At 58.5% G+C, this 112662-nt stretch carries 110 protein-coding genes and 3 tRNA genes (2 of these 113 cut by a window edge); 66 read left to right on the forward strand and 47 right to left on the reverse strand.

Features of this window, described 5'->3' with window-relative positions; translation table 11 throughout:
• On the forward strand, window positions 1–56 hold the 3' portion of the coding sequence (locus ACR0J0_RS07285) for a glycosyltransferase (RefSeq protein WP_480662502.1). 838 nt of this gene lie to the left of the window's left edge; 56 of the gene's 894 nt are visible here — the last part of the coding sequence; the start codon falls outside the window, past its left edge; the stop codon is at window positions 54–56.
• Here ACR0J0_RS07285 and ACR0J0_RS07290 read toward each other — a convergent pair.
• Window positions 53–412, reverse strand: a complete 360-nt coding sequence (locus ACR0J0_RS07290) for a hypothetical protein (RefSeq protein ID WP_480662504.1) — start codon at window positions 410–412, stop codon at window positions 53–55. The genes ACR0J0_RS07285 and ACR0J0_RS07290 overlap by 4 nt on opposite strands.
• A 540-nt stretch (window positions 413–952) precedes the next feature.
• Here ACR0J0_RS07290 and ACR0J0_RS07295 point away from each other — a divergent pair.
• Window positions 953–2248, forward strand: a complete 1296-nt coding sequence (locus tag ACR0J0_RS07295; protein ID WP_480662506.1) for a lipoprotein-releasing ABC transporter permease subunit — start codon at window positions 953–955, stop codon at window positions 2246–2248.
• A complete protein-coding gene (locus ACR0J0_RS07300; RefSeq protein ID WP_480662508.1) occupies window positions 2241–2927 on the forward strand; it encodes an ABC transporter ATP-binding protein in 687 nt (228 codons plus the stop codon). The genes ACR0J0_RS07295 and ACR0J0_RS07300 overlap by 8 nt, the downstream gene beginning before the upstream one ends.
• Here the strand turns inward: ACR0J0_RS07300 and ACR0J0_RS07305 are convergent.
• Window positions 2911–3348, reverse strand: a complete 438-nt coding sequence (locus ACR0J0_RS07305; RefSeq protein WP_480662510.1) for a DMT family transporter — start codon at window positions 3346–3348, stop codon at window positions 2911–2913. The genes ACR0J0_RS07300 and ACR0J0_RS07305 overlap by 17 nt on opposite strands.
• A 97-nt stretch (window positions 3349–3445) precedes the next feature.
• Here ACR0J0_RS07305 and ACR0J0_RS07310 point away from each other — a divergent pair, with 97 nt between their 5' ends.
• Window positions 3446–3844, forward strand: a complete 399-nt coding sequence (locus ACR0J0_RS07310) for a c-type cytochrome (RefSeq protein ID WP_480662512.1) — start codon at window positions 3446–3448, stop codon at window positions 3842–3844.
• Window positions 3845–3853: 9 nt separating this feature from the next.
• Here ACR0J0_RS07310 and ACR0J0_RS07315 read toward each other — a convergent pair whose 3' ends face one another.
• Window positions 3854–4540 (reverse strand): hypothetical protein, encoded by a 687-nt coding sequence (locus ACR0J0_RS07315; protein WP_480662514.1) that lies wholly within the window; start codon window positions 4538–4540, stop codon window positions 3854–3856.
• A gap of 41 nt (window positions 4541–4581) precedes the next feature.
• Window positions 4582–5244 (reverse strand): DNA-3-methyladenine glycosylase I, encoded by a 663-nt coding sequence (locus ACR0J0_RS07320; protein WP_480662516.1) that lies wholly within the window; start codon window positions 5242–5244, stop codon window positions 4582–4584.
• A gap of 416 nt (window positions 5245–5660) precedes the next feature.
• Here ACR0J0_RS07320 and ACR0J0_RS07325 point away from each other — a divergent pair, with 416 nt between their 5' ends.
• The 7 genes from ACR0J0_RS07325 to ACR0J0_RS07355 all read left to right on the forward strand — a co-directional run bounded on the left by ACR0J0_RS07325 (window position 5661) and on the right by ACR0J0_RS07355 (window position 13552).
• Window positions 5661–6611 carry an ABC transporter substrate-binding protein gene (locus ACR0J0_RS07325; RefSeq protein ID WP_480662518.1) on the forward strand — a complete coding sequence of 317 codons (951 nt, stop codon included), beginning with the start codon at window positions 5661–5663 and terminating at the stop codon, window positions 6609–6611.
• A gap of 10 nt (window positions 6612–6621) precedes the next feature.
• Window positions 6622–7671, forward strand: a complete 1050-nt coding sequence (locus tag ACR0J0_RS07330; protein WP_480662520.1) for a quaternary amine ABC transporter ATP-binding protein — start codon at window positions 6622–6624, stop codon at window positions 7669–7671.
• Window positions 7668–9734 carry an ABC transporter permease gene (locus tag ACR0J0_RS07335; RefSeq protein WP_480662522.1) on the forward strand — a complete coding sequence of 689 codons (2067 nt, stop codon included), beginning with the start codon at window positions 7668–7670 and terminating at the stop codon, window positions 9732–9734. The genes ACR0J0_RS07330 and ACR0J0_RS07335 overlap by 4 nt, the downstream gene beginning before the upstream one ends.
• 106 nt (window positions 9735–9840) lie before the next feature.
• The gene (locus ACR0J0_RS07340) at window positions 9841–10506 is read left to right on the forward strand and encodes an NnrU family protein (RefSeq protein WP_480662524.1); all 666 of its coding nucleotides are present in this window, start codon (window positions 9841–9843) and stop codon (window positions 10504–10506) included.
• A 72-nt stretch (window positions 10507–10578) separates the two neighbouring features.
• Window positions 10579–11100 carry a DUF2478 domain-containing protein gene (locus tag ACR0J0_RS07345; protein WP_480662526.1) on the forward strand — a complete coding sequence of 174 codons (522 nt, stop codon included), beginning with the start codon at window positions 10579–10581 and terminating at the stop codon, window positions 11098–11100.
• An 86-nt stretch (window positions 11101–11186) separates the two neighbouring features.
• Complete coding sequence (locus tag ACR0J0_RS07350) at window positions 11187–12434, forward strand: D-arabinono-1,4-lactone oxidase (RefSeq protein ID WP_480662528.1); 1248 nt, start codon at window positions 11187–11189, stop codon at window positions 12432–12434.
• Window positions 12431–13552, forward strand: coding sequence for an alanine racemase (locus ACR0J0_RS07355; protein WP_480662530.1), 1122 nt, complete (start codon window positions 12431–12433; stop codon window positions 13550–13552). Before ACR0J0_RS07350 ends, ACR0J0_RS07355 begins: the two co-directional genes overlap by 4 nt.
• A gap of 296 nt (window positions 13553–13848) precedes the next feature.
• Here the strand turns inward: ACR0J0_RS07355 and ACR0J0_RS07360 are convergent.
• Window positions 13849–13932 (reverse strand) — tRNA-Tyr (locus ACR0J0_RS07360).
• Window positions 13933–14048: 116 nt separating this feature from the next.
• Between ACR0J0_RS07360 and rlmB the strand changes: the two genes are divergently transcribed.
• The 4 genes from rlmB to ACR0J0_RS07380 all read left to right on the forward strand — a co-directional run bounded on the left by rlmB (window position 14049) and on the right by ACR0J0_RS07380 (window position 16335).
• Window positions 14049–14822 carry a 23S rRNA (guanosine(2251)-2'-O)-methyltransferase RlmB gene (gene rlmB, locus ACR0J0_RS07365; protein WP_480662532.1) on the forward strand — a complete coding sequence of 258 codons (774 nt, stop codon included), beginning with the start codon at window positions 14049–14051 and terminating at the stop codon, window positions 14820–14822.
• Entirely contained in the window at window positions 14803–15108 is a 306-nt protein-coding gene (locus tag ACR0J0_RS07370) for a hypothetical protein (protein WP_480662534.1), read from the forward strand. The genes rlmB and ACR0J0_RS07370 overlap by 20 nt, the downstream gene beginning before the upstream one ends.
• Window positions 15109–15213: 105 nt before the next feature.
• Window positions 15214–15666, forward strand: coding sequence for a YHS domain-containing (seleno)protein (locus tag ACR0J0_RS07375; protein WP_480662536.1), 453 nt, complete (start codon window positions 15214–15216; stop codon window positions 15664–15666).
• Window positions 15667–15864: 198 nt separating this feature from the next.
• Window positions 15865–16335 carry a CoA-binding protein gene (locus ACR0J0_RS07380; protein WP_480662538.1) on the forward strand — a complete coding sequence of 157 codons (471 nt, stop codon included), beginning with the start codon at window positions 15865–15867 and terminating at the stop codon, window positions 16333–16335.
• Window positions 16336–16339: 4 nt separating this feature from the next.
• Here the strand turns inward: ACR0J0_RS07380 and ACR0J0_RS07385 are convergent, their stop codons facing one another.
• The 4 genes from ACR0J0_RS07385 to ACR0J0_RS07400 form a co-directional block, all read right to left on the reverse strand.
• A complete protein-coding gene (locus ACR0J0_RS07385; protein ID WP_480662540.1) occupies window positions 16340–16915 on the reverse strand; it encodes a hypothetical protein in 576 nt (191 codons plus the stop codon).
• 74 nt (window positions 16916–16989) lie between these two features.
• Entirely contained in the window at window positions 16990–17307 is a 318-nt protein-coding gene (locus ACR0J0_RS07390) for a phosphoribosyl-ATP diphosphatase (protein ID WP_480662542.1), read from the reverse strand.
• Complete coding sequence (gene hisF / locus ACR0J0_RS07395; protein ID WP_480662544.1) at window positions 17304–18065, reverse strand: imidazole glycerol phosphate synthase subunit HisF; 762 nt, start codon at window positions 18063–18065, stop codon at window positions 17304–17306. Before hisF ends, ACR0J0_RS07390 begins: the two co-directional genes overlap by 4 nt.
• Before the next feature lie 149 nt (window positions 18066–18214).
• Entirely contained in the window at window positions 18215–20272 is a 2058-nt protein-coding gene (locus tag ACR0J0_RS07400) for a fused MFS/spermidine synthase (protein WP_480662545.1), read from the reverse strand.
• A 418-nt stretch (window positions 20273–20690) separates the two neighbouring features.
• Between ACR0J0_RS07400 and ACR0J0_RS07405 the strand changes: the two genes are divergently transcribed.
• Entirely contained in the window at window positions 20691–21137 is a 447-nt protein-coding gene (locus ACR0J0_RS07405) for a DUF302 domain-containing protein (RefSeq protein ID WP_480662547.1), read from the forward strand.
• Between the two features lie 42 nt (window positions 21138–21179).
• Here the strand turns inward: ACR0J0_RS07405 and hisA are convergent, their stop codons facing one another.
• The gene (gene hisA, locus ACR0J0_RS07410) at window positions 21180–21902 is read right to left on the reverse strand and encodes a 1-(5-phosphoribosyl)-5-[(5-phosphoribosylamino)methylideneamino]imidazole-4-carboxamide isomerase (protein WP_480662549.1); all 723 of its coding nucleotides are present in this window, start codon (window positions 21900–21902) and stop codon (window positions 21180–21182) included.
• Between the two features lie 134 nt (window positions 21903–22036).
• Between hisA and ACR0J0_RS07415 the strand changes: the two genes are divergently transcribed.
• A complete protein-coding gene (locus tag ACR0J0_RS07415) occupies window positions 22037–22438 on the forward strand; it encodes a DUF2147 domain-containing protein (RefSeq protein WP_480662551.1) in 402 nt (133 codons plus the stop codon).
• A gap of 4 nt (window positions 22439–22442) precedes the next feature.
• On the opposite strand, the gene hisH is transcribed toward ACR0J0_RS07415, so the two are convergent.
• Both hisH and hisB read right to left on the reverse strand, forming a co-directional pair.
• Window positions 22443–23081 (reverse strand): imidazole glycerol phosphate synthase subunit HisH, encoded by a 639-nt coding sequence (gene hisH / locus ACR0J0_RS07420; protein ID WP_480662553.1) that lies wholly within the window; start codon window positions 23079–23081, stop codon window positions 22443–22445.
• The gene (gene hisB, locus ACR0J0_RS07425; protein ID WP_480662554.1) at window positions 23082–23669 is read right to left on the reverse strand and encodes an imidazoleglycerol-phosphate dehydratase HisB; all 588 of its coding nucleotides are present in this window, start codon (window positions 23667–23669) and stop codon (window positions 23082–23084) included.
• A gap of 153 nt (window positions 23670–23822) precedes the next feature.
• Between hisB and ACR0J0_RS07430 the strand changes: the two genes are divergently transcribed.
• Complete coding sequence (locus ACR0J0_RS07430) at window positions 23823–24062, forward strand: Lrp/AsnC family transcriptional regulator (RefSeq protein ID WP_155147317.1); 240 nt, start codon at window positions 23823–23825, stop codon at window positions 24060–24062.
• A 1-nt stretch (window position 24063) separates the two neighbouring features.
• On the opposite strand, the gene ACR0J0_RS07435 is transcribed toward ACR0J0_RS07430, so the two are convergent.
• The 4 genes from ACR0J0_RS07435 to ACR0J0_RS07450 all read right to left on the reverse strand — a co-directional run bounded on the left by ACR0J0_RS07435 (window position 24064) and on the right by ACR0J0_RS07450 (window position 25850).
• Complete coding sequence (locus ACR0J0_RS07435; protein WP_480662555.1) at window positions 24064–24630, reverse strand: hypothetical protein; 567 nt, start codon at window positions 24628–24630, stop codon at window positions 24064–24066.
• An 83-nt stretch (window positions 24631–24713) separates the two neighbouring features.
• Window positions 24714–25580: a GNAT family N-acetyltransferase gene (locus ACR0J0_RS07440; protein ID WP_480662556.1), complete on the reverse strand. Its 867-nt coding sequence runs from the start codon at window positions 25578–25580 to the stop codon at window positions 24714–24716.
• An 84-nt stretch (window positions 25581–25664) separates the two neighbouring features.
• Window positions 25665–25739, reverse strand: a tRNA-Gly gene (locus tag ACR0J0_RS07445).
• Between the two features lie 36 nt (window positions 25740–25775).
• Window positions 25776–25850: transfer RNA gene (locus ACR0J0_RS07450), tRNA-Gly, on the reverse strand.
• Between the two features lie 148 nt (window positions 25851–25998).
• Here ACR0J0_RS07450 and ACR0J0_RS07455 point away from each other — a divergent pair.
• Window positions 25999–26151 (forward strand): hypothetical protein, encoded by a 153-nt coding sequence (locus tag ACR0J0_RS07455; RefSeq protein ID WP_480662558.1) that lies wholly within the window; start codon window positions 25999–26001, stop codon window positions 26149–26151.
• Window positions 26152–26166: 15 nt separating this feature from the next.
• On the opposite strand, the gene ACR0J0_RS07460 is transcribed toward ACR0J0_RS07455, so the two are convergent.
• The 4 genes from ACR0J0_RS07460 to ACR0J0_RS07475 all read right to left on the reverse strand — a co-directional run bounded on the left by ACR0J0_RS07460 (window position 26167) and on the right by ACR0J0_RS07475 (window position 33167).
• The gene (locus tag ACR0J0_RS07460) at window positions 26167–26550 is read right to left on the reverse strand and encodes an MAPEG family protein (RefSeq protein ID WP_480662560.1); all 384 of its coding nucleotides are present in this window, start codon (window positions 26548–26550) and stop codon (window positions 26167–26169) included.
• Between the two features lie 79 nt (window positions 26551–26629).
• A complete protein-coding gene (locus ACR0J0_RS07465; RefSeq protein ID WP_480662562.1) occupies window positions 26630–30067 on the reverse strand; it encodes a pyruvate carboxylase in 3438 nt (1145 codons plus the stop codon).
• Between the two features lie 127 nt (window positions 30068–30194).
• Window positions 30195–31349, reverse strand: a complete 1155-nt coding sequence (locus ACR0J0_RS07470) for an alpha-hydroxy acid oxidase (protein WP_480662564.1) — start codon at window positions 31347–31349, stop codon at window positions 30195–30197.
• Between the two features lie 39 nt (window positions 31350–31388).
• Entirely contained in the window at window positions 31389–33167 is a 1779-nt protein-coding gene (locus ACR0J0_RS07475; protein ID WP_480662566.1) for a sensor domain-containing diguanylate cyclase, read from the reverse strand.
• Between the two features lie 181 nt (window positions 33168–33348).
• Between ACR0J0_RS07475 and ACR0J0_RS07480 the strand changes: the two genes are divergently transcribed.
• A complete protein-coding gene (locus ACR0J0_RS07480) occupies window positions 33349–35745 on the forward strand; it encodes an ATP-dependent helicase (RefSeq protein ID WP_480662568.1) in 2397 nt (798 codons plus the stop codon).
• Between the two features lie 3 nt (window positions 35746–35748).
• Here the strand turns inward: ACR0J0_RS07480 and ACR0J0_RS07485 are convergent, their stop codons facing one another.
• Complete coding sequence (locus ACR0J0_RS07485; protein ID WP_480662570.1) at window positions 35749–36039, reverse strand: DUF1330 domain-containing protein; 291 nt, start codon at window positions 36037–36039, stop codon at window positions 35749–35751.
• A 376-nt stretch (window positions 36040–36415) separates the two neighbouring features.
• Window positions 36416–36640 carry a DUF1127 domain-containing protein gene (locus ACR0J0_RS07490; RefSeq protein ID WP_239337111.1) on the reverse strand — a complete coding sequence of 75 codons (225 nt, stop codon included), beginning with the start codon at window positions 36638–36640 and terminating at the stop codon, window positions 36416–36418.
• A gap of 910 nt (window positions 36641–37550) precedes the next feature.
• On the opposite strand from ACR0J0_RS07490, the gene mraZ reads away from it, so the two are divergent.
• The 9 genes from mraZ to ACR0J0_RS07535 all read left to right on the forward strand — a co-directional run bounded on the left by mraZ (window position 37551) and on the right by ACR0J0_RS07535 (window position 47245).
• On the forward strand, window positions 37551–38054 hold the full coding sequence (gene mraZ, locus ACR0J0_RS07495) for a division/cell wall cluster transcriptional repressor MraZ (protein ID WP_480662572.1): 504 nt from the start codon (window positions 37551–37553) through the stop codon (window positions 38052–38054).
• A gap of 4 nt (window positions 38055–38058) precedes the next feature.
• A complete protein-coding gene (rsmH, locus tag ACR0J0_RS07500; RefSeq protein ID WP_480662882.1) occupies window positions 38059–39051 on the forward strand; it encodes a 16S rRNA (cytosine(1402)-N(4))-methyltransferase RsmH in 993 nt (330 codons plus the stop codon).
• Window positions 39048–39416 carry a cell division protein FtsL gene (ftsL, locus tag ACR0J0_RS07505; RefSeq protein ID WP_480662574.1) on the forward strand — a complete coding sequence of 123 codons (369 nt, stop codon included), beginning with the start codon at window positions 39048–39050 and terminating at the stop codon, window positions 39414–39416. The genes rsmH and ftsL overlap by 4 nt, the downstream gene beginning before the upstream one ends.
• Entirely contained in the window at window positions 39413–41200 is a 1788-nt protein-coding gene (locus ACR0J0_RS07510) for a peptidoglycan D,D-transpeptidase FtsI family protein (protein WP_480662576.1), read from the forward strand. Before ftsL ends, ACR0J0_RS07510 begins: the two co-directional genes overlap by 4 nt.
• A gap of 22 nt (window positions 41201–41222) precedes the next feature.
• On the forward strand, window positions 41223–42704 hold the full coding sequence (locus ACR0J0_RS07515; protein WP_480662578.1) for a UDP-N-acetylmuramoyl-L-alanyl-D-glutamate--2,6-diaminopimelate ligase: 1482 nt from the start codon (window positions 41223–41225) through the stop codon (window positions 42702–42704).
• Window positions 42701–44095: a UDP-N-acetylmuramoyl-tripeptide--D-alanyl-D-alanine ligase gene (locus ACR0J0_RS07520; protein ID WP_480662580.1), complete on the forward strand. Its 1395-nt coding sequence runs from the start codon at window positions 42701–42703 to the stop codon at window positions 44093–44095. Before ACR0J0_RS07515 ends, ACR0J0_RS07520 begins: the two co-directional genes overlap by 4 nt.
• Before the next feature lie 36 nt (window positions 44096–44131).
• Window positions 44132–45214, forward strand: coding sequence for a phospho-N-acetylmuramoyl-pentapeptide-transferase (mraY, locus tag ACR0J0_RS07525; RefSeq protein ID WP_480662582.1), 1083 nt, complete (start codon window positions 44132–44134; stop codon window positions 45212–45214).
• A 150-nt stretch (window positions 45215–45364) separates the two neighbouring features.
• Window positions 45365–46765, forward strand: coding sequence for a UDP-N-acetylmuramoyl-L-alanine--D-glutamate ligase (murD, locus tag ACR0J0_RS07530; RefSeq protein ID WP_480662584.1), 1401 nt, complete (start codon window positions 45365–45367; stop codon window positions 46763–46765).
• 105 nt (window positions 46766–46870) lie between these two features.
• The gene (locus ACR0J0_RS07535; protein ID WP_480662586.1) at window positions 46871–47245 is read left to right on the forward strand and encodes a glycine zipper family protein; all 375 of its coding nucleotides are present in this window, start codon (window positions 46871–46873) and stop codon (window positions 47243–47245) included.
• Here ACR0J0_RS07535 and ACR0J0_RS07540 read toward each other — a convergent pair.
• Window positions 47242–48423, reverse strand: a complete 1182-nt coding sequence (locus ACR0J0_RS07540; protein WP_480662588.1) for a BaiN/RdsA family NAD(P)/FAD-dependent oxidoreductase — start codon at window positions 48421–48423, stop codon at window positions 47242–47244. The two genes, ACR0J0_RS07535 and ACR0J0_RS07540, sit on opposite strands and share 4 nt — an antisense overlap.
• Before the next feature lie 134 nt (window positions 48424–48557).
• Between ACR0J0_RS07540 and ACR0J0_RS07545 the strand changes: the two genes are divergently transcribed.
• The 17 genes from ACR0J0_RS07545 to ACR0J0_RS07625 all read left to right on the forward strand — a co-directional run bounded on the left by ACR0J0_RS07545 (window position 48558) and on the right by ACR0J0_RS07625 (window position 65814).
• Window positions 48558–48851 carry an antibiotic biosynthesis monooxygenase family protein gene (locus ACR0J0_RS07545; RefSeq protein ID WP_480662590.1) on the forward strand — a complete coding sequence of 98 codons (294 nt, stop codon included), beginning with the start codon at window positions 48558–48560 and terminating at the stop codon, window positions 48849–48851.
• Window positions 48852–49017: 166 nt separating this feature from the next.
• Window positions 49018–50181 (forward strand): putative lipid II flippase FtsW, encoded by a 1164-nt coding sequence (gene ftsW / locus ACR0J0_RS07550; RefSeq protein ID WP_480662592.1) that lies wholly within the window; start codon window positions 49018–49020, stop codon window positions 50179–50181.
• A complete protein-coding gene (locus ACR0J0_RS07555; protein WP_480662594.1) occupies window positions 50181–51278 on the forward strand; it encodes a UDP-N-acetylglucosamine--N-acetylmuramyl-(pentapeptide) pyrophosphoryl-undecaprenol N-acetylglucosamine transferase in 1098 nt (365 codons plus the stop codon). The genes ftsW and ACR0J0_RS07555 overlap by 1 nt, the downstream gene beginning before the upstream one ends.
• Window positions 51275–52684 carry a UDP-N-acetylmuramate--L-alanine ligase gene (gene murC, locus ACR0J0_RS07560; RefSeq protein WP_480662596.1) on the forward strand — a complete coding sequence of 470 codons (1410 nt, stop codon included), beginning with the start codon at window positions 51275–51277 and terminating at the stop codon, window positions 52682–52684. The genes ACR0J0_RS07555 and murC overlap by 4 nt, the downstream gene beginning before the upstream one ends.
• Before the next feature lie 52 nt (window positions 52685–52736).
• Window positions 52737–53009: a DUF2484 family protein gene (locus ACR0J0_RS07565; protein WP_480662598.1), complete on the forward strand. Its 273-nt coding sequence runs from the start codon at window positions 52737–52739 to the stop codon at window positions 53007–53009.
• Window positions 53006–53272, forward strand: coding sequence for a DUF2484 family protein (locus tag ACR0J0_RS07570; protein WP_480662600.1), 267 nt, complete (start codon window positions 53006–53008; stop codon window positions 53270–53272). Before ACR0J0_RS07565 ends, ACR0J0_RS07570 begins: the two co-directional genes overlap by 4 nt.
• Before the next feature lie 23 nt (window positions 53273–53295).
• Window positions 53296–53589: a hypothetical protein gene (locus tag ACR0J0_RS07575; RefSeq protein WP_480662602.1), complete on the forward strand. Its 294-nt coding sequence runs from the start codon at window positions 53296–53298 to the stop codon at window positions 53587–53589.
• The gene (gene murB / locus ACR0J0_RS07580; protein ID WP_480662603.1) at window positions 53586–54512 is read left to right on the forward strand and encodes a UDP-N-acetylmuramate dehydrogenase; all 927 of its coding nucleotides are present in this window, start codon (window positions 53586–53588) and stop codon (window positions 54510–54512) included. Before ACR0J0_RS07575 ends, murB begins: the two co-directional genes overlap by 4 nt.
• Window positions 54513–54659: 147 nt before the next feature.
• Complete coding sequence (locus ACR0J0_RS07585; protein ID WP_480662605.1) at window positions 54660–55541, forward strand: D-alanine--D-alanine ligase; 882 nt, start codon at window positions 54660–54662, stop codon at window positions 55539–55541.
• The gene (locus tag ACR0J0_RS07590; protein WP_480662607.1) at window positions 55529–56530 is read left to right on the forward strand and encodes a cell division protein FtsQ/DivIB; all 1002 of its coding nucleotides are present in this window, start codon (window positions 55529–55531) and stop codon (window positions 56528–56530) included. Before ACR0J0_RS07585 ends, ACR0J0_RS07590 begins: the two co-directional genes overlap by 13 nt.
• A gap of 7 nt (window positions 56531–56537) precedes the next feature.
• Window positions 56538–57872, forward strand: coding sequence for a cell division protein FtsA (gene ftsA / locus ACR0J0_RS07595; protein ID WP_480662884.1), 1335 nt, complete (start codon window positions 56538–56540; stop codon window positions 57870–57872).
• Window positions 57859–58272 carry a hypothetical protein gene (locus ACR0J0_RS07600; protein WP_480662609.1) on the forward strand — a complete coding sequence of 138 codons (414 nt, stop codon included), beginning with the start codon at window positions 57859–57861 and terminating at the stop codon, window positions 58270–58272. The genes ftsA and ACR0J0_RS07600 overlap by 14 nt, the downstream gene beginning before the upstream one ends.
• A gap of 347 nt (window positions 58273–58619) precedes the next feature.
• Window positions 58620–60239 (forward strand): cell division protein FtsZ, encoded by a 1620-nt coding sequence (gene ftsZ / locus ACR0J0_RS07605; protein ID WP_480662611.1) that lies wholly within the window; start codon window positions 58620–58622, stop codon window positions 60237–60239.
• Between the two features lie 213 nt (window positions 60240–60452).
• On the forward strand, window positions 60453–61373 hold the full coding sequence (gene lpxC / locus ACR0J0_RS07610; protein WP_480662613.1) for a UDP-3-O-acyl-N-acetylglucosamine deacetylase: 921 nt from the start codon (window positions 60453–60455) through the stop codon (window positions 61371–61373).
• 127 nt (window positions 61374–61500) lie between these two features.
• Window positions 61501–62343, forward strand: coding sequence for an outer membrane protein assembly factor BamD (locus tag ACR0J0_RS07615; RefSeq protein WP_480662615.1), 843 nt, complete (start codon window positions 61501–61503; stop codon window positions 62341–62343).
• Window positions 62344–62378: 35 nt separating this feature from the next.
• Window positions 62379–64028 carry a DNA repair protein RecN gene (gene recN, locus ACR0J0_RS07620; RefSeq protein ID WP_480662617.1) on the forward strand — a complete coding sequence of 550 codons (1650 nt, stop codon included), beginning with the start codon at window positions 62379–62381 and terminating at the stop codon, window positions 64026–64028.
• A 100-nt stretch (window positions 64029–64128) separates the two neighbouring features.
• A complete protein-coding gene (locus ACR0J0_RS07625; RefSeq protein WP_480662619.1) occupies window positions 64129–65814 on the forward strand; it encodes a chloride channel protein in 1686 nt (561 codons plus the stop codon).
• Here ACR0J0_RS07625 and ACR0J0_RS07630 read toward each other — a convergent pair.
• Window positions 65811–67178, reverse strand: a complete 1368-nt coding sequence (locus ACR0J0_RS07630; protein WP_480662620.1) for a DUF3179 domain-containing protein — start codon at window positions 67176–67178, stop codon at window positions 65811–65813. The genes ACR0J0_RS07625 and ACR0J0_RS07630 overlap by 4 nt on opposite strands.
• A 703-nt stretch (window positions 67179–67881) precedes the next feature.
• Between ACR0J0_RS07630 and ACR0J0_RS07635 the strand changes: the two genes are divergently transcribed.
• The gene (locus ACR0J0_RS07635; RefSeq protein WP_480662622.1) at window positions 67882–68718 is read left to right on the forward strand and encodes a hypothetical protein; all 837 of its coding nucleotides are present in this window, start codon (window positions 67882–67884) and stop codon (window positions 68716–68718) included.
• A gap of 14 nt (window positions 68719–68732) precedes the next feature.
• On the opposite strand, the gene ACR0J0_RS07640 is transcribed toward ACR0J0_RS07635, so the two are convergent.
• The 6 genes from ACR0J0_RS07640 to ACR0J0_RS07665 all read right to left on the reverse strand — a co-directional run bounded on the left by ACR0J0_RS07640 (window position 68733) and on the right by ACR0J0_RS07665 (window position 74750).
• On the reverse strand, window positions 68733–69074 hold the full coding sequence (locus tag ACR0J0_RS07640) for a DUF427 domain-containing protein (RefSeq protein ID WP_480662624.1): 342 nt from the start codon (window positions 69072–69074) through the stop codon (window positions 68733–68735).
• Between the two features lie 66 nt (window positions 69075–69140).
• On the reverse strand, window positions 69141–70931 hold the full coding sequence (locus ACR0J0_RS07645) for an aminopeptidase P family protein (RefSeq protein ID WP_480662626.1): 1791 nt from the start codon (window positions 70929–70931) through the stop codon (window positions 69141–69143).
• Between the two features lie 72 nt (window positions 70932–71003).
• Window positions 71004–72881: a cobaltochelatase subunit CobT gene (gene cobT / locus ACR0J0_RS07650; RefSeq protein ID WP_480662628.1), complete on the reverse strand. Its 1878-nt coding sequence runs from the start codon at window positions 72879–72881 to the stop codon at window positions 71004–71006.
• The gene (locus ACR0J0_RS07655) at window positions 72878–73240 is read right to left on the reverse strand and encodes a hypothetical protein (protein WP_480662630.1); all 363 of its coding nucleotides are present in this window, start codon (window positions 73238–73240) and stop codon (window positions 72878–72880) included. The genes cobT and ACR0J0_RS07655 overlap by 4 nt, the downstream gene beginning before the upstream one ends.
• Entirely contained in the window at window positions 73240–74226 is a 987-nt protein-coding gene (gene cobS, locus ACR0J0_RS07660) for a cobaltochelatase subunit CobS (RefSeq protein ID WP_480662632.1), read from the reverse strand. The genes ACR0J0_RS07655 and cobS overlap by 1 nt, the downstream gene beginning before the upstream one ends.
• 101 nt (window positions 74227–74327) lie before the next feature.
• A complete protein-coding gene (locus ACR0J0_RS07665; RefSeq protein WP_480662634.1) occupies window positions 74328–74750 on the reverse strand; it encodes a methyltransferase family protein in 423 nt (140 codons plus the stop codon).
• Between the two features lie 544 nt (window positions 74751–75294).
• Here ACR0J0_RS07665 and ACR0J0_RS07670 point away from each other — a divergent pair.
• Window positions 75295–76029, forward strand: a complete 735-nt coding sequence (locus ACR0J0_RS07670; protein WP_480662636.1) for a Hint domain-containing protein — start codon at window positions 75295–75297, stop codon at window positions 76027–76029.
• Window positions 76030–76034: 5 nt separating this feature from the next.
• On the opposite strand, the gene ACR0J0_RS07675 is transcribed toward ACR0J0_RS07670, so the two are convergent.
• Entirely contained in the window at window positions 76035–76661 is a 627-nt protein-coding gene (locus ACR0J0_RS07675; protein WP_170331529.1) for a J domain-containing protein, read from the reverse strand.
• 107 nt (window positions 76662–76768) lie between these two features.
• On the opposite strand from ACR0J0_RS07675, the gene ACR0J0_RS07680 reads away from it, so the two are divergent.
• Window positions 76769–77023, forward strand: coding sequence for a BolA family protein (locus tag ACR0J0_RS07680; protein ID WP_480662639.1), 255 nt, complete (start codon window positions 76769–76771; stop codon window positions 77021–77023).
• Window positions 77024–77041: 18 nt separating this feature from the next.
• Here ACR0J0_RS07680 and ACR0J0_RS07685 read toward each other — a convergent pair whose 3' ends face one another.
• Window positions 77042–77569: a winged helix-turn-helix transcriptional regulator gene (locus ACR0J0_RS07685; RefSeq protein WP_480662641.1), complete on the reverse strand. Its 528-nt coding sequence runs from the start codon at window positions 77567–77569 to the stop codon at window positions 77042–77044.
• Window positions 77570–77618: 49 nt separating this feature from the next.
• Between ACR0J0_RS07685 and ACR0J0_RS07690 the strand changes: the two genes are divergently transcribed.
• Window positions 77619–78008 (forward strand): VOC family protein, encoded by a 390-nt coding sequence (locus ACR0J0_RS07690; RefSeq protein WP_480662643.1) that lies wholly within the window; start codon window positions 77619–77621, stop codon window positions 78006–78008.
• Window positions 78009–78068: 60 nt separating this feature from the next.
• Here the strand turns inward: ACR0J0_RS07690 and ACR0J0_RS07695 are convergent, their stop codons facing one another.
• The 5 genes from ACR0J0_RS07695 to pepN all read right to left on the reverse strand — a co-directional run bounded on the left by ACR0J0_RS07695 (window position 78069) and on the right by pepN (window position 84598).
• A complete protein-coding gene (locus ACR0J0_RS07695) occupies window positions 78069–78473 on the reverse strand; it encodes a DUF4177 domain-containing protein (protein WP_480662645.1) in 405 nt (134 codons plus the stop codon).
• A 175-nt stretch (window positions 78474–78648) separates the two neighbouring features.
• Entirely contained in the window at window positions 78649–80160 is a 1512-nt protein-coding gene (gene gatB, locus ACR0J0_RS07700) for an Asp-tRNA(Asn)/Glu-tRNA(Gln) amidotransferase subunit GatB (RefSeq protein WP_480662647.1), read from the reverse strand.
• Window positions 80161–80230: 70 nt separating this feature from the next.
• The gene (locus tag ACR0J0_RS07705; protein ID WP_480662649.1) at window positions 80231–81490 is read right to left on the reverse strand and encodes a hypothetical protein; all 1260 of its coding nucleotides are present in this window, start codon (window positions 81488–81490) and stop codon (window positions 80231–80233) included.
• 130 nt (window positions 81491–81620) lie between these two features.
• Window positions 81621–82049, reverse strand: a complete 429-nt coding sequence (locus tag ACR0J0_RS07710; RefSeq protein ID WP_480662651.1) for a hypothetical protein — start codon at window positions 82047–82049, stop codon at window positions 81621–81623.
• The gene (pepN, locus tag ACR0J0_RS07715; RefSeq protein ID WP_480662653.1) at window positions 82046–84598 is read right to left on the reverse strand and encodes an aminopeptidase N; all 2553 of its coding nucleotides are present in this window, start codon (window positions 84596–84598) and stop codon (window positions 82046–82048) included. Before pepN ends, ACR0J0_RS07710 begins: the two co-directional genes overlap by 4 nt.
• Window positions 84599–84803: 205 nt before the next feature.
• Between pepN and ACR0J0_RS07720 the strand changes: the two genes are divergently transcribed.
• From ACR0J0_RS07720 to ACR0J0_RS07730, 3 genes are all read left to right on the forward strand, one after another.
• Complete coding sequence (locus ACR0J0_RS07720) at window positions 84804–86936, forward strand: malate synthase G (protein WP_480662654.1); 2133 nt, start codon at window positions 84804–84806, stop codon at window positions 86934–86936.
• Between the two features lie 25 nt (window positions 86937–86961).
• A complete protein-coding gene (locus ACR0J0_RS07725) occupies window positions 86962–87387 on the forward strand; it encodes a GlcG/HbpS family heme-binding protein (protein WP_480662656.1) in 426 nt (141 codons plus the stop codon).
• Between the two features lie 226 nt (window positions 87388–87613).
• A complete protein-coding gene (locus tag ACR0J0_RS07730; RefSeq protein ID WP_480662658.1) occupies window positions 87614–88393 on the forward strand; it encodes a gamma-glutamyl-gamma-aminobutyrate hydrolase family protein in 780 nt (259 codons plus the stop codon).
• Between the two features lie 46 nt (window positions 88394–88439).
• On the opposite strand, the gene ACR0J0_RS07735 is transcribed toward ACR0J0_RS07730, so the two are convergent.
• The gene (locus ACR0J0_RS07735; protein WP_480662660.1) at window positions 88440–90680 is read right to left on the reverse strand and encodes a xanthine dehydrogenase family protein molybdopterin-binding subunit; all 2241 of its coding nucleotides are present in this window, start codon (window positions 90678–90680) and stop codon (window positions 88440–88442) included.
• A 3-nt stretch (window positions 90681–90683) separates the two neighbouring features.
• Window positions 90684–91148, reverse strand: coding sequence for a (2Fe-2S)-binding protein (locus ACR0J0_RS07740; protein ID WP_480662662.1), 465 nt, complete (start codon window positions 91146–91148; stop codon window positions 90684–90686).
• 99 nt (window positions 91149–91247) lie between these two features.
• On the opposite strand from ACR0J0_RS07740, the gene ACR0J0_RS07745 reads away from it, so the two are divergent.
• Window positions 91248–91826, forward strand: a complete 579-nt coding sequence (locus tag ACR0J0_RS07745; protein ID WP_480662664.1) for a TetR/AcrR family transcriptional regulator — start codon at window positions 91248–91250, stop codon at window positions 91824–91826.
• Here the strand turns inward: ACR0J0_RS07745 and kynU are convergent.
• Window positions 91819–93012, reverse strand: a complete 1194-nt coding sequence (kynU, locus tag ACR0J0_RS07750) for a kynureninase (RefSeq protein WP_480662666.1) — start codon at window positions 93010–93012, stop codon at window positions 91819–91821. The two genes, ACR0J0_RS07745 and kynU, sit on opposite strands and share 8 nt — an antisense overlap.
• 217 nt (window positions 93013–93229) lie before the next feature.
• On the opposite strand from kynU, the gene ACR0J0_RS07755 reads away from it, so the two are divergent.
• The 7 genes from ACR0J0_RS07755 to ACR0J0_RS07785 all read left to right on the forward strand — a co-directional run bounded on the left by ACR0J0_RS07755 (window position 93230) and on the right by ACR0J0_RS07785 (window position 101183).
• Window positions 93230–93679: a methyltransferase family protein gene (locus ACR0J0_RS07755; protein ID WP_480662668.1), complete on the forward strand. Its 450-nt coding sequence runs from the start codon at window positions 93230–93232 to the stop codon at window positions 93677–93679.
• Between the two features lie 127 nt (window positions 93680–93806).
• Complete coding sequence (locus ACR0J0_RS07760) at window positions 93807–95378, forward strand: Re/Si-specific NAD(P)(+) transhydrogenase subunit alpha (RefSeq protein WP_480662670.1); 1572 nt, start codon at window positions 93807–93809, stop codon at window positions 95376–95378.
• Window positions 95379–95391: 13 nt separating this feature from the next.
• A complete protein-coding gene (locus tag ACR0J0_RS07765) occupies window positions 95392–96846 on the forward strand; it encodes an NAD(P)(+) transhydrogenase (Re/Si-specific) subunit beta (protein WP_480662672.1) in 1455 nt (484 codons plus the stop codon).
• Between the two features lie 161 nt (window positions 96847–97007).
• On the forward strand, window positions 97008–97364 hold the full coding sequence (locus ACR0J0_RS07770) for a VOC family protein (protein ID WP_480662674.1): 357 nt from the start codon (window positions 97008–97010) through the stop codon (window positions 97362–97364).
• 107 nt (window positions 97365–97471) lie between these two features.
• On the forward strand, window positions 97472–98749 hold the full coding sequence (locus ACR0J0_RS07775) for a DUF3422 family protein (protein WP_480662676.1): 1278 nt from the start codon (window positions 97472–97474) through the stop codon (window positions 98747–98749).
• A gap of 69 nt (window positions 98750–98818) precedes the next feature.
• Entirely contained in the window at window positions 98819–99961 is a 1143-nt protein-coding gene (locus ACR0J0_RS07780) for an MFS transporter (RefSeq protein WP_480662678.1), read from the forward strand.
• Window positions 99962–100019: 58 nt separating this feature from the next.
• Window positions 100020–101183: a M20 aminoacylase family protein gene (locus ACR0J0_RS07785; protein WP_480662680.1), complete on the forward strand. Its 1164-nt coding sequence runs from the start codon at window positions 100020–100022 to the stop codon at window positions 101181–101183.
• Between the two features lie 81 nt (window positions 101184–101264).
• Here the strand turns inward: ACR0J0_RS07785 and ACR0J0_RS07790 are convergent, their stop codons facing one another.
• Window positions 101265–102563 carry a 3-deoxy-D-manno-octulosonic acid transferase gene (locus ACR0J0_RS07790; protein ID WP_480662682.1) on the reverse strand — a complete coding sequence of 433 codons (1299 nt, stop codon included), beginning with the start codon at window positions 102561–102563 and terminating at the stop codon, window positions 101265–101267.
• Between the two features lies 1 nt (window position 102564).
• On the reverse strand, window positions 102565–103572 hold the full coding sequence (gene moaA / locus ACR0J0_RS07795; RefSeq protein ID WP_480662684.1) for a GTP 3',8-cyclase MoaA: 1008 nt from the start codon (window positions 103570–103572) through the stop codon (window positions 102565–102567).
• Window positions 103573–103662: 90 nt separating this feature from the next.
• Between moaA and ACR0J0_RS07800 the strand changes: the two genes are divergently transcribed.
• Window positions 103663–104079 carry a hypothetical protein gene (locus ACR0J0_RS07800; RefSeq protein WP_480662686.1) on the forward strand — a complete coding sequence of 139 codons (417 nt, stop codon included), beginning with the start codon at window positions 103663–103665 and terminating at the stop codon, window positions 104077–104079.
• Here ACR0J0_RS07800 and ACR0J0_RS07805 read toward each other — a convergent pair.
• The 4 genes from ACR0J0_RS07805 to glmU are packed head-to-tail and all read right to left on the reverse strand — an operon-like array spanning window position 104067 to window position 108491.
• Window positions 104067–104753, reverse strand: coding sequence for a DNA alkylation repair protein (locus tag ACR0J0_RS07805; protein ID WP_480662688.1), 687 nt, complete (start codon window positions 104751–104753; stop codon window positions 104067–104069). The genes ACR0J0_RS07800 and ACR0J0_RS07805 overlap by 13 nt on opposite strands.
• A gap of 8 nt (window positions 104754–104761) precedes the next feature.
• Window positions 104762–105304 carry a pyridoxamine 5'-phosphate oxidase family protein gene (locus tag ACR0J0_RS07810; protein WP_480662690.1) on the reverse strand — a complete coding sequence of 181 codons (543 nt, stop codon included), beginning with the start codon at window positions 105302–105304 and terminating at the stop codon, window positions 104762–104764.
• Window positions 105305–105307: 3 nt separating this feature from the next.
• Complete coding sequence (gene glmS / locus ACR0J0_RS07815) at window positions 105308–107131, reverse strand: glutamine--fructose-6-phosphate transaminase (isomerizing) (protein ID WP_480662692.1); 1824 nt, start codon at window positions 107129–107131, stop codon at window positions 105308–105310.
• A 4-nt stretch (window positions 107132–107135) separates the two neighbouring features.
• Window positions 107136–108491, reverse strand: a complete 1356-nt coding sequence (gene glmU / locus ACR0J0_RS07820) for a bifunctional UDP-N-acetylglucosamine diphosphorylase/glucosamine-1-phosphate N-acetyltransferase GlmU (protein WP_480662694.1) — start codon at window positions 108489–108491, stop codon at window positions 107136–107138.
• A 133-nt stretch (window positions 108492–108624) separates the two neighbouring features.
• Between glmU and ACR0J0_RS07825 the strand changes: the two genes are divergently transcribed.
• The 3 genes from ACR0J0_RS07825 (at window position 108625) to ACR0J0_RS07835 (ending at window position 111843) form a co-directional block, all read left to right on the forward strand.
• Window positions 108625–109296, forward strand: coding sequence for an HAD-IA family hydrolase (locus ACR0J0_RS07825; protein ID WP_480662696.1), 672 nt, complete (start codon window positions 108625–108627; stop codon window positions 109294–109296).
• A 39-nt stretch (window positions 109297–109335) separates the two neighbouring features.
• Window positions 109336–110526, forward strand: a complete 1191-nt coding sequence (locus tag ACR0J0_RS07830) for a DegT/DnrJ/EryC1/StrS family aminotransferase (protein WP_480662698.1) — start codon at window positions 109336–109338, stop codon at window positions 110524–110526.
• Window positions 110527–110679: 153 nt separating this feature from the next.
• Window positions 110680–111843, forward strand: a complete 1164-nt coding sequence (locus tag ACR0J0_RS07835; RefSeq protein WP_480662700.1) for an isovaleryl-CoA dehydrogenase — start codon at window positions 110680–110682, stop codon at window positions 111841–111843.
• A 52-nt stretch (window positions 111844–111895) separates the two neighbouring features.
• Here ACR0J0_RS07835 and ACR0J0_RS07840 read toward each other — a convergent pair whose 3' ends face one another.
• A complete protein-coding gene (locus ACR0J0_RS07840; protein ID WP_480662702.1) occupies window positions 111896–112501 on the reverse strand; it encodes an OmpW/AlkL family protein in 606 nt (201 codons plus the stop codon).
• Between the two features lie 136 nt (window positions 112502–112637).
• Between ACR0J0_RS07840 and ACR0J0_RS07845 the strand changes: the two genes are divergently transcribed.
• Window positions 112638–112662, forward strand: the 5' end (the start) of a protein-coding gene (locus ACR0J0_RS07845; RefSeq protein ID WP_480662704.1) for an AMP-binding protein. The gene runs 1502 nt beyond the window's last position; 25 of the gene's 1527 nt are visible here — the first part of the coding sequence; its start codon is at window positions 112638–112640; its stop codon lies beyond the right edge, outside the window.

Here is a 112662-nt window from a genome sequence, read left to right on the forward strand (position 1 = left end):
GCCACAGCTTGTGGAAGACCATGCGCCGGTCTGTTCAGTTCTGGCGCAGCTACTAGGCGCGGCCCGCCGTCGGACGGGCTGTCAGAATGTCTCCGTCAGCTTGCTGACCTCGCGCGACCACGATCGGACGTCCTAACCTCCGGACCAGTTCCTTGAATTCAAGGCCCAGAAAGCGCAGTCCGCAAACCCGGTCTCCGGTCAGGTTGTCCGTGATGCACATCCGTCCATCCCGGAAGACAAGACCATAACCCTTGTCGTTCAGGATGCCCGTCAGACCCGCCCAGCTTGCAGCGCTGGCAAAGATCGGAAGTATCGTTGCACGCAGCAAGGCTGCGGATTCACAATCCAGTTCTGTTGATATTTGTCGGACCGAAATAGTGTCCGGTAGTTCTGATTCAATTCGAATACTCATGAGCGACCCCCGCTCTAAAAATGTATTCCCCCGTAATAAGGGTGACAAAATTTCCAAAAATAAGCAAAAAGCGAAATAAAGTTGCGTCTAAAATGTTGCATTTTGAGTTCAGTTTGCCTCGCCGTGCTCACATTGACTTCATACATGAAACAATATCCAGCTGTCTGTGAAGAGCGTCACAACCGATGGTGTATTCGGTTGGCGGGCGATCTCCTTTTAGTTCGAATGCATGTTCGACCCAGGGCACGACTGATTCGCAGATTCCGAGCTTTGACGTGAATTGGACAAGGTGGAAATCTCTGACCTAAGACCACCATCCATGAAGGCAATCGCCTGAAAATTGCAGCTCTTGCGTCTATGACATGGCGCGATGCACTGCCTGGCCTTCGCGATTTCCAGCGGGACCGGACCAGGCGGCCCCGACCCGTGAGGCGGAGAACAGGTGCTAATCCGCACGGCGGGACCGACGGGGCCGACTACCGGGTTGACCATCTGGTGAAATGCCGAAAGGGTCGCGTCAACAAAGCAACCGGAACAAGCATGGCCAAAACACCCCCGCCCTTTGCCCCCTTTGAATGGAAAATCGCCTGGCGTTACCTGCGCGCCCGTCGCGCCGAGGGTGGCGTCAGCGTTATGACGTGGATTTCCCTTGTCGGGATCACGTTGGCCGTTTTTGCGCTGATTGCCACTTTGGCCGTCAGATCGGGGTTCCGGTCTGAATTTGTGGGCACCATTCTGGGCGCCAACGCGCATGTGACGGTCTATTCTGCTGGCGAGTTTGACGCACAGGGGCGCGTGGACCGTAGGATCGCGGACTACGAAGAAATGACTACCCGAATTGCGCAGGTTCCCGGTGTGGAACGTGCAGCCCCTCTGGTCAAAGGCCAGGTCCTGATCACCAATCGCGACCGCAGCAGCGGGGTCGAGGTGTTTGGTATTCAACCCGACGACCTGCGTGATCTGCCGGGCGTAGCGGAAAGCGAACAGGCTGTCGGTGACCTGTCTCAGTTTCAGAACGGCGAAGATGTGATTGCCATCGGGTCTGGTGTGGCCCGCAGCATTGGTGCGACAGTTGGTGACACGGTCAAACTGACATCACCCAACGGAGTAAAGACCGCCTTTGGTACTTCCCCGCGCGTAAACGCTTATCGCGTAGTCTACGTTTTCTCAGCGGGGCGATATGACATCGACCGGACCCGCGTTTACATGCCGTTCGAACAGGCCCAGGCCTTTTTCAATCGCGAAGGTGTAGCTGACGAAATCGAAGTGATGGTCGAACGACCCGAGGAGATGAATCCCGTCCTGATCCCGATCCTCGAGGCTGCGGGCCCGCGCAGTCAGATCTGGACATGGAAGGACGCCTCGGGCGGGTTCCTGCGGGCGCTGGAAGTTGAGGACAATGTGATGTTCATCATCCTGTCGATCCTTGTCTTGATCGCCGCGATGAATATCGTTTCCGGCCTGATCATGCTGGTCAAGAACAAGGGGCGGGACATTGGCATCCTCCGCACAATTGGGTTGAGCGAAGGTTCCGTTCTGCGGGTCTTTTTCATCTGTGGGGCATTCACCGGGATCATCGGCACGGCGATCGGGGTGATCCTGGGTTGTCTGTTTGCAATCTATATCGATCCGATTTTCTCATTCGTGAACTATGTCATGGGTGGTGGAGTATGGGACCCGTCCATTCGCGGTATTTATGCCCTGCCGGCTGAGTTGCACCTGACAGACGTTCTCAAGGCAATCGGATTGTCGCTGGGGCTGTCCTTCTTTGTGACCTATTTCCCCGCCCGTCGCGCGGCGCGGATGAATCCGGTTGAGGCGCTGCGCTATGAATGATGTGACGATGCGGCTGGATGGCCTGACCAAGACCTATCTGAAGGGCACACCCGGTGAGGTTCAGGTGCTGCGCGGTGTGGATCTGGAACTTCGCGCTGGCGAGGCGGTGGCCTTGGTGGCGCCGTCCGGTGCAGGTAAGTCGACGCTGTTGCACATCGCTGGGTTGCTGGACACTCCGGACAACGGGTCGGTGGAGATTTCGGGTCAGAATGTGGCGGGCAGGGGCGACAGGACGCGTACCGCTCTGCGGCGGCAGGATGTGGGGTTTGTGTACCAGTTCCACCACTTGCTGCCTGAATTCACCGCGCTCGAAAACATCACTCTGCCGCAACTGGCCAACGGTATCTCCGAGAAAACCGCGCAAGAAAGAGCCATGACGTTGTTGGACCGTGTTGGCGTCGCAGCACGCGCGGACCACCGCCCTGCCGCGTTGTCAGGTGGCGAGCAGCAGCGGGTGGCTTTTTGTCGGGCCTTGGCCAACAAGCCGCGCATTCTGTTGGCGGATGAACCGACTGGCAATCTGGACCCTGAAACGTCTGATCAGGTGTTTGATGCCCTGATGGCGCTGGTCCGAGACGAGGGGCTTTCGGCGCTGATCGCGACGCACAACATGGACCTTGCGGCGCGGATGGACCGAAAGCTGCGGCTTGAGGCGGGTATGCTCAGGCCAGTTGAGTAATGGCGACCCCGACGGCCATCACTGCGATGCCCCCGGCGCGGATCCAGGTCAGCGGCGTGATCTGAGCGCCAAATAGGCCAAAGTGATCAATGGCCGCCGTGCTGATCAGTTGCCCCAGCAAAACAAAGAACACTGCGTTGCCGACGCCGAAATGTGGCGCGACATGTGTGATGGACAGAACGTAGAACGCAATCAAGACGCCGGCCAAAAGCAGGTGTTTCGGCGCTTGGCCCACCTTCGACAACGCCTCCATGCCCGGAAACAGCAGCATGACCAGCGCCGAAGCGATGAACGCGATGGCAAACAGGATCACCGCTGCAGTGGTGGGCGACCCGATCAGCTTGCCCAGAGCCGCATTCAGCGCCGCCAGAATCGGGACACCGATCCCGGCTGCCAACATGATCGCTGCGTATTGAGTCATTGCCTGTATCCTCTGCGCCCGGTTCGTTGATCTGGATCATTGCGCCAAGCTGTCCGACGGGCAAGCCTGCAAATGTCAATCGAGACAGGAGGATGCGATGATCAGGCCCTTGTTCGGGACTATTTGCATGGGGATGGCCGCCGTGGCGTCTCAGGCCATGGCGCAGAACGTGGAAACCGGTGCCGAGTTGTATGGGCATTATTGCGCCACGTGCCATGGGATTGATGCAACCGGGCACGGTCCAATGGCTGGTGTGCTGATCATTCAACCCACTGATCTGACGCAACTTGCCGGAGAGGATGGCGTTTTCCCAACGGCCCGCGTCGTGGCGCGTATCGACGGGCGCGACCCGTTGGTCAGTCACGGTAGCCCGATGCCCGTCTATGGCCCCTATTTCGAGGGGCAAGACACCTCGATGAAAACACCTGATGGCCAGCCGATCCTGACCAGTCAGCCGATTGTGGACCTGGTGGCATATCTGCAAACGCTTCAATGAAACTTGGCCTTAGCGGCAGATACCCTCGACCTTGGCCCCGCTCCAGGGGATGACAACGGCACGTTCCCGTTCTGTGCCGGGCAGGGGCGACAGGTCGAAATGTGTACCCAGCATTTCGTGAAGCCTTTGCGTTCGCGGTGCGGCCGGATCCAGCGCCCGGCAGCAAACATATTCTTCGACAATCGCCCCCTGTTGCTCGAACCCATAGGACAGAAAGTCCGGCGATGTCTTCAGATCGAACTGATAGGGGTCCTTGTTCCCGCCATGCTCGGCGGCTGCGCGTAGGGGGTGGTATCCGGTGGTCTTGCGATTCTGCCATTGCCAGACATGGGTCAACTCGTGCGCCAGCAACATCGCGGAAATCAGGTCCATTTGCTCTGGAAAGTCGGACATGTAGTCCTCAAGATACCATTCCTCTGTGAAATAGATCTTGTTGAACAAGGCAACAGCAGCCGGTTTTGCGGTGACGATCCCTTCTTCGGTTGGGGGAAGAATACGTTCCCGGCAGGCCAGGCGTGGGCGGTCTTTGCGGTAGAACGTGATTGGCGCGACCGGAGCACCCTCAACCAGACGCACGCGATCCAAGTTCAGTGTTTCACCCTGGACAACACTGGCAAAGTCGCGTTCCTGATCCGTCAGCGGACGACCGCAGGCGGCAAACAGAAAGAGAAGCGTCATCAAAATGCGAGGGACCATAGTTCAAGCCTAATGCGAAGGCCCCGCGCTGCAACCCGTTTTCACAGGCTCATCGCCAACACACGGCTGATTTCTGTCAGCGAACGATTGGATTGATCCATCCACGTATTGAAAGCCTCTTGAACCGCCGCCATCGCTCTTTTCGAGGTCGGAGTCTTGTCGACCACTCCTTCGGCAACCAATCGCGCAGTCACGTCTTGCGAGAGGATAAAACTGTCCCGCCCGGCAAAACGCATCGCATACTGGGCCGAGGCCCCACCCAAGCGTGATCCGCGCTTGGCCAACATTGCCAAAAGTCCGATGTAGTCGGTCGACGGCCAGCCGCCCAGAACCTGACCCGCGCCGCCTTCTTCGCGCAACTCCAGCAGAAAGGCAGCATTGTCGCGAACCGTGGCGATCTTGGTTCCATTGCGGACGATACGCTTGTCCTGAAGCAAAGCGTCGAATTTTTCATCATCCATGAAGGCGCAGAGCCCGACATCGAACCTATCAAAGGCGGCCTCAAAACCGTCCCATTTGTTTTCGATGACCTTCCAGTTGAACCCGGCCTGAAAGACGCATTTGGTGATGATCGACAGCCAGCGATCGTCTGGCATGGCCGCAAGCTCGGCCGGGCTTTTGGGTTTGCTTAGTTTTGCCTCCAAGGCAGCTGGACCGCCGTGGCGATCGGCTGCAATGGCGAATATCTCTTCAAAGTGGCGCATCTGTTGTGTCCTCCGCGGTCAGGTTTGCCCGACGGGCGGTGGGTTGCAAGATCTCAAAACAGGCGCATTTTTGGGTTTTTAGTACCGTCGTGATTGGGACTCTGCAGAAAAATCGGCGTTTGCAGAAAGAAATGCTCGACAAAACAGGGGATTCGGGTTTGTGATTGACTCGTCAATCAATGTCCCGCGTCGAAAAAGGTGAAAACACGGGCGGCGCGGGTGTTCGGCACAAGGCAGCGGGTGGGGACTTGCAGCTTGGTCCGAGGTGAAAAATTCCGCCTTGGTTCAAAGTGTTCACTTCCCTTTTGCGGCTAAAATTGTGCATGTTGCGACATGGTATTGTCGTCCGACGAACCTACCGGCGCGAGAGTTTGCGCCGAGGCGGACGGTACACAAATAAGACAGGGAGAATGTCGATGAAAAAACTCAGTGTCAGCCTCTTGGCTATGATGGTAGCCGGTTCCGCTTATGCCGCCGAAATGGGCGCCGTGGACGAACCGATAAAACTGGCGATCAACGAATGGACTGGTCAGCACGTGACAACCCACGTGGCGGGCGAGATGCTGAAGGCTGCGGGCTACAATGTCGAATACGTCACCGCCGGTATGATGAACCAGTTCCAGGCGATCGCGGACGGCGACATCACAGCTACGCTTGAAATCTGGTCGTCCAACGTTTCGGACGAATACGCCAAGAAGATCGACGAAGGCACCGTCGTCGAGATCGGCGATCTGGGGCTGGACGCCAAAGAAGGCATCGCCTATCCGGCGCATGTGGCCGAACTGTGCCCGGGTTTGCCCGCATGGGAAGCGCTGAAGGACTGCGCGCAAGTCTTTGCAACTGCTGAAACTTTGCCAGGTGGGCGTCTGGTTGACTACCCTGCCGATTGGGGTACACCGGGCGCGGACCGCATGGTTGGTCTTGAGCTTCCGTTCAAGGCGGTTCCTGCCGGTTCCGAAGGTGCTCTGATCGCCGAGCTGCGCGCCTCGACCGAGCGCAAGTCGCCTTTGCTGATCACCTTCTGGCAGCCTCATTGGGCGATGTCGGCCTATGACGTGCAGTTCGTTGACCTGCCCGCGGGCGAGGAAGCATGCTTTAACGATCCGGCATGGGGGCCGAACCCGAACGCTGTGAACGACTGCGATTTCTCGCCTTCGCGCATCTTCAAGGCCAGCTGGAACGGCATGGAAGACAAATGGCCAGCCGCCTTTGAAATCCTGTCCAACTATCAGCTGGCGGTCGAAGACCAGCAGCCGATGATGGGTGCGATCGACGTTGACGGCGGTCAGGTCGAAGAGGTCGTCGCCGCTTGGATGGCCGAGAACGAAGACAAGTGGCGTCCGGTTGTCGACGCGGCAACGCAGTGAGTTCGCATAAGTGACTGACGCGAATACGCCAGCCATCGCCTGCCAGAATCTCTGGCAGGTCTTTGGCCAAGGCGCAGACAAAGCCCTGACCGACGCGCTGTCTCGGTCAGGGAATGACGCGGACAAAGCCGCCGCCGATCTGCGCGAACACGGGTTCATCCCTGCCGTTCAGGACGCAGATTTCGAAGTCAAAGAAGGCGAGCTTTTCGTCATCATGGGGTTGTCGGGGTCGGGTAAATCCACGCTGATCCGCTGTATTTCTCAGTTGCTGCCGGGAACGGGTGGGGAAATTCGGGTCGATGGTGAAAACGTCATTGGCGCATCGAAAAAAGCGCTAACCGAATTGCGGCGCAAAAAGCTGGGCATGGTGTTCCAGCATTTCGGCCTTTTTCCACATATGACGGTTGCCGAGAACGTGGCTTACCCGCTGCGCGTGCAGGGCGTTGGCAAAAAGGAACGTCTGGCTCGTGCGCAAGAAGTCATCACGCTTGTCGGACTGGAGGGGCGTGAGGACAGCTTTCCCCGTCAGCTTTCCGGTGGTCAGCGTCAGCGCGTGGGGATCGCGCGGTCCTTGGCCGTAAACCCCGATATCTGGTTTCTGGATGAACCGTTCTCGGCCCTAGACCCTCTGATCCGCCGCCAGTTGCAGGACGAATTCCTGCGCATTCAGGCGACGCTCAAGAAATCTATCGTCTTCATCACTCACGATATACAAGAAGCCCTGAAATTAGCCGACCGCATCGCCATTATGCGGGATGGCAAGATTGTGCAGATCGGTACGCCTACTGATATCGTCCTGCGCCCGGTCGACGACTATGTCCGAGAGTTTTCGAAGGACGTGGCGAAGGGCCAGCACGCCAAGGTCGCTTCGGTCATGCGGGATGACGACCAACGTGGGCCGGACGATCCGGGCCTGACCACATCAATGACTTTGGACGCCGCACTGGCGCATTGCATGGAGCTATATGAGCCCGTTCCGGTGCGCGACGAAAACGGCAATATTGTTGGGACGGTTCATCCTTCTGATCTCGCTGCCGCCTTACAGGTGGAAGAGACATGACAGCCTTAACGGGAATCCCGTCGCAACACGTGTCGCGCCTTACGGTAGGTGCGCAGGCTGCTCTGATCACGGTCGTTGTCGGAGCCATTTGCTTGGCGCTGGAAGGTGTCGCGCCGTGGCTGGTCAAGTGGCCCGCAGCGTGGGAACTGCCCGCGACACAATGGGTTGGAGCGTTTCTGGACTGGTTTCTGAACGGCATCAAACCGGCGATGCGGTTGTTTTCCGACCTGATGGCCTATCCCATGAACGCGGCCAATTTCGTGTTGGGAAATACGCCTTGGCCCATCCTTATTGGTCTGGTGACGGCGCTGGGCTGGTATCTGGGCGGCTTGCCGATGGCGGCGCTTGGCTTCTTTGGCCTCTGTTTCGTGCTGGCTTCGGGCTACTGGGCCGAGAGTATGAATACACTGGCTCTGGTCGCTGTTTCGGTGCCCGTCGCGTTGATCGTGGGTGGTGCCATCGGCATCCTTGCGAACGAAGTTCCGCGCGTGAAGTCCTTTGTTCAGGCTGTTCTGGACGTGATGCAGACGGTTCCGACCTTTGCTTATCTGACACCGCTGTTGCTTCTGTTCGGCTTTGGCCCGGTGGTAGGCTTGATCGCCTCGGCCATTTATGCAGCCCCGCCAATGGCCCGTAACGTGATGCTGGGTCTGGAACGGGTCGAGCCCGAGATCAAAGAGGCCGCCATCATGTCCGGCGGTACCCGGTTTCAGCAGCTGTTTCAGGTCGAAATCCCGGCAGCGGCCACACAGATCATGGTGGGTGTCAACCAATGTCTTATGGCCGCACTGTCGATGGTCATCATCGCCGCCGTTATCGGTGGCTTCAACGACATCGGCTGGGAAGTCCTGCTGACCATGCGCAAGGCCCAGTTTGGCGAGTCGCTGCTGGCTGGTCTGGTTATCGTTGTCTTTGCTGTGGTGATCGACCGGATGAGCGGCACGCTGGCGACCGAGCGCAAACGGTTTGATCAACGGGTCGTCTGGGCGGTGTTGGGTTTCACCGCCTTGTTCACCGCCGCCTTCTGGGCATGGCTGCCGAACCCGTCCGAGTTGACCCTTTTGGACCCGGTGGCCGAGGCTGTGGACAGTGGCCTGACCGCCTTTACGCAGACCAATGGCCCATGGCTGGACGCGCTCAAGAACAACTCATTGTTCTATGTGCTACTGCCGTTGCGGATCGGATTGGACCAAGCTGTTCTGCCGTTCACATGGGGTTTCCAGTGGACAGCAGGCATGAGCTACGGCCTCTTCGCCGCCGCAGGTGTCATCGCCGCGCTGATGGCGTGGCGTGGTCACCTGACCGGAGGTTTAGTTGTGCTAATCCTGATCGGCATGCTCGAAACCGGCATCTCGAACCTGCCATGGCCCCTCGTTCTGACCGGCGCTGCTGCGCTAAGCTATGTTGCGGGCGGTTGGCGGTTGGCGGTGCTGTCGGTGGGGCTGCTGTGCACCATTCTTGTATCGGGCCTTTGGGAAAGAGCGCTTTTGTCGCTTTATCTCAGCGGTGCTGCGGTGTTTTCCTGCGCCGTGGTCGGTGGGCTGATCGGATTGGCCAGCGCGGTTTGGTCGCCGGTTTGGAAAATCGTCCGTCCGATCTGTGACATGTTGCAGACGATCCCTCTGTTCGTGTTCCTGATCCCGGTGCTGATGGTGTTTCAGATCGGCGAGTTCTCGGCCTTTCTGGCGATCTGCGCTTACGCAATCGTTCCAATGATCCGCTACACCCGTCACGGGCTGGTCAACACACCCGAGGAAATGATGGAGGCTGCAATCTCCAGCGGCGCAACTGAGTGGCAGATCATGCGCGATGTGCGCGCGCCCTATGCCGCGCCAACCATCTTGCTGGGGCTGAACCAAACCATCCTCTACGCCTTCGCCATGCTGGTGATCGCCGCTTTGATCGGAACCACCGGTCTTGGTCAGTCGATCTATCTGGCATTGGGGCAGGCAGATGTAGGACTGGGTATCTCTGCCGGGGCTGCAATGGCCATCCTTGCACTGGTTGCCGACCGTATCGTCCAGGGGTTTGCCGAAGAACAGCGCAAGGCGCTGGGACTGTAAGACAGGGCAGGGGCGGCGCGGTCGCCCCTTTGCCTGCACTTGATTTCGGACAAGGACCATGTCGGGACAGGGCGTTAAACCCCGGCGAACACGTTCGGAGAATACTATGACCGGTTGGGCTTTTTTCCTCGCAGCACTGATCACATTTCTTCTCAGTCACGCCATACCCGTGCGTCCCGGAGTGCGTGGGCGGCTGATCGAATCCTTGGGGCGCAGAGGTTACTTTGCGGCGTATTCCGCATTGTCGCTGCTGGTACTTGCCTGGTTGATCGTGGCAGCGGCACAAGCGCCCTATGTCGAGGTCATCCCGCCATTCGGTATCTTTCGCTGGGCACCTCTGTTGGTGATGCCGGTCGTGTGCTGGCTGGCTGTCGCAGGCCTGTCCATCCAGAACCCGTTTTCCTTTGGTGGGCTGGGGCATCGCGCGTTCGATCCGGAAAACCCCGGCCTCCTTCGCACCACTCGCCATCCGATACTTGCCGCGTTGATGCTGTGGGCCGGTGCGCATTTGCTGGCCAATGGCAGCCTGTCCCACGTTATCCTGTTTGGTCTTTTTGCGGGCTTTGCCGCACTGGGTATGGCTTTGATCGACCGCAGAAAAGAGCGTGAGATGGGCATGGAATGGACGCGCCTGTCCCGCAATACGGCGAGGTTTTCACTGCGCGCGCCGCGCCCGTGGCCGCGCCGTTGGGTCTGGCTGACCTCCATCGCCATCTTTATGGTTCTGCTTCACCTGCACGCATCTGTAATCGGACTTTCTCCGTTGCCTTAACGCAGGGGAGTGGTCGGGCAGGCACTTGCGTGCTATCTGGAATGTCACAATTTTGTACCAAGGGGTCCTTCGATGTATCTGGCCTATGTCACCACCACCGATCGCGGCGCAACCGACCGGCTGCTGAGCGCGGTTGCCGAGCACCTGCTGTCAAAAGGTGCGAGCCTGGCAGGCGTGGTGCAAACCAACACTGAGTGCGCCGACAGCAGCAAATGCGACATGGATGTCCGGGTCTTGCCGGAAGGAGAGACCATTCGGATCTCACAGTCCCTGGGCGAACAGTCGCGCGGATGTCGTCTGGACCCGGCCGCACTGGAACAAGCCGTGGGATATGTGACCGCATCTTTGGCCGATGCCCCGCATCTGCTGATCATCAACAAATTCGGCAAGCATGAGGCCGACGGGCGCGGATTTCGACCTGTGATCGCCGAGGCATTGGCTCAGGACATTCCTGTGTTGGTTGGTGTGAACGGTCTGAACAAAGAAAAATTCGACGAATTCACTGGCGGGGCCGCGGAACAGATCGAGTCAGATCTTGTAAGTATCACCGCATGGTTCGACCGCGTCACAGCGCAACGGGTGGCTGCGGCCTGACAAAGCTCCCGTAGGGTAAGCTTCTGTTTTCCTGACTTGTTTCGTGTCACATGTGCTGCAATCCTCTCACTCGGAGGACAACTCACATGTGGACCAACTGGGCCGGAAACCAGCGCGCCGACACACCAATCGCGCGGCCGTCGACAATTGCGGAACTGCAGCAGGCGGTTGCGCAGCCCCAATCCATGCGCGTTTTGGGCGCCGGTCATTCGTTCACACCGATTGTCGCCGGCGGAGACCGGATACTGGACCTTTCGGGGCTCGACCTGCCAACGCTGGGTGAAGTGACCGAGGACCGTATCTGGGTCAACGCCAATGCGCGGTTGCGTGATCTGTCTCCGGCGCTGGCGGATCAGGGGCTGGCTTTCCGCAACCTCGGGGATATCAACGCACAATCCTTGGCGGGTGCAGTTGCGACCGCGACCCATGGAACCGGTCGCGGGCTTCCGTGCTTGGCGGCGGAAATCACCGCAGCCAAGTTGGTCGGTGCGGATGGGGATATCCTGTCCACCAACGATATTCCGCTTGAGGTGGCGCAGGTCACGCTGGGCATGTTGGGGGTTTTGACCGAGGCGGAAATCTCGGTCGTACCGAAATACAACTTGCGTCGCCAGGTACAGTTGGCATCGGTCGAAGAAAGCTTGGCCACGATGCACCAGAAATGGGCGGACAATCGGAATTTCGAGTTTTTCTATATCCCGTTTACGGGAAAGACTGTGGAACTGCGACACGCCTTGACCGAGGCACCTGAAGGCAAAGCGCCGCTTGATCTGGATATGATCGCCGTGAAAGTGCTGAAACTGGCGCGCGCTGCGGGACGGGTCAACGAAGGCTTGCGCGCAGCGATCCTGAAACTGCTGACACTTGCTCAATCCGACGAAGACTATGTCGGCGAAAGCTGGCGTGTCCTGTGCAGCGATCGGCGTATCCCGTTCAAGGAAATGGAGTATCATCTGCCGCCTGACGTAGCCGGTGACGTGCTGCAAGAGGTTCTGAGCCGCCTGCATCGAGACCACAAGGACATCTATTTCCCGATTGAGGTTCGTCAGACGGCAGGAGACACGGCCTGCTTGTCGCCGTTTCAGGGCGGGCCGCGCATATCCATTGCCGTCCACACCGACGCGGCTGAGGATCACCAGGCATATTTCGAAGCACTCGAACCGCTTTTTGTCGAAGCCGGGGGCCGACCGCATTGGGGCAAACTGCACAACTTGACCCATAAAGAGCTGTCCGCGCTCTACCCGGACTTTGACCGGTTTTGTGAATTGCGAGAACAGCTTGATCCGACAGGTAAGTTCCTGACCCCCGCGCTTGCCAGGCTGTTTCGCCCATGAATGAGACCTATCTGAAGAACCTGTCTGATACTCTGCGGTCACATGGCGTGGACAAGCCCGTATTCGTTGTGGATTTGGACCTGCTGGACGCCAATTGCGCCGTGGCGCAGGGCAGCGCGGACACAGGGCTGGCGCGCCGTCTGGTCGCCAAGTCGTTGCCCTGCCTGCCATTGCTGGATCACATCCGAGCGCAAATCCCAGCCTCTGGCCTGATGACGTTTTCCAAGCCGATGCTTCAGGCGCTTTTGACGGCCGAGCCCGAGACGGATCATCTGATCGGTAAGCCATTGCCCGTCAGCTCTGCCGCGAGCCTGCTGTCGTCGAATCCGGATGCCGCCAAGCGCGTCCAATGGTTGATCGACACTCCGGCGCGACTTGGAGAGTATCTGGCTCTGGCTTCAGACCGGCAGCTGTGTCTGCGATTCTCGCTTGAACTTGATATCGGCCTGCACCGTGGTGGAATTCGGCCCGAGCGCGTGTCAGAGGTCGCACAACGTATCGCCGCACATCCTAACGGCCAGCTTGCCGGGGTTATGGGGTACGAGGCGCATCTGGCCAGGCTACCGGGTATTCTGCGCAAGCGGGCGGCGAGGACCAGCTCTGACGCGTTTAACGCGGCTGTGTCCGCGTTGCCAAACGCCGGGTCCGGCATGTGCTTGAACACGGGCGGCAGCCTGACCTTTCAATCCTACCTCGCAAATGGCGCGGCAAACGAGGTCGCTTTCGGTTCGGTTCTGGTCAAGCCCGGCGATTTCGACCACGCTTCAACACAAGCATTTCAGCCAGCGGCGTTCATCGCCACGCCAATCCTCAAAACGATGCCCGCAAACGCCCTGCCTGGCCTGGATTTTTTACCAAGGAACAAAACGGATATTGCGGTATTCGGTGGACACTTTCTGGCTGAACCAGTCTTTCCCGATGACTTCGGCTATTCCAGAGTGTTTGGCCGGTCCAGCAACCAAGAGGTCTGGACCGGACCGGTTATGGCCGCCGTCGCCGCCGGCGATATCGCGTTGCTGCGCCCGACCCAAAGCGAGGCTGTGATGAATCAGTTCGGGACGCTGTTGGCCGTCAGAGGTGAGAAAGTCGCACAAGAATGGGATTGCCTGCCAAATTAGTGGAAAGCGGTCCCGGAACTAGGTGCGCGCGTCCATGTGACGCTGCAACCGCTCCGATCAGATGGCCTCATCCCCGGCAACTTGTCTGCTTTTGATTCCAAGCTGATGTTTAGTCCGCGGCTCAGCATCGGTCCGCGCGCTTGCGGCAAATCCAGCTTTTGACTTCAATTTGGGGGAAATTCATGGAGAACGATTGCAACGAGCTTTGGCAAATTGGTCCGTGCAAACCGTGGATTGGACAGCGAGCGCTTTTCTCGTAAGAAAAACACACCAAGTCTTTCAATTGCTTGAAGAAGTGGTGGGCGACCCTGGAATCGAACCAGGCGTGCGTCTCCGCGAGGGAGTTACAGTCCCCTGCCACACCTTGCGGCCTGTCGCCCACTGTCAGGCGTTGCACCTGACGTGGAGGCGTGATTACTAGCGCCTTGAAGGAGCGTCAACAGGAAAATTTCGCTTTGACGCAGGAAACCGAAATCCCGGCCCGGAGGCCCAAGAAATGAAGAAACCTAAGTGGGTCGTTGAAAAGGAACAGGCGCGCAAAGCTGCCGCGTCCGAAACTGTGTGGCTGTTCGGTTTGCATGCCGTTCGGGACGCGTTGATGAACCCGAAAAGGCAAAAACTCCATCTGATCGTGACGCGTAACGCGCGGGATAAGCTGTCGGAAGCCATTGAATTTGCAGGGATTGAGACTGAAATGGTCGACCCGCGCAAATTCACCGCGCCGATTGACCCGGGCTCGGTTCACCAAGGTGCTGCGCTTGAGGTCAAACCGTTGGATTGGGGTGGGTTGGCTGAGAACTGCATCGGGCGCGCGCATCCGCGCGTCATCCTGCTGGACCGTGTTACCGACCCGCATAACGTTGGGGCGATTCTACGTTCGGCCGAAGTGCTGGGGGCCAGCGCGGTGATCGGAACACGCCATCATTCGGCACCGGAAACGGGCGCGTTGGCAAAAACGGCAAGTGGTGCGTTGGAGCGTCAGCCTTATTTACGTGTGCGCAATCTGGCGGATGCGGTCGTCGAATTGCAGAATATGGGCTTTCTGGTTTTGGGCCTGGACGGGGAAGCAGAAGCAACTATCGAAACCGCGTTGGGCGGCAAGCTGGACCAACCTGTGGCGCTGGTGCTGGGCGCCGAAGGGCCGGGGTTGCGGCAAAAGACCAAGGAAACCGTTGATCAACTGGTGAAAATCGACGCAGCCGGAGGTTTTGGTTCGCTCAACGTCTCAAATGCTGCCGCAATTGCCTTATATGCTTCAAGGCATCGATAGACAGGAGAGTCCCATTTCCAGCCCGTCCAAAATCGCTACCTGCTGTTACTGCGGAACGCGCGCAGCGTTGGTTCTGAAGGGGAAGCAACGTCATGAACTCAGTTGCTCCAGCTGCGGAGCGCCTTTGCACGACCTCAAAATGGTCCCAAAGCACAAGCTGACCGAAGGCAAGGCGAAGCGCGACACCTACAAGCCTACGCCCCAGAAAAAGAAAAAGAAGAAAAAGGGCGTTTTTGCGCGCGTCTTCGACGAAGCTTGGGATGTTGTTGAAGATATCTTCGATTGACAGGGGGCTGGTGCGACACAAGCGTTCACAACCACGTTAATAGGGGTGTTCCGTGCGACAAAAGATTGCATCTTGATACCCTGATTTTGTAACCGTGAACACGCGATGCCAACCAGACGAATCATTATTGGTGCAATAGCCGCCGCTGCGTTTCTTCCTGCCGCTCACGCGCAGGACATGCCTGTTTATTTTGAGACGGATGGCGCGGTCATGGCCGGTTATGACCCGGTCTCGTATTTCAGAGGTGGAACCCCGGTCCGGGGGCTACCGGAATACTCCGTCATTTGGAAAGGCGCCGAGTGGCATTTTGCGTCTGCCGAGAACCGTGATCTGTTCGAAAGCAATCCGCGCGCCTATGCGCCTCAGTTTGGCGGATACTGCGCTTATGCAATGGCTCAAGGTGAGTTGATCAGCACGGATCCGATGCTGTGGGATGTGGTTGACGGTCGGTTGTACCTGACACATTCGCCCGAGATCGAGCGGTTGTGGAACGATGACCGCGCTGAGTACATTCAAATGGCCGAGGAACACTGGCCGGTTGTGCTGTATCATCAATAGGCGACTTTCCGCTATTTTCGGCCTGTCATCACAAAAATGCGAAACACCTCTTTTTTTCTCAGATCCCATGCTTAAATGTCACAGTGACCGCGGAACGGAACTGCCGCGGGTCATTTCACTGTCCCTCGTTCCAACAACTGGCGCTCAGGTTCGACCTGAGCGCTTTTTTCTTTTCCGCGCCCCGTCTAGGGTGTGCCCATGACGGATTACACGGACAGCATCCTGAAAGACATCCTGCGCAGCACCAAGGTTATTGCCGTGGTTGGCGTTTCGATGAATCCCGTACGGCCCAGTTACTACGTTGCGCGATATCTGTCGCTGAAAGGGTATAAGGTCATTCCTGTGAACCCAGGACACGCCGGGGCCGAGTTGTTTGGTCAAACAGTTCGCGCGTCACTAGGGGATATCTCTGAACCTGTTGATATGGTGGATATTTTTCGTCGATCTGAGGCTGTCCCACCAATTGTCGACGAAGCCCTTTCCACATTTCCGAACCTGCGAACGATTTGGATGCAGATCGGCGTTGAGCACCCCGAGGCGGCGGCCAAAGCGCAGGCGCGCGGCGTTGACGTGGTAATGAACCGGTGTCCCAAAATCGAATATCAGAGGCTGTTCGGTGAGCTTCGCATGGGTGGGTTCGCCACGGGTGTGATTTCGTCCAAGCTGTGATCGCTTACGAACCGGGCAGAGGCTTCAGCCGAGCCACCTGTTCAAGGCGGCGTTTTTCCAGAACAACTTCGCGCGGCACCCACTCGTATCGGGTGTCTTCAACAAGCGGTGACCAATACAAAACCCCGCCATAACGCCATGGGTCCAGAACCACGCCGTCATACATCGTCTCGCCCTTGCGGCTGATAATGGCGGTGCTGTGGTCGATTCGAAACGGGTTGTCAGCGTTGGCGATCGCCCGATGCAATTCCAACGTCTCGAAGTCTTCCTGCTTCAGTCGGCGCTCGATGTCCTCGGCCCAATGCCAGCACAATCCACGCGGCCGCAGGCCCTTGTTTACCTTGGCATTGTGGATCAACGGCGGATCGGTGATTTCATATTCCTGCACCAGCTGCGCAGTGTAGGAATAAGCAATACGCGCGGCACGGTCTGCCTCTTCCGGGTCGATATCAGGACCAAGGCTGCGGATTTCTGTCGCCAGCCTTTGAACCTCATCACCGGTGGCTCGCGGTGGCGCAGAACAGGCGGCAATCGTCAAAATGGAAAGCAAAGCCATTACGAAGGCCAAAGCCCTGGTCATTCCCGCGTCCCTCGCTCCGTGTCACACTGATCCCTGACTATACAGGGCAGGGTGGCAGGACGGAACCCGCGCGTTTAACCCTTGGGGCGAGACGCTTTTTCAGCGATTCCACTGGTCCCTTGGCGGTGGGCCAGTTCGGCAAGCACATCGTCCAGCGCCACATCCCGCGCGGCAAGCATGACCAGCAGGTGATAGAGCACATCAGCAGCCTCAGACGTCAGTTTTTCCCGATCGCCTTTGACGGCTTCGATGATCGCTTCGATTGCTTCCTCGCCGAATTTCTCGGCGCATTTTTCCGGACCTTTCGCCAGAAGTTTTGCAGTCCAGCTGGAGTCGGGGTCGGTTCCTTTGCGGGCTTCAATCGTTGCGGCCAGATCGTGCAGGATATTCATGTCAGCCTCATCGGAATACCTGCGGCGGCCATGTGTTCCTTGGCCTCGCGAATAGAGTACTCGCCGAAGTGGAAAATTGACGCGGCCAAAACTGCGCTTGCACCGCCTTCCGTAACGCCTTCGACCAGATGGTCCAGATTGCCGACGCCGCCGGAAGCAATTACAGGAACGTCCACCGCATCCGAGATCGCACGGGTTAGCGGCAAGTTGAACCCGGCCTTGGTGCCGTCGCGGTCCATTGATGTCAGCAGAATCTCTCCGGCGCCCTTGCCGACGACCGTTTTGGCAAACTCGACGGCGTCGATTCCGGTGGGTTTGCGGCCACCGTGGGTGAAGATTTCCCATTTGCCGGGGCTGACGGTCTTGGCGTCGATGGCGCAGACGATGCACTGGCTGCCGAACTGGTCCGCTGCTTCGGCGACGACATCCGGATTGGCCACGGCAGCCGAGTTGAAACTGACCTTGTCAGCGCCGGCCAATAGCAGTGCACGCACATCATCTTTGGTACGAACGCCTCCGCCGACGGTTAGCGGCACAAAGCACTGCTCAGCCGTGCGCTGAACCACATCGAACATGGTGCCGCGATTTTCATGCGTGGCATGGATGTCCAGAAAACAGATTTCATCAGCGCCTGCGGCATCATAGGCCTTGGCCGATTCTACCGGGTCACCTGCATCGCGCAGGCCTACGAAGTTCACACCTTTGACCACGCGGCCATCGGCGACATCCAGACAGGGAATGATGCGGGTTTTCAGCATGTCGGCGTCCTTTGCTGGCGCACCTCTAACGCCAAACCCTCGTCGATGCCAGTAGCGATGAAGCACGTCGAAAGAAACGGCTGGGCCAATGGCTGTGCGCCCCCAAACCAGATGGAGGCGCCAATGTGTGCGGGAGGCTCGAGAAAACGTTAGTTCGAAGTGTCCTCGTCTTTAAGCAGCTTGAGCGCAGACAAAAGGTTTGCTTTGTCGTCAGTCCATGGCTCAGCGTTGCCTGAAACGACCAATTGCCACTGTCCGTTCTCGACAAAACTATCAATTCTGGACTTGTCCGGACTGATAATGACAACATCGGATGACGATGCGCCAGTACGAATGCTTTGCTCATTCTCGATTTCCTGAAACTGATAGGCGGCAAATAGCCCAAGAGTATCCGCAATGCGTGCCAGGGGGGGCGTCAGATCATAGTATCGGTTTGAGACGTGAAACACCAAAACCCCGTCATCAGTCAGACGTTCTACATACATCTCGACGGCTTCTTTTGTGATGAGATGCAGCGGAATTGCATCTGAACTGTATGCGTCCAGTACCAGAATATCGAACGCGAAGGGATTTTGTGCCAATACGATCCGCGCATCACCAAGGTAAGTTTCGGATGTTGGTGCACATTCCGAGATGTAGGTGAACATCGACGGATCTCGCGCTACACTGTCGACCATGGCGTCGATTTCGAAGAAGACCCACTGCTGAGACGGCAGCTTGTAGCAGGCCAGAGCTCCGGTACCCAGACCGACGATGCCAATGCTATCGGACTGACGTCCGAATTCTGACGTGATTACCTGAGCCATTGGACCTTCTGGGTGGTAATAGGACAAAGGGGTTGGTCGCTTGCCGAAGTCCTCTACTCGCTGCCAGCCATGCAACGTCGTTCCATTCTGGTAAATCCGGTATCCTGTGGAGGAATAAACTGTGTGAGTGCCAAAGAAGCTTCGGTCTTGAAAAATAGCGTTATCCTTGGGCGCGATGGCTGGCAGCATGAGAACCATAACAAGTACGGCAATACGTGTCGGACTGTTTCGAAACAGGATCAGTATGGTGACCAAAACTGCGGTTGCGACGACCAAGCGCAAGACCCCTTCTCCAAGTGGTTTGATATCGCCGAACACACCAAAAATGACGAGCAGTGGGTAACTCCCCAACAGGCCTATTGCCAGATTTCGCGGCGTAAATGAGGCCTTTGTCAGCAACAGTAATCCACCCGCAAATATAAGCGTCAGCTGCGCTTCGATTTCGTGAACGAATGCAAAGGGTGCCACGATGGAGTTGAACAGCCCACCAATTGCTCCTCCTACTGAAAGGGCAATGTAGAACACGGTCAATTGCTCTGCCGGTGGTCGCATTTCGTACAGCAACCTGTGCGCATAAAGGGCGATTACGAATAGCACGGGAACGTAGATTAGGATGATAACGGGCGCAGAGTGCTGCTTGATCAGGTTGGACAACAGTACAACACCCACGGCCAACGCCAGGATCATTGGGATACGCAAGCTTTCTGCGCTCAACTTCTTCCATTTGGCAAAAGCAAAAACAAACGACAGAATGTAAGTCGCCAGAGGTACAACCCAGATTAGCGGAATCGATCCCAAATCTGTGCTGACCTTCGTCGTAAAGGAGAGCATCAAAGATGACGGGACGAAGGCGATAGCAACCCAGGTTGCAATCTGCCTCAATTTTGGACTGCTGTATGAGATATTTGCGGCGACTGGACCAAGTGATCCGCCTGATCCGCGGATGGCCACAAGGCCGCTTATCAAAAGCAGTCCGCCAAAAACTACGAACCCAAGGAACCACAGATTGCTGGTTTCTCGGGCGCCCCAAAAGGGATCGGCCAACAGCGGGAAAGCCAGCAGAGCCAGCAATGACCCCACATTGCTGGCGCTATAGAGAAAGTAAGGGTCGTCTGCAGAAGGGCCTCCCGAACGCGCATACCATGCTTGTAACAAAGGCGCGTTGGCAGACAGAACTGCAAACGGCAAGCCGACACCCAAGGCAAACAATTCAAGGGTTTGCAGTGCGGTTGAGCTGGACGCGTCATAACTCCAGCTTTCGCTGATCGAAAGCGGCAGGAACGTCAGAGCGACCAACCAAAATGCCAAATGTGTAACGAGTTGCCAGCGCAACGGCAGCCATTTTGTCAGAAAATGGGCGTAAATGTAGCCCACGATCAGAACCACTTGGAAAAACAACATTGCAGTTGTCCAAACCGCTGGTGCACCGCCTATTTGTGGCAGAACGAGCTTGGCAAATAGCGGTTGCACGAAAAACAAGAGGCAGGCACTGACGAAAATAGTCGTGCAGAAACTGAACACTACGCCAATTCTGAACCAAGAACTGTTCGACAATTCTGTGCTTGAAATACTCATGTCTGAAATCCCTGCTCGCTCTCGTTGGTACGACAGCTAACCAAGAAATGAGACCAAGTTAGGGCCAATGTGCGCAAAATACCTGTCAGGGCCGAGTATTGTTCCCAATTGCAAAACGGTTCGCTGAGTGATGCCTTTAGGTGATGCCTGGCCGGTGGCAAAGCCCCGCCGATGCCGGAGATGTGATTGTAGGATCGTGCAAAGCTGTGAAAATGAGGGTGAAAATTACAGAAGGAAATCCGATATGCGAAAACTGATACTGGCAACAATTCTGACTTTCGGAGGGGCGCTGTCTGCCATGGCCGACGACATCATTAAGGTAAACACGGATAAATCAGTGCAAGAGGCGATGGACGCTTTGGAAGCTGCCGTTGGCAATGCGGGCGCGACAGTCTTCGCTCGGGTTGATCACGCAGCGGGTGCGGAAAAAGTCGGGCTGACCATTCCTGCTAACCAGGTTCTGATCTTTGGCAACCCCGCGCTGGGAACGCCCGCAATGCAGATCGATCCGCGTGCGGGGCTGTTCCTGCCGCTAAAGGTACAGGCATACGAAGATGAAATCGGGCAGGTCTGGTTGGCCTATGAAGACCCCAAGGAAACGATGGACGAGCTAGACGAGGTCGAGAAATCGCCTGTCATCGAAAAGATGCGTGGCGCGTTGGCTAAACTGACCTCGGTCGCAGCGCAATAATCCAAATGCTTGCGCCTGCGGGAACGCCGCAGGCGCACAGCCTTACTTGTTCAGAGCTTTCAGAGCTTCTGCCAGATCAAGCGCGCCATCATACAGTGCGCGTCCTGAAATCGCACCGTTCAGTTCGACGCCGCAATCACGCAGTGCGATCAAGTCGTCCAATGAGCTGACACCGCCCGACGCAACGACAGGAATTGAAACCGCACGCGCCAAAGCTGCAGTGGCTTCGATATTCGGACCCTGCATCGCCCCGTCGCGGTTGATATCAGTGTAGATGATGGCCGCAACACCCGCGTCTTCAAAGCTGCGGGCCAGGTCCGTGACCTGAACGTCCGTTTCTTCAGCCCAGCCTTTTGTAGCAACCATGCCATTACGCGCGTCGATGCCGACGGCCACCTTGCCCGGAAACGCCTTGGCCGCTTCACGCACAAGATCAGGATTCTCGACTGCTACGGTGCCCAAGATCACACGCGCAAGGCCTTTGGTGATCCATGTTTCTATCGTGGCCATGTCACGAATGCCGCCGCCGAGCTGTGCGGGCACATTGCACTCCTTCAGGATGGCCTCGACCGGAGCTGCGTTGACCGGCTCGCCCGCGAACGCGCCGTTCAGGTCAACCAAGTGCAGCCACTCGCACCCTGCCTCGACAAAGGCCCGCGCCTGCGCGGCCGGGTCCTCGTTGAAAACGGTGGCCTTGTCCATTTCACCGCGCAGCAGGCGCACGGCCTGGCCGTCTTTGAGGTCGATGGCGGGGTAGAGGATCATGTCAGGCGGCCCTATATCAAAACTGTTCGCGCGGGATATCGCACAAGCAAGGCAGGGGATGCAACGCGACGCAAAGTCAATCTTGCCCGAGGCCGACCACCGGGCCAGAGTGAGGGCAAAACAGGGAGGAGATCATGAAGAAACTCACACTTGCAACGGCGTTTGCAGCCATGGCAGCCAGCGCAGCGGTTGCCGACCCGGTTGATGGCCTGTGGAAGACAGAGCCGGGCGACACCGGCGGCTATCTGCACGTCTCGATAGCGCCCTGCGGCAGCGCCATTTGCGGCACGATCGACTCGGCCTTTGATGGGCAAGGCAATCAGCAGCTGAATTACGAGAATCTTGGCAAACAGATTATCTGGGACATGGTTCCGGATGGCGGCGGCAGCTACGATGACGGCAAGATCTGGGCACCGGACCGCGACAAGACCTACAGCTCGAAAATGTCTCTGGACAATCAGAACACACTGACCGTCAAAGGCTGTGTCGCTGGTGGGATTATTTGCCGCGGGCAGACCTGGACTCGCGTTCAGTAAACCGTCACGGGGTCCAGGTCAGGAAATTTCCGATCATGCGCAGCCCCACATCCTGACTCTTTTCAGGGTGAAACTGCATTCCAACCATCGTGTCGCGGCCAATCACGGCCGTGACCTCCTGTCCATAATCCACATAAGCCAGCCGTTGCGACGGGTCGCTGACCCGGAAATGGTATGAGTGCACGAAATAGGCGTGGTCGCCTGATTGCACGCCGGTAAAGACCGGGTGGTCGCTTTCCAGAACCAGATCGTTCCAGCCCATATGGGGCACTTTCAGCGCGTTGTCTAATGGTTCGATCCGCACCACATCGCCTGCAACCCAGCCCAGACCATCGGTCTCGGTGTACTCATGACCCTTCGTGGCCATCAGCTGCATGCCCACGCAGATGCCCAGAAAGGGGCGGCCCTTTTGCTCGACTGCTTCGACCATCGCGTCGTAAATGCCTTTGTGACCACGCAACTCGGCCGCACAGGCGGGAAAAGCGCCGTCACCGGGCAGCACCAGCCGATCCGCACGCGCAACGACGTCCGCGTCCGAGGTTACAACAACCTTACCCGCATTCACCTCACGCGCCATGCGTTGAAACGCCTTTTCGGCCGAGTGCAGGTTGCCGCTTTCGTAGTCGATAATAGCCGTCAGCATTTATAGTGCGCCCTTCGTGGACGGGATCGCATCGGCCTTGCGCGGGTCGGTTTCGATCGCCAGACGCAAAGCGCGGGCGACCGCCTTGAAAGCGGCCTCGGCAATGTGGTGGCTGTTGAACCCGTGCAATTGGTCGATGTGCAGCGTGATGCCCCCATGAGTGCTGAGCGCCTGAAAGAACTCGCGCACCAGTTCTGTGTCGAAGGTGCCGATCTTGGGGGTCGGCAGGTCAACGTTCCAGATCAGGAACGGACGGCCCGACAAGTCCAGCGCGCAACGCACCTGAGCGTCATCCATGGGCAGGTGGCACTCGCCATAGCGACGGATGCCCTTTTTGTCGCCCAGGGCCTGCGTCAATGCCTGACCCAGCGCGATGCCGGTGTCCTCGACCGTGTGGTGGTCGTCGATGTGGTAATCGCCCTTGGCGCGGATCGTCATGTCGATCAGCGAATGGCGCGCAAGCTGATCCAGCATGTGGTCAAAGAAACCAACGCCGGTCTGATTGTCATACTGGCCAGAGCCGTCCAGATTGACCTCGACCGAGATCTCGGTCTCGGCGGTCTGACGGCTGATCTTTGCGCTGCGCATGGGCGAATTCCTTTTGCTACAGGCGCGCTTATAGACGGGGATTGACCGGCTTATCCAGACCAACCGTCGCAATAGCTGCAATCTGTTGCAGGGGATTGCGCCCAGTGCCCTGCCATGCCAGCCTGCCAGAAACTCAATCAACAGGTCTAAACCATGTCCACCTGCGTCTTCATTCAGATCCGCTGCAAACCCGGTACCACCTACAAGGTTGCCGAAGATATCGCGCTACGCGAGATCCACTCGGAACTTTACTCGACAAGCGGCGAATATGACCTGCTGCTCAAGCTCTACATCCCCGAGACCGACGATGTCGGCCATTTCATCAACGAAAATCTGCTGGTGATTCCGAATATTGAGCGGTCCTTGACCACCATGACCTTCAAAGCGTTCTGAGTTAGACAGAGGCATCAGGCGCGGAGCTTTGCGGCGAAGCGCACGCCAGAATCGCGCCGTTGCGCGTTTGTTGATCAGTTGCTCCGGCCCGGAGCAACTGGTGCACTCCGAATAGTACCATCAAGGGTGCGCCAAGTGAGACAAGGTAGTTGTCTCCGGCCAATTGCGACCAAACCGCACCGAGGACGCAAATGCCCAGCAAAACAGCAGAATGCTTGCATTTTGCCCTTTGGCTGTCGGTCGGATAGTTCAAAAATCCATTCTTTGTGAACACGGTCAAAACTAGGCCCGTTGTGAACACACTTATTAAGACAAGCGTGGGAATGTTCCCGATCAGTACTGACGCGACACTGCCGTGGCCTGCGTAAACCAGACATTCAATCAGAGGCGTGACCACGACCATGAAGATGTTGATGCCAAGCAGGATTGGCTGAGGTCGCAGATACTTTCGTGCATAGGCGACGCAGACCATCGCGGCCAGGACCGTTCCAACCCATCCTGCCAGCCGCAAGTCAGCGGTCGTGCGAAGAAGAATCATGAAGGTCAGGCCGGGGAGATTCTCAAACATCTCAAGCAGAATTCGTTTTTGGTTGGCTCCCGCCATGTCTCAAAAGTCTCTGATCATTAGAAATCAGTCCAAGGGATAGAAAGTCATCCCAACTCAAATGTCGTAATGCCATAGATGCGATCCAAGTCGATGTCCGGCGCGTGGCTGGAATACATACGCCCGGTTTCGAATACTTTGGTCAATCCCAACTGTTGCGCCATTGCTATAGCTTGCGTGTTGGGGTTGGGCATGTCGATGAAGACCTCTGCATCCATCTGGTCGTCGGGAAGGGTCGTCAACAGCGACACCAAAAGGGCCTCCGCGATCTCGGGCGTGTCCGCGAACAATGGTCCGACCTTGTACCCGGCCAAACACCGACGCAGCGTTGCATAGCCTTTGATTTGCTCATCTTGTTTGAAAATCCGAGAGTGGTGATTGGGCGCGTCCAGCCAGGCATGCAGGAACGTATCGCGGGGGGCAGGGAACAGACCACGGTCATAAGCTCTCAGCTCATCCGTCAGGGCGCCGAGGGGCGTGATCTGGCTGTGTGGCGACCGGCCCAACTGGTCCAGGATCCCGCCGACCGTGCCTGAGAAACGGTAGTTGTCATAAGCAAGTTCGAATCCGAACTTGCGATAGTTGTCCTGCTGCTCGACAACGCCGTCCATGCCCATGTTTCGGTCTTCGCAATGCGCCTTGACCGCCTCGGCCACCTGAAGCCCGTAGCCCGATCCGCGGTAGTCGGGATGCACGATATAAAAGCCTAAGAACGCATAGTTATCGTCGTAATTCACGGCCGAGGCCGATGCGATCATCCGGCCATCCAGAAACCCGCCCTTAAAGCCCTCGGGGTCAGAACTGCGGAAACAAACAGCGTCATGCAGGCCGGGGTTCCAGCCTTCCTGACCTGCCCAGTCGACGGCCGTCTGGACCTCATCCGCTGTTAAAGAGCGAATTACGTATTCCGGCATGGGCGCGTCTCCTAGTGATTGCGTGCAACCCGAGGATGCCGCAACAACACCGAAAGAACCAGTAGGTTTGGAGAGTTTGGTATCTGGAGCGGGCGAGGCGATTCGAACGCCCGACCCTAACCTTGGCAAGGTTATGCTCTACCCCTGAGCTACGCCCGCATCAGATACATATGTTTCGGTCTTGCGACCTCTCAATGGAGCGGGCGAGGCGATTCGAACGCCCGACCCTAACCTTGGCAAGGTTATGCTCTACCCCTGAGCTACGCCCGCGCCGTTGAGTGAGGAGGGATGTATAAATTCCCACGCAGGGCTGCAAGCGGAAAAAACAAAAAAGAGGAAAATTATTTGCGACGGAAACGTGCCCCTTAACCGTTCAGGAACCAGAGCAACCAAGAATAAGAACGGTGGAGGTGAATAAATGACATGTTTTACGGACTTGAAGCTGGTGGCACTGGCCGTGATGATTTTGCTGGCAACCGCGTTACCCGGAAAAGACAAAGACAGGGTGGGGGAGGCTGAATCGTTTTTCACGGATGCCCCCCGAATCGAAACGCGGGTTCTGGTGGGTTGAGCCCCGCCAACCGGTTCACAGCGCCAGCAAAAGGCTTGCGATCGCGGCAACGATGAGGACGGCAAAAGTCAGGGACATGCCGATCTGGCGTAGGATGACGATCTGCGGTTTGCGGCCAAATCCGTAGGCGTGCAGCACGCGCCCGGCCAGAATACCCAGCCCCAGCAGATTGACCAGCCAGGCCGCCGCGCCCTGAAGTTCGACCATCGCGATCAGTAACAGTGCGAACGGCGCGTATTCGGCAAAGTTGGAATGCGTCCGCATCACCTTGAGCATGTCGGTATTGCCGCCATCGCCGTAAGAAATCTTGTCGCTGCGGCGCTGCATGATGACCCGCACACTCAGCGCGACGTATAGAAGTGCCAGCAATGCGGCATAGACTGGGGTGATGGACAGCATGGTCTGCTCCTCTCAGGTTCAAAAAAACAGGCCGCCCGGTTGCCCGAGCGGCCCTTGTAACCCTAGAAGGTTAGGTCGTTTATTCCAGTTCGACCAGTAGGTCCTTTGCGTCAATCTGGCCGCCGGGCTGGACGTGGATGGCTTTGACCGTCGCGTCACGCTCGGCGTGGATGCCGGTTTCCATCTTCATCGCTTCGATGGTCAGCAGCAGATCACCTTCCTTGACCTCCTGTCCGGCCGACACCGCAACCGTGGCCACTACACCCGGCATGGGTGCGCCGATGTGGTTGGCGTTGCCTGCCTCGGCCTTTGGGCGGGCCTGTGTGGTCGAGGTCACCAGACGGTTCGGAACGCGGATGACGCGGGGCTGGCCGTTGAGTTCGAAGAACACGCGAACTTCGCCGTTCTCGTCGGTCTCACCGATGGCCTGACAGCGGATTTCCAGCGTCTTGCCCGGATCGATCTCGGCGGTGATCTCTTCGCCGGGTTCCATGCCATAGAAGAAAGTCCGCGTGGGCAGGGTGCGCACCGGGCCATAAGTCCGGTGACGGCCCATGTAATCCAGGAAAACCTTCGGATACATGAGGTAGCCGTTCAGATCCTCATCATCGATCTCTTTGCCTTCAAGCTGTTTGGACAGGTCGGCACGCGTTGCTTCAAGATCAACCGGTGGCACGTCCTTGCCCGGACGATCGGTGTTGGGGGTCTCGTCCTTCAGCACCTTTTTGATGATCGTGTCGGGGAACCCGCCCGGAGGCTGACCCAGATTACCGCGCATCATATCCACGACCGAGTCGGGGAAGGCCACATCCGTAGTCGGATCTTCGACCTGCTCGCGGGTCATGTTCTGGCTGACCATCATCAGCGCCATGTCACCGACAACCTTGGACGACGGTGTCACCTTCACGATGTCACCGAACATCTGGTTCACGTCGGCATACATCTGCGCCACTTCGTGCCAGCGTTCTTCCAGCCCCAGCGAGCGTGCCTGCGCCTTGAGGTTGGTGAACTGACCGCCGGGCATCTCGTGCAGATAGACCTCGGACGCCGGGGCCTGAAGGCTGGATTCGAAGGCCGCGTACTGGCCGCGCACCGCCTCGAAGTAATCGCTGATCTCGCGGATCGCCTTGATGTCCAGACCGGTGTCACGTTCGGTATGGCGCAGCGCTTCGACCACAGTGCCCAGCGTTGCTTGTGAGGTGTTGCCCGAGAAGCTGTCCATCGCGCAATCCACCGCGTCCACGCCCGCCTCGGACGCGGCCAGAATGGTGGCGCTGGCGATACCGGCTGTGTCGTGGGTGTGGAAGTGGATCGGCAGGCCGACCTCTTCTTTCAGCGCGCGGATCAGAATCTTGGCCGATGCCGGTTTCAGCAGGCCTGCCATATCCTTCAGGCCCAGAACATGCGCACCTGCATCACGCAGTTCCTTGGCCATGCCGACATAGTATTTCAGGTCGTACTTGGCGCGATCCGGGTCCAGAATGTCACCGGTATAACAGACGGTGCCCTCACAGATTTTGCCATTCTCGACGACCGCATCCATCGCCACGCGCATGTTCTCGACCCAGTTCAGCGAGTCGAATACGCGGAATACGTCGATGTTTTTCGACGCCTGACGAACAAACTCTTGCACCACGTTGTCGGGATAGTTGGTATAGCCAACCCCGTTTGCACCGCGCAGCAGCATCTGGGTCATCAGGTTCGGCATCGCTTCGCGCAGGTCGCGCAGACGCTGCCACGGGCATTCCTGCAAAAAGCGGTAAGCCACGTCGAAGGTCGCGCCACCCCAGCATTCGACCGAGAACAACTGCGGCAGGTTGGCCGCATAGGTCGGCGCCACCTTGATCATGTCGATAGACCGCATCCGGGTCGCCAGCAGCGACTGGTGGCCATCCCGCATGGTGGTGTCGGTGATCAGCAACTGACGCTGCGCCTTCATCCAGTCGGCGACGGCTTGCGGGCCTTTTTGCTCCAGCAGGTTGCGGGTACCCATCCGCGGCTCGGCCTTTGGTGTGGGTGCCTTGGCCTCTTTCAGATCGGCGCGCGGTTCCGGACGGTCCTTGGTCTCGGGGTGCCCGTTCACCGTGATGTCGGCGATATAGGTCAGGACCTTGGTGCCCCGGTCGCGGCGGCGTTTGAAGGCGAACAGGTCCGGCGTCGTGTCGATGAATTTGGTTGTGTATTCGTTCGATAGGAAGGTCGGGTGCTTCAGCAGGTTGATAACAAAGTCGATATTGGTGCTGACGCCGCGAATGCGGAACTCGCGCAGGGCGCGGTCCATCCGCGCGATGGCGGCCTGAGGAGTCGGAGCCTTGGCGGTCACCTTGGTCAGCAGCGAGTCATAATAACGCGTGATCACCCCGCCCGCATAGGCTGTGCCGCCGTCCAGACGAATGCCCATTCCGGTGGCCGAACGATAGGCGGTGATACGGCCGTAGTCAGGGATAAAGTTGTTCTGCGGGTCCTCGGTGGTGATCCGGGTCTGCAACGCGTGGCCGGTCAGATGCACATCCGCTTGGCTGGCGGCACCGGTGGCTTCGGCAAGGGTCTTGCCCTCGGCAATCAGAATTTGCGCCTGAACGATGTCGATGCCGGTGACTTCTTCGGTGACAGTGTGTTCCACCTGCACGCGCGGGTTCACTTCGATGAAGTAGAACTTGCCCGTCTCCATATCCATCAGAAATTCGACGGTGCCTGCACATTCATAGTTCACATGGGCGCAAATCTTGCGGCCCAGCTCACAAATCTCGGCACGCTGTTCTTCGGACAGATACGGGGCAGGGGCGCGTTCCACGACCTTCTGGTTCCGGCGCTGGACCGAGCAGTCGCGTTCGTAGAGGTGATAAATCTCACCGTGCTTGTCGCCGAGGATTTGAACCTCAACGTGGCGAGCACGGATGATCATCTTTTCCAGATAGCCCTCGCCGTTGCCGAAAGCGGCTTCAGCCTCGCGGCGGCCTTCCAGAACTTTTTCTTCCAACTCGTCTTCCGAGTGGATCGGGCGCATACCGCGTCCGCCGCCGCCCCATGAGGCCTTGAGCATCAGAGGATAGCCGATCTCTTTGGCCTCAGCCCGGATCGCGTCCATGTCGTCGCCCAGCACCTCGGTTGCGGGGATCACCGGCACTCCGGCCGCGATGGCCACGCGCCGCGCGCTGGCCTTATCGCCAAGTGCGCGCATGGTTTCAGCCTTGGGGCCAATGAAGGTGATGCCGTTCTGAACGCAGGCGTCCACAAAGTCCGGATTTTCCGACAGCAGGCCATATCCAGGGTGGATGGCATCCGCGCCACATTCCTTGGCAACGCGAATGATCTCGTCAATCGACAGATACGCCGCAACCGGCCCCATCCCCTCGCCAATGCGATAGGCTTCATCCGCCTTGAACCGGTGCAGACCGAGTTTGTCTTCCTCGGCAAAGACGGCAACTGTGTGTTTGCCCATCTCGTTGGCCGCGCGCATCACGCGAATGGCGATCTCGCCGCGATTGGCTATCAGGATCTTTTTGAAGTCGGTCATGTTGGGTCCCGGTCCTACTTGTTTGGCCGTGTTGATAGGCGGACAATACGCGCACGTATATCAGTCGTTCTGGGTAGAACCGGCATGTTAACGCTCGCAAACGCCTTCTGGTAACGCTATTTGTCTTTTAACGCTGCACTGCGGCATCAACAAGCGGTGTGATGGGGGGCAAGTGATTCAACGTCTCAGCCCCCAATTGGCCCATATTCGCCAGCAAATCCTGCTGCAAAATATCGATCACATGGGCAGGACCCTGAGGGCCCAGTGCGCCCAATCCGTACATAAAACCCCGCCCCAGCATCACAAAATCGGCCCCAAGAGCCCTGGCGCGCAGGATATCCAGGCCTCCCTCGATCCCGCTATCGAAAATCAGAGGCAGGTCGGTGGCCGCGCGAATGGCCGGCAGGGCTTCGATGCTGGCAGGAGCGCCGTCGAACTGACGCCCGCCGTGATTCGAAACCCAGATGGCATCGACCCCGGCTTTTTGCAGTGGCGTGGCATCTTCGGGGCACAATACGCCTTTGACCACCAGCGGGCCGTCCCATGCGTCGCGCAACCAGTGCACATAGTCCATGTCAGGCGATGTACGCAGCAGGTAACCGACATGCGCTGTCGGGGGCAAATTGCTGGAGTTGTCCGTATACTTGTCCAGCGTCCTCATCCGCGGCGGGCCGCTGCGTGCCATTCCTATCGCCCACGCAGGCCGTCGCGCGATCTGAGCCAACAGCCGCGGGGTCAGTTTCGGCGGATTGGTCAGGCCCGAGCGCGTTTGGCGTTCGCGCCGAGACGCAACCGGGACGTCCGCTGTCATGACAAGTGTCGTAAAACCTGCGTCCCGGACCCGATTCAAAAGGTCTTTGCGAATGTCCGGGTCTTTGGGGGGATACAGCTGAAACCAGGCGTTTTCGCCAAGATGAGGCGCAACGTCCTCGGGGCTTTGGCTGGCGACGTTTGACAGCGCAAAGGGCAACCCGGCTTTGGCCGCCGCGCGGGCCAGATGCCCTTCTGCGTCGGGCCAGATCAAGCCAGCCATGCCGATCGGAGCAATACCGAAAGGCAGCGGGTAAGTCTGGCCCAGAAACTCGGTTGAGGTGTTAAACTCCATCGGTCCGTGCAGGATCGAGGGCATGAAGCCGACGCGATCCAAACCTTTGCGATTACGATGCAGCGTTGCCTCAACCCCGGTTCCGCTGTCCAGGTATTCCCAGACAAAATGGGGTATCCGGCGCTTGGCGCGGCGTTTCAGGTCGGCAATGCCGGGATAGCGGCTGTGAAGATCCATAAGGATTGATCAGACCTGAAGCGCGATTCGGCAAGGATTTTAAGTCGTTGACGGCCCACCGACCGATTTGACCGGCAGTTTCAGCTCAGTCACCGGAGCCGTGTCGCTGCCAGCAACCCGAACTTGGTTGCGCCCTTTGTCCTTGGCTGCGTACAGCGCATCATCCGCCGCGCGCATCAGGTCTTGCGGCATGGTTCCATGCGCCGGGTAGTGGGATACTCCCACCGAGATCGTGATGCGGGGAAGGGATTTTTCGCCATAGCGAACCGACACGGCCTCAACCGCCTGCCGCAGGCTTTCAGCCCGGGTAATTGCGTCCTCCGAGGTGTTGTCCGGCAGGATCAGCATGAATTCTTCGCCGCCGATGCGGCAGGCAACCTCGTCCCGGTCGCAGCCCTGTTCCAGAGCGGCGCCGACTGCGCGCAGCACCATGTCGCCGGCGTCATGACCGTGCGTGTCATTGAACTTTTTGAAATGATCCACGTCTACGGCAATCAGGCTCAGTGGCGCACCGGTCTGCTGGCTGCGGCCGATGGATTTCCGCAGCGTTTCTATCATATGGCGGCGATTGAACAGCCCGGTCAGGGGATCTCGGACGGATTGGTCGTGCAATTGATCGCGCATCCGCACATTTGCAATCGCCATGCTGATCTGTTCGGCGCAGAGTTGGGCCAGTTTTTTGCTTGCGTGAAACGCTTCGTCTGTCCCTTCAATCGCCCGCAAATGCAGCAGGCCAACCGTTTCGCCATGCGCGAGAATGGGAAAGCAGAAATAAGGCCGACCGTCATGCGGCTCTGCGTGTTCACAGACAAAGTCGATCTCGGATGCGCCGAATTCATAGGTCCGACCGCGCCGCAGGCCCCAGCACCCCTCGGGGTGGATGTGTGCCTTGTGGGACCCGCCGTTCCAACTGGCACACCCATCCAGCACATCGCGCGAGTTCGAGTATACATATACGCTGCCCTCAGCTTCGGGCAGGATATGCGTCATAAAGCGCGAGACCATGTCGAACAGCTCATCCAATGAGCGGCTGGACTGCAGCCATTCGTTCAACTCACCGAGCAGTCGCACTTCACGAGCCAGACGCAGCTGTTCATCCATCAACTCGCGCTCTTTCGCGGACTGCTTGTGCAACGCACGCACCTGAAAGCGGTTGGTCCGGTATGCCGCAAACGATACAGCGCCCAGTGCGAGCAGGGCGATGCCGCTCAGAATTGCCAGTGAAATTCTAAGCCGCGAAACAAACGTGGTGCGCAGGTCGGAGAAATCCGTGAAGAATTCGATGGCACCTATAAAACGCCCGTTCTTGGTGACCGGCATGAAAATCTCGGCCACGTGATGCTGCATCGCATTCTGTATGTTGCCGGTATGCAGATCCAGGCCATCGATCTCTGACAGGGGAACAACTTCCTGAATGTAGTGGACCATTCCTCTGGCGACGTCGCTGCGAAAGAAGTCACGGGATTCGACGCTGCCGATTTCTTCCGGGCGAGTCGACCAGGTGACACGTCCATTGGTGTCGAACAGTTTAAAGCGATAGACGTCCGATGCTTCGGGCATCGAGTTCAGAAACTCAGCATCATGTGCGTCGATCAAACCGGTTTCCAGTGCGTGTGCGGGGTCATCCAGATGCAAAACGACCCTTCGCTTCCACAACTCGGCCTGTTTCAGAATGTCGATCTTTAACATTCTGTCGACCAGCGGCGCAGGCAATTTGTATATCCCCCAGCCGCATCCGATAGCCAGAGTAATCAGCAACATGCTGATTCCGATCCATTTCAGCCGATGATGTACGGCCCCCGGCCTTGCTTTCTTCATATCTTCACGCTCCCACAGCAGTGAAGCGATCATTGACGTCAGAGTTTTACAGCTGGTTAATGTGGTTGCGTCAACGCGGGGCGCAATAATTAGAATTGGCTGCAATCACTCATGTAAATCTATGTGAACAAGGCGTGAACAAACTCTTTCCCTCAGCGCTTATCCGGCGTAGTTTGGGCGGATGAGCAGTTTCGACGAAATGGACGCCTTCGAGGGCGCATCCCTGTCCGCGCGCGCCATGGCTGCGCGTTCTGCGCCCTATCTGGACGAACTGAACCCGGCGCAGCGCGACGCGGTTGAGCGGCTGGATGGCCCTGTCCTGATGTTGGCGGGGGCAGGAACCGGCAAGACCAAGGCCCTGACGGCGCGCATCGCGCATTTGTTAAGCACCGGACGCGCCCGCCCAAATGAGATTCTGTCGGTAACCTTTACCAATAAAGCCGCGCGCGAGATGAAAGAGCGCGTGGGTCGATTGTTGGGTCAACCGGCTGAAGGTATGCCTTGGTTGGGTACCTTCCACTCGATCTGCGTAAAGCTGCTGCGACGGCACGCAGAGCTGGCCGGTATTAAATCGAATTTCACCATTCTGGATACGGATGATCAGCTGCGTTTGCTCAAGCAGTTGATCCAGGCCGCCAACATCGACGACAAGCGCTGGCCCGCGAGGATGCTCGCTGGGATCATTGATGATTGGAAGAACCGCGCGCTGACGCCGGACAAGGTGCCCGTCGCTGATGCAGGTGCCTATAACAACAGGGGTATTGAGCTTTATGCGCAATACCAGACGCGCCTGCGCGAGTTGAATGCGGTGGATTTCGGCGACCTGCTGCTACACATGGTCACGATTTTTCAGACTCATCAGGACGTTCTGGAGCAGTACCAACGCTGGTTCCGCTACATCCTTGTGGACGAGTATCAGGACACCAACGTCGCCCAGTATCTCTGGCTGCGGCTGTTGGCCGGAGGGCATAAGAACATTTGTTGTGTGGGTGACGACGATCAGTCCATTTATGGCTGGCGTGGCGCCGAAGTGGGCAACATTCTGCGGTTCGAAAAGGACTTTCCGGGCGCTTATGTCGTTCGGCTGGAACAGAATTACCGCTCGACCCCCCATATTCTGGCCGCTGCATCCAATGTCATTCGCGGCAATGAAAGCCGGTTGGGCAAGGAATTGTGGACTGATGCGGAAGAGGGCGAAAAGGTTCGTCTGATCGGCCATTGGGATGGCGAGGAAGAGGCGCGCTGGATCGGCGAGGAAATTGACGCGATGCAGGGCGGAACGCGTGGTGTGCGGCCGTTCAATCTGGATGAAATCGCGATTCTTGTGCGTGCGAGCCACCAAATGCGCGCTTTCGAAGACCGCTTTCTGACGATCGGACTGCCCTACAAGGTTATCGGCGGACCGCGATTCTATGAGCGGATGGAGATCCGCGATGCGATGGCCTATTTCCGGCTGGTGGTCAGCCCCGGTGACGATCTGGCATTCGAGCGGATTGTGAACACCCCGAAACGCGGCCTCGGCGACAAGGCGCAACAGACGATTCAGATGACCGCGCGGGAAAACGGCGTGTCTCTGGTCGATGGCGCGCGGATTGCGGTCGATAGCGGACTGATCAAAGGCAAGGGCGGCAAGGCACTGCGCGAGCTGATCGATGGGTTGGCGCGGTGGAATGCGATGACTCGTGGGCCACGGATCGAGGTTGACGACGATACAGTGATCGATGATGGCTCTGCGCCGTTGCGGTTTGGTGAACCCGAAGTCTCACATATTGAGTTGGCCCAGATCATTCTGGACGAATCCGGCTATACCGCGCACTGGCAGAACGAAAAGACGCCCGAAGCGCCCGGCAGGCTGGAGAACCTCAAGGAACTGGTTAACCAGCTGGATAATTTCGAGAACCTGCAAGGATTTCTGGAGCATGTCAGCCTGGTGATGGACAACGAGCAAGAGAGCGACGGGGCCAAGGTCTCGATCATGACATTGCATGCGGCCAAAGGGTTGGAGTTCCCAGCCGTGTTCCTGCCGGGATGGGAGGATGGGCTTTTCCCATCGCAAAGGTCGATGGACGAATCGGGACTCAAAGGCCTCGAGGAAGAACGACGGCTGGCCTATGTGGGCATCACCCGCGCGGAAGAGGTCTGTACGATCTCATTTGCCGCCAATCGGCGCGTATTTGGGCAATGGCAGAACGCCATGCCGTCCCGATTTATTGACGAACTGCCAGAAGATCACGTTGAGGTACTGACCCCTCCGGGCCTGTATGGCGGGGGTCAGCCCGCGGCCAGCATCGAAACCCGCGCGGCCGAGGCCAATGTTTATAACTCCCCAGGTTGGAAGCGGATGCAGGCGCGGCAGGGGCAATATGGTATGTCTCAACCGCGCGAAAGCCGGAATACGGTAATCGACGCGACGGCGGTGGCCAGTTTCACACTGGGCGAGCGCGTGTTTCACCAGAAATTCGGCTACGGCGCGGTGATCGGCATAGAAGGAGACAAGGTCGAGGTGGATTTCGACAAGGCGGGGACGAAAAAAGTCGTCTCCAGATTCTTGTCATCTAAAGATGATGTGCCGTTCTGACGATCAAAGGCCTTCGACTAGAACCAAATTGGCCGTTGCCGTTTTCTGCCGGATCTTAGCAAGTTCGATGTAGTCCGGGTCGTCTTTCCACGCAGTTGCGGCGGCGACGTCGGGGAATTCCATCAAGACGATTCCATCCTCAGCCCAAGTCCCTTCGATCACTTCGACGGGCTTTGATGAAACGGTCAACAAACGTCCGCCATGCCGATCAAAGATCGGGAAAAACCCCTCGAGATACTTCTGATATCCGTCCGGATCATGAATGGAAATCTGAGCGATAAAATACGCGGCCATGGGGTGCTCCTGATTGTCGGTTCACCCGCCCAGCTTACACGCCCTGTGCAAAAAAACGAAAAACGGCGGTTCCCAGGGAGGAGGAGAGGGAACCGCCGTTCTTTTCAACACCAAGGCAGGGAGGAGGAGAGCCCTGATGTATCCGAACCCGGGTTTGATCCCGGTATGAGGAAGACGCGGCGACGTCAGGGAGGAGGAGAGACGTCGCCGCGCGCTTTCAACACCGGGAAAGGGAGGAGGAGTACCCGGTGTGTCACGTTCCGGCGTTCAGGGCCGGTATAAGGTGCGACGACATCAGGGAGGAGGAGAGATGTCGCCGCTGAAATACAGGTCCTAAAGGGAGGAGGAAGGACCTGATCTCGTTGTTTCTGTGCGCTTAACGCGCGACGTGGTCTTCAGCCGCTTGCTGGGCCAGGCGACGGATCATCGAGCGGTGAAGCCCCAGATCAGCCAGTTCCCGGTTCGACAGCTCAGACAGTTCGTTAACTGTCTGGCGGTAAATACGATAACGCGCGAACCGAGTCTTTGCCGCCTCAATCAACGAAGCCAGGCCGGTTACCGGTGCACCTTTGAGTGCGGTGTTATGTGTTGCTACAGCCATTTGCTTTACTCGATAGTTTGTTCGTGCCGGTGTGTTCCGGCGTTTGCTTGAGACTGAAAATAGGCAAATGCTGCAATTGCACAATACTTCGCGTGATCAATGCCGCTATGCAGCAAATGCATAGATATCAACTGGTTGCTGACCAGGTTTTGGAAACCCCTGTAAAACAAGGCTTTCAGCAATCGCTTCCCTTGCGGCAAGTTTCACCCTGATATTTCAGGTTTTGAGGGTTGCGCGATTTTTGAGCGGAGTTCGCCAAAGTTTGTGCGCTATATGTATCAATTCCGCAGAGTACGTTTCGGCCAGCATGCGGTTTCGACGTTATGGGAATTCATGGGCGCAGATTGGGAGCGGGTGGAGTTGCACCCTTTTTGTTTTGGTTGATGATGGGTGATTCGTCGGAAATTCGCGCTGATTAACCTTCGTTTGACGAAATTTTCCGCCCGGCCGAATTTTTTCTGGGAATTTGTGGGACAGTTTGGGTGTTGCCACTATTTTGGCATATTTAGTGTTATTACACCTTCATCCGTCCATGGATAGTGCCGGTAAAGTGGTTTTCTTTTGATTTTAGCTCGGTTAGATTGCGATTCCTTCACGTGTGTCGTAAAAATTCCTATTGATTTCCATAAATTCCCATGGCATCCCTTATTCATCCGATGAGGACGAGGCACATGGGGCGCCAAACGACCCCGAAACAACAAAAACAGGTTTCATACAGGCATCTCGCTTTCATCAATCAAGAGATCCGGCGCGCGGGCGAGCAGACATCCCCCCAGGTGGCGCGCGCAGCTGGACATCCCGCACAGCGGGTCAATGCGGCGGGTTGATCAGTGGCAGCAGATCAACCCGCCGTTTTTCATCCCGGGGGGCGAGATAATTGGGTGGGGCGCAAGCGAAAGGGACAGTCGTCTTGGCGCGCAGGTTTAGAGGCGAAAGCCATCACAAGGTGGATACGAAGGGCAGGGTTTCGATCCCGGCCTCGTTTCGCCGTGTGCTGGAGGCCTCGGACCCGAACTGGCAATCTGGTGACAGTCCCGAGCTTGTGATAGTGTACGGCGATCATCGTCGCAAATTTCTTGAATGTTATACCATGCAGGCGATTGAAGAGGTGGACTCCAAGATCGATGCGCTGCCCCGCGGGTCAATGCAGCGGAAGATGCTGCAGCGCATGTTCCATGGTCAGTCTTTCCCGACCACGGTAGACGAAACAGGTCGTCTCGTGTTGCCCGCCAAGCTGCGCAGCAAGATCGGCCTCGAGAACGAGGCGTTTTTTATCGCGGCTGGTGACACGTTCCAGATCTGGAAGCCGGAAACCTACGAATCCGAAGAACTGGCCGCTGCTGAGGAGTGGCTGGACGAACAGCCCGAGGACTTTGATCCTCTAGAGTTCCTTGATGGCACCGGGGATGCGTAACGGCATGGCCGGCGCTGAAACCCCTTCCGACAAACCCCATGTTCCTGTTCTGCTGCGGCCTTTGTTGGCCGCGGTTGCACCGGTTTCGGGGAGCTGGCTGGACGGCACGTTCGGTGCAGGTGGCTATACGCGCGGACTGCTGGAGGCAGGGGCCGACAAAGTCATTGGTGTGGACCGCGATCCGCTGGCTTTTGAAATGGCGGCCGAATGGGCCGGAGGCTACGGCGACCGTTTGGCGATGCAACCGGGTGTGTTCTCGCGCATGGATGAATATGCGCAGGACCTGGATGGCGTTGTTCTGGATCTTGGCGTGTCGTCGATGCAGCTGGATCAGGCTGAACGCGGGTTTTCCTTTATGAAAGACGGCCCACTGGACATGCGCATGAGCCAGGAGGGTGAAAGCGCAGCCGATCTGGTCAACTCGGCGACTGAGGCCCAACTGGCCGACATCCTGTTTCACTTTGGCGAGGAACGCGCCAGTCGCCGCATTGCGAGGGCTATTGTCAAAGCGCGCACCGAGGCGCCGATCACCACGACGCTACGGCTGGCCGAGATCATCGAATCCTGCCTGCCCCGACCCAAGCCGGGGCAATCGCACCCCGCAACGCGCAGCTTTCAGGGCCTGCGGATTGCAGTGAACGCTGAATATGAAGAGCTGTATCAGGGGCTTATGGCGGCGGAACGCGCTCTGAAGCCAGGCGGGCAGCTGGCCGTGGTGACGTTCCATTCCATCGAGGACCGAATGGTCAAACGGTTCTTTCAGTCTCGTGCGGGCAAGACCGGTCGGGCCAACCGTTATGCGCCCGAGCTGGAACAGGAACAGCCGCAGTTCACGCTCAAGACCCGCAAGGCGGTGGGTCCAGACGAACAGGAATTGCAGGAGAATCCGCGCGCGCGTTCGGCCAAGCTGCGTGTCGCAATTCGGACCGAGGCTCCGGCGGGGGAAATTGATGCCCGCGCGCTTGGGATGCCTCAATTAGGGGGAAGGGCAAAATGAAGAGTGTTTTGTATGTGTTGACTGCTCTGTCCGTGTTCGGACTTGCGCTGTGGGCCTACCAGGAAAACTACCGCACTCAGCAAGTGGTGAAGGAAACGCAAAAGCTGCAGCGAGAGATTGGCATGGCGCAGGTGCGTTTGGCCGTTCTGAACGCCGAATGGGCGTATCTGAACCGTCCTGACCGGCTGCGTGAGTTGGCGGATCTGAACTTCGAGCGGATGGGTCTGTTGCCCCTGCGGGCCGAGCAGTTCGGCCGCGCCGACCAGATCGCCTATGCCGAGGACCCGGATCTGCCGATCGTGGATCCGATCGAGTTGCAGGCCATCACCGATATTCAGGCGCTGGGCGAGGTGCAGATCCCATGACCCGGACGCCGCTTCGCCCGCTGGCCCGAATCCTTGATGCCCGCGCCCGCGGGGAGAACCCCAAAACGATTGAGCGTGAGAACATCCGCAAACGCCACGAAGACATGAAGGACCGGGCCCGTGCCCGGGCCGAAGGCCGCTTGCTGGTGTTGGGGCTGTTCTTTTTCTGCGCTTTCTCAGTGGTTGGCGTTCGCATGGGTATGCTGGCCACGTCCGAAGCGCAGGAGCCTCTGGCCTCTGCCCCCGGTGCCGCGATTGCCATGCAGCGCGCCAACATCGTCGACCGCGAGGGGCGCATTCTGGCCACTAATCTGGACACCTATTCGGTGTACGCTCAGCCACCGCTGATGATCGACCCGGTCGCGGCAGCCGATCAGCTTGTGGCAATCTTCCCTGATCTGGAAAAAGAGCGTCTGGTCAAGGACTTCACCGGCAATCGCAAGTTTCTTTGGATCAAAAAGCGCATCTCGCCCGAGCAAAAGCAAGCCGTTCACGATATCGGTGATCCCGGCATTCTGTTTGGTCCGCGTGAGATGCGGCTGTATCCAAATGGCCGTCTGGCGGCGCATATTCTGGGTGGTTCGAGCTTTGGACGCGAAGGCGTCAGCGCCGCTGAGGTTATCGGCGTGGCAGGTGTAGAAAAGCAATTTGACGACTACCTGCGCGACCCCGCCAACGGTAACAAACCCCTGCAGCTTTCCCTGGACCTAACGATTCAGGCGGCGGTCGAGCAGGTGCTGTACGGCGGCATGAAGATCATGAACGCCAAGGGCGCTTCGGCTGTGCTGATGAACGCGCATACGGGTGAGGTCATCTCGGCGGCGTCGCTGCCGTCCTTCGACCCGAATGACCGCCCACGCCCGCCGACCTCAGGCTTTGACCCCTCGGACAGCCCGTTGTTCAACCGCTATGTGCAGGGCGTCTACGAGCTTGGCTCCGTATTCAAGATTTTCACGGCCGCACAAGCGGTTCAGCTGGGTCTGGTGAACTCGAATACCATCATTGACACGTCCGGGCCGATGAAGATTGGCCGTTTCCCGATCGGTGAGTTCAACGGCAAGAACTACGGCAAGATCAGCGTCTCAGACGTGATCGTTCACAGTTCGAACCGAGGCACTGGCCGTCTGGCATTGCAGATTGGCGCGCAGCGGCAGCAGGATTTCCTGCAATCTCTGGGCATGTTCGATCCGACACCGTTCGAGATCGTTGAAGCTAAGGGCGGCGAGCCATTGAAGCCCAAGAATTGGGGCGAGCTGAGTACCGTTACGATTTCTTATGGTCACGGCCTTTCGACCAGCCCGATGCATCTAGCCGCCGGATACGCGGCGATTGCCAATGGCGGGCATTACGTCAGCCCCACGATCCTGCGCAAGAACGGCGCGCAGTACGGGCCCCGCGTAATGTCGGAAAATGCCGCAACGCAAGCGCAGAACATGCTGCGCCGTGTGGTGACCGATGGTACCGCCAGCTTTGGCGACGTGAAGGGCTATGAGGTGGCCGGCAAGACCGGAACCGCAGACAAGCCCAAGCCGCGCGGTGGCTACTATGATGACAAGGTCATTGCGACGTTCGCTACGCTGTTTCCCGCCTATGATCCCAAATACGTCCTGATCGTGACTTTGGACGAGCCATCCATTGTTGCGTATGGCGAAAAGCGGCGTACGGCAGGCTGGACGGCGGTTCCTGTCGCGGCGGAATTGATCGGTCGCATCGCTCCCTTGCTGGGCTTGCGTCCCCGGCTTGAGCCTGATGCGCGCGCTGCTATAACGCTGACCTCAAATTAGGCTGTCCGGCAAGAGGTGGGTCATGGGCACAAGGACAAAGAAACTCAGCCAACTGGCCCTGACCGCGCGAGGGGGTGTTAATCCAGACATCACCGGTCTGGCGGTCGACAGCCGAGAGGTCAAAGACGGTTACCTGTTCGCGGCACTTCCCGGTACGCGCGTTCATGGTGGTGAATTCATTCAATTTGCTCTGCGCATGGGTGCTGCTGCGGTCCTGACGGATGCCGAAGGGGCCGAGATTGCCTCCGAGGAACTCGCGGGGTCAGATGCAGCGCTAATCGTGGTCGAAGACCCACGTCAGGCGTTGGCCGGATGCGCCGCGTTGTGGTTCGGCGCGCAGCCTCAGACTATCGTGGCCGTTACGGGAACCAATGGCAAAACATCCGTCGCAACTTTTGTGCGCCAGATCTGGACCGAACTAGGGCACGCCGCTGTCAATCTTGGCACAACCGGTGTCGAGGGTGCTTGGACGGCGCCGCTGGCTCATACGACGCCCGAGCCGATTACCCTGCATCGCTGCCTGTCCGAGGCCGCCGAAAACGGCGTGACCCGTGCGGCGATGGAGGCGTCATCGCACGGTCTCGAACAACGCCGACTGGATGGTGTGCATCTTGTGGCTGCCGGCTTTTCGAACTTCACACAGGACCATCTGGATTACCACGAGACGTTCGAGGCGTATTTTGACGCCAAGGCGGGTCTGTTTGATCGGGTTTTGCCGCAGGACGGTACGGCCGTGGTCAATATGAGCGATCCCAAGGGCGCTCAGGTTTGTCAGATTGCAAATGCACGCGGTCAGGACGTGCTGACTGTTGGAGTGGGCGACGCCGATCTTTGTCTCATCAACCAACGCTTTGATGCAACGGGTCAGGACCTGCGGTTTTCCTGGCAGGGCAAGGTTTTTCAAACCCGTCTGAACCTGATTGGTGGGTTTCAGGCCGAGAACATCCTGCTGGCTTGCGGTTTGGTAATTGCAGCGGGTGAGGAGCCGGAACGTGTGTTCGAAACCTTGCCGCACCTGACAACTGTCCGTGGTCGTATGCAATTGGCCGCAACTCGCGATAATGGCGCGGCAGTATTTGTGGACTACGCCCACACGCCCGACGCGGTGGCTACGGCGCTCAAGGCGCTGCGACCGCACGTGATGGGTCGCCTTATTGCCATCGTTGGTGCGGGTGGAGATCGCGATGCGACAAAGCGCCCTCTGATGGGCAAAGCTGCCGCTGACAATGCTGATGTGGTCTTTGTCACCGACGACAACCCTCGCAGTGAGGACCCGGCGACGATCCGGGCCGCCGTGATGGAGGGTGCGCCAGCCGCGACGGAAGTCGGCGACCGTGCCGAAGCGATCCTGCGTGGCATTGACGCCCTTCAGCCGGGGGACGCGCTGTTGATCGCGGGCAAGGGACACGAAACCGGCCAGATCGTCGGTGATCAGGTCCTGCCCTTCGACGACGCCGAGCAAGCCAGCATCAGCGTGGCTGCTTTGGACGGGAGGGTCGCATGACGCTCTGGACTGCAGCTGAGGCCGCCGAAGCCACCGGCGGGCGTGCCACGACCGATTGGGTGGTCAATGGTGTCTCGATTGACACCCGCACCATTCAGCCGGGCGACTTGTTCGTTGCGCTCAAGGCCGCGCGGGACGGGCACGATTTCGTCGCGCAGGCTTTGGAAAAAGGGGCCGGGGCGGCTTTGGTGTCCCGTATTCCCGAAGGCGTGTCTGAGGATGCGCCTTTGCTGATTGTCGAGGATGTGCAAACGGGGCTGGAGGCGCTCGGTCAGGCCGCTCGGGCCAGAACCGGCGCGCGGGTGGTTGGCGTGACCGGCAGTGTCGGCAAGACTTCGACCAAGGAAATGCTGGCGACCATTCTGGAAACGCAAGGCAAAACCCATGCCAGCGTCGCCAGTTACAACAACCATTGGGGCGTGCCGCTGACTCTTGCTCGGATGCCAAGCGACACCGAATTTGCAGTGATCGAAATCGGTATGAACCACCCCGGCGAAATCGGTCCGCTGGCAATTCAGGCCAGACCGCACGTGGCGCTTGTGACAACGGTGGCGGCCGTGCACCTCGAAGCCTTCGACTCGGTAGCGGGTATCGCGCACGAAAAAGCGGCGATCTTTGACGGGTTGGCGCAAGGTGGCGCGGCTATTGTTAATGCAGACATCGAACACGCAGATATCCTGCGGGCCAGCGCGCAGAAACTCGGTGCAAAACCGGTCGAGTTCGGCTGCGACGCAGCGGACTTCACGCTGACCAGTGTGGCTCAAGATGCCGACTCGGTGCATGCGACGGCGTCGATTGCAGGAAAACCGATCTCGTTTGATGTGCAGTCCGCAGGGACCCATTTCGCCATGAATGCTTTGGGAGCTTTGGCGGCCTGCGTCGAATTGGGCGTTGATCTGGACAAGGCGATCGCCAGCCTCGGCGGATGGTCGCCGGTCAAGGGGCGCGGTGTGCGCGAACAGATCGCCTTGGCAGATGGCAGTCAGATCGAACTGCTGGACGACAGCTATAACGCGAACCCAACTTCGATGGAGGCCGCGCTGGACGTTCTTGCGGCCGCAAAGGGTACGCGCCGCATCGCTTTTTTGGGCGATATGAAAGAGTTGGGGGCCGATGAAGTTGCTATGCATGCGGCGATGGCAGATATCGCCGCTATGGAACGTGTCGATCAGGTGCATTGCGTCGGCCCGTTGATGAAGGCGCTGCACGGTGCGCTTCCGGCTGAAAAACGTGGGCTGTGGTCCGAGACCAGCGCCGAGATGGTTGAACATCTGCCCGAGCTGATTGATGCGGGCGATACGGTGCTGGCCAAGGGATCGCTGAGCATGGCGCTGGCACAGATTGTTGACGGTTTGCGTAAAATGGGGCAAGGGGGCGCGCTTGATCGATGACCGCGCCCGCGACCCCTGTGTGAGAAAGGTTTTGTAATGCTCTATTGGTTGACCGCCCTGTCGGACGGAGGAGATTTTTTCAACCTCTTCCGGTATATTACGTTCCGCGCAGGCGGCGCCTTTCTTACCGCGCTGATTTTTGGCTTTCTCTTCGGTAAACCGCTGATCAACGTACTGCGGAAAAAGCAGGGCAAGGGTCAGCCGATCCGGGATGATGGCCCGGAGGGGCATTTCTCGAAGGCCGGTACGCCTACTATGGGCGGATTGCTGATCGTGGGCGCGCTTGTAACATCGACCCTTGTCTGGGCGCGGTGGGACAATCCCTATGTCTGGATGGTTCTGTTTGTGACGTTGGCCTACGCTGCGATTGGGTTCGCGGATGACTATGCCAAGGTCTCAAAGCAGAACACCAAGGGCGTTTCAGGCAGAATGCGGTTGGCGCTGGGCGTCATCATCGCAGTTCTGGCGGCATTGTGGGCCACGTTGCACCACCCCGAAGGGCTGCAGAACCAACTGGCGTTGCCGATCTTCAAGGATACTCTGATCAATCTCGGGATCTTTTACATTCCGTTCTCGATTGTTGTGATCGTCGGGGCGGCCAATGCGGTGAACCTGACGGATGGTCTGGACGGTCTGGCCATCATGCCCGCGATGATCGCGGCCTCGACGTTGGGCGTGATTGCCTATGCCGTGGGACGGGTCGACTTTACCGAATACCTGGACGTGCATTACGTGCCCGGAACGGGGGAGATTTTCATTTTTACTTCGGCACTGTTTGGCGCCGGCCTTGGTTTCCTTTGGTACAACGCTCCGCCCGCAGCGGTGTTCATGGGTGACACCGGATCGCTGGCACTGGGCGGTGCGCTCGGGGCGATTGCGGTGGCCACCAAGCACGAACTGGTGCTGGCCGTAGTGGGTGGCCTGTTCGTGGTCGAGGCGTTGAGCGTGATCATTCAGGTCCTGTACTTCAAGCGCACTGGGCGCCGCGTGTTCCTGATGGCACCAATCCATCACCACTATGAAAAAAAGGGCTGGGCCGAGCCGACCATCGTGATCCGGTTCTGGATCATCTCTCTGATCCTGGCGATGATCGGTCTGGCGACCCTGAAAGTTCGGTAACGCTCCCGCCAGGTTCGGCGGACCTGCGGTCCACCTGCCACCTGTTGGGCCCGGCTCGCGCTGTCGCGCGAGCCTTTTGCCGCCCTTGCCATCCGGGAATTCTTCGGTGCAGTGTGGCGGCCAATCCAAAGTCAAAAAAGGGTGGGCAGAATGATCCCGGTCAAAGGGTTTTCAGGGCAGAAGGTTGCGGTTCTGGGGCTTGGCCGGTCGGGGCTGGCCACGGCGCGTGCGTTGCTGGCGGGCAAGGCCGAGCCGGTGTGCTGGGATGACAACCCCGCCGCGCGTGAAAAGGCTGAGGCCGAAGGGTTCACCTGCGCCGATCTGCGACGTCATGGGGCGTTTGATGATATCGCCTCGCTGATCGTCTCGCCGGGCATTCCGCATCTCTATCCTGATCCGAATCCAGTCGTTGCAGCCGCGCTTGAGGCCGGTGTTCCGGTTGACAATGACATAGGATTGTTCTTCCGCTCCTTCGCTGGGCCAGAGTGGAACAACTATGACACCCCGCCGCGCGTGATCGCGGTGACCGGGTCGAACGGGAAATCGACTACGGCGGCGCTGATCCATCATATCCTGACCGAGGCCGGGCGTGAGGCCCAATTGGCGGGCAATATCGGCCGCGGTGTGCTGGATATAGATCCGGGCGGTGACGGATCCGTCGTAGTGCTGGAGCTGTCCAGCTATCAGACCGAACTGGCCCGGGCGCTGACACCGGATGTGGCCGTTTTCACCAACCTTTCGCCAGACCATCTGGATCGGCATGGCGGTATGGGGGGCTATTTCGCCGCCAAGCGCCGGTTGTTTTCAGAAGGTGGACCGGATCGGGCGGTGATCGGTGTCGACGAGAAAGAGGGGGCATTTCTGGCAGGTCAACTGGCTGAAGGTCCTGCGGATGACCGGGTGATCCGCGTTTCAGTCGCACGTAAGCTGACCGGCCCGGGATGGCAGGTCTTTGCCCGCAAGGGCTTTTTGTCGGAGTACCGCAAGGCGCGGCAGGCCGGATCGATTGACCTGCGCGGGATCAAGGGGCTGCCTGGCGCGCATAACCATCAGAACGCCTGCGCCGCCTATGCTGCCTGCCGCGCGCTGGGGTTGGCGCCGCGTGTGATCGAAGGCGCGCTGCATAGCTATCCGGGCTTGCCACATCGCAGTCAGATCATAGCCGAATCGGGCGGTGTCACCTACGTGAATGACTCCAAGGCGACGAATGTCGACAGTGCCCTCAAAGCCTTGAGTGCATTCAAGCAAATCCGCTGGATTTGCGGAGGGCTTGAAAAAGAGGGCGGGCTGGCCTCCCTGAACGGCGCGTCGGATCAGGTCATCAAAGCTTATGTCATAGGGCGCGAGGCGGCGAACTTCGCCATGCAGCTTGAGGCAGACGCGCAGGTGTGCACCACGATGTCCGAGGCTGTCGAGCAAGCCATGAAGGACGCCCAACCCGGTGAAACCGTCCTGCTTGCCCCGGCGGCCGCCAGTTTCGACCAGTATGACAATTTCGAAAAGCGTGGAGAGGATTTCGTTGAGCAGGTCCGGCAGAGGCTGCCGGAATAGCCGTTTGCAATAGACCGCCGGTTGGGCCAAACTGAGGCGCTATCAGCTTGACGCGCCATGTTTATTGGTTTTGCTTGCCTGCAAATTCAACACGAGGTCATGACTATGCCATACCGTAAACTCTCTCTGATCCTGCCCGCCATTCTGGTCGTGGGGGCATGCACAAATATCGGTGCGAATTATCAGCCGGTCATCGACGGTCCGGTGAGCCCGAACTACAATGCGGATCTGGCGCAGTGTCAGGCTCTGGCAAGGTCGCAGCCAACTTTGAACAGCAGAACGGCAGGAGCGGCAGCCGTCGGTGCCGTTGGTGCTGCGGGAACCAAAGCCATTATCGACGACAGCGCAAGCGATCTGGGACGTACAGCCGCAGCCGGTGCGCTGATCGGTGCCGGAGCCAGCGCGCTGCAAAACACCCAGAACCAGGAAGTGATCGTCCGCAACTGTATGCGCGGTCGTGGTTACAACGTCGTCGGTTAAGCTTTAGCCGCGATTGCAGTTCCCGCGGCGTGGCCTGAGGACCAAGCCCACTGGAAGTTGTACCCGCCCAACCAGCCGGTGACATCCACCGCTTCGCCAATCGCAAAGAGGCCAGGGATATCCCTGGTCTCCATTGTTTTGGATGACAGGTCATCGGTATTGATCCCGCCCAGCGTCACTTCGGCTGTGCGATAGCCCTCGGTGCCTGACGGGGTCAGTTGCCAGTTCGAAAGGGCACTAATCAGGTCCGTCAGCGCGGCATCGGACTGATCAGCCAGATTGCCTTGCATTGAGATGTGCTTGCTCAGGTATTCCACCAGCCTTGCCGGAATATGGCGTGCCAGTTCAGTTGTCAGCGCTTTACGCCCGCCACTTTGCCGCTGATCCCGCAGCACGTCGAACAAAGGAAGGTCGGGGATCAGGTTAACCCGGATCGTTTCACATTCCCGCCAGTAAGAAGACAGTTGCAGAACCGATGGCCCGCTCAGGCCGCGATGGGTGAACAACAGGGCTTCGTCAAAGCTGGTGCGGTCATTGGACAGCCGCGCGGGGAGGGACACGCCGGACAGATCTTTGAACTGTCCGTTCGAAAAGGTGAATGGCACAAGCGCGGCCCGCGTTTCGGTCAGGCGCAGCCCGAATTGCTTCGCGATTTCATAGGCCAGTCCGGTCGCGCCCATCTTGGGGATGGATTTGCCACCAGTGGCCAGCACGAGGTTGGCGCAGGTCAGTTTCAGGCGCTGGCCCTCGCGTTCGACTTCCAGTGCGAACCCCGCGTCAGTTTTGCGCAGGTCTTTCAGCTCGGTTCTCACCCATAAATCTGCCCCGACACGCTCCATCTCGGACAACAGCATCTGAATGATCTGCTTCGACGACCCGTCACAAAACAACTGGCCCAGCGTTTTCTCATGCCACGCGATGCCGTGACGTCCGACAAGATCTACGAAATCCCATTGCGTGTACCGTGCCAGTGCGGATTTGCAGAAATGCGGGTTCTGGGACAGGAAGTTTCCGGGCGCCGCATACATGTTGGTGAAATTGCAGCGACCACCGCCTGAGATGCGAATTTTCTCACCAGGCGCCTTCGCGTGATCGATCACCAGCACCCGCCCGCCGCAATGCGCGGCGCACATCATACCGGCCGCGCCGGCACCTAGGATGATCGCGTCATAAGTCATGCGCAGCGCATGGCGGGAAATGGCGGAGATATCAAGTGGAAGCGAATGTCAGCGTGAAGGGTCGAGGAGGTATTGTGCTAGACTCCTGCCGTGCAAGACCCTCAGTCGCGCCCGTTGCATAGGAGGACGCCCAGATGATCATGCGAATTTTCCAAGTCACAGTTCGGCCCGGTAGAGAGGCTGAGTTCTCAAAGTTCTTTCACGAGACGGCGATTCCCCTGATGCAAAATACGGACGGGATCGTTCAAGTTCTACCGGGGGCTCCACGCAAGGAAACGCCTCGCGAGTTCAGCTTTGTCATGGTCTGGAGCAGCTTGGATGCATTGAAAGCCTTCATCGGAGACGACTATACGAGCCCACATATTGATCCGGCTGAGGCTGAACTCGTCGAATCCAGAACGATCAAGCATTACAACCTGGTTGCTTAAGCCTCTGGTTAATCTGAAAATGATGTCTTCATCTGCTGCGGCGGCTTTCGGCCACCAAATTCCATGCCCGCCTGTCATTCCGCTAGCCCAAACGCAAAATTCCCTGTAGACTCTCAATCAGATCCCGAAAACGGGACGTTAACGAGGCAGATAGTGGCGGTATCTCATGACTGAGATGGTGTATGGCGCGGTCCAGGACCAGCGCGGCGAACCGATTCTTCCAAAGTGGTGGCGAACAATTGATCGCTGGACGATGTCCTGCGTGCTGATCCTGTTTGTCATCGGCCTGTTGCTGGGACTGGCTGCTTCGCCGCCGCTGGCCGGGCGCAACGGGTTTGATCCGTTCCACTATGTTGAGCGGCAGGTGCTGTTCGGCGGTCTGGCGCTGATTGCGATGCTGCTGACCTCGATGATGTCGCCGACACTGGTGCGGCGTCTGGCGGTTCTGGGCTTTCTGGCCGCTTTTGTGGCGCTGGCTTTCCTGCCTGTTTTCGGTACGGATTTCGGAAAAGGGGCGGTGCGCTGGTATTCGCTGGGGTTTGCGTCGATGCAACCGTCAGAGTTTCTTAAGCCCGGATTTGTCGTTGTCGCAGCGTGGCTTCTGGCCGCATCGCAGGAAATCAACGGCCCGCCGGGGCGGCTTTGGTCCTTTGCGCTGTGTATGGCGATTGTGGCGATGCTGGTGCTGCAGCCGGATTTCGGACAGGCCTGTCTGATCCTGTTCGGCTGGGGCGTGATGTACTTCGTGGCTGGGGCGCCGATGCTGCTGCTGGTCGGCATGGCCGGGGTCGTGGTGCTGGGCGGCATGTTCGCCTATTCGAATTCGGAACACTTTGCGCGTCGTATCGACGGCTTTCTGAACCAGGAGGTCGACCCGACCACGCAGCTTGGCTATGCCACCAACGCCATCCGCGAGGGCGGCCTGTTCGGTGTCGGCGTGGGCGAAGGGCAGGTGAAATGGTCTCTGCCTGATGCCCATACCGATTTCATCATCGCTGTCGCGGCCGAGGAATATGGACTGATCCTGGTGCTGATCATCATCGCACTCTATTCGCTGATCGTGGTACGCTCGTTGCTGAGACTGATGCGCGAGAGGGACATGTTTATCCGCCTAGCCGGGACCGGTCTGGCCTGCATGTTCGGCGTTCAGGCAATGATCAACATGGGTGTGGCTGTGCGACTGCTGCCTGCCAAGGGTATGACGTTGCCCTTCGTCAGTTATGGCGGTTCCTCGCTGATTGCAGGTGGCATCGCGGTCGGCATGTTGCTGGCCTTTACCCGAAGCCGCCCTCAGGGCGAACTTGGCGATATTCTGCGCGGAAGAGGATAATGGGGAAACCTTACCTGTTGATTGCTGCTGGCGGCACCGGGGGCCACATGTTCCCCGCGCAGGCGCTGGCCGAAGCGATGCTGAACAAAGGCTGGCGCGTCCGTTTGTCCACTGATGAGCGCGGTGCACGGTATACTGGTGGTTTTCCGCAAACGACCGAGATTGTCGAGGTTGCCTCGGCCACATTTGCGCGCGGTGGGCTGGCCGCCAAGGCCATGGTCGGACCCAAAATCGCTGCAGGCGTCACCAACGTTGCGATCCAGATGATGCGGGATAAACCGGATGTGGTCGTGGGCTTTGGTGGGTACCCGTCGATCCCGGCGCTGGGGGCAGCAACGATGCTGAACGTTCCGCGTATGATCCACGAACAGAACGGTGTTCTGGGGCGCGTGAACCAACTGTTCGCCAAGCGCGTGGCCATCGTGGCCTGTGGTGCCTGGCCAACCGACCTGCCAGAGGGTGCCAACGGTATCCATACCGGAAACCCCGTCCGCGCCGCAGTTCTGGATCGCGCGGCCGCCGGTTACATCCCGCCGGGCGATTACCCGATGTCGGTTCTGGTAATGGGCGGCTCTCAAGGCGCACGCATTCTCAGCGACGTTGTCCCCGGTGCTATCGCCGCGTTGCCCGAAGACCTGCGCAACCATATTCGCGTGGCCCATCAGGCGCGCGACGAGGATGGCGAACGGGTCACTGCGTTCTATGCCGAGCACGGGATCCGTGCCGAAGTCCTTCCGTTCTTCGATGATGTTCCCCGACGCATGTCCGATGCCCAATTGGTCATCTCACGTGCCGGTGCGTCCAGCGTTGCCGATATCTCGGTCATCGGGCGGCCATCGATCCTGATCCCCTTTGCCGCTGCCGCGGGTGACCATCAGACCGCCAACGCGCGCGGGTTGGTTCAGGCAGGCGGCGCGATCATGATCCCCGAAAACGTGCTTGACGTTCCATCGCTGACAGAGCAAATCACCGCAGTTCTGACCAACCCCGAAGCCGCGCAAAAGATGGCCCATGCCGCCCTCTCGACCGGTGCCCCCGACGCGACCGAGCGTCTGGTCGCTCTTGTCGAACAACTGGCGCAGAAGGAGACCACATGAATCCAGCAACCAAACTGCCGCAAGACGTAGGATCGATCCATTTCGTGGGGATCGGTGGTATCGGGATGTCAGGGATCGCCGAAGTGCTGTTGAACCTTGGCTACCGGGTGCAGGGATCGGACCTGAAGGCGTCCAAGATCACCGATCGTCTGGCTGGTTTGGGGGCTGAGATCTTTGTTGGTCAACGGGCCGAAAACCTGGAAAACGCCGCTGTTGTGGTGGTGTCGACGGCGATCAAACCGGGTAACCCGGAACTTGATGGCGCGCGGGCGCGAGGGTTGCCGGTGGTTCGCCGCGCTGACATGTTGGCGGAGCTAATGCGCCTCAAGTCGAATATCGCGATCGCGGGCACGCATGGCAAAACCACGACCACGACGATGATGGCTGAATTGATGGTAGCCGGTGATTTTGACCCGACCGTCATCAATGGCGGCATTATCCACGCCTATGGCTCGAATGCGCGGATGGGGCAGGGCGAATGGATGGTGGTCGAGGCCGACGAATCCGACGGCTCGTTCAACCGTCTGCCCGCAACCATCGCTATCGTTACCAATATCGACCCCGAGCATATGGAGCATTGGGGCGATTTCGACCAACTGCGGGACGGGTTTCACGAGTTCGTCTCGAACCTGCCGTTCTATGGCCTTGCCGTCTGCTGCACCGATCATGCCGAAGTGCAGACTCTGGTGGGCAGGATCACCGACCGGCGCGTGCGGACCTATGGCTTCAATGCGCAGGCAGATGTGCGCGCACTAAACCTGACTTACGAGGGCGGGGTGGCCCATTTCGACATTCATCTGCAAAACGAAGACAAGGTGATCAAGGGCTGCACCCTGCCCATGCCCGGCGATCACAACGTCTCGAACGCATTGTCTGCCGTGGCCGTTGCCCGCCATCTTGGTATGAAATCGTCGGAAATCCGCGATGCGCTGGCCAATTTCGGCGGCGTCAATCGACGCTTCACAAAGGTCGGAGAGGTGGATGGCGTCACAATCATCGACGACTATGGGCACCACCCGGTGGAAATCGCGGCTGTGTTGAAGGCTGCCCGTCAGGCAACCGGTGGCCGCGTCATCGCCGTGCATCAGCCGCACCGTTACTCGCGCCTGTCGAACTTGTTTGACGATTTCTGTACCTGCTTCAACGACGCGGATGTCGTGGCTATCGCCGATGTTTTTGCCGCCGGAGAAGATCCAATCGAGGGGGCCAGCCGCGATGATCTGGTGCAGGGCCTGATCCGCCACGGGCACCGCCATGCTCGGGCATTGCTGGACGAAAACGATCTGGAACGCCTTGTACGCGAACAGGCCCGCCCCGGTGACATGGTTGTCTGCCTTGGGGCCGGTACGATCAGCGCCTGGGCCAATGGGTTGCCTGAGCGTTTGCAGCACAAACAAGCCGTGTAGCACCATGGACTCCGCTGTGATGCAACTTTAGAGTGTTGCGTCGCAACCGCAGATGAGAATGTCCTTGGAGGGGCAATTGGTGTATTCGGTCGTATTCGCTGCCTTGTGGGTTGTGGCCTCGACGATCGTGGCCATGCTGCCTATGCGTCTGCAATTCCCGCCGGGCGTTGTCCTTTTCGTCTCTGCGCCCGCGCTGATCGTCTGGCTGGGTCACGACTTTGGCTGGTTCTTTTCGGTGCTGGCCTTTGCGGCCTTTGCATCGATGTTCCGCAACCCCATTCGTTACTATTGGCGTCGATGGACCGGGCAGGAGGCTGAGGAATGAACTGGTCGATCGCCCTGGCCGCCCTGTGGGGAATTGTCGCAAACGTGCTGGCAATGATCCCAAGCAAAGACAACCACTGGACCCGCGCATATATCCTGATTGGCGTCGGCATCCCGATTCTCGGCTATGTGACATTGCAGAACGGCCCGTGGATCGGGTTGGTTGTTCTGGTGATGGGCATGTCCGTGCTGCGTTGGCCAGTGATTTACCTGACCCGTTGGACAAAAGCGAAATTGCAGGGCATGAAGACGATCAATAAGTAACCGACCATTTTCAGGAGGCTCCTATGGTCGACATTGCCACATTCGCTTATCTGCCGCTTATTGCGTTCGTTCTAGGCGGCATCGCCGGCCTGGTCGCCGCGCGCTGGGTCGGGACCAAAGCTTTGCTATGGCTGATTGGTCTGACCTCAGCCGCTGGTCTGGTGCTGATCGTGATGCTTGCAGGCGTTGAAACGGGCGAGGAACAACAGGCTTTCGGTCCCTTCGTCTGGTTGACCGGTGCTGTGTTGCCCTTCCTTTTTGCCGTCATCATGGGCGGTGTCGGCGGGCACACTCTGGCCAACCGGGCAAACGCATGAACGGTATGCCTGCTGTTCGGGGTCGCCTGTCTGAGGCCCGAACCCTTTCCGACCTGACCTGGCTCCGCGTTGGCGGTCCAGCGGATTTCCTGTTTCAACCAGCCGACATTGCAGACTTGCAAGCCTTTTTGCGTGATCTTCCGGCAGACGTTCCGGTGTTCCCAATGGGCGTCGGATCGAACCTGATCGTCCGTGACGGAGGTCTGCGCGCGGTTGTGATCCGGTTGGGGCGCGGGTTCAACGGCATTTCGGTTGAGGGTAACACCGTCACCGCCGGGGCCGCAGCGCTGGACGCGCATGTGGCACGCAAGGCGGCGGATGCGGGCGTTGATCTGACCTTTTTGCGCACGATCCCCGGCTCAGTCGGCGGTGCGGTGCGGATGAACGCAGGCTGCTACGGCAGTTATACTGCGGATGTTCTGCGGAAGGCCACCATCGTCACACGGAAAGGGGACCTCGTGGACCTGACACCGAAAGACCTGAACTTCCGCTATCGCCAATCCGATTTTCCCGAGGGTGCGGTTTTGGTCTCGGCCACGTTCGAAGGTTCGTCGGGCGATCCCGAAGAGTTGCATGCCCGAATGTCGGCCCAGTTGCAAAAACGCGACGAAACGCAGCCGACCAAGGACCGCAGTGCCGGTTCGACGTTCCGCAATCCGGCCGGATTTTCTTCGACCGGACGGGCGGATGATGTGCACGACCTGAAGGCCTGGAAGGTGATCGATAACGCCGGGATGCGTGGCGCAACACGGGGTGGCGCGCAGATGAGCGAAAAGCACTCGAATTTCCTGATCAACACCGGTACTGCCACCGCTGCCGACCTCGAAGGTCTGGGTGAAGATGTGCGAAAAAAGGTTTACGAAACAAGCGGCATCACGCTAGAGTGGGAAATCATGCGGGTCGGTGATCCGCTGGCAGAATAAGGCCCTTACCGTCAGACCAATAACAGGCAATTTAATGCGACGGATCAAAGGCATAAACGCAGTACGGACCACGACATAAGGTCCGGGGACATTGAGGCGCACGAAGTGGGACTGTCGAGCAGGACAAACCCCAAAGTGGCGGTATTGATGGGCGGACCCTCGAAAGAACGCGAGGTGTCTCTCAGCTCTGGGCGCGAATGCGCAGCCGCCCTAAAGGGAGAAGGCTTTGAAGTGGTCGAGTTGGACGCAGGTCCTGACCTCTATGCGCGCCTTCTGGAAATCAAGCCGGATGTGGTTTTCAACGCCTTGCATGGCCGCTGGGGCGAGGATGGCTGTGTGCAGGGGCTGCTGGAATGGATGCGTATTCCGTACACGCACTCCGGTGTGCTGGCCTCGGCTCTGGCCATGGACAAGCAGCGCAGCAAAGAGGTTTACGAGGCCGAAGGCCTGCCTGTCGTTCCAAGTGTGATCGTTCCCAAAGTTGAGGTTATTAAGGTCCACGTGATGGAGCCTCCTTATGTGGCCAAGCCCAACAACGAAGGGTCCAGCGTCGGCATCTACATCGTGCAAGAAGGGTCCAATGGCCCGCCGCAACTGTCAGATGAGATGCCCGATCTGGTGATGGTCGAGAAGTACATCGCTGGTCGCGAGTTGACTGTCACAGTGATGGACGACCGTGCCCTGACGGTGACCGAGATCATGACCGATGGCGGCTGGTACGATTACGACGCCAAGTATAAGCCCGGCGGATCGTGGCATGTCCTGCCTGCCGACATTCCAGCCGACATTTTCGACCGTTGTATGGATTACGCATTGCGCGCGCACAGTGCGTTGGGATGCAAAGGCGTCAGCCGCACGGACTTCCGTTGGGATGACAGCATGGGCACAGATGGGCTGTTCCTGCTGGAAACCAATACTCAGCCCGGCATGACGCCAACGTCGCTGGTGCCGGAACAGGCCGCGCATCTGGGTATGACATTCGGACAGCTTTGCGCCTGGATGGTGGGGGACGCTTCATGCGACCGCTGACAGCCACCCGGGCGCCTGTGATTCATCGGTCCAAACAGCTGGCCGGTCCGGACGCGGATTTCGAATCCGGGGCGCGCTCGGGTGCCGAACCCAAGCTGCGATTGCGTGGCTTGTTTGGCCGCAATGCCGGGGCCGGTCGCTTCGACCCGGCGCCGTCGCGCCTCAGCTATCGGTTGCAGCGCTGGATGCTGACACCGGGAATTCGTCGCGGTTTGAAGTTCGGGTTGCCGGTACTTGCAATGTGTGCGGCGGCCGGCATCTATTTCGGTTCGCAAGAGCGTCGCGACGCAGTGGTGGCCTATGTGGTCGACATCAAAACCTCGATCCAGCAGCGACCCGAATTCATGGTCAATCTGATGGCCATTGATGGGGCAGGGACCAACCTGTCCGAAGATATACGCGAGGTCGTGCCTCTGGATTTCCCGATCAGTTCCTGGGATCTGGATGTCGAGCAGATCCGCGATACAATCATCGGCTTGAATCCAGTTAAGTCGGCCACAGTACGCGTGCGTCCGGGCGGTATTCTGCAGGTTGATGTGGTCGAGCGTCAGCCTGTCATCATCTGGCGTACGCGGAACGGGATCGAGTTGCTGGATGAAACCGGCGCCCATGTGGAACGTATCGCCGCTCGTAAGGATCACCCGAATTTACCACTGATCGCCGGTGAAGGTGCCGACGGCCACGTGGGTGAGGCGCTGGAATTGCTGACAACCGCCCGCAGCCTGGGTGGTCGCGTGCGCGGGCTGGTGCGAATTGGCGAACGTCGCTGGGATCTGGTCATGGACCGGGGCCAGCGCATCATGTTGCCGACCGAACGTCCGGTGCGTGCGTTGGAGCGCGTCCTGGCTGTGAATGAGGTGCAGGACCTTCTGGAACGCGACGTGGCAGTCGTCGACATGCGCCTTGGGCAGCGTCCAACAATAAGAATGACCAAAGCCGCCAGCGAAGACTGGTGGAATACAAAAGTGACAGTGGGTAGCGAGCAATAAGACCATGATGACCGATCTTTATCAGTCCCAGCGTGCCATGCGGCAGATGCGCAGACAGGCAATGCAGCGCGGTGTCGTTGCAATTCTTGACGTTGGCAGTTCCAAGATTGCCTGCCTAGTGCTGCGTTTCGACGGGACCGGTCGGCTGAGCGAGGACAACACCATCGGCTCGATGGCGGGTCAGACCGGCTTTCGGGTCATCGGCGCGGCTACCACCAGGTCGCGCGGGGTGCAGTTTGGCGAAGTCACCGCCATGCAGGAAACCGAACGCGCTATTCGTACTGCGCTGCAGGCGGCGCAGAAGATGGCCGATATCCGTGTAGATCACGTCATCGCTTGTTTCTCGGGCGCCAACCCGCGGTCCTATGGTCTTGACGCGCAGGTCGATCTGGAAGGCCAGGTCGTGAATGAGGCCGAAGTTGGCCGCGTTCTGAACGCCTGCGACGTGCCGGATTACGGGGCGGGGCGCGAGGTACTTCATGCCCAACCAGTGAACTTCGCGCTCGACAATCGCTCGGGCCTGATCGACCCGCGCGGGCAAATGGGGCAGAGTCTTGCCGTCGACATGCATATGCTGACCGTCGATGCGATCGCGATCCAGAACATCGTACGCTGCATCAAGCGGTGCGATCTGGAATTGGCCGGGATTGCGAACTCGGCCTATGTGTCTGGTATTTCTGCGCTGGTCGAGGACGAACAGGAACTAGGCGCGGCTTGCATCGACATGGGTGGCGGAACAACCAGCGTTTCGATCTTCATGAAAAAGCACATGATCTATGCCGATTGTGTTCGCATGGGCGGCGATCACGTGACCTCGGACATCTCGATGGGGCTGGGCATTCCGGCTTCCGTGGCAGAGCGGATCAAAACATTCAATGGTGGCGTACATGCCACCGGCGCGGATGACCGCGACCTGATCGACATCGGCGGTGATACCGGTGACTGGGAACACGACCGGCGCACTGTCAGCCGTGCCGAGCTGATCGGAATCATGCGGCCCCGCGTCGAGGAAATCCTCGAAGAAGTGCGCGTGCGCCTGGATGCGGCAGGGTTCGAGCACATGCCCAGCCAACAGATCGTCCTGACCGGTGGGGGCAGTCAGATCATGGGGCTGGATGGCCTTGCCACGCGCATCCTTGGTCAGCGCGTTCGCCTAGGGCGTCCGCTGCGGGTTCATGGTCTGCCGCAATCGGCGACAGGGCCGGGGTTCTCATCTGCCGTGGGGCTTAGCCTGTTTGCGGCGCACCCGCAGGACGAATGGTGGGATTTCGAAATTCCCGTCGACACCTATGCTGCGCGCCCGTTCAAACGCGCCGTGCGCTGGTTCCGTGACAATTGGTAAGGCTGGGATTGCCGCGCTGCTGGCGCTGATCCCGCTGGCAGCACAGGCGCAGACCCGGATCACGCCCGAAGTGTTCCTGAGCGCGGTTCAGGGCAAGACCGTCACGTTCCACGACTATCCCACTGGCGAATTGGTAGGCACCGAGGAATTCCTCAGCGCTACGCTTTCAGTTTGGCGGATGGTGGGGCGGGGGTGTGTCTATGGTCAGATCACGACGCCCGACGGGCAGATCTGTTTTCTGTATGACGATGATGAGGACGGTGTCCCCGTCTGCTGGTGGCCGTTCCTGCACGAAGACCGGTTAATGGTGCGGTTGGCAACTTTCACGCATTCTGAAATTCAAGAGGTGCGCAGTATCACCGAGGACGGTTTGAACTGTCCAAGTGCCCCGATTGGTTAAAGAAATGGGTTGCAGCCGACTCGATTATCCCGCAAGATATCCACATGGCCCGACAGAGGCCCGCGGCAGGACCTGAGCAGTTTTCCGCAGTTCGACAGTTATGAGTCTTCTTGGTGAAGCGTCGGTTGGTTGCCGCGCGTATATCGCCTGTTTTGTGCTACATTGAGTTCTTTCCGCAACATCTGGGAGTATTTGCGAAATACTGCCGGTCAGCGCCTTATTTCCTCCATATTTTGTGGATTCACGCGATTTTTGGCGTGACGTTTGCCGTTTCGAACGGTAGGATTGATGCAGGATAGGTAAGAAAAACACCGCTTTGGCGGGTCAATAAAACAGGCGGACAGAGCATGACATTGAATCTTTCGATGCCCGGGCACGACGAACTGAAGCCTCGGATTACAGTATTTGGCGTTGGTGGTGCTGGCGGCAACGCTGTCAACAACATGATTGAGAAACAGTTGGACGGCGTCGATTTCGTGGTCGCCAACACAGATGCGCAGGCGCTGCAGCAAAGCCAGTCTTCGGCGCGAGTTCAGTTGGGCGTGAAAGTCACCGAAGGTTTGGGGGCAGGGGCCCGTCCGGCTGTTGGTGCCGCAGCTGCAGAAGAAAGCATCGAGCAGATCGTTGATCACCTGGCAGGCGCACATATGTGCTTCATTACTGCTGGTATGGGCGGTGGCACCGGCACGGGGGCTGCGCCGATCATCGCACAGGCCGCGCGTGAGCTGGGCGTACTGACAGTGGGTGTTGTGACCAAGCCCTTCCAGTTCGAAGGTGCCAAGCGCATGCGTCAGGCCGAAGACGGCGTGGATATGCTGCAAAAGGTCGTCGACACGCTGATCATTATCCCGAACCAGAACCTGTTCCGTCTGGCCAACGAAAAGACCACCTTCACCGAGGCGTTCTCGATGGCAGACGACGTTCTGTATCAAGGCGTTAAGGGTGTGACCGACCTGATGGTGCGTCCGGGCCTGATCAACCTCGACTTTGCTGATGTTCGCGCAGTGATGGACGAAATGGGCAAAGCGATGATGGGTACTGGTGAAGCCACCGGCGAAGATCGCGCGGTTCAGGCTGCCGAAAAAGCCATCGCCAACCCGCTGCTGGACGAGATCAGCCTCAAGGGCGCGAAGGGCGTATTGATCAACATCACCGGCTCGCACGACCTGACCCTGTTCGAACTGGACGAAGCCGCCAACCGCATTCGCGAGGAAGTAGATCCCGAAGCAAACATCATCGTCGGTTCGACCCTGGATACCGCGATGGAAGGCGGTATGCGCGTGTCGGTCGTCGCTACAGGTATCGACGCCAGCGAGAAAACCGATGACGTTCCGGTTGCGCGCCGCTCGATGTCGGCTCCGCTGACACGCACGGTTTCGGCTGAAGAGCCTGCACAAGAAGAAGCACCGGTCGCGGCTGAGACAGTTGAGCACGCACCGCAGCCCGAAATGAACCGCGAACCCTCACTGTTTGAAACATCGGAAGAGCCCGCGCAGCCCCAGTTCCAGCCGCGTGTTGAGCAGGATGATGACGGTCTGCCGCCCCCGGCATACCAGCCGCGTGTTGCAGAATTTGAGCCGACCCCCGAACCGGTTGAGACTGCGCCTGAGAGCTTTGTCGCTCCGCAGCCTCAACCGGCAGCGGGTACACCTTCGCCCGAGGCACTGCAGCGACTGCAGGCCGCCGTTCAGAACGTTCCGCAGTCCGAGCGGAGCCCCTCGATGGTTCGTCCCACAGCCCCTCAACCGGCCCCTGCACCGCAGGGAGAGGCGCATGATCGGCCCCGGTTTGGCTTCAATCGGTTGATCGACCGGATGACCGGTCATGCTGCCGACACACCGGCCCAACCGCCGCGTCAGCAGCCTGTAATGCGCCAAGCTGACGCTACGGCACCTGCGCGGGAAGAAGCAGACCCCGAGCAGGATCGGATCGAAATCCCCGCCTTTTTGCGCCGTCAGGCCAACTGATCGCGGTAACAAAATGACTACAATGGGTCGCCAAATGGCGGCCCTTTTCTTTTGTTTTACAGGTATTTGAAGGGGTGTAAGCAGGGATTTGCCGATCTGTTACACCCATGTTTCATTTGGTTACAAAGAGTGAGTTGAGCCTTGACGCGGCCTTCCTTAACTGAGTGTCCAACACGGCCGAACCAGGTCGGACACCACTCTTCGAGGTTCACCTTGCAACATACGCTCAAATCTCCGGTCACGTTTACAGGCATCGGGCTGCACAGCGGCAAGCCTGCGACGATGGTCCTGAAACCGGCTGCTGCCGGTCACGGCATCTGGTTCAAGCGGACGGATATTGAGCTGGGCAATGCCCTCATCCCTGCGATCTATGACGTGGTTGAGCGCACCCCGCTCTGCACCCGTCTGATCAACGACGCGGGTGTCTCTGTTTCCACTGTCGAACATATCATGGCGGCTCTGGCCGGTTGTGGTGTTCATAACGCTCTGATCGAAATCGACGGTCCCGAAGTTCCGATCATGGACGGTTCGTCAATCGATTTCGTGCGCGGAATCATGGCCAAGGGCGTTCGCCGTCAGGCCAGCCCCGTTCTGGCCTACGAAGTTCTAAAGCCGGTGACTGCTATGCGTGAAGGTGCCAGCGCATCGATTGCGCCTGCGGACGGGCTGATCATCGATTTCCACATCGACTTTGAGGACAGTGCGATTGGCAGCCAGACCAAGCGTCTGGACATGCGCAACGGATCGTTCGCGCGTGAGCTCAGCGATTGTCGGACCTTCTGCCGCCGCACCGACGTCGAAGCGATGCGCGACAATGGTTTGGCTCTGGGCGGTACGCTGGAAAATGCTGTCGTTGTTCAGGGTGACGAAGTCCTGACTCCCGGTGGTTTCCGCCATGCGGATGAAGCCGTGCGCCACAAGATGCTGGATGCACTGGGTGACCTGTATCTAGCGGGCGGCCCAATTCTGGGTCACTTCACTGGCGACAAGTCGGGTCACGCAATGACCAACACATTGCTGCGCAAACTGTTTGAGACGCCGGGCGCAGTCCGCCCGATCCTGTGCACACCCGAACAGGCGGCCCGTCTGCCCGGGCAGGGGTTGGTCTGGGACGAAATCCCGGAAGTCGCCTGATTGGATCAACTCTGACGACAATTCCGCCAACTGGCGCATAAGGCGTTTTGCACCGGAATTATATGTGCTAGACCATGGCCTAAACCGGGGCATAACCCCGTCAAGTAATACGACAAGGATAGGCGGAATGGTTGGCACCAAAGCGGCAGTCAGATTCGCAGGCGCGATTCTTCTGACAGCAGTTTTGACGGCGTGCGCTGGCAAAGGCGCAGACCGCGATCAGAACCTGGAAGGGTTCACTCCCGAACAGATTTTCACGCGCGGCGAGTTTGAGCTGTCGCAGAATCGTTCGGATGATGCGGCGTGGTATTTCTCGGAGGTCGAACGCCTGTATCCCTATTCCGACTGGGCCAAGCGCGCGCTGATCATGCAGGCGTTTTCGTACCATGCGGACAAGAATTACGAGGAAAGCAGGGCTGCCGCACAGCGGTACATTGATTTCTATCCAACCGACGAAGACGCGGCCTATGCGCAGTATCTTCTGGCACTGAGCTATTATGATCAGATTGACGAGGTTGGGCGCGATCAGGGGCTGACCTTTCAGGCGCTGCAATCGCTGCGAACGGTGATCGAGGTTTATCCCGACAGCGAATATGCGACCTCTGCGGTGCTGAAATTCGACCTGGCCTTTGACCATCTGGCAGGCAAAGAGATGGAGATCGGGCGCTATTACCTGCGTCAGGATCACTATTCCGCCGCCATCAACCGGTTCCGGGTTGTGGTCGAGGATTTCCAGACTACGTCGCACACGGCTGAAGCGCTCTATCGTCTGATCGAGGCATATCTGGCGCTGGGGCTGGTTGACGAGGCGCAGTCGGCTGGTGCCATTCTGGGTTACAACTATCAGTCGTCTGAATGGTATGATGCGGGCTACAAACTGTTGACGTCGCGTGGGCTAGACCTGAAGAGTCGCGGCAACAACTGGCTCAGCACGATTTACCGTCAGACTCTCAAAGGTGAGTGGTTGTAATCGCCATGGCCAAAGGGGTGGGACGCTAAGACCCGATGCTGCGCGCCCTCGATATCCGCGATATGCTGATCATCGACCGGCTGGAACTGACGTTTCAGCCGGGTCTGAACGCTTTGACTGGTGAGACCGGGGCGGGCAAATCGATCCTGTTGGATTCGTTGGGGTTCGTGCTGGGCTGGCGTGGACGGGCCGAGCTGGTGCGGCAGGGCGCTGCACAGGGTGAAGTCGTGGCCGAGTTCGAACTGCCCGAAGGGCATCCGGCGCATGGCATTTTGGCCGAGGCAGGGTTGCCCGGAGGCGAGGCACTGATCCTGCGCCGCGTCAATACGGCTGAAGGGCGCAAGACGGCGTGGGTCAATGACCGCCGCTGTTCGGGTGAAGTACTGCGCGCATTGTCCGAAACATTAATCGAGCTGCACGGGCAGCATGATGACCGCGGTCTGTTGAACCCGCGCGGCCACCGCGCAATGTTGGACGACTATGCCGGGGCAGGGGATCACCTTGCCAAGGTAAGATCGGCCTGGTCGGAAATGTCCCGTGCTCGGAAGGTTCTGACCGAGACAGAGGCGGCCCTTGCCGCCATGCGGGCAGAGGAAGAGTTTCTGCGCCATTCTGTCTCTGAACTGGATAAACTGAACCCGCAACCGGGCGAGGATGCTGAGCTCGACGCCCGCCGTCGCATGATGCAGGGGGCCGAACGTATCCGCGATGATGTTGCCCGCGCTTTTGATTTGCTAGGCGGCAACGGGGCCGAGGCGGCAATGGCGGACGCCGTGCGCTGGCTTGAAGGGGTTTCGGACAACGCGGGCGGTCAGCTTGAGGAACCCATCGCTGCGTTGGGGCGTGCGCTGATCGAGTTGGGGGAGGCGCAGGATGGTGTGAATGCCTGCCTTCAGGCTCTGGATTTCAATCCGGCAGAATTGGAGGCCGCCGAAGAGCGCCTGTTCGCGATCCGCGCACTGGCCCGCAAGCATGATGTTGCCCCCGACGACCTAGGTGCCTTTGCTGACACTTTGCGGGACCGGTTGAACCGGCTTGAGGCTGGGGATGCGGATTTGGCTGACCAACGCATTGCAGTCGAAGCCGCGCAAACCGCTTACAATCACGCTGCCGCGGACCTTAGCGTCCTTCGTCATACGGCGGCAGGGCAATTGGATTCGGCTGTCATGACCGAACTCGCGCCTCTGAAAATGGAGCGCGCAGTGTTCCAGACCGAAATCACTGTTGCCGACCCCGGCCCCGAAGGCGCCGATGCTGTGGCGTTTACCGTTGCTACCAACCCAGGTGCGCCATCTGGTCCGCTGAACAAGATCGCGTCGGGCGGTGAACTCAGCCGCTTTCTGCTGGCGCTCAAGGTTTGCCTGACCGGTGACGACAGTGCCCGCACGATGATTTTCGACGAAATTGACCGTGGTGTCGGTGGTGCGACCGCCGATGCAGTTGGCCGGCGACTGGCTTCGCTGGCGCAGGGCGGGCAGGTGCTGGTCGTGACGCACTCGCCACAGGTGGCCGCCCGTGCGGCGCATCATTGGCGCGTTCAGAAACAGGTCACAAATGGGCAAACCTTGTCCACCGTCGTGCCGTTGGGCGAGCCGGACCGTGTGGATGAGATCGCCCGCATGGTCGCAGGCGACACCATCACCGACGAGGCGCGCGCCGCTGCCCGTGCGCTGCTGGATGCCTGACGTCATTCTGCCGCTTTCCTGCATTCAAACCGTCGCGATCCCACTTTTATAAGGGCGCTCCGTGGCTTACTAAGGGGAAAGACGTGATCCCCGAGGGCCAATGACGCAATCAACCCGCACCGTTCTGCGCAACCAGCTCAATCAGGCTCTGGCCGCGATCAAGGACGCTTGGCGGGTGATGCTTCGACGCGGTCCCAGTCAAATCCAGTTCTGGTTCATCGCACTGGCCATCGGTATTGCAGCGGGTTTCATGGCGCTGGGATTCCGCAAGGCGATCCGAGCCTTGCAGGCCTATGTCTATGACACCGACGATATTCTGCTGCTGCACAGCCATGCCGAGAAATTGCCCTGGTTTCTGATTTTGATAACGCCGATCATCGGCGGACTGATCGTGGGGATCATCCTGCACAAGTTCACCGACGACGGGCGTGTTCGATCGGTTGCAGATGTGATCGAGGGTTCTGCGGTGACCGATGGTAGGGTCGAAGAAAAGGCGGGCATCGCGTCCTTCTTTGCCTCGCTTATCACGCTCAGCACCGGAGGGTCGACGGGGCGAGAAGGGCCAGTTGTCCATATGGCCGGGGTGATATCGACCTGGGTCAGCAACCGTATCCATGCCGATGGCATTACGGGGCGCGATTTGTTGGGGTGTGCGGTGGCCGCTGCTGTGTCGGCCAGCTTTAATTCACCCATCGCCGGCGCGTTGTTCGCGCTTGAAGTCGTGTTGCGCCATTTCGCGGTGCATGCCTTTGCGCCGATCGTGATCGCCTCGGTCGCGGGGACGGTGATCAACCGGCTGGAATATGGCGACGTGACCGAGTTTGTACTCGAGACGCCGGGCTCGTTGCAATTTTACGTGGAACTGCCAGCCTTTCTGATCCTCGGCCTGATCTGCGGGCTGGTGTCCCTACTGCTGATGCGTTCGATCTTTTTTGCCGAGGATATCGGCAATCATATCCAGAGCCGTCTTTCCCTGCCGCGTTGGCTGCGCCCGGCTGTGTCCGGTGCGATGCTGGGCCTGCTTGCGATCTGGTTTCCGCATATCATCGGTGTGGGGTATGAGACCACGATCCGCGCCCTGGCCGGGGATTTGACTTTGACGGTCGCCATCCTGTTCGCGGTGATCAAAACAGTTGCTTTGGCCATCACCATGGGCGGGCGTATGGGGGGCGGAGTGTTCTCGCCCTCGCTTATGATCGGGGCGTTGACCGGGCTGGCCTTTGGTTTGATCGCAACGGGTTTGCTGCCGGATGTGTCAGGCACCCACACTCTGTATGCTTTTGCAGGTATGGGGGCTGTGGCGGCTGCCGTTCTTGGGGCACCGATCTCAACCACGATGATTGTCTTTGAACTGACCGGAGACTGGCAGATCGGGATCGCGGTGATGGTCTCGGTCTCGATGTCGACCGCTTTGGCCTCGCGCCTTGTTGACCGGTCGTTCTTCCTGACCCAACTCGAACGTCGCAATGTGCACCTGGCAGCCGGGCCGCAAGCCTATCTTCTTGCCATGCTGCGCGCCGGGGCGGTTATGCGCCCCATTGGTGACACACGCTCAATCACGAATGAGCAGGCCCGGGAACTGATAGAACAGGGCCTCTGCGTGCAGGCCGGAGATACGCTTGAGGCCGCGATGCCTTATTTCGACCGCGATGACATCCCTTGTATTCCAGTCGTCATCGTTGAGGCCGATGGCAGTGAAACTCCGGTCGGGGCGCTGTATCACATCGACGCCCTGAAGGCCTATAACCGAGCGCTGGCTGCCACGGCAGCCGAGGAGCATTCCTAACGCCGGTACACGGTTGCGGCATCGCCAAGGTAATTGTTCCACGCGAACCAGTATGAGATATGGCCAGCGACCCGGGGCAGCCGTGTGCCATCCGGCCCGATCAGTGCTTCTTCGGTCATGGTCCATTTCCGGCCTTTTTCGTCCACCAAACCGTCCCCTGACGCAGTAAACTTATGTGACGCACGCTCATAGGCCCGCACCGCGCGTTTGTCCGAGTTCCCGATCAGCACCAGCGGGCGGTTGGCAATTGCATCATTGATGACCCGCGCCTTGTTGAACAAATCCAAAGGCCATGCCCGTGCCGCGCCAAACTGGCGAATGGCGAAGACATAGTCCTTCTGCTGGTGATGGGACTGATCAACCAGCGCAGGGAACATCAACTCGGGTGAGGCGAAGTATTCGCGATAGACCACACCCGACCCATAGTTCCGCCGGTGCCCAGTTTTCAGCGACAGCACCTGCGTTTTGGGGTGTGATGTTCTCCAGCTTTCCCAAGTCGTAATAACTACGGGGCGCTGCTTCAGCTCAATTCCGCTATCGACCAGGGGGCCAACAACCGGCTTGCCTGTGTATTGGTTCCACAAAGAGTGTGTCTGGCGGTCGAACATCAGCTTGTTGGACCGATACAGGAACCCGGATGAGCCAAAGATCAACGGTTTCTCACGCCCGGGCACCTGCGTTTCGAACAGAATTCCGGATCCGCACAGCGTACAATAGGCCAGCGCCACTGGAACGCCGCCGATCACCTCATTGAACATCTCATGCCAGCCCATGATCCGTAGCGGATAGGCCCGTTCGTCTCCGTTGATCGACACGCCAAAGACCAGGTCATCGTCCTTGAGGTAATCAGCACGCGCAGCGGGGATCAGCCCAGGATTGTCCAGTGAGGGGATGCCGTCCTTTCGCACACCGCCCCAGGCGATTTCTTCCAGACGGATTTTCATCTTGTCAGGCTGCAGGTATTCCGGGCGTAGAAAATCGTCGAAGTTTCCATCGATCCCAAGCAGCACTTCGCGCTTGAACGGAATCAGAGACGGGTGGGGCACAATCTGCGGGTTCTTTTCCTGCCACAGCATCCAGTCAAACCAGTCTGCGCCGATGTCCTCTCCGGTCAAAGAGCGCATAACGCGCGCGATCTCGTCACTGCGACGCCTGCCAAATCGCATACCAGTCAGCAGGGCTGGGACAACGTCCGGATTGCCGCGTTCTGTCAGAAAGGCCATACCTTGCTCAAACTCTGAGGCACTTCCGAACAAGGTGGATCGCACGGCCTCCAGCACACGATCCTGCTGGGCGGACAGCGCGCCGGGCAGTATGATCCCGACGCTCAGCGATCCGGCGAAACTGCGACGGGTAATCGACATGGCATCCTCTGGCGGTGTTCGGAAACATTGTGCACGCTTGGTGCTTCAAATGCATGAAACAGCCTCGTGAACGCGCCGTGAACGCACTTGAGACCGGTCGCGCCGGATGTTGTCGTAACGTTTAACAGAATCCGCCGAACCGCCGAACAAGGTTAAAAGCCTTGGGTTTGGGGCCGATTATTGCTGGTTTTCTACGTGAAATGCGCGGGCCAAGATCGTTCTGATTTTCCTGTTTTCTTGATCCAAACCCAGAAAAATCGTTAATATGGGTAAGGTCTGCCACGGTATTTTCACAAGTACATAGCGATTTTAGTTTCTCCCGTGTGGGAGGCGGGACCTGCAAAGTTTCAGAAACTTGAGCGGCACAACTGCACTGAATTAATTTTGAACAAGATCTCAGGTTAACAGGGGCACGGTTCAATGCTCTTTCTGCATCTCGCTTTGCATCCCCTGTTTCAAGAGTAGCTGGTACCATCGCGGGCTTGCGGCATGGAACTGCCGCCTGATCTTGAACCCGGAGATACAGTGTGACCCTATCAGAGGAAAACCTCCTGCTCATCGGGGATTTGTTTCCTGTCCAAGACGGCCAGCGTTGTGTTTCAGAGGTGATCCGACACTTTGCAGGTGGTGCGTCGCCGGGCCACGCAAGTAAATTTTTTCAATCTAAACGTATTCTTTCGTGTCCATTTTGGAGGACCTCAGAATGCGTATACAGACAACAGCGGCCGACCCGGTCCGGCCGGTGGCAGGCGGCGTTCACTGCTTCGAAAACGAGAAAAACTGTTTGTGCTTGGAATTGAATGACAGCACGCGAATTCAGGCGCGCCGCGTGTTTCTGGCGGCAGGGGTTCTGGGAACTGCAACGCTGCTTGCACATAGTCTGCCACAGATTGCGGAGATCGGCTTTCAGGATCACGCGCCTTACACCATCAACTGTCTGGGGCTGAGGCGGGCTCTGGGGTCGCCGCGGAATTATACGAACCGGGGAAACTTCAATGCGATGACGCTCAAACGCAAAAACGATGGTAAATGCGATCTCTTTGCCTCCGTTTACGCCGTGTCACAAGCGCCGGTCAGCTTGGTGACGATGTTGGGTCTGGGTCCGCGCTTACGCGGTTGGCGTATGGGTCGTTTTATTGTTTTCGTGCAACCCCTCCGGAACTGGACGCCCAAAACATTTGTGAAATTTCGCCACCAGCCACAACAAGACCGCATCGAGGTAACCCATGTCCCCGCACCGGAACAGGATGACCGTCTACTGTGCTTTCTTGATTGGCTCGCGTCACACAGAGTGCGCAACAAACTGGGAGTCACGGCGCCCGGACAGGGGTTCCACTATCACAATTTGACAATCGGTGCCCGAAACGAACCTGTGGACCAGACGGTTGAAACCGCCTTTCAGGGCCAGGCTCGGGTCATCGATGCCTCTTGCCTGACTGAAACTGGCTGCCCGCCACACACCCTGACGTCCATGGCGCAGGCCTACGGCCGTGTGAGCCACGACGTGGCCAGAACCGAACGGGTAAGAGAGGGAATCTGAGGCCGGATCTATCCTTAGATCTGCTCGACCTTCACGGAGTCGACGCGATAGAACGCGACGTGGTCCTTGATTTCGGCCATCGCCGGAACAGGGTCTTCATAGCTCCAGGCTGCGTTTTCGGTCACCGAAGATTTGTTTGCGATAGAGTAGTGCGTCGCATCCCCTTTATGCGGGCAATGTGTGACCTTCTCCGTACGGTCCAGAAAGGCCATCCCGATATCGGCGCGAGGGAAGTATATCACCGGTTCCAAATCACCTTCCAACAGTTCCAGTGCGTTCATGCTCTCTCCAAGAACGGCGCCGCCGGAACGAACACTCCATTTACCAGCTGCCTTACGGATCGTTATCTCAGTCATCTCTGCTTCTTCCCTCGTCTTATTCTTCGGATCACTCCTCTGCCCAGTTTATGTGACAGTTCAGTGTCAGATCGGTGCAGTTGCGGCATCCAACCACAGTTGAGCGTCAACGCCCAGCCTTGGACGGACTTTTTCCGCAACGTCGCGGTGATAGGCATTCAGCCACGCTCGTTCTTCCTGCGTAAGCATATCGACTACTATAAGCCGCCGGTCAATCGGAACGTAGGTCAGGGTTCGCCAATTCAGCATTGCGCGCTCGTCATCCCCGCCGGGCAGGGCCGGGGCCTCTTGCACCACAACAAGGTTTTCGATCCGAATACCAAAGGCACCCTCGCGGTAGTATCCCGGCTCATTGGACAGGATCATGCCCGGTTCCAGCGGCACATTGCTGACCTTCGACAGGCGCTGCGGCCCTTCGTGGACGCTCAGATACGCGCCGACCCCATGGCCAACCCCGTGATTGAAATCCTGACCCGCCAGCCAAAGAGGAGCCCGTGCGATGCATTCAATGTCCCGCCCGGCCAACCCAACAGGCCAGCGTAGCATGGACATATTGATCATCCCTTTCAGAACGCGCGTGAAACACGCTTTTTCCTCATCACCCACGCCCCCGATCGCGATGGTGCGGGTGATGTCGGTCGTGCCATCGAGATACTGCCCGCCGCTGTCCAGAACCAGCAGATGCCCATCCTCCAGCCGGCTGTCTGTCTCTTCAGTCACCCGGTAATGCATGATCGCGCCATTGGGCCCGGTGCCGGCAATCGTGTCGAACGAGATATCCTGCAAGGCGTTGTCCCGGCGGCGGTTCTCCTCAAGCTGCGTGACCACCTCCACTTCGGTCAGAGCGCCAGGGACCTGTGCGTCCAGCCAGAAAAGTGTCTCGATGACGGCCACGGCGTCGCGCAGATGCGCCTCGGCGCTGCCTGCGATTTCAGCCGGGTTCTTGCGCGCTTTGGGCAAGGCGCAAGGATCGCCCCGGTCCAGCATCTTGCCGCCCAACACGTCCGCGACGGCCTGCGGCAGCGTTCCAAGATCGACCTGAACGGATCCTTCCAGTTCAGCGACCACGCCCAGAAATGCCTGAGGTTTATGGACCTGCACCTGACTTCCGAGATGGTCGTTCAACCCAGCCAGTTTTTGCGCGTCCATGAAAAGGTCGACCCGCCCATCCGCATGCAGAATGGCGAACCCATGCGCAACCGGGTTGTACCCGATATCCGACCCTCGAATATTCAGGAGCCACATGATCGAATCCGGCAGAGTAATGACCGCCGCAGTACATCCGTTCTGCTGCAGGTCGTCTGCCAGCCGCGCGGTTTTGCTTGCGGCTGTTTCGCCGGAAAACTCAATCGGATGCGCCTTGACCGGGTTCAGCGGAGGATCCGGCTGATCAGGCCAGACGCGATCCACAAGATTGTCACTGCGCACCAGTTCGATGCCGCTTCCGTTCAACTCTTTTTGTGTGCTGGAAATCTGGCCAGCCGCATGCAGCCAAGGATCAAAGGCAACCTTGCCACCGTTGGGCAGTTGCTCTTTCAGCCACGTACTCAGGCTGGTTTCGGGCCATGGCACCGGCGTGAATTCGGCCGCGACCTGTGCCTTGACCTGCGTGCGATAACGCCCGTCGATGAACACGCCGGCAGTATCCGTTAAGGCCGCGCAAAACCCTGCCGAGCCGGTAAACCCGGTCAGCCATGCCAGTCGCTCATCCCGTGGTGCTACGTACTCACCTTGGTGCGCGTCCGCGCGCGGGATCAGAAACCCGTCGACCCCTTCCTGCGCCATTTCGGCCCGCAGGGCGGCCAGCCGGGGTGGTCCCTGTTCCGGGCGCGCTGTCACGGCAAAGGACTGAAACATCTCATACCTCTCTCAGACGGGTCTTACCCCTTCATCTTTTCTGAAATACTCCTGCCGGAGGCAAGGCCAGCTTCAGCTGGCCTTTTTCATACCCATCACACGGGCCCGGGCACGGGGGTCACTGTCGAATAGAGCCGCCAACTGCTCGGTCATTGCGCCCGCCAACTGCTCGACATCCGTGATCGTCACAGCGCGGTCATAATAACGGGTCACGTCGTGGCCGATCCCGATGGCCAGAAGCTCGACCATCTTGCGCTTTTCGACCATGGCGATCACGTCGCGCAGGTGTTTTTCCAGATAATTAGCGGGGTTGACGCTCAAAGTTGAATCATCGACCGGCGCACCATCCGAGATCACCATCAGAATCTTGCGCTGTTCTCGCCGCGCCAGCATCCGGCGGTGCGCCCATTCCAAAGCTTCACCGTCGATGTTCTCTTTCAGCAGGCCCTCTTTCATCATCAGACCCAGATTGGGTCGTGCGCGGCGCCACGGGGCATCCGCCCCTTTGTAAATGATGTGGCGGAGGTCGTTCAGACGCCCTGGCTGCTGCGGGCGGCCATCGTTCAGCCACGCTTCACGTGCCTGACCGCCTTTCCATGCCCGTGTGGTAAATCCCAGAATCTCGACCTTCACGTTGCAGCGTTCCAGCGTCCGGGCCAGAACATCGGCACAGATAGCAGCGATCGAGATCGGACGTCCGCGCATCGAGCCTGAATTGTCCAGCAGCAGCGTCACAACTGTATCGCGGAACTCGGTGTCTTTTTCGACCTTGAAGCTCAGCGGAGTAGTTGGGTTCGCCACCACACGTGCCAGACGACCGGCATCGAGGATACCCTCCTCGCGGTCGAACTCCCAAGACCGGTTCTGCTGTGCCTGCAACCGGCGTTGCAGCTTATTCGCCAGACGACTGACGGCACCTTTCAGCGGCTCCAGCTGCTGATCCAGATAGGCCCGCAGCCGTTCCAGTTCGGCAGGTTCTGCCAGATCCTCGGCCGCGATCTCTTCGTCGTAGGTGCTCAGATAGACCTTGTAGTCCGGGTCGGCCTCAGACGCTGGCGGCGGAGCAGGCGGCTCCATCGGGGCCTCGCCTTCCGGCATCTCAGCCTCATCACCCATCTCATCCTCGGCCATCTCGTCCATCGAGACCTGAGCCTGAGACTGGTCCTGCTGCTCTTCTTGAGTTTGTTCAGGGGTCGCGTCGGCCTCTTGTTCGTCCTGATCATCCTGACCGGTGCTGTCGGGATCGGGCTGTTCTTCGGCGTCGTCCTCAGCCTGATCTTCCTGTTCGTCGTCCAGCTCATCCGGGTCTTCGCCCAACTGGTCGCCGTACCCCAGATCCTTGATCACCTGCCGTGCGAATTTGGCGAACTCGGCCTGATCCGAGAGGATCTCTTGCAGGTTGTCCAGCGTACCGCCGGCCTGTTCTTCGATGAAGCCACGCCACAGGTTCATGATGTTTTCAGCCGCAGGCGGCAAGTCCCGCCCGGTGGCCAGGTGCCGGATCAGATAGCCTGCAGCAACCGAAAGCGGTGCGTCCGCAGGCTGTTTGCACTGATCATAGCCGCGCCGCAGCGCCTCGTGCCCGATCTTTACATCGATGTTGCTGGCGGTACCGGGCATATCCCGCGCGCCCATCGCCTCGCACCGGGCAACCTCCATCGCCTCGTACAAATCCCGCGCCATATCGCCCGGAGGCGCATAGCGCGCGTGGGTCGCGTCGTCATGGTACTTGCGCTGCAACGCCAGAGCATCCGCCGTTCCGCGCGCCAACAGAACCTCTTCGCGGGTCATACGGCGAGAAACCTGCGGCAGACGCATCGATTCACCCGACAGACCGGATGGGTCGACGGTATAGCTCACCGACAGTTCGGGATCGTCAGCCATGACCTTCGTCGCCTCGGCCAAGGCCTTTTTGAACGGATCGGCGGGGTTGTCGTTTGGTTTACTCATTTTGGTTTTCCCAAATCCGGATCAGAGTATTCGGCGAAGACAGCATCTGGGTCCCGTTGCAGCAGGTATCTGCAGTGAACTTGAGAATTCTGGCTTGGTTTCAGGTTCAAGACAATGGATTTCGGCGTCTTCCATTGCTGGGCAATGACACCGACAGGTACCTCATCCACTTCAACCACCCAAGTCGCCATACCTCCTGAAATGCGCGCCAAGTAATTCCGCGACTGAATGGCTTTGCATAGATCAAAGCCCGTCGTTGGTGCAGGAACAATAAGAATAGCGCGATGAGGTGCGGACACATCATCCCCTGCTGCTACGCTATCCCGCGTCAGCGACAAAGAATAATGTGTGGCGTTCATCACCCCAAGCTCACGCTCGCAGCGCTTTCCGGCAGTTCTTCGTCGAAGCAGCGCTGATAGAACTCGGCGACCGTTTGGCGCTCCAGCTCGTCACATTTGTTCAGGAAAGACAGGCGGAAGGCATAGCCGACGTCACGGAAGATCTCGGCGTTCTGGGCCCAGTTGATCACGGTTCGCGGGCTCATGACGGTGGACAGGTCGCCGTTCATGAAGGCGGTCCGGGTCAGGTCGGCGACTGTGACCATCTGGCTGACGGTCTTGCGACCCTTCTCGGTGTTGTAGTGCGGTGCCTTGGACAGAACGATCATCGTCTCGGCGTCGTGGCTGAGGTAGTTCAGCGTAGAAACCAGCGACCAACGGTCCATTTGCGCCTGGTTGATCTGTTGCGTGCCGTGATACAGGCCGGTGGTGTCGCCCAGACCGACCGTGTTCGCGGTGGCGAACAGGCGGAAGTTCGGGTTCGGCGTGATGATCTCGTTCTGGTCCAGCAGGGTCAGCTTACCATCATGCTCCAGCACCCGCTGGATCACGAACATCACGTCCGCGCGGCCTGCGTCGTATTCGTCGAACACGATGGCGACGGGGTTCCGCAGGGCCCAGGGCAGGATGCCCTCGTGGAATTCGGTGACTTGCTTGCCGTCACGCAGCTTGATGGCATCTTTACCAATCAGGTCGATCCGGCTGATGTGGCTGTCGAGGTTCACCCGCACGGCGGGCCAGTTCAGGCGGGCGGCAACCTGTTCGATGTGGGTCGACTTACCCGTGCCGTGATATCCTTGGATCATCACCCGGCGGTTGTGGGAAAAGCCTGCCAGAATCGCCAGCGTGGTCTCGGGGTCGAACTTGTAGGTCGGATCGATGGCAGGCACACGGTCGCTGCGGTCTGCAAAGCCCTTGATCGCCATGTCGGTATCAATACCGAACACGTCACGGACCGAAATATCTTCGGTGGGTTTTGCGTTGATATCGATCGATCCGTCAGCCATTCGCCTTGTCCTTATCCTTTGGCCCGCATTGCCGGGTTTGAACCCGTGTGTGGTGCAACATATTGCGGGCAAGGGCAAGGGAAAGCCGCGCGCGTAGGGACTTAGGCGGATGTTTCTTTGAAACTGGCCTTATCGACGCACGCAGATGGTTGTTCGAGGATCGCGTCACTGGCCCGGATCAGGCTGCGTTCATCAACGAACCGAGGGGTGGAATGCATGTACTCCTGGAACGCACGGCCGTATTCCTGCAGCAACCAGCGTTCTTCGTTCAAGACGAATAGAAAGTAGATAACGAACACCAACGCGGCCAATCCGAGGGTCACCCAGGATCCGCTAGCAATACCCAGATCCACAGTGGCCAGAACCGATGTCACATATTGCGGGTTGTGCGAATAGGCGTACATGCCGCCGGTCACCAGCCCGTCGCTCTCGCAATAGGTGTTGTCGAGGCCCAGAAATCGATAACCCCAGAGGGTGATCCCGAAGGACAGCACCATGATGGGAACGCCGATCACATAACGCACCCAATATCCCAGCCGTTGACCCAGGCCTCGCAAAGGGCAAAAACCACTGTCGCGCCGCAAAACAGGCGGAACAATCCAAAGGCCGCATGGTGCCGCCAACCGCTGGCGCTGGGCCACAGGCCCAAGTCGGGCAGATCTCTGGTTGGGTATGGGCCAAAGGTTCGGCCCATTAGATAGGGCGTAACGGCAAATTGTAACAGATTGAGCAAACACCCCACCCCAAAGCGACTGAATGCAGACATCGAAAGGGAATGCAGAACATCGCCAATGCAAAAAAATCAAATTCTAACATTTAGATGTTAATTTTGAGTTAATGTGCATCTTGTACACTGTGCCAAGTGTTTCTGTTTGTAGTTAGGTTCCAAGGGTTCGCATGTCACTTACAATTTTAGGCCCGTCTTCGATCGCGATTCCCGGTGGATCGACCTCCGTTATGCAGCAGTACACCGCTACGAAAGCCGGGGCTTCATGGACTGTGGTTGTTACGGGGACAGGCGGGTTGGACCCTTCTGATTACACTGTGTCAATTTCTCCGACTGGCGTTTTGACCGTCGAACTTACGCCGGGTGCGGACATACCCCTGAACACGCAGCTCACTGTCGAAATATTCGCATCGACTGGTCCTGGAAACGGCAACAATGACTCGCTCATAGTAACGGTTGACCTTCCTGCCGGAACTGTGCCGTGTTTCGTCAAGGGGACTTTGATAGAGACCGAAAAAGGTGACTGCCCGGTCGAAGAACTGTCGGTGGGGGACAAGGTTCGCGTGTCCAGCGGTGAATTGCTGCCTATTCTGTGGATTGGTGAAAAAACCCTAAGCGCGGAAACGTTGAAGCGAAATCCACACTTGCGGCCAGTTTGCATTCAGAAGGGAGCGATGGGAGACGGCTTACCAACCCGCGATCTATATGTGTCACCCCAACACCGGATTGTAATGGAAGGGTGGCGCGCGGAATTGTTGTTTGGAGAGCCGAAGGTCTTCGCCGCAGCAATTCATCTGGTTAATGATAAAGAAATTCGTCAGATACAATCCGATGAGACGGTCACATACTACCACATTGCGTGCAGCCGCCACGCGATATTGATGTCGGATGGTTTGCCAACGGAAAGCCTATTTCTAGGCGATATGGCCCTTTTGTCTTTCGATCGTGAAGATGTCGAAGAGCTTCGTGAGCTTTTTCCCGAACTGCGTGGCCCTGCATCCAACTGGAAACAGACACGTATTCGTTGTTTGAAACGCCCCGAGACCGAGGCGTTAAGTAGTATGCTGACCCAGTAACCCGATTACTTGAAGTTCCGGCTGTCCTTGATCTGATCCCAGGCCCAGACGACCTCTTGCAACTGCTCTTCCTGCGAGCGATCGCCGCCGTTCATATCCGGGTGCAGCACCTTGATCAGCTTCTTGTAGGCTTTGCGCACTTCGGCCTTGGTCCAGCTGTCGTTGGCTTCCAGAATCTCGATTGCACGACGCTCGGTCGGGGGCAGACGACGACCGCCGCCGCCAGAGGTGCGGCCCTTGTTCTGGGTGCTGTTCGCGCCAAGCACCTGATGCGGGTCCTCGATGCCCAGACGGGCCCAGGCGCGCGCCTCAGGGTCGCCCATGGGCTTGGTCTCGCGTTCCCACACTTTGTCCTTGGAGCGTTGGGCGTTCAGCTCGGCCTCGGTGGTGCCGTCAAAGAAGTTCCACTTTTGGTTATACTCGCGCACGTGCTGCTGGCAGAACCAGAAGAAATCATCCAGAACATCGGGTGCCTTGGGTGCGCGGAACTTACCCGGCTCGTTGCAGCCCTCATGGTCACAGATTCGCACTGAGGTTTCAGATGCGCCCGACATCCCCCGACGCCCGCGCGGGTTCTTTTTCTTGGCGCTGGAAACGGACATATCGAATCCGAAGGGGTCTGATTTCGTCATGCTCTGATCCTTACGAACGCATCTTTTCGACTCGGAGGCAGCAGTTTAGTCTAAGCAGCCGAAAGTAGAAGAGGGGGGCGGCAAAATTTTTGCCGCTGAGCGAAAAAATGACCGTGACTGACGAGATCCGATCCCGCCTGCAGGCCGCGTTTGAACCAAGCGAGCTAGAGGTCGTGGATGACAGTGAAAGACATCGCGGTCATGCCGGGTATCAAGAGGGTGGTGAAAGCCATTTCAACGTCCGTATCCGTGCCCGCGCATTCGAAGGGCAGTCCCGTGTTGCCCGCCATCGGGCTGTTCACAAGGCGCTGGGCGATATCGTTCCCCGCATTCATGCGCTGGCGCTGGATGTTGATTCCTAAGCAAGCCTTGCACTTTGGTCAGGCGGCAAGCGCAATTGCCTGATTGATCGCGAAACCCCGGTTTATCGCGCGATAAGTTGGGAAGGGCTGGCGGTGCGTCGCGTCGATTTCTCGTTGTATCCATTCCTGCTCTTCCAGTCGGTGGAGCGACGTCGACAATGCCCGATCCGAGATTGTGACCAGACCGGATTTGAGGGCTGAGAAACGTCGCGGTACGTCGGTCAGCGCCAGAATGGGCGCGGTCCAGCTGCGGCGTAGCACAGCGAATTCTATATCACTCGGCACGGTATTTACGATCCGGCTGGCGGTTTCGGCCATCGGCACACCGATCTGAGTCAGTCGGAATTCGGGTCTTAGCGGATGACCGTGACCGGGGTTCCGTTCCAGAAATCCCAGCTGAATCAAGTGATCAAGACTTTGGGTAAAAGACGTCCGACTGGCCGTTGTCGCAGCCAGCAAGGGTGCCTGACGCCCAGGAAGGCCCTCGTGCATCAATGCCAGAATATTCAGGGACCAGGCGCGGGACGTGAGCTTGACAAGAATCATTATGTCCATAAAGTATAGTTACTTTATTTTTAAACCAAAGGAAAGTTCTATGCCACTTGTCTCATTGGAAAACACGATAACGCTGGCTATGTCCGTGCGGGATCGACACGCCAGCGCCGAATGGTATCAGGCCAAGCTGGGCTTTGAGCTGATCCACCACATTGATGAAGCCGGGTGGAGCGAGATGAAGACCAAAACCGAAGGCGTGACCCTAGGTTTGGGCGAACAGGCAGAGCCCGCGCCGGGTAATACGGTGCCGGTGTTTGGGGTGTCCGATATCACAGTGGCCCGGAAGTCTTTGGAAGCTTCGGGCGTTAGGTTCGATGGTGAAACGGAAACCATCGAAGGCATGGTCAGCACCGCGACCTTTTACGATCCTGACGGAAACGCACTGATGCTGGCGCAAGATCTCACCCAGGCCGCGAATGCGGCAGAGTAACTCTGATTAAGGGTCTGAAAACGCGACGAACCATGGACCAGCTTTGCGGGCTGGTTATGGCTAGTCTTTGCCCGTGTCGGACAAGTCCGCCGCTTTGAGGGTCAGTGGAGGGTCCTTGACCTCTTCGGAAATGGGCGCGGGCGCTTGCACTTCTTCAGAGCCTGGGATCGGCTGCGCCTCGACAACCTCCTCAACGGTCTCGTCCGCCGTGCGCGTCGAGGTGAACGTGACCTCGATTTCACGCCGAAACACCAGAACATTGCGCCAGTTCACGGTCGACGTAGTCAGGCCCGAGCGCTCCTCGCTGGGCAATAGTTCCGCGCGCTGGTATTCCCAGCCGTCCTGGCCCATCTGGTTCAGGACCTGTTCGATTGACACAGCAAACCGCCCTTCGGCGGTTTTGACGCCCTTGGCCTTGGTGCCTTTTTGCGGGGCGGGGACAACTTTGTATTCGTAGCGCTGCATCAGATCTTCCTGGTTGCCGATCCCAAGCAATCTAACATGTTGCCGGGTTTCGAAAAGTCATCTTCGCCCGCAGGGCAAATTCTGTGTCATCTGTTGCGCGTACCCTGCGCAGGGACCGGCAAGGTCCAGGCCATACGCCTGAAACCTGCCGTAGAAGTCGTTTAATCCGAAAGGCTTACGATCCCAGTTTCTTGCTGACCAACTCGTTGACGGCCTTGGGGTTGGCCTTGCCGCCGGTTGCCTTCATCACTTGACCTACGAACCAACCCGCCAGTTTCGGGTTCACTTTGGCCTTTTCGACCTGTGCCGGGTTGCCGGCGATGATCTCGTCCAGCGCGGCTTCGATAGCGCCTGTGTCCGTGACCTGCTTCATACCGCGGTCTTCGACGATCTGCGCGGGGTCACCGCCTTCGGTGTAAACGATCTCGAACAGGTCCTTTGCGATTTTGCCCGAGATGGCGTCTGAGGCGATCAGGTCAATGATCCCGCCCAACTGCGCAGGCGTAACCGGAGACTCGGTGATGTCATGGTCTTCTTTTTTCAGTCGACCGAACAGTTCGTTGATCACCCAGTTCGCGGCCAGCTTACCGTTGCGACCCTTGGCGACCTCTTCGAAATAAGCGGCGGATTCCACCTCAGCGGTCAGCACCGACGCGTCGTAGTCGGTCAGGCCGAACTCGCTGATGAATCGTGCCTTCTTGTCGTCTGGCAACTCGGGCAGATTGGCCGCAATGTCGTCGACCCATGCCTGTTCAATCTCCAGCGGCAGCAGGTCGGGGTCGGGGAAATAGCGATAGTCGTGCGCCTCTTCCTTCGACCGCATTGAGCGGGTTTCACCCTTGTCCGGGTCGTACAGGCGGGTTTCCTGATCGACCTTGCCTCCGGCTTCTACGATGGCGATTTGACGACGGGCTTCGACCTCGATCGCCTGCTGGATAAAGCGCATCGAGTTCATGTTCTTGATCTCGCAGCGGGTGCCCAGATGCGAGAAGTCCTGCGTTTCCTGGTACTTCTCATATGCGCCCGGCAAGCAGATCGAAACGTTCACGTCCGCCCGCAGGTTGCCGTTCTGCATGTTGCCGTCGCAGGTACCCAGATAACGCATGATCTGACGCAACTTGGCGATATAGGCGGCGGCCTCTTCGGGTCCGCGAATGTCGGGGCGGCTGACGATCTCCATCAGGCAGACACCGGTGCGGTTCAGGTCGACGAAGGACATATGCGGATCCATGTCGTGGATCGATTTACCGGCGTCCTGCTCCATGTGGATGCGTTCGATGCGGACCATGCGCGCGGTGCCGTCGCCCATCTCGACCAGCACTTCGCCTTCGCCCACGATGGGGTGATACAGCTGGGAAATCTGATAGCCCTGAGGCAGGTCGGGGTAGAAGTAGTTCTTGCGGTCAAAGGCCGATTTCAGATTGATATCCGCCTTCAGGCCAAGGCCGGTACGGACGGCCTGTTCCACGCAGAACTCGTTGATAACCGGCAGCATCCCCGGCATCGCCGCGTCGACGAAAGCCACGTTCGAGTTCGGCTCGGCCCCGAACCGGGTCGATGCGCCCGAAAACAGCTTGGCATTGGACGAGACCTGAGCGTGCACCTCCATCCCGATAACCAGTTCCCAGTCGTGCTTGGCCCCGGCAATGGTTTTGGGTTTGGGCATTTCGTATGTCAGGTCGAGCATGGCGCGCCTCATTTCCGCAGAAGTCTAAGCCTGCGTATTAGGCCCGGCACGGCCTAGGGGCAAGGGGGAATCAGTGCCCGGACAGGTGCAGACCCTTCGGCGTGAAGGTCACGTCCAGTCCGCTGCGCAGCTCATCACGGAACAGATCGGCTATCGCGCGCAAAGCGTCACGTTGGCCACGGGCCGCAAACCGCTCGGGCGAACTGATGCGGACGCTGTTATTGAACCCGTTCGCTGCATGGGCCCAAATCAGCGGGTGCAACTCGGTCAGGTGATCGCGGATCAGCCAGTTTGCGGCCTCATGAATTTGGCTGCGTACCTGATCAGCTTTGTCGTTTCGGCCAGCGCCCTTCTGGATCGTGATGGAGCAATAGGCCGAAAGTAAATTGACGGTCTGCTGATCCGGACGCCGGCGCAGAATGTCGTGTAAACCTTCCACGAAGTAGTCGACATCCAAGCGCGCGCAGGCCTCTTCGTCCAGCGCAATCGCGTCGAACTGTACCCAGGTATAGCCGCCGGCACCCCATAGCTCTTGCGTGCGGGCCGCCATGCGTAGGGCCTGAACCTCAAGCTCGTCATAACTGCCGAACCAGCGCGGCAACAGATGAGTGCCCATCGCGCGCATGTGCCGCTGGTTGTGTGGGTCCAATTCGATCAGCCGTTCGTATTCATCTGCCACACGCGTATTGGCCGTGCGCTGGCCCGCAAGCAGGGCACAGCCTGCAGCGGCGACGATCGGGCTGTTCGGCGCGGCCGCGCGGCATTCCGGAAAAATCGCTGCGGCTCGGTCGAAATGCGCGGAACACCGGGATCGGTGTAGCGTAGGCAGGGTTGCTTCCGTTGTTGTGCCCCGCCACGCCCATGCGAGGTCAATATGCGCGAGCGCCACCACGAGTGCGATCATCGGATCGTCGGCGTGGGCGCGCATTTCGTCTTCCAATTCTGAAATCCCGCTCAGCACATCAATTTCCGACAGCGCCTTGGCGTCAGAGAGGGCGTGCTCGACGGCCAAGACCACATCGGCCCGAGCGCCAAAGGCCAACAGTTCCGCGATTGGCATCCCGTCCGGCGCCGTGTCGCGCGCATCGTCCGCAGCGCGCATCAGGTCAGTCAATTCTGTCCATCGGTCCTGTCTGGCCAGAAAACGCCCTTGCTCAATAGAACTCCGCCCAATCTCATCCTGCGCCTGAATATCGGCTAATGGGATGTTCAACTGCCCTTGATCGGGCAACACAGCGGCAATAGCAGAATCCGCGTGGCGCGTATCCGGCGCGGTTGGGCGCGAAGAAGACCGGGAACGAGACCAACGGTCCCTAAAAAACCAGAACATGGCAACACTCGAAACAAAAAAACCAAGTAACCTAGCTTGAAAGCTTTGCCGGAAATGATACCGAATTCAAGTTTTTTGGATTCTATCGTTAAATTTTCTTAGATAATTTTCAAATTTTGCAAACATTGTTTCAGAATGCGGTGAAGTGGTGACGTTCGACACGAAAGCCCGCTTGCTGCAGCACCTGTTCGAATTCGCGGTGGTGTGGGGTCGACTCGTCCGGCAATCGAATACGTTTCCCAGAGACCAGAACCAGCGAGACGCGAACCGAGAAATCCCACCGGGTATCGAAGCGGATGTAGTCTATGTCCGAGCACTCGACCTCGGCCTCGCGGGTTCCGGTAAACCACCGCAGTTTGTCCTGATCCAGGCTCAACCCGGCGCTGGTGTTCTGCGCAATGTCCCATAGGGCAGGCAAAGTGGCCAAGCTCATAAGACCAACTAGCCACCACGCCGCGTCAAACAGGATCACAAGGGCAAGGAGCGCCGCATAGACGCAGATCAGGACACCGACTGTGCGCGGCGCCCTGTTCTGACGGGTGAACGTGAAGTCCGTCATGCGTTGAGGATACGAGAAACCATCTCGGTCGTGTCACGTGACAGATTTGGCGTTTCGGCGATGCGGGTCAGTTGTGCACGGATCAAGTCCTGCCGGTCCGCGTCATAGCGTTTCCACGTTTGGAACGCCGAACACATCCGTGCAGTGGTTTGCGGGTTGACCGGGTCCAACTTGATGAGCCAGTCCGCCAGCAGTTCATAACCGGCACCGTCTTCGCGGTGGAAACCAGCGTGGTTCATTGCCAGAGCGCCCATGACGGCACGGAATCTATTGGGGTTCTTCCAGTTGAATTCAGCGTGCTCTGTGAGCGCGCGCGCAATGTCGGCAGTGGTAACGGGGGACGCCATTGCGACTTGAAGGCCAAACCATTTGTCCATGACCAGACGGTCATGTTGCCATTGGTCGTAGAACGCAGACAGTTCGGCTTCGCCTTTACCAGCGCGCAGCAGGCAGGACAGGGCGTTCAGTTGCAGCGTCATGTTGCCCGCCGCGTTGTATTCCTCGGCCGCCCTTGCGCCGCCATCCAACCGCGAGGTCAGAGCCAGTGCGGCGCTGCCAAGCGAGCGTTTGCCGGCTTGCTCGGCATCAGGGCTGTATGCGGCTTCGATCAAGGTCTCGCTGTGCAGGCGTGGCAGCAAGTCCTGAACATGCTGCGCTGTTGCCTGCCGCAGCGTTTCGACAGCAGTCCAGATCGTCATTGGATCGGGCGTTTCGCCGCGATCGTACAAAGAAGCGGCCAACTCGGACTGGGTGGGAAGCCCCAGCATCAAGGCCCGATAGGCGGGGTCCAGTTCACCGTCGCGCAGTACCGCCAGAATCCCGTCCAGGTAGTCGGCGCCCGGCGCAGCGTCTTCGAGGATCATGCGCAGCAGCGTGTCCTGGGCTAGTGACCGCCCCGCCTGCCAACGGTTGAACGGATCGGTGTCGTGGGCCAGCAGAAATGCGCGTTCAGCATCGGTGTGGTCGTGCTCGAGGATCACAGGGGCCGAGAAATCCCGCAGGATCGAGGCCACAGGTTTGGCTGCCAAGCCGGTGAAGGTGAAGCTCTGCTCGGCTTCGGTCAGTTCCAAAACTTCGGTTGCGCGTACTTCGTCTCCGTTGGGGCCAAGCAGGCCGACGGCAACGGGGATCACCTGCGGCAGCTTCTCGGGCTGGCCCGGCGTTTCTTCGGTGCGCTGGGCAAGGGTCAGCGTATAGGTGCCGTCATTCCAGTCTTCGCTCACGGTCACGCGCGGTGTGCCGGATTGGCTGTACCAGCGCTTGAACTGGCTCAGGTCGCGACCGGTGGTATCCTCGAACACCTTGATCCAGTCTTCGATGGTGCAGGCCTGACCGTCGTGGCGGTCGAAATACAGGTCGAGCGCCTTGGCATAGGCGTCATCCCCGACCAGACGTTTCAACATGCCGATGACCTCGGCGCCTTTCTCGTAAACCGTTGCGGTGTAGAAGTTGTTGATTTCCTGAAAGCTCTCAGGCCGGACCGGATGGGACAGAGGCCCATTATCCTCGGGGAATTGCCGTGCGCGCAGGTCGATGGCGTCATGGATGCGTTTCACCGGGGCCGAACGCATGTCGGATGTGAATTGCGCGTCACGGAATACTGTCAGGCCTTCCTTCAGGCACAGCTGGAACCAGTCGCGGCAGGTGATCCGGTTACCGGTCCAGTTGTGGAAGTACTCATGCGCGATGATCGCCTCGATGCGTTCGAAGTTGGCATCGGTCGAGGTTTCGGGGCTGGCCAAAACAGCTGAAGAGTTGAAGATGTTCAGCCCCTTGTTCTCCATCGCGCCCATGTTGAAATCGTCGACGGCCACGATGTTGAACACGTCCAGGTCGTACTCGCGGCCATAGACGTCCTCGTCCCATTTCATGGACTTCTTCAACGCCTCCATGCCGAAGTCGCATTTGCCCTCATCGCCGGGGCGGACCCAGAGGTTCAGTTCGACCTCTCGGCCCGACATTGAGGTGAACTGGCCGGGATGAGAGATCAGGTCACCGGCGACTAGCGCGAACAAGTAGGCGGGTTTGGGCCACGGATCGGTCCATTCGGCCCAGCCTTCGCCTTTGCCCGAGGGGTTGCCGTTGGAGAGCAGCACCGGAAGGTCGCCATTGATGCGCACGGTGAATGTTGACATCACATCGGGGCGGTCGGGGTAATAAGTGATCTTGCGGAATCCCTCGGCCTCGCACTGGGTGCAGTACATGCCGTTAGACATATAAAGCCCTTCGAGCGCGGTGTTGTTGCCGGGATCGATCTCGACCTCGGCTTCCCAGACGAAGGGGGCATCGGGCACGGTGGCTGTCAGGCCTTTGTCGGTGACCTCGGGCGTAATGTCCGTGCCGTCGATCAATGCGCGGATCAGTGTCAGCTCTTCACCATGCAGAAAGAACGTCTTGTCGGTGGCATCCGGGTTCGGGCGAAATGCGATGCGCGAGGTCACGCGGGTCGCGTGGGCGGCAAGATCGAACGTCAGATGCACGCTGTCTACCAGATACCCAAAGGGTGTGTAGTCTTTCAGATAAATTGTCGTTGGGGCAGCGTCGCGCATCAGGGGCCTCGCATCATTTCTTGTTTGCGCGAACGTATGGGCTGTGGCGGTTGGCTGCAAGCGGTGCCGGACCTGCCTGTGCATGCCCCGAACCGGATTTTGGTAAGTCTTTTTGACCGCGACGCTGCGACGCAAGTTGCCTATCGGAAACTTTCGCCCTAAATGCTGACGGCATACAGTCGTGCACATTCCCAGGAGAGACAACATGAGCAGCAGACAGTCGCGCAGCGGACTGCAGGTGGATAAGGTTCTGGCCGAGTTTATCGAGGGGCAGGTCCTGCCGGGAACAAGTGTCACAGCGGATGCCTTCTGGGACGGTCTTGCGCGCATGGTTGCCGAGTTGGGCCCCAAGAATCGCGCGTTTCTGGCCAAGCGACAGGATATCCAGGGCAAGGTCGACGCATGGCATCTTGAGCACCTGGGGCAGGAGCATGACGCCGAGGCTTATCAGGCGTTTCTGCGCGAGATTGGCTATTTGGTCGAGGAAGGTGCGGATTTCCAGATCGAAACCGCCAATGTCGACCCCGAGATCGCCTCGATCCCTGGGCCACAGCTTGTTGTTCCAATCACCAATGCCCGATTTGCGCTAAATGCTGCCAATGCGCGCTGGGGCAGCTTGTATGACGCGCTTTACGGCACGGATGCGATGGGTGATCTGCCCAAGGCAGGCGGCTATGACGCAGCACGCGGCGCGCGGGTGATTGCCTGGGCAAAAGGATTTCTGGATGACGCGGTGCCATTGGTAAGCGGTTCATGGGCGGATGTATCTGAACTGCGTGTCGAAGAGGGCGCGCTGGTGCCTGCATTGGCCGATGCTTCGCGTTTTGTAGGCTACGGCGGTTCGGCCGGGACCCCAGATTTCGTACTGCTGAAGAATAATGGTCTGCACATCCGGGTCGTGATCGACCCGTCCAGCAACATCGGCGCGTCCGATCCTGCGGGAATCGCGGACGTTTATCTGGAATCCGCGCTTTCCACGATTATGGATTGTGAGGACTCGGTGGCCTGTGTCGATGCCGAAGACAAGGTTGTAGCCTATGGCAATTGGCTGGGTTTGATGAAGGGCGACCTGACCGAAGAGGTTACCAAAGGCGGTTCCACCTTCACGCGTAAACTGGCTGACGATCTGACCTATACGACCGCCAATGGCGCATGGGATGTTCTCAAAGGCCGATCTCTGATGCTGGTCCGCAACGTGGGCCACCTGATGACTAACCCGGCTGTTCTGGATGGCGATGGCAACGAAATCGGCGAAGGGCTGATGGATGCGCTTTGCACCACGCTGATCGCTATGCATGACCTGCAGCGCGAGGGTGGGAATTCGGTCACAGGCTCGGTCTATGTGGTGAAGCCCAAAATGCACGGGCCAGCGGAAGTCGCTTTCTCGGTTGAGATTTTCGATATGGTCGAAGACATCCTTGGCCTGCCGCGCAACACCGTGAAGCTGGGTATCATGGATGAGGAGCGCCGGACTTCGGCCAACCTCAAGGAATGTATTCGTGCCGCGAAATCGCGTGTGGCCTTCATCAATACCGGCTTCCTTGATCGGACCGGGGATGAAATCCACACCTCGATGGAAGCCGGGCCGATGCTGCCCAAGGGGGACATCAAGAACACGCCGTGGATTGCCTCCTACGAGGATCGCAATGTCGATATTGGCCTGGCTTGCGGACTGAAAGGGAAGGCACAGATCGGCAAGGGCATGTGGGCAATGCCCGACCGGATGGGCGACATGCTGGAGCAAAAGATCGGCCACCCGAAATCCGGCGCGACCTGCGCCTGGGTGCCGTCGCCGACCGCAGCGACCCTGCACGCAACGCATTACCACAAGGTGGACGTACTCGCCCGTCAGGACGAACTGGCTGCAGGCGGTGCACGCGGTACGCTGAACGATCTGCTGACCATTCCTCTGCTGGGCGGCCGCAACCTCAGCGATGATGAGGTCACGCGTGAGATCGAGAACAACGCGCAAGGCATTCTGGGCTATGTGGTGCGCTGGGTCGATCAGGGTGTTGGCTGTTCGAAGGTGCCGGACATCAACGATATCGGCTTGATGGAAGATCGCGCGACCTGCCGGATTTCGTCTCAGGCGTTGGCCAACTGGTTGCATCACGACATCATCTCGAAAGAGCAGGCCATGGCCGCGATGCAAAAGATGGCGGCGGTGGTGGACCGCCAGAATGCGGATGATCCGGATTATCGCCCGTTGGCGCCCGGTTTTGACGGAATTGCTTTCCAAGCGGCCTGTGATCTGGTCTTCAAGGGGCGCGTGCAGCCATCGGGCTATACCGAGCCGGTCCTGCATGCCCGCCGGTTGGAACTGAAAGCCAGCCTTTAACGTTTAAAGAACAACAGGATACGATATGGCAGTTTCATTGCGCAAAGCCCGCACCATCATCCGAAAAGCCCTTGAGAAAGGGCATGAGATGGAACTCAAACCACTTTCGATCGTCGTGCTGGATGCAGGTGGCCACGTGATCGCGTTTGAACGCGAAGATGGCGCGGCACCCGGTCGGTTCGCGATTGCGCACGGCAAGGCCTACGGTTCGGTCATGCTGGGCATGGCTGGCACGGCCCAAATGCAGCGGGCAGAAGCGCAAGCTTATTTCATGGCCGCCGTGAACGGCGTCTATGGCGGACAGGTGGTGCCGGTTCCAGGTGGCGTTTTGCTGCGTGACAAAAAGGGCGCCGTAATCGGAGCCGTAGGAGTGACCGGTGATACGTCAGACAACGATGCTGCCGCGGCCTTGGCCGGGATTGAAGCCGCTGGTCTGACCGGCGAGATCTGAACCATTGAAGGGCGGAGGGCCTGCAAGGCCCTCCGGTCCCTGCAGGTGTTTGCGCGACGCCTAATGTTCCGGCAGCGATCTATAAACAGAGTAAGGTCCGGACATCTTCCAACATGTGCATGGTTGAACAAGAACTTGCGCTGCCACGCAGGGCTTGTGCTATTGCGCGCTTTTTGCGCTGCCGATAGTTTTTCTGAGAATACAGGAAACAACACAGGAACGCAGAATGTCTCGACCCGTCGTCGGTATCATCGGCAATTCGTACTTGATGAATGATCAATATCCAACTCATGCCGGTGGGACGATGAATTCGGACGCGGTTGCGAATGTGTCGAACTGTTTGCCGCTGCTGATCCCGGCAGATCCGCGTTATGTCTGCGTCGATGAACTGCTCGAGGTTTGTGACGGATTTCTGCTGACCGGTGGGCGTCCGAATGTTCACCCCGAGGAATACGGCGAGCCCGCGACCGAGGCGCATGGCGAGTTTGACCGGGCGCGCGACGCGATCACCCTTCCGCTGGTGCGGGCCTGCGTCGAGCGTGGCCAGCCGTTTTTTGGCATCTGCCGCGGGTTTCAGGAGGTAAACGTGGCGATGGGTGGGACCCTGTATCCTGAAATCAGGGATTTGCCGGGCCGCATGAACCATCGGATGCCCCCCGATGGAACCTTGGAAGAGAAGTTTGCCCTGCGCCATATCGTGTCATTGAACGAAGGCGGCGTTTTTCACCGTCTGATGGGCGCGACCGAAGTGATGACGAACACGCTGCACGGGCAGGGGATCAAGACCGTCGGGCACCGCGTGGTGATAGACGGTCACGCGCCTGATGGGACGCCCGAAGCGATCTACGTTCAGGATGCGCCGGGATTCACCCTGTCGGTGCAGTGGCACCCTGAGTGGGATGCCGAAAATGACCCCGTCTCGCGCCCCTTGTTCAAAGCATTTGGCGCAGCAGTGCACGCCTGGGCCGCAGGGTCTGACGCGCCATTGGCCCAACGGTCCGCGTAATTCGTGCGCCGGTCTGGGAGAGAAGGACCAGACCGGCGCAACGCGATCAAACCAGCAAATTGAACTGATTGATCAAAGGCAGGGTGCGCGCGCGCTCACCCGTAAGGTCAAATAGGGCGTTGCCAAGGGCTGGCATCGATGGAGGGGTTCCGGGTTCGCCCACACCGCCCATGTGGCGGTTGGTTTCAAGGATCTTCACTTCGGTCACCGGCGCGGTGTGCATCCGCAGGGCGTCGTAGTCGGGGAAGTTGTATTGTTCGACTTCTCCATCAGCGAACGTGATCTCACCCATCACAGCAGCCGACAAGCCATAGATCATGCCGCCATACATCTGCGCCTCGACCGTGCCGGGATCCAGTGCCAGACCGACATCACAGGCGATCCAGGCTTTGGCGATACGGATGGCGCCATCTTCGTCGACTACCTCGATCACTTGCGCGACCGGCGTGCCAAAGCTGTAGGTCATCGCCACACCGCGTCCGACTCCATCGGGGGTTTCTCCGGTCCAACCGGACATTTCCTTTACGGCTTGCAGACATCCTGCGGAGGGCGCGTGTTCGGCCTCGGCCAACTCCAGTCGAAACTCCAGCGGGTCGCGGCCTGCGGCGTGGGCCATTTCGTCCATGAAGGTCTCGTGGAAGAATCCGTTATGGCTGTTGCCGACCGAGCGCCAGAAGCCGACGGGAATGTTCAGATCGGCAATGTGTCCGCTCATGCGATAGTTTGGCACCGCATAGGGCTGGTTAAAGAACCCTTCGACCAGGACTTTGTCAGGTCCTCCGCCGGGTATGCCGGTATAGCGCTGAACCGCTTGTTGCGTGCACGACTGAGCCGCAACTTTGCCGTCGATCAGAACAGCCTGACCGTCTTTGACTGCACCGCGCATCCGGGCCATCGCGCCGGGGCGGTAGTAGTCGTGGCGCATGTCCTCTTCGCGGCTCCAGGTGGTCTGGACGGGAACACCGGGCATGGCCATCGCGACCTTGGTGGCGATCTCGCCAAAGTCCAGCTCACCCCGGCGACCGAAGCCGCCGCCAAGATAGGTCGTGTGAATCTGAACTGCTTCCTTGTCCAGATTGGCGGTGTTGGCCGCGCGCATTTGGATGAGTGTCGGAGCCTGGTTGCCGCACCACAGTTCCAGCGCCGAGCCCGTGAACAGCGCAGTGGCGTTCATCGGCTCCATCGTGGCGTGGGCCAGATAGGGCACGGTGTATTCTGCTGTGATTTCCGAGGCACCTTCGGGCAGGGTGTCTACATCCCCATCATCACGCATGGTTGAGTTCGGTGAGGCATCGAACGCCTTCGCAATCTCGGCGAAAACTGCGCCAGTTTCCGGTGGGTAGGGGGCGTCTCCCCAGTCCACGTCAATCGCCTCGACCGCCTGAATGGCCAGCCATGTGTTGCTGGCAATCACAGCAACGCCATTGCCGAGATCAACGACCTTTTCGACGCCGGGCATCTGTTCGGCAGCGCTGGCGTCAAAGCCTTTCATCTCTCCGCCTAACTTCGGGTTAATACGGACAGACGCGAATTTCAGACCTTCGGGGCGAACATCGATCCCGAACTCGGCGGTGCCGGTGGATTTGGCGACCACGTCCACGCGTGGCAGGTTTTGTCCCAGCAAACGCCAGTTGGTTGGATCGCGCAGCTCAACTTCGGGTGGCTCGATCTGGCCCGCAGCCTCGGCAAGCTCGGTATAGGGAATGCGTGTCCCATCCGGTGCGATGACCGCACCGTTTTCGGTCTTCAATTGCGAACGATCAACGCCCAGACGGTCAGCTGCGGCTTGTTTCAGCGTTTCGCGTGCAGTTGCACCTGCCTCGCGCATGCGTTCGAACCCGTCGCGCATCGACGTCGACCCGCCCGTAACCTGAAGGCTGAGTGTTCGGCCAAGAACGCCCAGAGCCTCACCCAGATTGTGCTGGAAGTCCGAGATGTCATAGCCTTTGTTGGGCAACCCCTCACCAATCAGGGCCGAGTTGTAATAAGCCGCTGCGGCCGGACCATGCAGGACGCGGATCTGGTCCAGTTCCACATCCAGTTCTTCTGCGATCAGAGCGGCCCACGTGGTCATGACACCTTGCCCCATCTCGGCGCGCGGTGCGAACAGGGTGACGCCTTGTTGATCGATCAGAACAAAGGGGCTGAGTGCGGTTTCTCCTTCACCCGGCTTCAGTGGGTTGGCGGCAGGGCGGCTGACGTAGTAAGCGCCAAAAGCCACCCCACCCACGATTGCGGCCGAGCCGATCAGGAAGGTGCGGCGGAGGATTTTTCCTACGGATGCCATCGGTTACGCCTCCTTCAGTTTGGATGCTGCGTCGTGAATTGCAGCACGGATACGGGGGTAGGTCCCACAGCGGCACAGGTTGCCTTGCATTGCCTCGTCAATGTCTTCGTCCGAAGGGGCAGGATTTTCAGCCAGCAGAGCGGCCGCCTGCATGATCTGGCCCGACTGGCAATACCCGCACTGCGCCACCTGATGATCGACCCAGGCCTGTTGGATTGCGGCCATCGAGCCCGGAGTGCCGACCCCTTCGATTGTGGTCACATCGCCCCAGACATCCGACAGCGCCACCTGGCACGAGCGTACTGCCTCGCCATCAATGTGAACTGTGCAAGCCCCACAGGCGGCGACGCCGCAGCCGAATTTGGTTCCGGTCAGGCCGATCTCGTCCCGGAGAACCCAGAGCAGGGGAACGTCATCGGGCAGGTCAACCTGATGTTGCTTTCCGTTGATCTTCAAGTCGGTCGCCATGGCGCACCTCTCGTAGCTGTGGCTGGTTTCTGACATAATTGGTGAATTTTGTCAGTATGTCAATTGACAAAATGAACAGAAAGTGTCACGACTTCAGGTATGGCAGAAATAAAAGACGATACACGCCAGCAGGCGATTCTGACCTCGGCCTTTCAGGCCTTTGCGACTTATGGGTTCCGGAAAACTTCAATGGACGACATAGCGCGGGGCGCCGGGATGTCCCGTCCGGCCGTGTATCTGCATTTCAAGAACAAAGAGGCGATCGTCAGCAAACTGACCGAGCTTTACTATGTTGAGAAGTACGCAGCCGTCGCCGAAGCGTTGAGATCACCCGGCTCCATACCGGATGTTTTTGCCCGTGCGGTTCAGGCTCAGACCGAAGGGATCGCCGCCATTCTCGCCTCACCCCACGGGCTGGAAGTCTTGGATAGCACCAAATCACTGGCCTCTGATATCCTGTCAAAGGGCGAGGCGGATCTGGCCGGACTTTATGCCGAGTGGCTTTTGCGTGAAGAAAAAGCCGGGCGAGTCCGCCTGACCGCTGAGGCGGGGGAGATGGCCAAGACGATTACGGCCGCTCTCAAAGGGCTGAAGGTAAGCGCCGGCAGTGCACAGGAATACGAAACGCTTGTCACGCAGTTTTCCAAACTGATCGGCGCAGCGCTTGAGGTTAGGTAACGCGTTGCCGAACCTTATATTCCGGCGCATCCCACAAACGGTTCTGCATGATATCCGCAAGGATTTCGACCGCGCGTTCAACATCCTGTTCGTCAACGTATAGCGGCGTGAAGCCGAAACGCATGATGTCGGGCGCGCGGAAATCTCCGATTACGCCTCGCGCGATCAGGGCCTGCATCGCCGCGTATCCATCGGCGAAGCGGAAGGACACTTGGCTACCGCGATTCGACGGATCGCGCGGGCTGGCCAGATGCAGATCGGGGCAGGTGGCCTCGACCCGCTCGATGAACAGCTCGGTCAGCTCGACTGACTTGGCGCGCACGTCTTGCATGTCAGCCATGTCCCAGACATCCATCGCAGCAGACAGGGCGGTCATTTGAATGACCGGAGGTGTACCGACGCGCATCCGCTCGATGCCGTTGCCGGGGCGGTAATCCAGATCAAAGGCAAAGGGGGATTCGTGACCCAGCCAGCCGGATAGTGCAGGGCGCACCCGGTCTGCCAGGCGCGGGGCCACATAGATGAACGCGGGCGCTCCGGGGCCACCATTCAGGTATTTATATGTGCAACCGACGGCGAAGTCGGCGTTGCACCCGGCCAGATCGACGGGAATCGCGCCGGCGGAATGGGCCAGATCCCAAACCGTGATCGTACCATTCGAATGGGCCAGTTCGGTCAAGGCTTTCATGTCGTGTATGCGGCCCGAGCGATAATCTACCTCGGTCAGCATCAGCACTGCCACATCTTCTGTCACGTTTTGGGCAACGTCTTCAGGGGCGACGACTCGCAGCTCGTAATCCGAACCCAGAGAGCGCAACAGGCCGTCCACCATATAAAGGTCCGACGGGAAATTCCCGCTGTCAGACAGGACGACCTTGCGGTCAGGGCACAGTTCCAGCGCCGAGGCCACGGCCTGATAGACCTTGATAGAGAGGGTATCGCCGATGACAACGCTGCCGGGTTCGGCCCCAATCAACCGTCCCACGCGATCACCCAAGCCCGTCGGCAACCCCATCCACCCGGCCTTGTTCCAGCCGGTGATCAGCATCTGCCCCCATTCCTGAACCATCATGTCATTCACCCGGTCTCCGGCAGCGCGGGGCAGTGGGCCGAGTGAATTTCCGTCAAGGTAAATGACATTTTCGGGCAGGTCGAACATGGCTTTGGTCGCGGCAAAGTCGGTCATCATAATCCTGTGAATGTGGTGGGTTCTCGCCGGATCAAATGGCTATCTGATCCAAAAGATTCTGTCTATGTTCGACGAACCTGATGGCAACCGCGTTGGGTTGAGAAAGGTTTTTCTGCTGCGACCAACTGGGGTTTTGCTATTGCTGCAGAAAAGCGGTAGGTCATCGGGCAAAAGCGACATTTTTTACCACTGCCGGAACGAAAGACAGCCCGACATGCGTAAAATCGATATCCCTCCGGTCTGGTTGCTGGGCTTTGCCGTGCTGGCATGGCTGCAGGCGCGGCATATGCCGATGGGTTTGTCATTGGACAGCGGGATTACCGATCTTCTCAGCGGAATTCTGATTGGCGGCGGAGTGATCCTGATCGCGTTGGCCATCGCCGAGTTCCGTCGCCATCGCACGACAATCATTCCGCATGAAACACCGACTTCACTTGTGCAGTCAGGGATTTTCAAACGCAGCCGAAACCCGATCTATGTTGGTGATGTGCTGATCCTAGCAGGGCTGGTCCTGCGGTTTGATGCAGTCCTTTCGCTGGTTCTAATTCCGGTTTTCGTTTGGGTGATCGAACGGCGTTTCATCGTGCCAGAAGAGGACCGATTGCGCAGAACTTTTCGCGCGGATTTTGCCAGATACGAACGCCAGACACGCCGATGGATATGATGTGATGTTGTAATGACACAGCGTAAATATGCTGCGCTTGCGAAATAATGTTGCGCGAGATACATGTTTGCTTAACAAACAATACCGACCACCCGCTCGGTCAGAGTGAAAATTAGGGGGACTGCCAGTGAAGATAGGCACACCAAAAGAGATACTGGACGGAGAGAACCGTGTCGCGATGACGCCTGACTCTGCCGTGCAGTTGCAGAAACTGGGCTATGAATGCCTGATCGAGAAAGGCGCTGGTGAGGCCGCTGGCTTTTCCGATGCATCCTACGAAGCCGCGGGCGTTGAGATTGTAAAAACCGCTGCCTCACTGTGGAAGACGGCGGACATCGTTGCCAAGGTGCGCCAACCCACCGAGACCGAGCTGAAGCGCCTGACAAAGGGCAAAACACTGATCTCGTTCTTCAACCCGGCCGGGAATGAAGAGGGGATGGAACTGGCCAAGTCCAAAGGCGCGAACGTGATCGCCATGGAGATGGTCCCGCGAATCTCGCGCGCGCAGAAAATGGATGCGCTGTCGTCGATGGCCAATATCGCCGGTTACCGCGCGGTGATTGAGGCCGGCAACAACTTTGGCCGTTTCTTCACCGGTCAGGTAACGGCGGCCGGAAAGGTTCCGCCCGCCAAGGTGCTGATTGTCGGCGCCGGTGTGGCTGGTCTGGCCGCCATCGGAACCTCGACCTCGCTGGGTGCGATCACCTATGCGTTCGACGTGCGCCCGGAAGTGGCCGAGCAGGTCGAATCGATGGGGGCTGAGTTCGTCTATCTGGACTTCGACGAAGACCAGCAGGATGGTGCGGCCACCGGCGGTTATGCGTCGGTCCAGTCGGAGGAATTCCGTAACGCCCAGCTGGCCAAGTTCCGTGAGCTTGCGCCGGAAATGGACATCGTCATCACCACCGCGCTTATCCCGAACCGTGAAGCGCCCGAGCTTTGGACCAAGGACATGGTCGAAAGCATGAAGCCCGGCTCGGTCATCGTTGATTTGGCGGCGGAAAAAGGCGGCAACTGCAAGCTGACCGTGCCGGATGAGAAGATCGTGACCGACAATGGCGTGACCATCATCGGTTATACCGACTTCCCCAGCCGGATGGCGGCTCAGTCTTCGTCGCTCTATGCGACCAACATCCGTCACATGATGACCGACCTGACGCCCGAGAAGGACGGTCAGGTTAATCACGACATGGAAGACGATGTGATCCGCGGTTCGACCGTGACCTATGAGGGCGAGATCACCTTCCCACCGCCACCGCCCAAAGTGCAGGCGATCGCGGCGCAGAAAAAGCCCGAGGTCAAAGAACTTACCCCGGAAGAGAAAAAGGCGCAGGAAATCGCAGCCTTCAAGGCGCAAACCAAGCAGCAGTTTACCCTTTTGGGGGTCGGTGGTGCGCTGATGTTGTTGGTAGGGCTGATCGCTCCGGCCAGCTTCATGCAGCACTTCATCGTCTTTGTGTTGGCGATCTTTGTGGGCTTCCAGGTGATCTGGAACGTCTCGCACAGCCTGCACACGCCGCTGATGGCAATCACCAACGCGATCTCGTCGATCATCATCGTTGGGGCCTTGATGCAGATCGGGTCGGGGTCGTTCCTGGTCATTCTGCTGGCGGCGCTGTCCGTCTTCATGGCCGGGATCAACATCTTCGGCGGCTTCCTCGTAACCCGGCGCATGCTCGCCATGTTCCAGAAATCTTAAGGAGGCCGGGCACATGGAATTTGGCTTCACTACTGCCGCCTACGTCGTTGCGGCTGTCCTTTTCATCCTTTCGCTCGGCGGTCTGTCGAACCAGGAAAGTGCCAAGCGCGCGGTCTGGTACGGCATCGTCGGTATGGCGCTGGCGGTCTTTGCCACGCTGGTTGGCCCCGGTTCGGGTCTGTGGCTGCTGTCGCTACTGCTGATCGCGGGTGGCGGTCTGATCGGTCAGTATGTGGCGCAGCGCGTCCAGATGACCGAGATGCCGCAGCTTGTTGCTGCGATGCACTCTCTGGTTGGTCTGGCGGCTGTGTTCGTCGGCTTCAACGCGCATTTTGAAATCGGCAACGTGGCGCAGGTCATGGCGATCGCCGACAGCGCGAAAGAAGCGGATCTGTCCGATCTGGGCGCGTTTGCTAAGCTGATCGCCAAGAAGACCTCGGCCGAACTGGCTATCCTGCATGTCGAACTGTTCCTCGGTATCTTCATCGGTGCGATCACCTTTACCGGTTCGGTCGTGGCTTATGGCAAGCTGGCCGGTAAGGTCACATCGGCGGCGACCAAGCTGCCCGGCGGCCATGCGCTGAACGCGGCGGCTGCGGGTCTCTCGCTGATCTGCCTGGTCTGGTACACCTCGACCGGTGGTCTGTTCCCGCTGATCCTGATGACGCTGGCTGCGCTGTTCATCGGCTATCACCTGATCATGGGCATTGGCGGTGCCGACATGCCGGTGGTCGTCTCGATGCTGAACAGCTACTCGGGCTGGGCGGCGGCTGCGATTGGCTTCTCCTTGGGCAACGACCTGCTGATCGTGGTCGGTGCGTTGGTGGGCTCGTCCGGTGCGATCCTGTCCTACATCATGTGTAAGGCGATGAACCGGCATTTTGTCAGCGTGATCCTCGGCGGCTTTGGCGGCCCGCAGGGCGAGCAGATGGCGGTTGAAGGCGAGCAGGTGGCCATCGATGCCGATGGTGTCGCCGCGGCTCTAAACGACGCGGACAGTGTCATTATCATCCCGGGTTACGGCATGGCCGTGGCACAGGCGCAGCAGTCGGTCTCTGAACTGGTCCGCAAGCTGCGCGCCAAGGGCAAAGAGGTGCGCTTTGCGATCCACCCCGTTGCGGGTCGTCTGCCGGGCCATATGAACGTTCTGCTGGCCGAGGCGAAGGTGCCGTATGACATCGTGCTGGAAATGGACGAGATCAACGACGACTTCCCGGACACGGATGTGGCCATCGTCATCGGCTCGAACGACATCGTGAACCCTGCGGCGCAGGAAGACCCCAACAGCCCCATCGCCGGTATGCCGGTTCTGGAATGCTGGAAGGCCAAGCAGGTGTTCGTGTCCAAGCGCGGTCAGGGCACGGGGTATTCGGGCATCGAAAACCCGCTGTTCTTCAAAGAGAACACGCGCATGTTCTATGGTGACGCAAAACAGTCGCTCGACAAGCTCCTGCCGATGATCGACTGATCAAAGGGAACAACCAAATTGCAAAGGGCGCCTGCGGGCGCCCTTTTCTTTTTTTGTTTGGAAAGGGGCTTTGCCCACTTACCCCCAAGGTATTTGCAACCAGATGAAGCAGGCGGAGTATGATACGCTGGTTTGTGGGATTTAATGTCAGGAGTTTGGTCATGCAGAAAGTAAATGGCATTGGGGGGGTGTTCTTCCGTGCCCGTGATCCCGAAGCCTTGAGTGCGTGGTATGAAAAGCATCTGGGCGTCAATCATTACGATCCCGTGCCCTGGAAGCAGCGCGAAGGGTATACAGTGTTTGCTCCGTTCGCGCAGGATACCGAGTATTTCGGGCGGGTCGAGCAGCAGTGGATGATCAATTTTCGTGTCGATGATCTGGCGGCCATGATTGCGCAGCTGGACTCCGCCGGGATCGCTGTTGAGACACGCGCCGAATGGGACAGTGAGGTCGGTAAGTTCGCCCGTATTCACGATCCCGAAGGCAATCCCATCGAGCTGTGGCAGCCAAATCAATGAGATAGATGTATTGTATACAATCGTATCCCCGTAAGTATATGAAATAAAAAGATAATTGATGTATTTTGAAGGTGTCGTATAGTGCCTCGGATGAAACGGAGCCCTAAATGACACCGATAGATGACCATCCGCTGCGCTATGCGTTGGCAAATGAACTGCACGCCCGTCCGTTTCCGGTGGCAGCGATGCCTTGCACGGTGGTCTTTCTGGCGATCAAGAAATCGGAAGCCGCCGTTGCGCGAGATCGTCGCGAAGATCTGGCTCATTTGATTGATCTTCTGGATCGTCACGGGGCGCAACACCCTCAACCGGACGCCACGCATTACGCGGGGCAGATTGGCCGCCATTGGTTGAAATGGGAGCAACATACCGAGTTCGTGACCTACACTGCGATCGCACAAAATGTCAGTGACCGGGCGTTCAACCCTGCTGATTTTGAGGTATTCCCACCGGATTGGCTGATGGCCAGCCCCGGCCAAAGGGTTACGTCGGCAATGGTGCGCGTCGTTGAGCGGCAGAGCGACGAGGTCGTCAAATCCAAACTGTTGGACTGGTTCGAGCCCGAAAGTCTTGCCGTGGCCCGCGTGTTGGACGATGCTGCCATCTGTGCAAGCGATTTCCGGATCGATCCCGCGGGGCATATGCGCTTTGCGATGTTCGTGACGGAAGGCACCGGGCGGCGCAGGACGGGGCGAATTGTTCAGCGTCTGTGCGAGATCGAAACCTACAAGGCAATGTCCATGCTTGGATTTGCCCGTGTGAAACAGCTTATGCCGCGTATCGGGGAACTGGATGGACAGCTTACCCGGCTAATGGGGCAAATGACCGACAATTCGGCGCAACCTGACAAGCTGTTGCAGGACTTGTTGTCGACTTCGATCGAGCTTGAAACGCTGTCGGCCCAGTGTTCGTTCCGTTTTGGTGCGACCGGGGCTTACGAAGCCATCGTGAACCAGCGGATCGAAGTCTTGCGCGAGGAACGGTTCCAGGGTGGACAGAACTTTGCCGACTTCATGATGCGCCGTTATGATCCGGCGATCCGCACGGTGAAGTCGACGGAACGCCGTCTGCAAGCGCTGTCCGACCGGGCCATTCGTGCGGGCGAGTTGTTGCGAACCCGCGTGGACGTCGAGCGCAGCGCCCAGAATCAGGCGCTGCTGGAAAGCATGGACCGACGCGCCGATCTTGCCCTGCGTCTTCAGCATACGGTCGAGGGACTATCAGTGGTCGCCATCAGCTATTACGCGGTGTCTCTGGTCAGCTACCTGCTGTATCCGCTTACCAAGGCCGGAATCAGCAAGGGGATGCTGACAGCGGCGGTGACGGTCCCGGTGGTGTTGGGTGTTTGGTTCGCCATCCGGCAAATTCGTAAAAGGCTGGAGTAATCCGTGTTTGCCTGACGGCATTCAGCCTGTAGAACGATCACGTTTGACGCTTAAATCTAAGGATCTCCCGTGATCGGAATCGTGGCAGCGTGGCGGGCCGTGGCCGCCATGTTCATTCTGAATGGCGCGCTATTCGGCATCTGGGCTTCTCGCATTCCAGCAGTGCGGGATCGGCTGGACCTGACCCATGAGGCGCTGGGCTATGGTCTGCTGTTCATGGCGGCGGGGGCAGTATGCTCGTTCCCAATCACCGGGCGTCTGACCGACCGGTTCGGAGCGGTGGCGTTGACGCGGGTCATCGCCGTTCTGTACACGCTTTCGCTGATTTTGCTGGCCTTGGCCGGAGGGTTCTGGTCGCTTGCGGCTTTCCTGTTTGTGTTCGGCGCGTTTCACGGCTCGATGGATGTCGCCATGAACGCCTGGGCTGCTGAGGTCGAACAAGCCTACAAAAAACCAGTCATGTCGTCGTTTCATGCGATGTGGAGCCTTGGGGCAGGCCTTGGTGCGCTCAGCGGGTTTGGGGCTGTGCAGATGGGGCTGACCGTGATTCAGCACTTTTTGCTGGCCGGTGGAGTTGTCGTCGGATTGGCCTTGTCGCTGTCATGGGTGTCGTGGACATCGCGCCGGGCTGTTTCTCCCACTGGCAAGGTTTTTGCATTGCCCTCGGGTGCGTTAATCCTTGTCGGTTTCACGGCCCTGTGTGGCACGCTAGGTGAAGGTGCCGTAGCGGATTGGAGCGCTATTTTTCTGCGAGACGCGACCGGTGCGACCGAAAGCGTCGCGGCTTTGGGATATGCGGTGTTCTCGGTCGCGATGGTTGCGGTCCGGCTGGCAGGTGGTTTCGCTATCGCCCGCCTCGGGCCGGTCGCAGTCGCGCGCTTTGGCGGAGTTTCAGCTGCCTTGGGAGTATTCTGCGTCGTGTCTGCCGCCGAGGCGGGGCTGGCGCTGGCGGGATTCGCTTTGATGGGGATCGGGTATGCGGTGATCATGCCTTTGGCTTTCAGCAGGGCAGCGAGCGATCCCAACGTGCCTCCTGGGCAGGCGATCGCCAGCGTGGCCACTTTGGGATACGGAGGGTTGCTGATTGGCCCGCCGCTTATTGGGTTTCTGGCAGAGATGCTTACATTGCGCTTAGCATTCATGGTTCTGCTGCCACTGGCTGTATTCATTGTCCTGCTGTCCGGCGCGCTGCGGCCCGCCGATTTGGATTGAGTATCGACGATCTTGTACCGAAGCAGGGAACCAGAAAAACTAAAGTTGGGAGAAGAGTATGCCGATCAAAAACCGCTTCGCCGAATTGCAGGGCGAAATCACCGGATGGCGGCGCGACATTCACGAAAACCCCGAGATCCTGTTCGAAACGCACCGCACAAGCGCGCTGGTCGCCGATAAGCTGCGAGAGTTCGGCTGCGATGAGGTCGTGACGGGCATTGGGCGTACCGGTGTCGTTGGCGTTATCAAGGGCAAGACTGACACAGGCGGCAAGGTGATCGGCCTGCGGGCGGATATGGATGCGCTGCCGATTCATGAGGCGACGGGTCTGGACTATGCCTCGAAAACCGACGGCGCCATGCACGCCTGTGGGCATGACGGACACACGGCTATGCTGTTGGGGGCTGCGAAATACCTGTCCGAGACACGAAACTTCGATGGCACTGTGGTCGTGATCTTCCAACCCGCCGAAGAAGGCGGTGGCGGCGGGCGCGAAATGTGTGAAGACGGGATGATGGACCGCTGGGGCATTCAAGAGGTTTATGGCATGCACAACTGGCCGGGCCGCCCCGTTGGCAGCTTTGCCATTCGACCCGGTGCCTTTTTCGCAGCCACGGATCAGTTCGATATCACTTTCGAAGGCAAAGGCGGGCATGCCGCCAAACCCCATGAGACGGTAGACACCACAGTGATGGCCGCGCAGGCTGTTTTGGCTTTGCAGACCATTGCGTCGCGGAACGCAGACCCGATCGATCGCATTGTGGTTTCGGTAACGTCATTCGAAACGTCTTCAAACGCGTTCAACGTGATCCCACAAACGGTGAAGATCAAAGGGACCGTCCGTACGATGAGCAAGGACATGCGCAATCTAGCTGAAAAGCGCATCAATGAAATCTGTAATGGTATCGCCACGACGTTTGGAGGTGAGGCGGATGTGACCTATTACCGAGGCTACCCGGTGATGGTGAACAGCGAAGAACAATCCGAATTTGCCGCAGATGTCGCGCGCTCAGTCTCGGGTGACTGCGATGAGGCACCGTTGATCATGGGCGGTGAGGATTTTGCCTTTATGCTGGAAGAGCGGCCTGGGGCATACATTCTGGTTGGCAACGGAGACACAGCAGCCGTGCATCATCCCGAATACAATTTCAATGATGGAGCTATTCCGGCCGGGTGCAGCTGGTGGGCTGAGATTGTGGAGCAGCGGATGCCAGCTGCCTGATGGTGATGTCGGGAAGCGAGGGGCCAGCCCCTCGCGCTCCCCGGGATATTTTTGGCCAGATGAAGTCGGATCCTTGCTGGGTCAGGTGAGATCGAGCGTACCGCACAATGTGTCGATCACACTATCCAGCGCGGATTTCTGAGTGTTCACACAGGACTTTGCGCCAGCCCGGGCCTTGTTCAGCGCCGCGTCGTCTGACAACCAAATCGCAACGGCATCCGCAAGCTCCGAGGCAGAGTTGACCTCGGTCGCGCCGCCACTTTCGATCAAAGGTGCAAAGGTTTCCGCGAAATTGTAGTACCCGGGGCCGGTGATCACCGCAGCCCCGGCTTGTGCCGGTTCAAATGGATTGTGACCGCCGATTTCCTTGAGCGAGCCGCCCAGGAACACGATGGGGCACAAGGCGTACCACGTGCCGGTCTCGCCCAGCGTGTCCGCGACGTAGACTTGGGTTTGCGGTGTGATCTTGTCACCTTTGGATCGGAAGGCAGCAGATTGGCCGGCGTTTTCCAACAGAGCTGCAACCTCTGACCGCCGTTCGGGGTGACGGGGGATCAGCAACAGAAGCAGATCGGGCCAGCGTTTCAACAGCTTGGCATGGGTGGCCAGAACCGTTTCCTCTTCGCCTGCATGGGTCGAGCTGGCAATCCAGACAGGACGATCGGCAACCTGGTTGCGAAGGTCATCCAATGTCGTTTGATCCACTGGCAGCGGATCAGACATCGCTTTGAGGTTGGTGCCTTGTTGCACCCGGTCGGGTCGTGCGCCCATGTCGAGAAGATTGGCCGCCGTCTTGTCGTTCTGAGTCAAGAATAACGAGAAATGGTTCAGGATGAATCGCGCAGTTTGGGGGCGTTTTTTCCATCCCTCGACCGAACGATCGGACAGACGTGCATTGAGCAGCGCCAGTGGAACATCGCGGCGAGAGGCTTGGACGATAAGACGCGGCCAGATTTCGCTTTCAACAAAGATACCGGCGTCCGGACGCCAGTGGTCCAGAAAGCGTTGCACCGGGCCAGCAGTATCCAGTGGCGGGTATTGGTGACGCGTGCGCGGCGGCATCCGTTTTTCGATCAGTGCAGCGGAGGTGGGCGTGCCGGAGGTGATTAGAAACTCTGCATCAGGCAGGCGCTCGCCCAGACGTTTGATCAGGCTTATGACAGACAGTGTCTCGCCCACGCTGGCTGCATGGAACCAGATCAACCGCCCAACCGGACGGGGTAGACTGGCGTGGCCAAGACGCTCCCGTTGGCGGGCGTCAGGGACGTCCGCGGCCTGTAGTTTTTTGCGAACCGTGCGCCAGACAAGTGGACCCACGACAGAAGTCAGGCCGCAATACAATTGGTACAGCAGCGTTGGCCGGTCGGAATGGGCTGGCATGTCAGCCGCCTGTGTGGCTCATGTGGCGGCTCATCTGGCCGTCGACCGCCTGGCGCGAATAGTCGAAATCGTGCCCTTTGGGTTTGAGGTTGATTGCCGAACGGATAGCGTCCTCAAGCGGTTGGTCGGTATCGGGGTTATCCCGCAAAGCGCCGCGCAGATCGGCCATATCCTCTTGACCTAGGCACATGTACAGCTCACCGGTGCAGGTCAGGCGCACCCTGTTGCAGCTTTCACAGAAGTTATGTGAAAGCGGCGTGATGAAGCCGATCTTTTGGCCCGTATCCTCTAGCCGTACATAGCGTGCAGGGCCGCCGGTGCGTTCCGCAAGATCCGTCACAGTATAGTGGTTCTCGTATTCTTTACGAACATCCTTGAGTGACCAGTACTGGTCGAGGCGATCCTCGTTGCCAATATCACCCATCGGCATGACCTCAATCCAGGTCAGGTCCATGTCACGCTCGGCGCACCATTCAGTGATCTTGGGCAGTTCAGGTTCGTTGAAGCCTTTCAGGGCCACGGCATTGATCTTGATCCGCAGGCCAGCCTTTTGGGCGGCGTCGATACCGTTCAGCACCTGCTTCAGTCGGCCCCAGCGCGTAACTTTGGCAAATTTGTCCTCGTCCAGCGTGTCCAGCGAGACATTTACCCGACGTACCCCGGCAGCGTACAGATCATCGGCAAAGCGATGCAGCTGCGAGCCGTTGGTGGTCAGCGTCAGCTCTTTAAGCGCGCCGCTTTCCAGGTGACGGGTCATCGAGTTGAAGAAAGTCATGATGTTGCGCCGCACCAGAGGCTCGCCACCGGTGATGCGGAGCTTTTCAACGCCCATGTTCACGAAGGTCGAGCACATGCGGTCTAACTCTTCCAGAGTCAGCAAGTCTTTCTTGGGCAGAAAGGTCATGTCCTCGGACATGCAATAGACACAGCGGAAATCGCAGCGATCCGTGACGGATACGCGGAGATAGGTGATGGCGCGTGCGAATGGGTCGATGAGTGGAGCAGTCATGCGACATAGGTAAAGCTGCAACCGCTCTGCGGCAAGGGCGAACTGCGCTTTGCGCTGGTACAGATGCGCGCAGGACGGTAGGCTTGCGCCATGAGATATGCGCTTTTGGCTTTATGTATTCTGGTGGCGGGATGTGACACCGTGCGGTCGACAACCGACCGTGTCTTTGGTGGTGAGAAAACACCCGAAGAAGCAGAACCCAATGCCGTGGAAGAGGTGGTAGAGCCGCAGCCAGTTGCAGCCACGGCGGCCGGATGGTTCGGGCCAAAGACCACAATCGCAGGGTTAGGCGACCCAACAACGCCCGGTCGCTGGTTGGAAACACCTTTGGTAGAGACCGAATTCACAGGTCGGGTCGTCGTACCCAGAACCGGCGCACAGGCTTACATTACTCTGGTTCCGGTATCTGGCCCGGCAGGGGGCGGAAGCCGGCTTTCACTGGATGCAATGCGAGCGCTGTTGCTGCCGTTTGATGAGCTGGTAGAGTTGGAAGTCTATTCCAACTGACTTTTTAAATACTTCCCGGCCTCTTTTCGCGCAAAGGCCTTCATCGTCTCTCCGTGCGAATTGAGAAAGGCGATCACGCGGTCCGGGTCGTGCTTGGACAGTTCGCGCAGCCACCAGGCGATAGATTTCTGAATAAACCAGTCGCGGTCAGAAACATATCCTGCGGCCCAGCCGAGAATACGGTCCCGGCGTGTCAGGTCGTCTGGCTTGGGGTGGTTTTGCTTGGTCCAAGGCAGAGTGGCCACCAGCGCCGCGCGTCGCGTCCACATGTGATCCGAGGTTGTCCAGGCTTCCACCTGATCCAGCCGCGCCGGTTCGGCCGACAAACGCTTTTGCATCGCCATGCACGCGTGATCCGCAACGGCCCATGCGTCAAAATCGGGTAGCCAGTTTTGCAATAACTTCCACACAGCCTCGTCCGGTCGGATGCGGGCCTGCGTCAGCAGTTTGGCGGCGGCGAGGCGACCTTCGTGGATATTCGTCTGCCACAGCGCATCCGCTAGGTCCACGCGCGCGGCAACATCTAATTCCTGCCGCCAAGCTTTAGTGAGGTCGTTCAGGATAGGATTAGCCACGCCCAGATAAGGGCGCTTTATCTTGTGATACGCGGCCATCTGTTCAGCGCGATCTGGGTCCGAATGGGCCTGTATCTGGTCCAAATAGGTTTCAAGCATCAAGCAGCTCAGGTCGTGGAACGCGTAGGTTTGCCATCTATGGTTTGATGGTTCTTTTCAACCCAATAGGATTGGATCTGCTCGTCAGACTTGCCATCGACCCACTTTTGCATCGTATCCCGTTCGGATTGGTACTCCATGAAAGGAACGGCATAGCCGCACGAGGTCTGAACCAGATCGATGTTAAGATCATAGATCTGCCGGGCGCTGCGGTGGTTCGGAAAAAGATCGGCCAGTTCGTCCCAGCCTGCGTCACCCACGTGCAGCGTGTGCGCTGCGCCATAGGTGCGCAAGATCATCGGCCGCGTCGTGAACGAGCACCACATCAGCGTCATACGGTTGACCTCAAGCAGATGCCCGGCGGTCTCGTTACCGCTGCCGGTCAGGTTCATCCAGGCAACCCGGTTTGGGCCAAGAACACGCAGAGAATCCATGCCTTTGGGCGAGATATTGACCCGTCCATCCGGCGCAGCTGTGCCAACGAAGAACAGATGCTGTTCTTCGATGAACTTGCGCTGCGCGTCGTCCAAACTCGAAAATTGCTTGGCCATGCTTCACTCCACCGTAACGGACTTTGCAAGATTACGCGGCTGGTCCACATCGGTGCCCTTGGCCACCGCCGTGTGATAAGCCAGCAGCTGGGCTGGCACCGAGTACAGGATCGGCGCAAGGCTTGGGTGAACGTACGGCATTCTGATGACACTCCAGACGCCATCTTCGGCCTCAGCAATACCCGCGTCGTCTGAAACCAGGATTACCTTACCCTTGCGGGCCATTACCTCTTGCATGTTTGAGACGGTTTTGTCGAAAACGGTGTCGCGCGGGGCCATAACGACCACCGGCATGTTCTTGTCGATCAGGGCGATGGGGCCGTGTTTTAGCTCGCCCGATGCGTACCCTTCGGCGTGGATATAGCTGATTTCCTTGAGTTTCAGCGCCCCTTCCATCGCCAGAGGGTACATCAGCCCCCGGCCCAGGAACAGGACGTCGCGCGCCTCTGACAGGCGCTGGGCGGATGTTTTGATAGCCTGGTTCTGTTCCAGTGCGGTATTTAAAACCGTCGGCAATCCACGTAGCGCCGCATAGTGATCGGCCAGTTCCTCGGACGTCAAAGTGCCTCGATCCGCGGCGGCCTTGAGCGCCATCATCAGCAGCACGGTAAGCTGACAGGTGAAGGCCTTGGTCGAGGCAACGCCGATCTCAACACCTGCGTGGATGGGCAGTTCAATGTCGCTCTCGCGGGCGATCGAGCTTTCGGGGACGTTGATCACAGAAACGATCTTATCCGCCTTGCCCTCGCAATACCGCAGAGCGGCCAGAGTGTCCGCGGTCTCGCCCGACTGACTGACAAACAAGGCCAATGTCCGCTCGGGAATCGGAGGTTCGCGATAGCGGAATTCGCTGGCGATATCGACCTCGACCGGTATTTTGGCCAGTTGCTCGAACCAGTACTTGGCGGTCAGGCAGGCGTAGAACGCCGTGCCACAGGCCACCATTGTCAGTCGGTCCAGCTTGGTGAAGTCCAGATCGGCACCCGGCAGAACCACCTGGTCGCTACCGTTGGGTAGGTACGACTTGATCGCGTCGGCAATGACGATGGGTTGCTCGGCTATTTCCTTGGCCATGAAGTGTTTGTGGCCATTCTTTTCGGTCTGCGAAACGTCCAGGTTGATCTGGCGGGTTTCGCGGTTTGCCAATTCGCCGGCTTCGTTGCGGATTTCCAGCGAATTCCGTGTCAGAACCGCACGGTCGCCTTCTTCAAGATAGGTGATGCGGTCGGTCAATGGGGCCAGCGCGATTGCGTCCGAGCCCACATACATCTCACCATCACCGTGGCCGATCGCCAGAGGAGAGCCCTTGCGCGCTGCGACAATCAGATCGTCCTGACCCTCGAACAGGAATGCGAGTGCAAAAGCGCCTACAAGGCGGTCGATGGTTTTGAATGCCGCCTCAACCGGGGAAAGACCGGATCTGAGGTAATACTCAGTCAACAGGGCCACGGTTTCGGTATCGGTCTCAGTTGCGAACCCGATGCCGTACTCCGCCAGTTCGGCGCGCAGCTCGCGATAGTTTTCGACGATTCCGTTGTGCACAACGGCGACTGGCCCGGCCTGATGCGGGTGGGCGTTGGTCACTGACGGTACGCCATGGGTGGCCCAGCGGGTGTGGCCAATGCCGGATTTTCCTGGCAGCGGATCATGTACAAGCAAATCGCTGAGGTTGACCAGTTTGCCCACGGCGCGGCGGCGTCCAAGCGCGCCATCATTCACGGTAGCGATCCCGGCACTGTCATAGCCGCGATATTCCAACCGTTTCAACGCCTCGACCATGGTGGGTGCGGCCTCGTGCTCGCCCAGTACACCAACAATACCACACATAAAATTAAGCTCCTTTGTCGCGGCGAGCCTTTTTCGCCTTCAACATCTCAAAAAGTTTGCTTGCATACCCGGGCTTGTTTTCCTGCTTGGCGCGGGCCACGGCCAAAGCATCCGCATCCACGTCTCGCGTCACCACAGTGCCGGTTGCAGTCATCGCGCCGTTGCCGACAGATACCGGGGCCACCAGCATGGTGTTCGACCCGATAAAGACGTTCTCGCCAATGGTCGTCTTGTGCTTCATGACGCCGTCATAGTTGCAGGTGATCGTACCTGCGCCAATATTGCTGGCGGCACCTACAGAAGCGTCACCGATATAGCTCAGGTGATTGACCTTGGCGCCTTCGGCGATTTCGGCGTTCTTGATCTCGACAAAGTTGCCGATACGCGTGTTTTCGGCCAGTTCGGTTCCCGGACGCAGGCGCGCATAGGGTCCGACGATGGCACCGCGGCTGACGTGACAGCCTTCCAAATGGGAAAACGCCCGAATCGTCGCGCCACTTTCAACAGTAACACCGGGGCCAAATACGACATTGGGTTCAATCACTGTGTCGCGCCCAATGATTGTGTCTGCGGACAAGTAAACCGTTTCCGGTGCCATCAGCGTTACACCCAAAGCCAAAAGCTCGTTACGTGCCCGAGTCTGGAATTCGGCGTCCGCTGCTGCGAGGTCTGCACGAGAATCCACGCCCAGCGTCTCGGCCTCGTCGCACTTGATCGCGGTTGCAGTCAGTCCGCGCGCGTTGGCCAGTGCCACGATTTCCGTCAGGTAGTATTCACCCGATGCGTTGTTGTTGCTGACCGCATCAATCAGTTCGAACAGCAGTTTGGAATCGCAGGCCAGAAGACCGCTATTGGTGAAGCGAATGGCGCGCTGTTCTTCGGTCGCGTCTTTGTATTCGACGATTTCGACAAGCTTGTCACCGTCCATGATCAACCGGCCATAGCGCGGCTGAACTTCAGCAATATCAAAACCAAGCATGACCAAATCGAAGGATGCACGCGCTTCGATCATGCGTTCCAACGTTCTGGGGTCGATAAACGGAGTGTCGCCATAAAGGACGATGACATCGCCTTCGAAATCTTCAAGCGCATCGCGCGCCTGAGCAACGGCATGCGCCGTTCCCAGCTGTTCTTCCTGAACAACGATCTGAGCTGCTTCATCCTCGGCAGTGGCGACCTTGGCAACAGCCTCAGACCCGTGACCGGTGACAATAACGGTCCGTTCGGGGGACAGAACGGCACCAGCGCGCATCGCGTGAACCAGCATCGGGGTTTGGGCAATCGGGTGTAAAACTTTTGGGGTGTCCGAATTCATCCTGGTGCCTTTTCCGGCGGCAAGGATGACGAGGGCAATACTCATGAAATCGATTTCTCTTTGTGTTTTTTCGCGGCCCGTTTTATCCGCTGAGTTCAAAGGCGCAAGCGGTACGGGCATCAAACAAGATTGCCGTTTGCAACACTTATGGCGAAGACCCGCCGAATTAGGAGGCAATATGCGTACGGTAATCTTCGATCTGGACGGGACTTTGGCCGATACATCCGGCGATCTTCTGGCCGCGGCCAACCACTGTTTCCGCCATATGGGGCACGGCGACGTACTGGTTCACGGTGAGGACGCGGCAATTGCTCTGCGCGGGGGGCGGATGATGCTGACGCATGGTCTGAAAAGGGTCGGTGCCTACGATGATGCGACCGTTCAGGCCTACTATCCGATGCTGCTGGACGCATACTCGGAAGACATCGATACGCATACGCAGTTCTATCCCGGTGCGCTGAATGCGGTTGAGGGGTTGAGGACTGCGGGCTACGGCGTTGGTATTTGCACCAACAAACCCGAAGCGCTGGCGCATCAGTTGCTTACCCAAATGGGGGTACGCGATCAGTTTGCCTCGCTGGTCGGTGCGGACACGCTGCCCGTGCGCAAACCCGATCCGGAACCACTGCGCGAAGCCGCCCGCCGGGCAGGGGGGCACCCTGATCTATGTGTACTGATCGGCGATTCCGACACGGATCGGAACACGGCCCGTGCTGCAGGTGTGCCCTCGGTACTGGTTACGTTTGGCCCGTCTGGTGCCGATATGGCCGAGTTGGAACCCGAAGCGTTGCTTCACCATTTCGATGACCTGCCGGGATTGGTGGCAGAGTTGATCGGCGTGGCCGCGTAAACTCTTGACCCAACCGTCTTGCAGGACCAGAACAATCCCATGACAGAGACATTCACCGGCAGTTTTACCCAACAGGAACCCATCCCCGAAGAGGCGGTTGAGGCCGCCCTGGCCGTTTTGCGGCACGGGCGTTTGCACCGCTACAACGTTGTGCCCGGAGAGTTGGGTGAAACGGCGCTTTTGGAACAGGAATTTGCTGCCCAAATGGGGGCGAAATACTGTCTGGCTGTGTCGTCGGGCGGATATGCGTTGGCCACTGCATTGCGGGCCGTAGGCGTAAAACCGGGCGATCCGGTTCTGACAAATGCGTTCACTTTGGCACCTGTGCCTGGGTCTATCGCCTCGGTCAACGCGCGCCCGGTTTTTGTAGGCGTGACCGAGGATCTGACGATTGATCGGGACGATCTCGAGTCCAAGCTGGATCAGGCGCGCGTTCTGATGCTCAGCCATATGCGCGGTCATTTGTGCGATATGGATCGGCTGATGCAGATGTGCGACGCCGCTGGTGTGATCGTGATCGAAGATTGTGCCCATACGATGGGAGCCGCGTGGCGCGGGCAATTGTCCGGGCGGCAGGGTGCCATCGGGTGCTACTCGTGCCAGACCTACAAGCACGTCAATTCGGGTGAGGGCGGGTTGCTGATTACCGATGACGAGGAGTTGGCGGCTAAGGCAACGATGTTGTCGGGGTCGTATATGCTCTACGAACGTCATCTTGCCGCGCCGGGGCCCGAGGTGTTTGAACGGATTAAGTATCATACGCCCAACGTATCGGGACGGATGGACAACCTCCGCGCTGCGATCCTGCGGCCACAATTGCGGGATCTGGACCAACAAGTACAGCGTTGGAACGAGCGCTACTTTGAGATTGAGAATGGCCTGCGCGAAACGCCAGGGCTGACTATCGTCGAGCGCCCCAAAGACGAGACTTTTGTCGGGTCTTCGATTCAGTTCCTGCTGTTGGATTGGTCGCCTGAACGGGTGAACGAGGTGATCCGCCGGTGTGCGGCGCGTGGGGTTGAGCTCAAGTGGTTCGGTGGAGCGGAGCCGAGCGGGTTCACGTCGCGCTACGACAGCTGGCGGTACGCGGAAAGCGCGCCGATGCCAAAAAGTGATCGAATCCTAGCCGGGATCGTGGATATGCGCGTTCCACTGACCTTTTCGCTAGAGGATTGTAGCCTTATCGCGCGGATCATCCGGGCCGAGGTTAGCGCCGTCTACCAGTCGTAATCCCATGGAGTGCGCGAGACGCGCACGCTTTTTTCTGAGGCCGCCGCCCCGGTTGGGGCGGCGGTTTGTTTTTGGGATGCCGTCGTTGACCCGATTTAGATTCGCTGCTATTTATTGAACAACTGTTCATTAATGCGAAAGAGGAGATCGCTTATGTTCACGGCGACCATGCAATTTGATCTGGGTGAGGACGTGAACGCCCTGCGCGAAATGGTGCATCGTTGGGCGCAGGAGCGGGTCAAGCCAATGGCGGGCGAAGTCGATTCCTCAAACGCGTTTCCAAATGAGCTTTGGAAAGAGATGGGTGATCTGGGTATGCTCGGAATCACGGTTCCTGAAGAGTATGGTGGGGCAGGCATGTCCTATTTGGCCCATACCGTCGCAGTTGAGGAAGTCGCGCGGGCGTCGGCCTCGGTTTCTCTTTCATACGGCGCGCATTCGAACTTGTGCGTCAATCAGATCAAACTAAACGGCAATGACGAGCAGAAGGCGAAGTATCTGCCGCGTCTTGTCTCCGGCGAACATGTCGGAGCGCTGGCCATGTCCGAAGCCTCGGCAGGGTCCGACGTTGTGTCGATGAAGCTACGCGCTGAAAAGCGCAACGACCACTATCGTTTGAATGGCAACAAGTACTGGATCACCAACGGGCCGGACGCAGATACTCTGGTGGTCTATGCCAAGACGGATCCGGAGGCTGGGTCAAAGGGCATTACGGCCTTCCTGATCGAGAAAGAAATGAAGGGTTTCTCGACCTCTCCTCATTTCGATAAGTTGGGGATGCGCGGGTCAAACACCGCCGAGTTGATCTTTGAAGATGTCGAAGTGCCTTTCGAAAACGTGCTGGGCGAAGAGGGCAAGGGCGTCGCTGTTCTGATGTCCGGGCTGGATTACGAGCGCGTGGTTCTGGCCGGGATCGGGACAGGGATCATGGCTGCGTGTCTGGATGAGATCATGCCGTATCTGGCCGAGCGCAAGCAGTTCGGAAAACCCATCGGCAGCTTCCAACTGATGCAAGGCAAGATCGCGGATATGTACACCGCGATGAACTCTGCCCGGGCCTATGTATATGAGGTTGCCAAGGCATGTGACCGGGGAGATGTGACCCGTCAGGACGCGGCGGCGTGCTGCCTATATGCCTCGGAGCAGGCGATGTCGCAGGCGCATCAGGCCGTGCAGGCGATGGGCGGGGCAGGGTTCCTGGCGGACTCGGCGGTCAGTCGAATCTTCCGTGATGCCAAGCTGATGGAAATCGGCGCGGGCACCAGCGAAATCCGCCGGATGCTGATCGGGCGCGAACTGATGAACGAGATGCTCTGAGACAAAAACGCCCCGCAGACGAGGTAACTGCGGGGCGCTTTCCGGTAAAGGATCAGAACTTATGGACGTAGGATACGCCGACAAGGAAGGGATCGATTTCGGCTTTGCCGATTTTCGTTCCGTTCAGCTTGACGTCCGAGTCGATGTCGAACCAGCGGACGTTCAGACGAACAGCGCCATTGTCAGAGACCATGTAGTCCAGACCGGCCTGCAACGAGACACCAAAGGAGTTGTCGACTTTCAGGTCGCCCAGCGGGGATTTCTCGTCGAAGAAGATCGTGTAGTTCAGACCGGCGCCGACATAAGGTTTCCACGCGCTGTTGGTCGCGAAGTGATAGTTCAGCGACAGTGTGGGCGGCAGGTGCTTGACGCTGCCGGCGTCGACGCTTCCGCCCAGGGTGACGTTGTGTTTGAACGGCGTTGCCGCCAGCAGCTCGATACCCAGATTGTCACGGATGAAGTACTCGGCGGTGAAGATCGGGCGGGTGTCCGAGTCGATCTCGGCCTTTTGTCCGGCCAGCGTGCCATTGTCGGATTTGGGGTCGAGGTAACCGACACCGACACCGACGGTCCAGTCACCCTGCGACTGGGCAAGTGCGGGGGCGGCAAGCGCCACCAGCGCGGTGGAAAGGGTCAAAGCGGCGAGTTTCTTTTGCATGTTCTTGCCTTTGGTTTTGTTGATGAAACCGCTTTGACAGCCGCAAGGTGCGTTCACTCTGATCTGCATCAAATCTGTGTGACGGATCCGTTGGGAGCTTCAGCGACAAAGTTCAGAAAAATAAGGAACTTCCGGTGTGGTAGACGCTAATCGCATACCGG

The organism is Ruegeria sp. BF12 (genome assembly GCF_056538705.1).

Excerpts from the sequence above, each read along its gene's own strand:
- ACR0J0_RS07825 (WP_480662696.1), top strand. The coding sequence starts at position 108,625 with ATGCGTACGGTAATCTTCGATCTGGACGGGACTTTGGCCGATACATCC.
- ACR0J0_RS07455 (WP_480662558.1), top strand. The coding sequence starts at position 25,999 with ATGACATGTTTTACGGACTTGAAGCTGGTGGCACTGGCCGTGATGATT.
- pepN (WP_480662653.1), bottom strand. The coding sequence starts at position 84,598 with ATGCGCGACGCTGCCCCAACGACAATTTATCTGAAAGACTACACACCC.
- hisB (WP_480662554.1), bottom strand. The coding sequence starts at position 23,669 with ATGCGCAGCGCAAAGATCAGCCGTCAGACCGCCGAGACCGAGATCTCG.
- ACR0J0_RS07400 (WP_480662545.1), bottom strand. The coding sequence starts at position 20,272 with ATGTTGTTTTTCCAAGTGGTTCTGATCGTGGGCTACATTTACGCCCAT.
- ACR0J0_RS07545 (WP_480662590.1), top strand. The coding sequence starts at position 48,558 with ATGATCATGCGAATTTTCCAAGTCACAGTTCGGCCCGGTAGAGAGGCT.
- ACR0J0_RS07570 (WP_480662600.1), top strand. The coding sequence starts at position 53,006 with ATGAACTGGTCGATCGCCCTGGCCGCCCTGTGGGGAATTGTCGCAAAC.
- ACR0J0_RS07315 (WP_480662514.1), bottom strand. The coding sequence starts at position 4,540 with ATGGTCCCTCGCATTTTGATGACGCTTCTCTTTCTGTTTGCCGCCTGC.
- ACR0J0_RS07730 (WP_480662658.1), top strand. The coding sequence starts at position 87,614 with ATGTCTCGACCCGTCGTCGGTATCATCGGCAATTCGTACTTGATGAAT.
- hisA (WP_480662549.1), bottom strand. The coding sequence starts at position 21,902 with ATGATCCTCTACCCCGCCATCGACCTCAAAGACGGCCAGGCCGTGCGC.
- ACR0J0_RS07690 (WP_480662643.1), top strand. The coding sequence starts at position 77,619 with ATGCCACTTGTCTCATTGGAAAACACGATAACGCTGGCTATGTCCGTG.
- ACR0J0_RS07290 (WP_480662504.1), bottom strand. The coding sequence starts at position 412 with ATGAGTATTCGAATTGAATCAGAACTACCGGACACTATTTCGGTCCGA.
- cobT (WP_480662628.1), bottom strand. The coding sequence starts at position 72,881 with ATGAGTAAACCAAACGACAACCCCGCCGATCCGTTCAAAAAGGCCTTG.
- ACR0J0_RS07320 (WP_480662516.1), bottom strand. The coding sequence starts at position 5,244 with ATGCGCCACTTTGAAGAGATATTCGCCATTGCAGCCGATCGCCACGGC.
- ACR0J0_RS07710 (WP_480662651.1), bottom strand. The coding sequence starts at position 82,049 with ATGACGGACTTCACGTTCACCCGTCAGAACAGGGCGCCGCGCACAGTC.
- ACR0J0_RS07435 (WP_480662555.1), bottom strand. The coding sequence starts at position 24,630 with ATGTTTGAGAATCTCCCCGGCCTGACCTTCATGATTCTTCTTCGCACG.
- ftsW (WP_480662592.1), top strand. The coding sequence starts at position 49,018 with ATGACTGAGATGGTGTATGGCGCGGTCCAGGACCAGCGCGGCGAACCG.
- ACR0J0_RS07430 (WP_155147317.1), top strand. The coding sequence starts at position 23,823 with ATGTCCACCTGCGTCTTCATTCAGATCCGCTGCAAACCCGGTACCACC.
- ACR0J0_RS07615 (WP_480662615.1), top strand. The coding sequence starts at position 61,501 with ATGGTTGGCACCAAAGCGGCAGTCAGATTCGCAGGCGCGATTCTTCTG.
- ACR0J0_RS07575 (WP_480662602.1), top strand. The coding sequence starts at position 53,296 with ATGGTCGACATTGCCACATTCGCTTATCTGCCGCTTATTGCGTTCGTT.
- ftsL (WP_480662574.1), top strand. The coding sequence starts at position 39,048 with ATGAAGAGTGTTTTGTATGTGTTGACTGCTCTGTCCGTGTTCGGACTT.
- ACR0J0_RS07380 (WP_480662538.1), top strand. The coding sequence starts at position 15,865 with ATGACGGATTACACGGACAGCATCCTGAAAGACATCCTGCGCAGCACC.
- ACR0J0_RS07385 (WP_480662540.1), bottom strand. The coding sequence starts at position 16,915 with ATGACCAGGGCTTTGGCCTTCGTAATGGCTTTGCTTTCCATTTTGACG.
- ACR0J0_RS07640 (WP_480662624.1), bottom strand. The coding sequence starts at position 69,074 with ATGACTGAGATAACGATCCGTAAGGCAGCTGGTAAATGGAGTGTTCGT.
- ACR0J0_RS07635 (WP_480662622.1), top strand. The coding sequence starts at position 67,882 with ATGCGTATACAGACAACAGCGGCCGACCCGGTCCGGCCGGTGGCAGGC.
- ACR0J0_RS07460 (WP_480662560.1), bottom strand. The coding sequence starts at position 26,550 with ATGCTGTCCATCACCCCAGTCTATGCCGCATTGCTGGCACTTCTATAC.
- ACR0J0_RS07810 (WP_480662690.1), bottom strand. The coding sequence starts at position 105,304 with ATGGCCAAGCAATTTTCGAGTTTGGACGACGCGCAGCGCAAGTTCATC.
- ACR0J0_RS07520 (WP_480662580.1), top strand. The coding sequence starts at position 42,701 with ATGACGCTCTGGACTGCAGCTGAGGCCGCCGAAGCCACCGGCGGGCGT.
- ACR0J0_RS07470 (WP_480662564.1), bottom strand. The coding sequence starts at position 31,349 with ATGGATCTTCACAGCCGCTATCCCGGCATTGCCGACCTGAAACGCCGC.
- ACR0J0_RS07350 (WP_480662528.1), top strand. The coding sequence starts at position 11,187 with ATGTGGACCAACTGGGCCGGAAACCAGCGCGCCGACACACCAATCGCG.
- ACR0J0_RS07485 (WP_480662570.1), bottom strand. The coding sequence starts at position 36,039 with ATGGCCGCGTATTTTATCGCTCAGATTTCCATTCATGATCCGGACGGA.
- ACR0J0_RS07720 (WP_480662654.1), top strand. The coding sequence starts at position 84,804 with ATGAGCAGCAGACAGTCGCGCAGCGGACTGCAGGTGGATAAGGTTCTG.
- recN (WP_480662617.1), top strand. The coding sequence starts at position 62,379 with ATGCTGCGCGCCCTCGATATCCGCGATATGCTGATCATCGACCGGCTG.
- kynU (WP_480662666.1), bottom strand. The coding sequence starts at position 93,012 with ATGACCGACTTTGCCGCGACCAAAGCCATGTTCGACCTGCCCGAAAAT.
- hisH (WP_480662553.1), bottom strand. The coding sequence starts at position 23,081 with ATGCTGACGGCTATTATCGACTACGAAAGCGGCAACCTGCACTCGGCC.
- ACR0J0_RS07440 (WP_480662556.1), bottom strand. The coding sequence starts at position 25,580 with ATGCCGGAATACGTAATTCGCTCTTTAACAGCGGATGAGGTCCAGACG.
- ACR0J0_RS07340 (WP_480662524.1), top strand. The coding sequence starts at position 9,841 with ATGACCGGTTGGGCTTTTTTCCTCGCAGCACTGATCACATTTCTTCTC.
- ACR0J0_RS07725 (WP_480662656.1), top strand. The coding sequence starts at position 86,962 with ATGGCAGTTTCATTGCGCAAAGCCCGCACCATCATCCGAAAAGCCCTT.
- glmU (WP_480662694.1), bottom strand. The coding sequence starts at position 108,491 with ATGAGTATTGCCCTCGTCATCCTTGCCGCCGGAAAAGGCACCAGGATG.
- ACR0J0_RS07685 (WP_480662641.1), bottom strand. The coding sequence starts at position 77,569 with ATGATTCTTGTCAAGCTCACGTCCCGCGCCTGGTCCCTGAATATTCTG.
- ACR0J0_RS07325 (WP_480662518.1), top strand. The coding sequence starts at position 5,661 with ATGAAAAAACTCAGTGTCAGCCTCTTGGCTATGATGGTAGCCGGTTCC.
- rlmB (WP_480662532.1), top strand. The coding sequence starts at position 14,049 with ATGAAGAAACCTAAGTGGGTCGTTGAAAAGGAACAGGCGCGCAAAGCT.
- murD (WP_480662584.1), top strand. The coding sequence starts at position 45,365 with ATGATCCCGGTCAAAGGGTTTTCAGGGCAGAAGGTTGCGGTTCTGGGG.
- ACR0J0_RS07565 (WP_480662598.1), top strand. The coding sequence starts at position 52,737 with ATGAGAATGTCCTTGGAGGGGCAATTGGTGTATTCGGTCGTATTCGCT.
- ACR0J0_RS07770 (WP_480662674.1), top strand. The coding sequence starts at position 97,008 with ATGCAGAAAGTAAATGGCATTGGGGGGGTGTTCTTCCGTGCCCGTGAT.
- moaA (WP_480662684.1), bottom strand. The coding sequence starts at position 103,572 with ATGACTGCTCCACTCATCGACCCATTCGCACGCGCCATCACCTATCTC.
- ftsZ (WP_480662611.1), top strand. The coding sequence starts at position 58,620 with ATGACATTGAATCTTTCGATGCCCGGGCACGACGAACTGAAGCCTCGG.
- ACR0J0_RS07835 (WP_480662700.1), top strand. The coding sequence starts at position 110,680 with ATGTTCACGGCGACCATGCAATTTGATCTGGGTGAGGACGTGAACGCC.
- ACR0J0_RS07755 (WP_480662668.1), top strand. The coding sequence starts at position 93,230 with ATGCGTAAAATCGATATCCCTCCGGTCTGGTTGCTGGGCTTTGCCGTG.
- ACR0J0_RS07310 (WP_480662512.1), top strand. The coding sequence starts at position 3,446 with ATGATCAGGCCCTTGTTCGGGACTATTTGCATGGGGATGGCCGCCGTG.
- ACR0J0_RS07695 (WP_480662645.1), bottom strand. The coding sequence starts at position 78,473 with ATGCAGCGCTACGAATACAAAGTTGTCCCCGCCCCGCAAAAAGGCACC.
- ACR0J0_RS07585 (WP_480662605.1), top strand. The coding sequence starts at position 54,660 with ATGGGCGGACCCTCGAAAGAACGCGAGGTGTCTCTCAGCTCTGGGCGC.
- ACR0J0_RS07830 (WP_480662698.1), top strand. The coding sequence starts at position 109,336 with ATGACAGAGACATTCACCGGCAGTTTTACCCAACAGGAACCCATCCCC.
- ACR0J0_RS07805 (WP_480662688.1), bottom strand. The coding sequence starts at position 104,753 with ATGCTTGAAACCTATTTGGACCAGATACAGGCCCATTCGGACCCAGAT.
- rsmH (WP_480662882.1), top strand. The coding sequence starts at position 38,059 with ATGGCCGGCGCTGAAACCCCTTCCGACAAACCCCATGTTCCTGTTCTG.
- ACR0J0_RS07535 (WP_480662586.1), top strand. The coding sequence starts at position 46,871 with ATGCCATACCGTAAACTCTCTCTGATCCTGCCCGCCATTCTGGTCGTG.
- ACR0J0_RS07390 (WP_480662542.1), bottom strand. The coding sequence starts at position 17,307 with ATGAATATCCTGCACGATCTGGCCGCAACGATTGAAGCCCGCAAAGGA.
- ftsA (WP_480662884.1), top strand. The coding sequence starts at position 56,538 with ATGACCGATCTTTATCAGTCCCAGCGTGCCATGCGGCAGATGCGCAGA.
- ACR0J0_RS07490 (WP_239337111.1), bottom strand. The coding sequence starts at position 36,640 with ATGGCTGTAGCAACACATAACACCGCACTCAAAGGTGCACCGGTAACC.
- ACR0J0_RS07590 (WP_480662607.1), top strand. The coding sequence starts at position 55,529 with ATGCGACCGCTGACAGCCACCCGGGCGCCTGTGATTCATCGGTCCAAA.
- ACR0J0_RS07295 (WP_480662506.1), top strand. The coding sequence starts at position 953 with ATGGCCAAAACACCCCCGCCCTTTGCCCCCTTTGAATGGAAAATCGCC.
- ACR0J0_RS07510 (WP_480662576.1), top strand. The coding sequence starts at position 39,413 with ATGACCCGGACGCCGCTTCGCCCGCTGGCCCGAATCCTTGATGCCCGC.
- ACR0J0_RS07800 (WP_480662686.1), top strand. The coding sequence starts at position 103,663 with ATGAGATATGCGCTTTTGGCTTTATGTATTCTGGTGGCGGGATGTGAC.
- ACR0J0_RS07555 (WP_480662594.1), top strand. The coding sequence starts at position 50,181 with ATGGGGAAACCTTACCTGTTGATTGCTGCTGGCGGCACCGGGGGCCAC.
- ACR0J0_RS07740 (WP_480662662.1), bottom strand. The coding sequence starts at position 91,148 with ATGGCGACCGACTTGAAGATCAACGGAAAGCAACATCAGGTTGACCTG.
- ACR0J0_RS07765 (WP_480662672.1), top strand. The coding sequence starts at position 95,392 with ATGGAATTTGGCTTCACTACTGCCGCCTACGTCGTTGCGGCTGTCCTT.
- ACR0J0_RS07355 (WP_480662530.1), top strand. The coding sequence starts at position 12,431 with ATGAATGAGACCTATCTGAAGAACCTGTCTGATACTCTGCGGTCACAT.
- ACR0J0_RS07480 (WP_480662568.1), top strand. The coding sequence starts at position 33,349 with ATGAGCAGTTTCGACGAAATGGACGCCTTCGAGGGCGCATCCCTGTCC.
- ACR0J0_RS07705 (WP_480662649.1), bottom strand. The coding sequence starts at position 81,490 with ATGTTCTGGTTTTTTAGGGACCGTTGGTCTCGTTCCCGGTCTTCTTCG.
- ACR0J0_RS07465 (WP_480662562.1), bottom strand. The coding sequence starts at position 30,067 with ATGACCGACTTCAAAAAGATCCTGATAGCCAATCGCGGCGAGATCGCC.
- ACR0J0_RS07625 (WP_480662619.1), top strand. The coding sequence starts at position 64,129 with ATGACGCAATCAACCCGCACCGTTCTGCGCAACCAGCTCAATCAGGCT.
- ACR0J0_RS07735 (WP_480662660.1), bottom strand. The coding sequence starts at position 90,680 with ATGGCATCCGTAGGAAAAATCCTCCGCCGCACCTTCCTGATCGGCTCG.
- ACR0J0_RS07675 (WP_170331529.1), bottom strand. The coding sequence starts at position 76,661 with ATGACGAAATCAGACCCCTTCGGATTCGATATGTCCGTTTCCAGCGCC.
- murC (WP_480662596.1), top strand. The coding sequence starts at position 51,275 with ATGAATCCAGCAACCAAACTGCCGCAAGACGTAGGATCGATCCATTTC.
- ACR0J0_RS07745 (WP_480662664.1), top strand. The coding sequence starts at position 91,248 with ATGGCAGAAATAAAAGACGATACACGCCAGCAGGCGATTCTGACCTCG.
- ACR0J0_RS07415 (WP_480662551.1), top strand. The coding sequence starts at position 22,037 with ATGAAGAAACTCACACTTGCAACGGCGTTTGCAGCCATGGCAGCCAGC.
- ACR0J0_RS07375 (WP_480662536.1), top strand. The coding sequence starts at position 15,214 with ATGCCAACCAGACGAATCATTATTGGTGCAATAGCCGCCGCTGCGTTT.
- ACR0J0_RS07405 (WP_480662547.1), top strand. The coding sequence starts at position 20,691 with ATGCGAAAACTGATACTGGCAACAATTCTGACTTTCGGAGGGGCGCTG.
- ACR0J0_RS07300 (WP_480662508.1), top strand. The coding sequence starts at position 2,241 with ATGAATGATGTGACGATGCGGCTGGATGGCCTGACCAAGACCTATCTG.
- ACR0J0_RS07790 (WP_480662682.1), bottom strand. The coding sequence starts at position 102,563 with ATGCCAGCCCATTCCGACCGGCCAACGCTGCTGTACCAATTGTATTGC.
- ACR0J0_RS07540 (WP_480662588.1), bottom strand. The coding sequence starts at position 48,423 with ATGACTTATGACGCGATCATCCTAGGTGCCGGCGCGGCCGGTATGATG.
- mraY (WP_480662582.1), top strand. The coding sequence starts at position 44,132 with ATGCTCTATTGGTTGACCGCCCTGTCGGACGGAGGAGATTTTTTCAAC.
- ACR0J0_RS07680 (WP_480662639.1), top strand. The coding sequence starts at position 76,769 with ATGACCGTGACTGACGAGATCCGATCCCGCCTGCAGGCCGCGTTTGAA.
- ACR0J0_RS07775 (WP_480662676.1), top strand. The coding sequence starts at position 97,472 with ATGACACCGATAGATGACCATCCGCTGCGCTATGCGTTGGCAAATGAA.
- murB (WP_480662603.1), top strand. The coding sequence starts at position 53,586 with ATGAACGGTATGCCTGCTGTTCGGGGTCGCCTGTCTGAGGCCCGAACC.
- hisF (WP_480662544.1), bottom strand. The coding sequence starts at position 18,065 with ATGCTGAAAACCCGCATCATTCCCTGTCTGGATGTCGCCGATGGCCGC.
- ACR0J0_RS07655 (WP_480662630.1), bottom strand. The coding sequence starts at position 73,240 with ATGAACGCCACACATTATTCTTTGTCGCTGACGCGGGATAGCGTAGCA.
- ACR0J0_RS07370 (WP_480662534.1), top strand. The coding sequence starts at position 14,803 with ATGCTTCAAGGCATCGATAGACAGGAGAGTCCCATTTCCAGCCCGTCC.
- ACR0J0_RS07305 (WP_480662510.1), bottom strand. The coding sequence starts at position 3,348 with ATGACTCAATACGCAGCGATCATGTTGGCAGCCGGGATCGGTGTCCCG.
- ACR0J0_RS07630 (WP_480662620.1), bottom strand. The coding sequence starts at position 67,178 with ATGTCGATTACCCGTCGCAGTTTCGCCGGATCGCTGAGCGTCGGGATC.
- ACR0J0_RS07515 (WP_480662578.1), top strand. The coding sequence starts at position 41,223 with ATGGGCACAAGGACAAAGAAACTCAGCCAACTGGCCCTGACCGCGCGA.
- cobS (WP_480662632.1), bottom strand. The coding sequence starts at position 74,226 with ATGGCTGACGGATCGATCGATATCAACGCAAAACCCACCGAAGATATT.
- ACR0J0_RS07840 (WP_480662702.1), bottom strand. The coding sequence starts at position 112,501 with ATGCAAAAGAAACTCGCCGCTTTGACCCTTTCCACCGCGCTGGTGGCG.
- ACR0J0_RS07475 (WP_480662566.1), bottom strand. The coding sequence starts at position 33,167 with ATGAAGAAAGCAAGGCCGGGGGCCGTACATCATCGGCTGAAATGGATC.
- ACR0J0_RS07335 (WP_480662522.1), top strand. The coding sequence starts at position 7,668 with ATGACAGCCTTAACGGGAATCCCGTCGCAACACGTGTCGCGCCTTACG.
- gatB (WP_480662647.1), bottom strand. The coding sequence starts at position 80,160 with ATGCTCGACCTGACATACGAAATGCCCAAACCCAAAACCATTGCCGGG.
- glmS (WP_480662692.1), bottom strand. The coding sequence starts at position 107,131 with ATGTGTGGTATTGTTGGTGTACTGGGCGAGCACGAGGCCGCACCCACC.
- ACR0J0_RS07645 (WP_480662626.1), bottom strand. The coding sequence starts at position 70,931 with ATGTTTCAGTCCTTTGCCGTGACAGCGCGCCCGGAACAGGGACCACCC.
- ACR0J0_RS07785 (WP_480662680.1), top strand. The coding sequence starts at position 100,020 with ATGCCGATCAAAAACCGCTTCGCCGAATTGCAGGGCGAAATCACCGGA.
- ACR0J0_RS07345 (WP_480662526.1), top strand. The coding sequence starts at position 10,579 with ATGTATCTGGCCTATGTCACCACCACCGATCGCGGCGCAACCGACCGG.